Source organism: Tropicibacter alexandrii (genome assembly GCF_003667315.2).
GTDB classification, from domain to species: domain Bacteria; phylum Pseudomonadota; class Alphaproteobacteria; order Rhodobacterales; family Rhodobacteraceae; genus Tropicibacter; species Tropicibacter alexandrii.
On sequence record NZ_RCTZ02000001.1, the window covers coordinates 390702 to 502382 of the forward strand.

Here is a 111681-nt window from a genome sequence, read left to right on the forward strand (position 1 = left end):
GTGATCCTGCCCGAGGCGCTGCACCCTTACTTGGGCGGCAAGACCACCCTGACGGCCGAGGGACAGCTCGCGTGACGAAACTCTGGGCGCTTCTCTGCTTTGTCGCGGCGGTGCTGTTTGCCGCCTCCCCCGTGGTCTTCCCCGGGTTCGCAGGCTTTGCGCCCGAGCAATTCCCCGTGGTGATCGAGGAGCCCCCGGTGCAACCGGCGGGCTACGCCTTTGCCATCTGGGGGCTGATCTATGCCTGGCTGATCGTCGGCACCGGCTTTGGCCTGCTGCGCCGCGCCGATGATCCGGACTGGCAACCGATGCGCAAGCCGCTGCTGGCCAGCCTTGCCATCGGCATCACGTGGATTCCGGCGGCGCAACTCTCGCCCCTGCTGGCGGTGGTGCTGATCTGGGGCATGCTGGCCACGGCGCTGGCGGCCCTGTTCCGCGTCGGCGACACCGACCGCTGGCTGCAACAGGCCCCGGTGGCGATCTATGCAGGCTGGCTGAGCGCCGCCGCCTGTGTCGGCACCGGCGTGGTGATCGGCGGCTATGGCTGGCTCGCCCCCACCCCGGCCGCACTGCTGTGCCTTCTGGTCGCGGTCGGCATCGCCGTCACCGCGCAATACCGCCTGCACCGCGCGCCCGAATACGGCATCACCGTGATCTGGGCCCTGATCGCCGTGATCGTCGCCAATGCCGCCCCCCTCAACGCCGCGGTCAGCGGGCTGGCGGTGCTGGGCATCCTGATCATCCTCGGCCTGCGCGGCACCGATACCGAGTAACCCTTGCGCGGTCCCGCCCACCCGCTAATCTGACGCGGAAAGGATCACGCCATGCTCACCCGCCGCCGCCTTGCCGCCGCCCTGATCGTCTTCGCCACCCCGGCGCTGGCGCAGAACCTCGAACAAGGCTCCGCCCCCTCGACCAACCTCACCGGCAGCTACACCGTCGAGGGCCGCAACGCGGATGGCAGCGCCTATTCCGGCACGCTGCAGCTGACGCAAAACGGCATGGACGTGGTGGGCGAATGGCGCATCGGAGCCGACAGCTATCGCGGCGCAGGCCCGCTCGAAGGTCGCATCCTGACGCTGCACTGGCAACCGGGCGCCGCGCCGGTGATCTATGTCGTCATGCCAAACGGCGCCCTCTATGGCACCTGGGCAGAGGGCAAGGCGCTGGAACGCGCCCTGCCCCGCTCGGTCTCAGTTCAGGATACCGGCCTCGACGGCGGCATTGAACTCGTCCATCGACACGGATTCGTCGCCATCGGTGTCGATCATCACGAACTGCTCTTCGCTCAGCTCGGGATAGGCGGCCAGCATTTCCTCATAGGAATAGACGCCGTTCTCATCGGCATCGACCAGTTCCTGCGCAGACACACCAAAGGCCACGGACGCCATCACGGCAGCCAGATAAACACGCTTCATTCTCGGGATCACTCCAACGCGAGGGCCCATGCCGCTCGCGAAACCAACGACTCACTGTCGTCGGCGATATCAATATCCCATGCAAAAACCGCCGCAAGCCCCTGAAACAAGGGCGTGATCGCCCCACCTGCACCCGGTCTTCTTCTGGCCCAAAATACCTTGGGGGGAATGCGCCTCAGCGCAGGGGGTTACACCCCCAAAAACCGGGGGTCTGGGGGTGTGACCCCCAGAGGACAGAGCGCGGGCAGTGCCCGCACCGACCGGTTACCGCTCGCCGCCCTGCTTGGACTGCAAGCTGCCCTTGTGCTTCTTCAGCGCGCCCGCATTCTTCTTGCGCCGCCCCTTGAAGGGGTTCTGGTCGCTCTGCCCGCGCATATACAGCCGGATCGGCGTGCCGGGCATGTCGAAATCCTCGCGCAAGCCGTTGACCAGATACCGCGAATAGCTCTCGGGCAGCTTGTCCGGATGGCTACACATCACCACGAAGCCCGGCGGGCGCGTCTTGGCCTGCGTCATGTAGCGCAGCTTGATGCGCTTGCCCTGCGGCGCGGGCGGCGGGTGGCGGGCGATCATCGCCTCCAGCCAGCGGTTCAGCTGCCCGGTCGGGATGCGCCGGTTCCATGTGGTATAGGCCTGCATGATGGCCTTTTGCAGCCGGTCCATGCCCCGCCCGGTCCGGGCCGAGATCGTCACCAACGGCGCGCCGCGCAGCTGCGGCAGCACATGCTCGAACTCATCCTTGAGCCATTTGAGCTTGTCCTGTTTCTCGTCCTCGATATCCCATTTGTTGACCGCGACCACCACCGCGCGCCCCTCGCGCTCGGCCAGATCCGCGATCTTCAGATCCTGCGTCTCGAACGGAATCGCGGCATCCAGCAAGACCACCACGACCTCGGCGAACTTGATCGCCCGGATACCATCCGCGACGGACAGTTTCTCCAGCTTTTCCTGCACCTTGGCCCGCTTGCGCATGCCCGCGGTGTCAAAGATGCGCATATGCACGCCGTCCCATTCCTTCTGGACGGAGATCGCGTCGCGGGTGATCCCGGCCTCGGGGCCGGTCAGCATCCGGTCCTCGCCGAGGATCTGGTTGACCAAGGTCGACTTGCCCGCGTTGGGCCGCCCGATGATGGCGATCTGAAGCGGCTTGGCCGCGGTCGGCATCGGCACATCCGCCGCCAGAACCTCGTCCTCCTCACCGACCGAGACCTCGATCTCGGGCGCATCCTCGCTGGCGCGCTCCTCGAATTCATCGGCCAGCGGCAGCAGCGCCGTGTAAAGCTCGTTCATGCCCTCGCCATGCTCGGCGGACAGGCGCATCGGCTCGCCCAGACCCAACTCGAACGCCTCGTAGACCCCCGCATCGGCGGCGCGGCCCTCGGCCTTGTTGGCGGCGACGAACACATGCTTGGCGCGCTTGCGCAGGATCTCGGCAAAGACCCGGTCATCGGGCAGGATGCCCGCGCGGGCATCGACGAGAAACAGGCAGATATCGGCCATGTCCACTGCGCGCTCGGTCAGGCGGCGCATGCGGGCGGGCAGCGAATCGTCGGTCTCGTTCTCGAGACCGGCGGTGTCGATCACGGTGAACCGCAGGTCGCCCAGCCGCGCCTCGCCCTCGCGCAGGTCGCGCGTCACGCCGGGCTGGTCGTCGACCAGCGCAAGGCGCTTGCCCACGAGGCGGTTAAACAGGGTCGACTTGCCCACATTGGGACGGCCGACGATGGCGAGGGTGAAGGACATATCACGGGCTCCAGCGGTCAAGCTGGCCATGTAGCGCAGTTTTCCGGACAGTTAAAGCCCCACCGTCACGGGCGGCAACGGCCTTCGAAGGCCGTTGGACAAGGTCTTTCGAAAGACCTTGTTCGCCCTCCGCGAGGGTTCACCCCACCGCGAGACGGGGCACAAAGGCCTTCGAAGGCCTTTGCAAATTTCTTCGAAGAAATTTGACCGCCTAGCGGAACGCGTGCAGCACGCCCTTGCCGGACACGACATACATTACGCCGCCCGCCACGACCGGCCGCGTGGTGGCCCCGCCGGGGATCTCGACCGCCGAGACCAGCGACCCATCCTCGGGCGCAAAGCTGCGGATCAGCCCATCCGAGGAGGCCACAACCAAACGTCCCCCCGCCAGAACCGGCCCGTGATTGGCAAACGCGGCATCGCGGCGCTTGTGCGGGCGGCGCGTCGGCTCGTATCCCGGCAGTTCCACCGCCCAGACCTGTGCGCCGGTTTCGGCGTCCAGCCGCACCAATTCGTTCAGGTCGTTGACGAAGAACACCGCATCGCCCGCCGCCCAAACCGGCCCATTCGCGCCCTGCCGCGCCGTCCATTTGCGCTCGCCGTCGAACAGCGAGAACGCCACCATCCGTCCCGAATGGTTGCCCGCATAGACCGTGTCGCCGACCACGACCGGGTCGCCGGTCACATCGGTCACGCCGGTCAGGGCGACGCCGTTGCGGCGACCGAGGATGTCGGCGTTCCAGATCCGCAACCCGCCCTGCCGGAAGACGGTCTGCACCGTGCCGGACCCGAAGGCGAAGGTCACGTATTTGTCCGTCACCGCAGGGGCCGGTGCCCCGGCCACGTTGTTCACATCGGAGGGCAGGTCGATCTGCCAGCGCACCCGGCCATCGCCCGTCTCGATGGCCCAAGCGGTCGTGTCGCCCGATACGATATAGACCAGCCCGTCGCGCACCGTCGGTGCGCCGGTCGCCGTATTGCCCAGCCGTTGCGTCCAGATCTCCTGACCCGAGGCCGGGTCTACAGCCGTCAGCGTGCCAAAACCCGAGGACACGAACAGCTTGCCCTCGCCAAAGGCGAGCCCGCCGCCCTGCGCCTGATAATTGGCGTCGCGCAGGGGCGTCAGGTCGTAGCTCCACAGCACCTCGCCCGCAGCCGAGGTCGCCTGCACACGGTTGTCGCTGTCGATGGTAAAGACGCGCCCGCCCGCCGCCACCGGATCGGCGATGATGCGCGCGCGGCGCGTATCGCCTGCGCCGATCTTCACCGACCACAAAGGCGCCAGCTGTGCAGCCAAAGCCGCGTGCGGCACCCGCGCAAAAGGAGAGACATGCGCCTGCGGCCAGTCCGCATTGGCGCTGATCCCCGGCAGAGCCACCGGCTGCGATCCGTTGGCAAGGTCGCCCTCGTCCACAGCACCGCGTGTCTGCAACACTTCGCGCACGCCCAGCCGATCGCCCGTCAGGACCGGGTCCTTCTCGGAGCACCCCGCAAGCGCGAGTACCGCCACCGTTGTCAGGAATGTCGCCGTGCGCAGCATGCTCTTGCCCTCTTGTTCCGTCTGTTCGTCCCGCGCGGCCCGCGCGCGGCTGCCCGAGGGCTCAGCCCTGCTCGAGCTCGCCCCCCAGCGCCACAATCAACTGAGATGCGCGGCGGCGCAAGCCCGTGGTGACCTCGGCATCGGCAATGATCCCCTGCAGGCGCGTCAGCGCCGCATCGCGCGCGCCCTGCTCGACCTCGATCAGCGCCAACTGCTCTTCGGCGAGCAGCCGCAACGGCTGCCCCGGCACCGCCAGCGCCTCGAACCCGGCGCGGCGTTCGTCCAGCGGCAGGAACGACGCGCCCCGCGTCAGCGCCTTGAAGCTGGCGATCTGGCGGTAGATCTGCGGCTGGGTGCCGTCATTGGCCAGCGCCTGCAGGCGCGCGACTGCCGCCGCGTCATCGCCCTCGGCCCCCTCTTCGGACGCCAGAAGCAGCGTCAGCACCGATTGCGCGCCGCCCTCGGGGGCGTCGACCCCGGCCAGCGCATCGATCCGCGCCGCGCGATCCTCGGTCTCCAGCGCGCTCAGGATGCTGTCCCCCAGCGCCTGCGCCTGTGCGGCCTCCTGAGCCTTGGAATACTCCCGGTAGGCCGTGCCGCCGACGATGGCCAACACGATCACCACGCCGATCCAGCCATAGCGCTTGAATTTCGCGAACAGCCGGTCGCGGCGGACTTCCTCGGTCACCTCGTCGATGAAACTGTCGGTATCGCTCACCTGCGCCCCCTACCCTCGTTTTGCCCCTCATAACCGCACAAACCCCCGGTGCCAAGAGCATGCGCACCCCCTCGCAGGCGCGCGCAGACGCGCGAAACCGCCTTATTGTTTCGCATAAGGGGCGCAAAAATGCCGCAGCAAGGCGGGAAAACCCACCGCGACCTTGCGGCGGTTGCCGTTGCGTCCTAAAACTGAACCAATCGGTTCAGGGTCGCACGGCCCCGGCAGGCATGCGGATGAACGGCGCCGGGCGCGCCCAGCACAAAGGCACAGAGTAATGCGGATTGTATCGATCATCACGGCACTGGTCGTCGCGGGGGTCCTTTTTGCGCTGGTGCTGGAACGCGACCGGCTGATGGAATTCGCAGGCGTCACGCCGCAGCCCGCAGAGGCCGCCCCTGCCCCTGACGCGCCCATCGAAATCGCAGAGGCCCCGACAGACGAGGCCGCCGGGACGGGCGTGGTCCGCGTCATGGCGCAGCGATCGACCGCCCGGGTGATCGACAGCGCGGTGATCCTGCGCGGCGAAACGCAGGCCATCCGCCAGATCGAGGTCAAGGCCGAGACCAGCGGCAAGATCGTGTCGCCGCCGCTGCGCGCCGGGGCGCTGGTCGACGAGGGCCAGACCCTGTGCCAGATCGATTCCGGCACCCGCGCCGTCAACTTGGCCGAGGCCCGCGCCTCGCTGGCCCGTGCCCGCGCCGGTGTGCCCGAGGCCAGCGCCCGGCTGGCCGAGGCAAAGGCGCAGCTTCCGGCGGTCGAGGCAGCCATTCTGGAGGCCCGCGCCGCCATTCCCGCCTCCGAAGCCCAACTGGCCGAGGCCCGCGCCGCCCTGCCCGCCGCCCAGTCCCGGCTGGTCGAGGCCCGCGCCCGTGTCCCCGAGGTCGAGGCCCGTCTTGACGAGGCGCGCTCGCGCGTGCCCGAAGCCGAGGCCCGTCTGGAAGAAGCCCGCGCCGCCATTCCCGCAGCCCAAGCCCGCCTGCGCGAGGCCGAGGCCAACATTCCCGCCGCCCAAGCCCGCGTCGAAGAGGCCGAGGCCGCCGTGCCCGCCGCCGATGCCCGCCTGCGCGAGGCCGAGGCCCGCGTGCGCGAGGCCGAGATCAACCTCAAAGCGTCTCAGGAACTGGCCCGCGACGGCTTTGCCGCGCAAACCCGGCTGGCCGGGGCCGAGGCCGCCTTCGAATCCGCCAAGGCCGCCGTGGAAACCGCGCTGTCGGGCCAGAAATCCGCCTCCACCGCCATCGAGACCGCGAAATCCCAGCTCGAAGGCGCGAAGGCCGCGCTGGAAACCGCCCGGTCTCAGGTCTCGTCCGCGCAGGCCGGGCTGCGCAGCGCCGAAAGCGGCGTGATCAATGCCCGCGCCGGGGTCAACGCCGCCGAAACCCAGATCGCCAATGCCCGCGCCGGGGTGCAATCCGCTGAAAGCGCCATCGAGGGCGCGCGCGCCGCCATCGAATCCGCCCAAAGCGGCATCGAGGGTGCCAAGGCGCGCCTGTCCTCTGCCGAGGCGCAACGCGAAAGCGCGCAGGCCGCGATCCAGTCCGCCGCCACCGGCGAGGAAAACGCCAGCGCAGGGGTGCAATCCGCGCTCGCCGCCGTGGCCGCCGCCGAGAAGGACATCGAGAACCTCACCATCACCGCGCCCTTCGCGGGCCTCCTGGAAACCGACACCGCCGAACTGGGCGCCCTGATGCAGCCCGGTGCCGCCTGTGCCACCGTGATCCAGCTCGACCCGATCAAGCTGGTCGCCTACGCACCCGAATCCGAAATCGCCCGCGTCGAGACCGGCGCGCAGGCCGGGGCGCGCATGGTCGACGGGCGCGAACTGCTGGGCAAGGTCACCTTCGTCTCGCGCTCGGCCGATCCGGTCACCCGCACCTTCCGCGTGGAAATCACCCTGCCCAATCCCGACATGGCGATCCGCGACGGCCAGACCGTCGAGATCGGCATCGAGGCCGAGGGCGCGCCCGCCCACCTGATCGCCCAATCCACCCTGACGCTGAACGACGAGGGCGCGCTGGGTGTGCGCACCATCGACGAGAACACGCAGGCGCAATTCATGCCCGTCACCTTCCTGCGCGACACGCGCAACGGCGTCTGGGTCACCGGCCTGCCCGACACGGTCGACCTGATCACCGTCGGTCAGGAATACGTCACCGATGGCGTGCCCGTCGCGCCCAGCTTCGAGGAGGTCATCCAGTGACCGGCATCATCGACTGGGCCGCCGCGCGCGCCCGCATGGTCCTTGCCTTCATCGCGCTGTCCCTGCTGGTCGGGGGCTTTGCCTATGCGACCCTGCCGAAAGAGGGCGAACCGGATATCGAGATCCCGGCGCTGTTCGTCTCCGTCAACTTCCCCGGCATTTCCGCCGCCGACAGCGAGACCCTGCTGATCAAGCCGATGGAAACCGAGATGGCCGATCTCGACGGGCTGAAATCCATGACCGGCACCGCCGCCGAAGGCTATGCGGGCCTCGCGCTGGAATTCGAATTCGGCTGGGACAAGACCCAGATCATGGCCGATGTCCGCGACGGGATGAACAATGCGCAGGCCAAGTTCCCCGAGGGCGCCGACCAGTATTCCATCAACGAGATCAACTTTTCCGAATTCCCGATCCTGATCGTCAATCTGTCCGGCCCCGTGCCGGAACGCACGCTCAATCAGGTCGCCAAGGACCTGCAGGACCGCATCGAGGGGCTCGATTCCGTCCTTGAGGCGGGCATCGCGGGCAATCGCGATGAGATGCTGGAGGTGGTGATCGACCCCCTGCGGCTCGAATCCTACAACGTCACCGCGCTCGACCTGATCAACACCGTCCAGAACAACAATCAGCTGATCGCCGCAGGCGAGGTGGAAACCGACCAAGGCACCTTCGCCGTGAAAATCCCGTCGAGCTTCGACGAGGAGCAGGACGTCTACAACTTGCCGGTCAAGGTCAACGGCGACCGCGTGGTGACGCTGGGCGATCTGGCCACGATCAACCTGACCTTCGAGGACCGCGAGGGCACCGCGCGCTTCAACGGCGACCAGACCGTTGCGCTGCAGGTGGTCAAGCGCAAGGGCTTCAACATCATCGACACGGTGGCGCAAGTGCAGGTGGTGCTGGCCGAGGCGCAACAGACATGGCCGCAGGGCCTGAAGGCGGTGCTGGATGTGGGCACCTCCAACGACCAGTCCCGTCAGGTCGAATCCATGGTCTCGCAGCTCGAAGGCTCGGTGCTGACCGCAATCGCGCTGGTGATGATCGTGGTGCTGGCCTCGCTTGGCCTGCGGCCCGCTTTGCTGGTGGGCTTTGCCATCCCGACCTCGTTCCTGTTGTGCTTCGTGCTGCTGGCGCTGATGGGGGTGACGATTTCCAACATCGTCATGTTCGGCCTGATCCTCGCCGTGGGGATGCTGGTGGACGGCGCCATCGTCGTCGTCGAATATGCCGACAAACGCATCTCCGAGGGCACGGGCCCGATGCATGCCTATGTCGAGGCGGCGCACCGCATGTTCTGGCCGGTCGTGTCCTCCACCGCGACGACGCTCTGCGCCTTCCTGCCGATGCTGTTCTGGCCCGGCGTGGCGGGGCAGTTCATGGGCATGCTGCCCGTGACGCTGATCTTCGTCCTGTCGGCCAGCCTTGTCGTGGCGCTGGTCTATCTGCCTGTCATGGGCGGCGTCTCGGGGCGGTTCTCGCGCAGCGTAGGCCGCGCGGGCGACGCCCTGCGCCGCACCCTGCCGTGGTATGTCCGCCTGCTGCTTGTCCCCCTCGCCCTGTTCGGCCTGTTCATCGGCGCGATGATGGTGCTGAACCCGGCCTATCTGGGCGCGGCCGCAGGCCCCGGCTTCGTCGCCTACCTCCCCGGCATCGTCCTGTTCCTGCTGTTTTCGGTCATCACCTCGGTCGTCATGGCCTCGGTCGAGATCCGGCGCAAACCCAAGAAGATCGACGCCACCTACCGCCGCACCGTCTTTGGCGGGTTCATCCATCTGGTGGCGGGCAACCCGGTCATGCCGCTGGTCACCGTGGGCGCGATCATCTTTCTGGTGATGAGCGTGTTCAGCTATTACGGCGAGAACAACAACGGCGTCGAATTCTTCGTCGATTCAGAGCCGGAACAGGCCATCGTCTATGTCCGCGCGCGCGGCAATCTCAGCCTCGCCGAAAAGGACGCGCTGGTCCGGCGGGCCGAGCAGATCGTGCTTGCCGATCCCGGCATCCAGAACGCCTTTGCCTTTGCTGGCGAGGGCGGGTTGAACAACAATACCGGCGGCGCGCAGGCCCCCAAGGACACGATCGGGCAAGTCCAGCTGGAGACCATCCCGTGGGAGGACCGCCCCGCCTATGCCGCCAGCCACGAGGATGAGATCACGCTGGAGCAACTGGATGGCGATGTCATCATCGACCGCCTGACCGCTAAGCTGGAACAGATTCCCGGCATCGAGGTGGAAATCCTCGCGCAGGCCCGTGGCCCGGCCTCGGGCAAGCCCGTCCACCTGCGGCTGAAGGCCGACAGCTGGGACGAGCTGGCCACCGCGACCGCGCTGGCGCGCGAGAAATATGAAAGCACCCCCGGTCTGACCCTGATCGAGGACACCCGCCCCCTGCCCGGCATCGACTGGCAGATCGACGTCGATGTGGAAAAAGCCGGGCGTTTTGGGGCCGATGTGGCCTCGGTCGGTGGCATGGTGCAGCTTGTCACGCGCGGCATCCTGCTGGACACGATGCGGGTCGACACCTCGGACGAGGAAATCGAGATCCGCGTCCGCCTGCCCGAGGAATACCGGGTGCTGTCGACGCTCGACACGCTCAAGGTGCGCACGCAGGACGGGCTGATCCCGCTGTCGAACTTCATCACCCGGACGCCTGTACCCAAGCTGGCGCAGATCGACCGCATCGACCAGAAACGCTATTTCGACGTGAAGGCCGATGTGGCCGACGGGCTGGTCAAGACCGTCGCCCCCGGCACGCCCGAGGCGCTCGCCGCCGCCCCCGCCCTCTCCGTCCTGCGCGAGATCGAGGACCCCGCCATCGAGGCCGACGTGATCGGCAAGAACGGCAAGCGCTTCGCGGTTGTCACCTTGGCCGAGGGCACCAGCGCCGACGCCCTGTCGCGCGCGTTGGAATCCGGCGATAAGGTCTCTGTCCCGATCACCGCCAACGAACGCATCGCGGTGCTGACCGCTTGGCTGGAAACCCAGCCCTTCGAAGGCAGCATCGACTGGGAATGGACCGGCGACCAAGAGGATCAGGCCGAATCCCAGGCCTTCCTGCAATCCGCCTTCGCTGGGGCGTTGGGGCTGATGTTCATCATCCTGCTGGCGCAGTTCAACAGCTTCTACAACTCCGTCCTCGTCCTGCTGGCGGTGATCCTGTCCACCACCGGCGTGTTGATCGGCATGCTGGTCATGGACCAGTATTTCTCGGTCATCATGACCGGCGTGGGCATCGTGGCGCTCGCCGGCATCGTCGTGAACAACAACATCGTGCTGATCGACACCTATCAGGAATATTCCCGCTACATGCCAAGGATCGAGGCGATCACCCGCACCGCCGAGGACCGCATCCGCCCGGTGCTGCTGACCACGATCACCACCATGGCGGGCCTCGCGCCGATGATGTTCGGCCTCTCGCTCGACTTCTTCGCGGGCGGCTATTCCATCGACAGCCCCACCGCGCTGTGGTGGAAGAACCTCGCCACGGCGGTGGTGTTCGGCCTTGGCATCGCGACGGTGCTGACGCTGGTCTTCACGCCTTCGATGCTGGCGATCCGGGTCTGGGCCACCACCTATGTGCTGTGGTTCGCCCGCCTGCTGGCGCGGCTGGGCTCCAGCCGGTCGAGCCGCGTCGCCCGCGACTGGGCGCTGATGCGCGCCGCCAAGGCGGTCAAGCACCCGGAGATCATCTGGACCGAAGACATCGAGGACGCACGCCCCACCCTGCGCGCCGCCGAATAGGCGTGATCCCGGCGGCAGCCCTAGCGCGCCGCCGGGGCCTTCCTCCGCTGCCCCCGGCACCGGTCCGAGCAATACTTGACCTCGTCCCAGACCCGCGCCCATTTCTTGCGCCACGCAAAAGGCCGCCCGCAGGTGGCGCAGGTCTTGACCGGCAGGTCCGATTTGCGGCGCTGTTTCATCGCGGCTCCACATGACAAAAGGGCGCGCCTTTCGGCACGCCCTCACCTAACGCGTTTTGCGCAAAATCAATCCACGATCGTCGCGCCGCTGCCCTCGACCGGGCCCTCGTCGGTTTCGACAACCGGCGCGCCCGGCACGACATTCGCCTCTTCGGGCTCGTCTGCGGCCGAAACCACCCAGAACAACCAGCCGAGAAACAAGATCCCCGCCAGCGCGAGACCGCCGAATATCCCGGCCAAGGGTCCGATATGGCGGCGTTTCTGTTTGTCGATATTGGTGTCGGGGGCTGACATGGCCTCTCCTTTCACTGAAATTTCACCTGCGGCCCGGCCATCCTTGCGGCGGACCCGTTGCAGGCATAACACTTGGGAAACGCACATGTTCCCGACAGGAGTCATTGATGAAAGACGCCACCCCCGAAACGGTCTACCTCAAGGATTACGCACCCTTCGGCTGGCAGGTGGACTCCGTGCATCTGACGTTCCGCCTTGCGCCCGAGGCGACGCGCGTCGTCTCGCGCATCCATTTCTCGCCCAATCCCGGCGCGCCCGCTCAGGATTTCTTTCTGCATGGCGAGGAATTGACCCTGATCGCGGCCAAGATCGACGGCGCGCCCGTCACGCCCGAGGTGACGGACAAGGGGCTGACCTGCGCCGTGCCCTCCGGTCCCTTCCTGTGGGAATCCGAGGTCGAGATCGCCCCGGCGCAGAACACCGCGCTTGAGGGGCTCTATATGTCGAACGGCATGTATTGCACCCAATGCGAGGCCGAGGGCTTTCGCAAGATCACCTATTACCCCGACCGCCCCGACGTGATGTCGGTCTTTACCGTGCGCATCGAAGGCACCGAGCCGGTCAAGCTGTCCAACGGCAATCCCGGCGAGACGGGCGATGGCTTCGCCGAATGGCACGACCCGTGGCGCAAGCCCGCCTACCTGTTCGCGCTGGTCGCGGGCGATCTGGTCAATCACCCCGACAGCTTCACCACCGCTTCGGGGAAAAAGGTCGCGCTGAACATCTGGGTGCGCCCGGGCGACGAGGGCAAATGCGCCTTCGGGATGGAGGCGCTGAAAGCCTCGATGAAGTGGGATGAGGACGTTTACGGACGTGAATATGATCTTGACGTCTTCAACATCGTCGCGGTCGACGATTTCAACATGGGGGCGATGGAAAACAAGGGGCTGAACATCTTCAATTCGTCCTGTGTGCTGGCCTCGCCCGAAACCTCGACGGATGCGAATTTCGAACGGATCGAGGCGATCATCGCCCATGAATATTTCCACAACTGGACGGGCAACCGCATCACCTGCCGCGACTGGTTCCAGCTGTGTTTGAAAGAGGGGCTGACGGTGTTCCGCGACGCGCAATTCACCTCCGACCTGCGCTCTGCCCCGGTGAAGCGCATCTCCGACGTGATCGACCTGCGCGCGCGCCAGTTCCCGGAGGATCAGGGGCCTCTGTCGCACCCGGTCCGGCCTGAAAGCTTTCAGGAAATCAACAACTTCTACACTGCGACCGTGTATGAGAAGGGCGCCGAGGTGATCGGCATGCTCAAACGTCTGGTCGGCGACGCGGCCTATGCAAAGGCCTTGGACCTGTATTTCGACCGCCACGATGGCGACGCCGCAACGATCGAGGACTGGCTGAAGGTGTTCGAGGATGCCACAGGCCGCGACCTGGCCCAGTTCAAGCGCTGGTACTCGCAATCCGGCACCCCGCGCGTGTCCGTGTCAGAGGTCTGGACCCCCGCCCCGGGCGAAGACCCGGGGCCTCTCGGCGGGGTCGACGTGGAGGTCCCGGGTCAAGCCCGGGACGGGGGTATCTACAGTCTCACCTTCCGCCAGCACACGCCGCCCACCCCGGGTCAGGCCGACAAACAGCCCCAAGTGATCCCCATGGCGGTGGGCCTGCTGAACCCGAACGGCGACGAGGTGCTGAAAACCACCGTCCTTGAGCTTAACGAAGCTGAACAAACCTTTAATTTCAAGGGTTTCGCCGCGAAACCTACGCCTTCGATCCTGCGCGAATTTTCCGCCCCCGTGGTGCTGGACCGCGAGACATCGGCGGCGGAAAAGGCCTTCCTTCTGGCCCATGACACCGACCCGTTCAACCGCTGGGAGGCCAATCGCGACCTCGCCCGCGACTGCCTGCTGGCGATGATCCTCGACGGCGCTACGCCCGACACAGCCTGGCTCGACGGCTTGGAAAAGGTGCTGCGCGATGACCAATTGGACCCGGCCTACCGCGCCCTGATGCTGGGCACGCCGGGCGAATCCGAACTGGCGCAGGTGATCCATGAGCGCGGGCATGTGCCCGATCCCGACGCCATCCACGACGCCAAGGAAACGCTGGCCACCTTCCGGGCCGAGCGTTGGGTCGATCTGCTGCCGCGTCTGGCCGAGGAAACCCGCGTCACCGCCCCCTACCGCCCCGATGCCGAACAGTCGGGCAAGCGCGATCTGGGCAGCGCGGTGCTGTCCCTGACCACCCGTCTCGACGGTGGCAAGGCCGCCCGCGCGCAGTTCGAGACCGCCGACAACATGACCCTGCAACTGGGCGCGCTGGCGAACCTGATCCGCGCCGGGCAAGGCGCCGACGCGCTGGCGCAATTCTACGACCAATGGCAGCACGACCGGCTGGTGATCGACAAGTGGTTCGGCCTTCAGATCGCCGCCCTGCCCCCGGCCGAAGCCGTCGAGCGCGCGGAAAACCTAACACAACATCAAGACTTTACCATGAAGAACCCCAACCGCTTCCGGGCCACCTTGGGGGCGCTTGGCGGCCATCACGCGGCCTTCCACCGCAAGGACGGGGCGGGCTACCGGCTGCTGACCGACTGGCTGATCCGGCTCGACGATCTCAACCCCCAGACCACCGCCCGGATGTGCGCGCTGTATCAGACATGGCGGCGCTACGATGCCGACCGCCAAGCCCTGCTGCGCGCCCAGATGGAGCGGATCATGGCCAAGCCCAAGCTCAGCCGCGACACCGGCGAAATGGTGGGGCGCATCCTTGCCGACTGACACAAAACCGGACACTGTTTAACGAGTAAACAAGGAGGCGTTCATGCCGTTCATCATTGCCGCCATCGGGGCAATCGCCGCCATCTATTTCTTTGTGATCCGCGCGCGCAACGCCCAGCACATGGCCACCGAGGTGCTGGACGCCGCAAATGACGTGCGGCTGGCGGCGCGGCGCTTTGGCTTCAAACGGCGGACCAATGTGCATCCGGTCGACAGCATCGACGACCCCAATATCGCCATCGCGGCGCTGGGATCGGCCTTTGTCGAGCTCGACGATCTGCCCACCGCCGACCAGCGTCAGGCCCTGTCCCGCGCCCTCGCCCGCAGCGCCAATGTCCCCCATGCGGAGGCCGAGGAGATGCTGGTTCTGGGGCGCTGGATCATGAATGAATGCGGCAGTCCGGCGCAGGCCGTGCCGCGCATCGGGCGCAAGCTATACAAGATGTCGGGGGCTGACGCCTTTCAACCCCTGCTTGAGGTGGTGCAAGCCACCGCTCAGGCGGGCCGTTCAGGGCTGAGCCAGAAACAGAAAGAGGCGCTGGCAGATGTGCAAAACGCGTTCCGTATCTCATGAATGACCTGCTGATCGTCACCGGGGCCAGTTCCGGCATTGGCGCGGCAACCGCGCGCATGGCCGTCTTCAACGGCTGGCAGCGCATCGCCGTGCATTACGGGCAGGACAAGGCCGGGGCCGAGGAAACCTGCGCCATGGTCGAAAGCATGGGGGGGCAGGCTTACCTGTTTCAGGCGGACATGGCCAAGCCCAAGCAGATCGAGAAGATGTTCCAGAAACTGGCCGAGTTGAAGCCGGGGCGCATCGGGCTGGTCAACAATGCCGGCATGGTGCAGCCCACCGCCAGCATCGCCGATCTGACCCCCGACCGCGTCGCGCAGGTCTTTGCCGTCAACACGCTGGGCGCGATCGAGGTGGCGCGGCAGGCGGTGCTGATGATGCGCGGCTGGGGCAAGGGCGGGTCGATCGTCAATGTCTCGTCCGCTGCCGCGCGGCTGGGCAGCGCCAATATGTATGTCGATTATGCCGCGACCAAGGGCGCGGTCGAGACGTTCACGCTTGGGCTGGCGGATGAGTTGGCCCCCGAGGGCATCCGCGTCAACGCCATCCGCCCCGGCCTGATCGAGACCCCGATCCATGGCAAGGGCGGCGCGCCGGACCGCGCGCAGAAGCTCGCCCCGAACGTGCCGATGCAGCGCACCGGCCTGCCCGAGGAATGCGCCGAGGCGATCCTGTGGCTGCTGTCGGAGCGTGCATCTTATGTGACGCGGGCCATCCTCGACGTGGCCGGGGGCCGGTGAGTTTCCGGTTTGAGCCGGACCGGCGGCGGCGCACCGCGCTGGTCGTGCTGCTGGCTTGGGTCGTGATCCTTGGCCTGTCGGCGGGGGTGGGCATGGCGTGGTGGATCGCCCTGCCCCTTTGGGTCGTGACCCTGCCCGCCGCGTGGGAGGCGCTGCACCCGCCGGACTGTTGGCTGGAGATCGACGCGGCGGGCTTGCGTGCGACACTGGGCGGTACCCGGATCGAGGTTCCGCGGGACCAGATCGCGCGGGCCCGAATCGACACGCGGCTCGACCTGTCCTTGCGGCTGCGGCTGTATCCCGACAAGGGGCCGCCGGTGCGCATCCCCACCCCCTGCCTGCCCGACGGCGCGACCTTGGAAGAGGCCCTGACGGCGCAGGGGATCAAGGTGGAGCGGCACCATTTTTCCGCATTTTGACCGCGCGCGCGTGGGGTTTCGCCTTCGCTGACGCTCAGGCGACCGGTCGGGGGAGGCGCTGCCTCCCCCGAACCCCCTCCGAGGTATTTTTGGACCAAAGAAGCAAGGGACGGTCGACAAACGGTTCCGTACGCCTTGGCAAGCCCGCGCCGGAGCTGGTTCGGCAATTTATTGACCATGGGTTAACCGCATCTGGGCGGGCCGGAAAAACCTGCTATATTTACAATGTGGCGGAAGCCTGTCACGACAACGATACGAAAAAGTGATCTGGGCCAGGCATGGATATCAAAGACCGCATCGACCCTCTGATCGAAGAGCGCGCACCTTGGCTTTTTGCGCCGCAGCTGCATGCCCGCTTGTCGCGCAAACTGCTGGACCGGGTGTTGGGGTATGAGCGCACGATGGCCATCGGCAACATGGTCAAGGACCTGTCCGCCGACGAGATCATGCGCACCGTGGGCGAGATGCTGGCCCATGATGTGCAGATTTCTGGCCTGTCGAACATCCCCAGCCACGGGGCGGCGCTGATTGTGGCGAACCATCCGACGGGGATCGCCGACGGGGTGATGCTGCACCACATGCTGCGCCCGGTGCGCAATGACACGTATTATTTTGCAAATCACGACATCATGCGCGTGCTGCCGCAATATGCGCAGATGATCGCGCCGGTGGAATGGCGGCAGGAGAAGCGGTCGCACGCGAAGATGCGCGAGACCATGGGCTACACGCGCAAGGCGGTGGAAGAGGGCCGGTTGGGGGTGATCTTCCCCTCTGGGCGGTTGGCGAAACGGCGCGGGCTGAGCCTGCATGAGCGCCCGTGGATGGCCTCGGCGGCGATGATCGCGCGCAAGTTCGACCTGCCGGTGATCCCGGTGAACATCCGCGCGCGCAATTCGGTGCTGTTCTACCTGTTCGACCTGATTCACCCGACCTTGCGGGACATCACCCTGTTCCACGAGACGTTGAACAAGGATCGGCAGCCCTATCGGATCACGGTTGGAGAGCCGATTTCTCCGTCGGCTTTGCCGGCGAAATCCGAGGACGGCATCGAGATGCTGCGCAAGGCAACGCTGGCGCTTGGCGGGCCGAAGGCACCTGCGGTGTCGTTGCTGGATGCCACGCGGCGGCCTTCTTGGATGAAGGCCTGATTGACGGGATTGGCGTGTGGCGGATTATTCCGCCGGGTGCTGATTGCGTTTGGCGAGCATCGCGTCGATGCGGCGGGTGTCGCGTTTCAGCCAGAGGATTCCGACGCCCACGACGGACAAGGCCACCAGCGGTATGGCGATTTCAAAGCCGGTCATGCGCGTCCTCCCGAGTGTCTTCCTTGCGGAGCATGCCTAGAATATAGTGCGAAACGAGGTGCAATGCCAGCCCCGCGCTGCCCCAGCCTAGGGTCAGGGCATTAACAGAGAGTGTGCCTTCGGTCATCGGGCGCAGGATGGCGAAGCCGATCAGGCCCAGGGACACCGCGTTCGCGAACCCCGCCAGCAGCTTGACCCGCTCATTGTGGATGAGCAGCGTGTCGCGCAGGCGGGGGCCGCTCATGGGTTACAGGCCCAGCTTGGCCGCCACGATGTCGTTCACGGCCTTGGGGTTGGCCTTGCCGCCCGTGGCCTTCATCACTTGACCGACAAACCAGCCCGCCAGCTTGGGGTTCTGCTTGGCCTTTTCGACCTGCGCGGGGTTGGCGGCGATGATCTCGTCCACCGCTGTCTCGATCGCGCCGGTATCGGTGACCTGCTTCATGCCGCGCGCCTCGGCGATCTCTTCGGGGTTGCCGCCCTCCGTATAGACGATCTCGAAGAGGTCCTTGGCCATCTTGCCGGAAATGGTGTCGGCCTTGATCAGCTTGATGATCCCCGCCAGTTGCGCAGGGCTGACGGGGCTGTCGGTGATGTCGCAATCGTCCTTTTTCAGACGACCGAAGAGTTCGTTGATGACCCAGTTGGCGGACAGCTTGCCGTCGTCGGCTTGCGTCACGACCTGCTCGAAATAGGCGGCGTTCACCACCTCGGCGGTCAGGACGTTGGCATCGTATTCCGACAGGCCGAAATCCTTGACGAAGCGCGCCTTCTTCTCATCCGGCAGTTCCGGCAGGGAGGCCGCGATATCATCGACCCAAGCCTGTTCGATTTCCAGCGGCAGCAGGTCGGGGCACGGGAAGTAGCGGTAATCATGCGCCTCTTCCTTGGAGCGCATCGAGCGGGTTTCGTTCTTGTCCGGGTCGTAGAGGCGGGTTTCCTGATCGACTTTGCCACCGCCCTCGACGATCTGGATCTGGCGGCGCGCTTCGTATTCAATCGCCATCTGGATGAAGCGCATGGAGTTCATGTTCTTGATCTCGCAGCGCGTGCCGAGATGGCTGAAATCCTGCGTCTCCATGTATTTTTCATACTGGCCGGGGCGGCAGATCGAGACGTTCACGTCCGCGCGCAGGTTGCCGTTCTGCATGTTGCCGTCGCAGGTGCCGAGGTAGCGCAGGATCTGGCGGAGTTTGGCGATATAGGCGGCGGCCTCTTCGGGGCCACGGATGTCGGGGCGGCTGACGATCTCCATCAGGGCGACGCCGGTGCGGTTGAGATCGACGAAGGACATATGCGGGTCCATGTCGTGGATCGACTTGCCGGCGTCCTGTTCGACATGGATGCGCTCGATGCGGACCTTGCGGGCGATGCCCGGTTCCATGTCGACGATGATCTCGCCCTCGCCCACCAGAGGGTGGTAGAGCTGGCTGATCTGGTAGCCCTGCGGCAGGTCGGGGTAGAAATAGTTCTTGCGGTCGAAGGCAGAGGTCAGGTTGATCTCGGCCTTGAGGCCGAGCCCGGTGCGGACCGCCTGTTCGATGCAGTATTCGTTGATGACGGGCAGCATGCCGGGCATGGCGGCGTCGACGAAGGAGACGTTGGAATTGGGCTCGGCGCCGAATTTGGTGGAGGCCCCGGAGAAGAGTTTGGCCTGCGAGGCCACCTGTGCGTGCACCTCCATCCCGATGACGAGTTCCCAGTCGTGCTTGGCCCCCGCGATGACCTTGGGCTTGGGGGTGTCGTATGTCAGATCCAGCATGGCCGCTCCTGTTTCAGGCTTGGCGCTGGTCTAATGCCAGTGGTCATGAGGGGCAAGACCCGCGATGACCGGAAGTAGGATGGGTGATCACCCATCCTACCCAGACCTCGCCGCGCATGTAGGATGGGTGATCACCCATCCTACCTGAGGTCTCACTCCGCCTTGCGGATGCGCAGCCCGTCCTCGGTGAAGACCAGCCGACGCCCGGCTTCCAGCGGGGCGGCGTAATACTGCGCCAGCGTGGTGATCGCCCGCGCCTTGCCGCGCTTGATCTGGTCGGCCTCGTTCAGTTCAGCGGGGGTGGCGGTGCCGGGGATGGGCGCCTCGGCCCAGACCATCGGGTGCAGTTCCCGCAGGTGGTCCTGCACGATCCAGCCAAAGCAGTCCGACAGCCGGTCGAAATCCCCGCGCGCCATGTCGGCCCGGACGATGGTCAGCCCGGCAAAGGCCGCCAGCCGGTTGGCCATATGCTGGTCGGGATGGCGGGCCAGCAATTCGTGCAGGCCTTCGACGAACAGCTCGATATCCATGCGCATCAGCGCGCGGATGTCACGTTCGAGCGCGCCGATATAGACCAGCGCGTAGCCCGCCACGCCCCAGACGTCCCGGCACAGGCCCGACACGCGCCGGGCGTGGCTGTCCAGCACCTCCCATGTGCCAAAGCGCGACGGCAGCAGGTCACGGCCCAGCCCCATCAGCGCATCGGGATTGCCGGGCGAGAGCTCGATGTAATCCTCGTAATCGTCGGCCACGCGCTGCGAGGGGCGCGGATCGGTTTCCAGCACGTCGCAGCGCACCCCCGCCCAAAGCGGCGAATCGTGCTCGAACGGGTCGAAGCGGTCGACCAGCGCCGTGGCGGCGCACATGTGCCAGTCATGCGCATCGCGCCGTTGCGGTGCCAACTGGCCGGGCAGCGAGGCACCGCGCCACGCCTGCGCGGTGTCCACATGGGCGCGCGCCACCACATAGGCTAAAGCCGGGCAGTCCGGGGTCTCTTCGAGCACCACCTCCAGTGCGGCCAGCACCGCGCGGGCCGTCGCGGGTTCGCCCCGCGCCACCGCGTTCGAGGCGGCCCCCACCACGTCGGCGCGCGCACCTTCCGCCAGCAAGCTGGCTGCGGGCGTCAGTCCGGGGGTCATGACGCGCCCGGTATCGGCGGCGCGAATCTCGCGCGCGAGCTCGTCCCAGGCGTCTTGGCGCGCAAGGAAGCGGCCGCGGGCGCGGAACGTGTCGCGCGCCTCCTGCTCGGGGGCGGGATCGCATAGCGGGATCTCGACCCGCGGGCGCAGGGGCGGCACGGCGGTCCGGTCCTCGGCCCGCGACAGGCGGCCCGCCGGCACGCCGGACGGCTGGACGGGGCGCAAGGCCCCTCTGGAAAAGGAAAATCGGGACATTCCGGGAAGACGCTCAGACATCGACATGCCGCCAATTTGCCGGGGCTTTACGGCCAAATCGCGGCAGGATACGGATAAGGCCCGGGCGTCTCGCGGACCATTGCGCGACGCTCGGCGGCAAACTGCAAACGCTGCGTTGACCTGCGCGCGACAATCCGCCGAGCCAGACAGATTCGGGGCGTTGAATTCTTGCGCGATCCGGGTCATGTTACGCGCCATGTTGCGTGTAGCTGCCATATTCACGCTTCTTGCCACGACGGCCTGGGCCAACCCGGTGCCCACCCCCAAGGAGGCCGCTGCGGCCCCCGAGGCCCCAATCGTGAGCGAGCAAGCCGTGACCGTCTCGCTTCGCCCCTCGGCGCGGCAGATGACGATTCCCGAAGCGCGCTGGGGAGAGGACAAGGCCAGATGGAGCCTTGCGATCCTGTCCAGCCTGCGATCCCATGCCCATGGCCTGCCGGATATCGTGCCGCGCGATATCGCGGAATACTGCCCGGCCTACCCCACCGCCTCGCGCGAGGATCGCGAGGCGTTCTGGGTGGGGCTCGTGTCCTCGCTCGCGTGGCACGAAAGCACCCACCGTCCGACGGCGGTGGGCGGCGGTGGGCGCTGGTACGGCCTGACCCAAATCTATCCGCCGACGGCGAAGCTGTACCGCTGCAAGGCGCGCACCGGGGCCGCGTTGAAGGACCCGGAAGACAACCTGTCCTGCGCGATGCGGATCATGGCGGTGACGGTGCCGCGCGACGGCGTGATCAGCCGCTCGATGCGGGGGGTCGCCGCCGATTGGGGCCCGTTCCATTCGTCGCGCAAGCGCAACGACATCAAGGCTTGGGTCAAGGAGCAGGACTATTGCAAGGGGCTGTCGCGCTCGTTGCGTCCAGTGGCGCGGCCCGTGGACCTGCTGCCCGAAACCGATCCGCCGACGGTGATGGCGGCGGGCCACCGCGCGCCGATCGACCCGATCATCGCCTCGCGGTCCGAGAACTGATCCAAGACGGGGGCGCGGGGGTCAGACCCGCGCCACGGACCGTCTGCGCACGCCGTGGCCGGTCCCGATCAGTTCGGCAACCCGGTCCGCGCCCATTGCTCGATCAGCGAGACCAAGCCGCCGACGATCTCGGCGGCGGCGCCATCTTGCCCCCCGACCTGCTCGCCATACCGTGCAAGCACGGATTTGAAGGTGTCCTCGTCGGTTTCATAAAGATATGTCAGTTCGTTGAGCGCGAACACCGTGGTGCGCAGGATATCGACCTGTAGCGCCTGCCCGTCGGTCTGGGCGCGCAGTTGCGCCGGATACGGCACCAGCGGCACCCCGTCCTCGTCATTGGGCAAGTGCCGGTCCAACCGGCGCTGGAACCCGTTCGCACAATAGACGACGTGGAACAGGCGCTCGGCCACGGGCACCCGAAGGATGAACTCACCGCTGGCGCTGTCGGATTGCACCGTGTCCAGCGGCAAGGTCCCGAATTCGGGGCAATCCGCGCCGGACGATGTCTGGTTCGCCGGTCGCCACGCCGTCACCTCGGCATAGACGGGCGCGCGGCTCGTCCGCTCGACGACACGTCCCGGATGGGTGTTGTCGGCCCACGCCGCGCCCGGCCCACCACCTGCCGCACAGGCCAGCGCCAGCGCCGCCATGCCCGTAAGCCGCAACGCCCGCGTCAGCCGCGCGTCAACCGAAAAACCCCGATAAGCCATGTCAAAACCCCCATGATGAAAATCAGCACGTAGCGATTGCGCAGCCCGGTTTCGGTGTACGGCCCGCTGACCGACCCGGTGCTTGTCAGCCCGAGGGTCGAGATCGGGTCCGCGCCGTCACAGGTGATCGTGAACGATTGCGGCGCGACGAAACCGTGGATCAACACGGTCCGGTCCGGCTGCTCCCAATCGGTGTCCGTGGTCTGCACGCCTTCGCCGTCATAGTCGCAGGTGACCGGGTTGGCAGGCAAGGGCAGCGAGATTTGGTCGGCCTCGACCCATGCGGCTCGCAGCACCAGTATCTGTGCCCCCGCCTCGCCGCCCTGGCTTTCCACGAGCACGAGGCGCGCGGTCAGGATCGCCGCCAGCCCGGCCGACACGACAGCGGCCAGAAGGAGCACAAGCAGACCCCGGCTGCGCTTGCCCCTGCCTTCCGGCGGGGAGCCTTTGGACAGCACGAACCCGACGGGTCGCGCCTTGCCCGCAGGCTTCAGCCACTGCGCCAGCAACAGTTGCAGCACTATGGCGAGGATCAACATGGCGACCAGCCGCGGCGTGAGCCCCATCGTGACGAAGTTCTGCCACGTGACAGCCACAGAGGCCAAGACCGCCCCCGGAACACCAACATATTTCAACAGGGTATCGGTCATAGGTACCGTGTCTCGGGTCAAATCACTCAATCGCAATGCCTGTATGAGACCGTCCAAACAACCCTGAGTCAAGCCTGCGCCCACCCGGCAAAGGAAAAGGGGCGCCGTCGCCGACGCCCCTTGCGGATCGAAATCAGATTGGTGCGGCCCGGCTTATTCCCAGCAGCTGACCAGCACGGTCATGTCCGAGGCCAACGCCGTCAGGTCCTCAGGTGCCATGATGCCCCCGGCCCCGCGTGCCACCGGCTGGATGCCGTTGTCGCGCAGCCAGTCCAGAACCATTTTCCCGGACACCGAGAAACTGACCTGCTCCGGCAGCCTGCGCCCGGCCGGGTCCTGCCGCGGGAGCAGCATCCCCATGACCGTGCCGCCCTCGTCGAAGACCGGACCGCCGGTATCGCCGGGCAGCGAGGCCAGCGCGAGGCGGTTCAGTTCCGGCTCGCCGCCTAGCCCCTTGAGGTCCTCCAGCGTGCCGAAGGTCAGCGTCGGCGCGGTCAGAACGCCGCCAAAGGAATAGCCCGCAACCGCCACCTCGGATTGCAGACGCGGCGCATCGGCGCGGAACTGCGCCACGCGGCGCGGCGCAACGCCGTCCTGCGGCACGAGGATCGCCAGACCAAGGTTCGGTTCGGTCGCCAGCACGCGCGCATCATAGGCCCCGTTCAGCGTGACCCGGTCACATTGCGCCACCGTCTCGGCCGAGGTCAGCACCGTGCCGCGCCCCTCGACGAAAAAGCCCGACGCGTTGATCTTGGGCGTGCGGATTTCCAGCCCCGAGACAAGATCGACCGCCTGCCCCTCATCCGTGACCATCGCCGGGTCGAGCACGCCCTCGATCCGGGTAAAGCTCTCCTGCATGCGGTCAAGGATACGCGTCCGGCGGTCCTCGTCCCCTGCGGGCCAGACAAGGGTGAAGCCCTTGATCTCGCCGCCGCGCAGCGAGACCTGCGTGTGGCTGACGATGCGGTCATTGCTGCCGGTCAGGGTAAAGCCGTTGGCATCGCGGTCGCGCTCGCCCTCGACCGGCACGATCTTGAGCGTCTGCATGATCTCGTAGAGGCCGTTCATCGTGCGGCGGTCGCCGGGCTGCGAGATCAGCAGCAGCTGCGCGCCCTCGACCACGCCGGTGCCGTCGAACAGCGCAAAGGGTGCCTCGTAGCGGTCGAAGGCCACCGCGCCGGTCGGTATCTCCATCTCGATGCCGGTGCGGGCATCGGTGACCACGCGCATCTCCATCCCGTCGAAGACGGCGTTGTATTGGCGCAGCAATTCGGCGCGCTGGCGGGTGGTCAACACGCCCGTCACCTCAAAGCCGTTCTCTTCCTGCCAACCGGCCATCGAACGCCGGGTGCCGGGACCGAAGGCGCCATCGATGCGGCCCTGATAGAACCCCGCCCATTGCAGGGCGATCTGCAATTCATCACGCTCGGCGCGGTTCAGCTGGCGCTCGGAGGCGCGCGCCTCGCGCTCGGTCTCTTCGGGTTCGGGTTCGGGTTCCGGCGCGGGGGCCACGGTCTGGGCCTGAGCCAGTTGTTCGGCAACCGCCTCGGGGGCGACCTCGGCCACGACCGGCGCGTCGGGCAGCGGAGCGGGCTCCGGCTCGGCCTGCGCGATGGCGGCGTCGGGGGCCTCCGGGTCGGCGGCGGCACCGCGCGCCGCCTGCGCGCCGACCGGCCAGAACTGCTGTCCATAGGCCTGACCGCTTTCGATATAGCTGTCCGCCGGGATCAGGCGCTGGTTCAGCAGCGAGCCGAGCATCTCCTGCGCCTCGTCGCGGCTGTAGGGCCCAAGCGCCACGCCGTACCAGCCACCGCCCAGCGAGAACCCGTTCACGTCGGCGAGGGTCTCGGACAAGGTGCGCACGCTGTCCTGCGCACCGGCCAGACTGGTGCGGGCTTCGACCTGAATGTAGACGTCTTCGGTCTGGGCAAAGGCACTGTTGGCAATCACAAACGCGGCGGTGAGGGCAATGAACGTGTTCTTCATGTGTGAAATGCGACCTTTTCGAGGGTACTGCTGGACGTATCCGGCCCATTCTTAACAGAAAGTTAGACCGTGGCGAGGCCCTTTTACCCTGCCTTGACATGACAATCCGTTGACCTTGCACCCCCGCCGTGACGGTCGCCGCAAAGGGGCGCTGGCCGGTTGCCGCAGAGGGACACAGGCAGGTTGACCCTGCCGCCGCCTGCGCCTAATTCAGGCGCGAGACGTGACACCGGAGGTCCATCATGGCCGAGACGCTGCCGAAACCGCGCAGTTTCCAGGAAATCATCCTGCGCCTTCAGGGCTACTGGGCGGCCAAGGGCTGTGCGGTGCTGCAACCCTACGACATGGAGGTCGGCGCGGGCACGTTCCATCCGGCTACCACCCTGCGCGCGCTGGGGTCGAAATCTTGGGCGGCGGCTTATGTTCAGCCCTCGCGCCGCCCCACCGACGGGCGCTATGGCGAGAACCCCAACCGCCTGCAGCATTACTACCAGTACCAAGTGCTGATCAAACCCTCGCCCCCCGATCTGCAAGAGCTGTATCTGGGCAGCCTCGAGGCCATCGGCATCGACATGGCCCTGCATGACGTGCGCTTTGTCGAGGATGACTGGGAAAGCCCGACGCTGGGCGCTTGGGGTCTGGGCTGGGAGGTCTGGTGCGACGGCATGGAAGTCTCGCAATTCACCTATTTCCAGCAGGTTGGCGGGCATGACTGCACGCCCGTGTCCGGCGAGCTGACCTATGGTCTGGAACGTCTGGCCATGTATGTGCTGGGGGTCGATCACGTGATGGACATGCCCTATAACGACCCGCAAGCGCCGATTGCGCTGAAATATGGCGATGTCTTCCGCCAGACCGAGCAGGAATATTCCCGCTGGAATTTCGACGTGGCCGACACCGAGGTGCTCTTGCGCCATTTCGAGGAGGCCGAAGCGGAATGCGCCCGCATCCTCGCCGAGCCGCATGAGGACCCCAAAACCGGCAAGCGCATCGTCATGGCGCATCCAGCCTATGACCAGACGATCAAGGCGAGCCATATCTTCAACCTGCTCGACGCGCGGGGCGTGATTTCCGTCACCGAACGGCAGGCCTATATCGGGCGCGTGCGGGCCTTGGCCAAGATGTGCGCCGATGCCTTCGTGCAGACCGATGCCGGGGGGTATGTCGCGTGAACATGACCCGGATCGCCATCGTGCTGATCGTCGGCACCGCGCTCGCCATGGGCGTGGGCATGTATTACGCGCAGGTCTATGCTTATTACTACGATGTCGAGCCGCAGGGCGATGACGTGGTTCTGACGCCCGCGGGGGGCGGCGATCCGGTCACCATCGCATATGACAATTTCCGGGGCATCGACCGCGACAGCTCGCCCAAGGCGTTCCGGGCGTGTTTCGACACGTCGCTGTCGCTGGACGAAGCCCGCGCCGAATATGAGCCCTATGAGGGCGCCGCGCCGCTCGTCGCGCCGGGGTGGTTCGAGTGCTACGATGCCAAGGCGCTTGGCGCGCAGATCGAGGCTGGTCAGGCGCAGGTGTTCACAGGCGTCACCAACATCGAATACGGGATCGATCGGGTTGTGGCGATCACGGCGGATGGCAAGGGCTACGCTTGGCAGGAAATCAACGAATGCGGCGACAAGGCCTATGACGGCTCGCCTCTGGGCGAGGATTGTCCCGAACGGGAGTGACGGCAAGGCGGGTCTTGCGGACCTTTGTGTTTCGCCTTCGCTGACGCTCAGGCGACCGCTCGGGGGAGGCGCTGCCTCCCCCGAACCCCCTCCGAGGTATTTTCGGACCAAAGAAGCAGGGGGTTTTATTGGGCGGGCATTCGCCCCCGACAGAACGGCCGCTTTGCTGCTGGGGATGGGGCCAAACTGGTGGAAAGGAGCCAGCATGCTCAGACGGTTGATCTGGCTGGTGCCTGTCTTTCTGCTCGGCGGGCTGTTCGTCTTTGCCACGGGCATTGCGTCGTCGCGCACGTCTGCAGGGGTGGTCCTGCGCGACGGCTATATGACCAAGGACATCTATCAAACCCTGATCCCGGCCTTCGAACGGAAGGCCGCAGAGCTGGGGGCGGACTGTGTGTCGCGCTGGGAAAACACGGCGTTCACCTGTCGCACCACACGCGGCAATCCCACATACGACTTTACTATCAGACGCCGCCGGGACGGTGAGGATGTCATCGTGATCGAGGCCACCCGCGGGCATTTCCCCCCGCCCTCGGCACAGGACGTCAAGGCCGGGCGCTATGTGACCGATACCCAAAGGGCGCTGGAGGCATGGATGACCGATCTGGTCCCGAAGGACCAGATCGCCCGCCGCTGGACATCTTATGGCGAGACTGCGCGCGACTGACCGGGAACCAAACCCCGTCCCCAAACGCTGTCCCCCTAACCAAGGGAGAGCATCATGTCCAACAAAGCCCCAGCCTGGGTCGAACCCGTCATGCGCGCCGGATATGGCGCCCGTGGCCTTGTCTATACGATCGTCGGAGGCCTCGCGCTGACTGCCGCCATCTATGGCGGGCAGGCACAAGGCACCACCAACGCGCTCGCCGATCTGCGCAGTCAAAGCTGGGGCGTGGCCGCGCTTTGGGTGATTGCCGTGGGGCTTTGGGCCTACATGCTGTGGCGCTTCATCGACGCGGCCATGGACCTCGAGAATTACGGCGACGGCGCGAAGGGCAGCTTTGCCCGTGGTGGTCTGATCGTCACCGGCGCGATCCATGCGGCGCTGGGGATTTCGGTCGCAACCACCGCCATGGGCGGTGGCAGTTCGGGCGAAGGCACGCAAAGCCTTGTCGCGCGGCTGATGGCTGTGCCTTACGGCCAATGGCTGGTTGGCCTTGTCGGGCTGGGGGCCATCGGCGCCGGGATCTACTATGCCCACAAGGGCTGGACCGAGAAGTACAAGGAAGACATCCGCGTCACCCCCACCACCCGCAAGCTCGACCCGGCGATGAAAATCGGCTGCATCGCACAAGGCATCGTCGTCGGCATCATCGGCGTGATGATCGTCTATGCCGCGCTCACCACCAATCCGGAACAGGCGGGCGGCACCGGCGAGGCGCTGCAACAGATCCGCGAGGCGCCCTTTGGCCGGTTCCTGCTGGCGGGCATCGCCTTGGGGCTGATCGGCTTTGCCATCGAGAACTTCGTCGAGGCCGCCTATCGCATCATTCCCGCGCGTGCCGGTGACGACGTCATGAGCCTTGCCCGCCGGGCCAAGCTCAAGGCCGAGGGCAAGCTGAACGAAGCGACCAGCTGAGCCGGGTTGCACCCGGACGCCCTGCGCTTTAATCACCGCAAGCAATGAAACCGCCCGGGCGCGCGCCGCTCGGGCGCAAGCCCGTGGTGAGACGATGCCGGACCTTCTGATCGAACTGTTCTCCGAGGAGATCCCCGCGCGCATGCAGACGCGCGCCGCAGAGGACCTCAAGAAGCTTGTGACCGACGGTCTGGTCGAGGCGGGTCTGACCTATGCGGGCGCTGCGGCCTTTTCGACGCCCCGCCGCCTGACGCTGGCGCTGGAGGGGCTGACCGCCGAGAGCCCGACCCTGAAAGAGGAACGCCGCGGGCCGAAAGTGGGCGCGCCCGACAAGGCCATCGAGGGCTTCCTGCGCGGCGCAGGTGTCGCCCGCGCGGACTTGGTCGAGCGCGAGGAAAAGAAGGGTGCCTTCTACTTTGCCACCGTGGTCACGCCGGGTCGCAAGGCTGACGCGATCGTGGCCGAGGTGCTGGAAAAGACCATCCGCACGTTCCCGTGGCCGAAATCCATGCGCTGGGGGGCGGGCAGCCTGCGCTGGGTGCGCCCCTTGCATTCGATCATCTGCCTTTTGACCGATGAGGGCGGCGCGCAGGTTGTCGATCTGGATATCGACGGGATCAAGGCGGGCCGTGCGACGCGCGGGCATCGCTTCATGGCCCCTGCCCCGTTCGACGTGACCAGCTTTGCCGATTACGAGGCCAAGCTGAAGCGCGCCTTCGTCATCCTGAACGCCGGGGAGCGCGCCGACGCGATCTGGCACGACGCCACCAACGCGGCCTTCGCCCAAGGGCTTGAGGTGGTCGAGGATCAAGGGCTTCTGCGCGAGGTCGCGGGGCTGGTGGAATGGCCGGTCGTGCTGATGGGGTCGATCGACGATCAATTCCTTGGCCTGCCCCCCGAGGTGCTGCAAACCTCGATGAAGGAGCATCAGAAGTTCTTTTCGGTGAAGAACCCGCGCACGGGCCGGATCGAGAAATTCGTCACCGTCGCCAATCGCGAGACGGCGGATAATGGCGCGACGATTCTGGCGGGCAATCAAAAGGTGCTGGCGGCGCGTCTGTCGGATGCCAAGTTCTTCTGGGAAAACGATTTGCGCGTGGCGCAGACCGGGCTTGAGGCTTGGACCGACCGGCTGTCCAACGTGACTTTCCACAACAAGCTCGGCTCCCAAAAGGATCGCATCGACCGTATCGCCGCTTTGGCGCGCGAGATTGCGCCCTTGGTCGGTGCCGATGCCGATCTGGCGGAACAGGCGGCACGGGTGGCCAAGGCAGACCTATCGTCCGAGATGGTCTATGAATTCCCGGAATTGCAAGGGCTTATGGGGCGGTATTACGCCGAGGCCGCGGGCCTGCCGACGGAGGTCGCCGCCGCCTGTCAGGAGCATTACTCACCCCTTGGCCCGTCCGACGACGTTCCCACCGCGCCGGTTCCGGTCGCCGTGGCGCTGGCCGACAAGATCGACACGCTGACTGGCTTCTGGGCCATCGACGAGAAACCCACGGGGTCGAAGGACCCCTACGCTCTGCGCCGCGCGGCCTTGGGCGTGATCCGGTTGGTGCTGGTGAATGGGTTGCGGACGGAATTGCTTTCCGTTTTTAAATTCGGCATTGACGCTCAGCCCATGAAAATGGCTTTGAAAGGCGCTTGGCGGAACTGTGAGATGGAAGCCAAGCGAATAGAGGAACAGTTGGCAGATCCTAGTTTTGTAGGCTCGCTTATATCGGGTACGCGCGAGGAATTGGAGCAACTTCTTCCAACAATAGAACAAGCGCTGGAGGATTCGCGTCGGGAATACGACGCTCATGTTGAGCACCTAAATGAAGGTCCTAAAGACCTCCTCGCCTTCTTCCACGACCGCCTGAAAGTCTATCTCCGCGATCAGGGCATCCGCCATGACGTGATCGATGCCTGTCTCGCCATGGACGGCTCCGACGATCTCGCGCGGCTGGTCAAGCGTGCCGAGGCGTTGCAGGGCTTCATGTCGTCGGAGGACGGGCCGAACCTGCTACAGGGCTTCAAGCGGGCCAACAACATCCTCGCGCAGGCCGAGGCGGCGGATGGGGTCGAATACTCGTTTGGCGCCGATCCGAAATTCGCCGAGACGGAAGAGGAAAAGGCGTTGTTTACCGCGCTCGACGCCGCCGAGGCACGGATCAAACCGGCGATGGAGGCGGAGGATTACGACACCGCCATGGCCGCCATGGCGCAGCTTCGCGCGCCCATCGATGCGTTCTTCGAAGCGGTGCAGGTGAACAGCGACAATCAGGTGGTGCGCCGCAACCGGCTCAACCTGCTGAGCCGCATCCGCCAGACGTGCTTGCAGGTGGCCGATCTGACCAAGGTCGAGGGCTAGGCGACACACGCCCCGGGCGAAGACCCGGGGCCTCCACCTTGGTTCACCCAGAGGTCCCGGGTCTTCGCGCGGGACGGGTGTCTGTCTTACCCTACGTCACTCCTTCTTGCCTTGTCACCAATCCGTCGTATTCTGCGCACGCAATGAAAGGCGCCGCAGTGCAGAAACACGACCCCATCGCCCGCCCGGACAATCCGGATGTCACCCTCATCAGCCCGACCTCGCCGATGAAGGTGCCGACCCATGGTGGCCGGGCGAAATGCCTGCAACGCCTTGTCCGGCTCGACCTGCCGGTGCCGCGCACCGTGGCGCTGTCCTTCGACACGGTGCATGACATCGCCGCCGGGCGCATGCCTGATATCGCGGCGCTGATCGCCAGCTTTCCCGAGGGCGCGCTGCTCTGCGTGCGCCCCTCGTCGGAAGACCCCGACTGGGGCGGCCCCGGCGCGATCCTGAACATCGGCATGAACGACGAACGCTATGTGGACCTGTCCGAGAAGGAAGGCCCCGAGAGCGCCGCCGGGCTCTACCTGCGCTTCGTGCAATCCTACGCGATCCACGTGGCGCGGCTGGACCCCGACACGTTCGACGACATCGAGGATCAGGGGCGCGCGGGTCTGTCCGCCGCCCTGCGCGCCTATGAGGAAGAGGCCGAGGAGCCGTTTCCACAGGACCCGGTGGTGCAACTGACCGAGGTGCTGCGCTCCATGGCGCGCGCGTGGGAGGGCACGACGGCCCGTCTGTTGCGACAGGCGCGCGGCGCGCCCGCCGATGCTGGACTGGGCCTTGTGGTGCAGGAAATGGCGCTGGGTCTGGGGCGCGGCGAATGCGGCTCGGGCGTGTTGCAGCTGGTCGATTCGGTGACGGGCCTGCCGCAGATCACCGGGCGCTACCTGTCGCAATCGCAAGGCCGCGAGGCGCTGGAGCAGGATGCCAAGGCGATCTACCTGACGCGCGACCCGCGCGGCCCGTCCTTGGAAGACCGCGCGCCGGAGGCCTTTGCCGAGCTGGTCGCCCATGCAAAGCTGATGCGCCAGCGCCTGCGCGCCGAGATGCAGATCGAGTTCACGCTGGAGGATGGCCGCGTCCATATCCTTGACGGGGTGCGGGTGCGCCGGTCGTCGCGCGCCGCCGTGCGCATTGCCGTGCGGCTGGTCGAGGACGGGATCATCGACCAGAACGAGGCGCTCTTGCGGGTGGAACCGCGCGGCCTGTCGGAGCTTTTGCACCGGCAGGTGGCCGAGGATGCGGCGCGCGACGTGGCGGGTCATGGCATCGCCGCCTCGCCGGGCGCGGCCACGGGCCGGATCGTGTTTTCGGCGGCCGAGGCGCAAGCGAGCCTTGCGCGCAACGAGCCGTGCATTCTGGTGCGCCGCGAAACCTCGCCCGAGGATATTCGCGGCATGCATGCGGCTGTCGGCGTGTTGACGGAGCGTGGCGGCATGACCTCGCACGCCGCCGTCATTGGCCGAGGCCTTGGCCTGCCTTGCGTGGTGGGCGCGGCGCGGATGAAATTCGACCTCAAGCGCAAGCGCATCACCACCGAGGACCGCCGCACCCTGAAAGAGGGCGACGTCATCACCATCGACGGCACCAAGGGGCAGGTCCTGATGGGCGCGCCCGCGATGATCGAGCCGGTGCTGGATGACAGCTTCCAGACCTTGATGAGCTGGGCCGAGGAAGCCTGCGATATCGGCATCCGCGCCAATGCCGACACCCCCGCCGATGCCGCCACCGCGCGGACCTTCAAGGCGGACGGGATCGGTCTGTGCCGCACGGAACACATGTTCTTCGAGGCGGATCGCCTGACGCCCATGCGCGAGATGATCTTTGCCGACACGCCCGAAGACCGTCAGGCGGCGCTGGCGATGTTGCTACCGATGCAGCGGCAGGACTTCACCGAGCTGTTCCGCATCATGGAAGGGCTGCCGGTCTGCATCCGCCTGTTTGACCCGCCTTTGCACGAATTCCTGCCCACCGACCGCGCCGGCCTGCGCGATCTGGCCGAGGCGCTGGACCTGCCGGTGTCGGATGTGACGATGCGGGTGCAGTCTTTGCAGGAATACAACCCCATGCTGGGCCTGCGCGGGGTGCGTCTGGGCGTCACGGTGCCGGAAATATACGACATGCAGGCGCGCGCCATCTTCGAGGCGACTTTGGATGCCAGCCAAGACGGCAAGCCGGTGGTGCCGGAAATCATGCTGCCACTGGTCAGTGCCAAGCGTGAGGTCGAACTGATCCGCACAAGGATCGAGGCCGTCGCAGCGGCAGTGCGCACCGAGCGCGGCGCGGATTTCACCTATCGTCTGGGTGTGATGGCCGAGACCCCCCGCGCCTGCCTGCGCGCCGATGACATCGCGCCGCATGTGCACTTTCTGTCCTTCGGCACCAACGACCTGACGCAGATGACCTACGGGCTGTCGCGCGACGATGCCGGGCGCTTCATGTCGGCCTATGTGCAGCAGGGTGTCTTTGCCGAGGACCCGTTCCACGTGCTCGACATCGAAGGTGTGGGCGAATTGGTGGCCACGGGGGTCGAGCGCGCCCGGCAAAATCATCCCGACATCACCCTGTCGATCTGCGGCGAACATGGCGGCAATCCCGATTCGATTGCCTTTTGTCGGGCGGTGGGCATGGACTATGTCAGCTGCTCGCCCTTCCGCGTCCCGGTGGCCCGTTTGGCGGCAGCACATTTGGCGGTGCGCAACCAGTCCTTGTAGCAGAGGCCCGAATCGACCGCAAGACCCTGCGGCTTTACGCTAGAGTAATTTTTAGCTATTAACCCCGGGTCCAGCCGCCTTCCGGGGGGGGCGGATGGATGTGGGACACCGAAGGGATTTTTCCGATGCGTCGTATGATTGGCGCAGCATTTTTGCTGCTGGCAACCGCTTTGCCCGGATTCGCGGAAGGCACTGCCGAAAGGCTATTCGAGCTCGAACAGCGGGCGCTGGCCCGCACCGATGGCCGCCATCTGGAGGCGCTTCTGACCCCCGCCACCTACGCGACGCCCGGCATGTATTCCAAGGCATGGCTGTCGGGCCAACCCAAGGCCAAGGGCAATGACGAATGGAAATGCCTCGCCGAGGCGCTGTATTTCGAGGCGCGCGGCGAGACGGTCAAGGGCCAGTTCGCCGTGGCCGAGGTGATCCTGAACCGGGTGAAATCGAAACGCTTCCCGAATTCGGTCTGCGGCGTGGTCAAACAGGGCACGGGCCGCAAATACGCCTGCCAGTTCACCTATACCTGCGACGGTCGCCCCGAGGCGATCCACGAACCCTCCAGCTGGGAGCGCGTGGGCAAGATCGCCCGCGCCGCGCTGACCGGCAAGGCACCGCTCGACCTGACCGATGGCGCGACGCATTACCACACCACCGCCGTCAGCCCGAAATGGGCGCGCAAATATACCCGTATCACCCAGATCGGCGTGCACGTCTTCTATCGCCATACGTGGAAATCCGCGTCGCGCTGACGGGTCGCCTTTGGCCACCAGACTGCCGGTCCGGGTCTGGGCACGGGCCGGGAATGGCTGTAAGCCCGGGACGAACACCAGACGTCCCCGAGGAGGCCCGCCATGGCCGATGAAATCCGCCTCGCCTTTGCCCATCCCGCAGAGCGCGCCATTGCCACCGCCCCCGATGCCCCGCATGACCGCATTTCCCTGCGCGACCACACGGTCGAGGTCGAGATCGGCGCCTTTCAGGCCGAGCGCGGCACCAAGCAGCGCATCTGCTTCAACGTGGTGGTCGAGGTCGCACCGCAGACCGGCGTGATCGACGACGATGTCGACCGCATCCTGTCCTATGACCGCGTGACCGAGGCGATTGCCCATGAACTGGCCGCCGAGCGGCTGAACCTGCTGGAAACGCTGGCCGAGCGCATCGCCGAACGCATCCTGCTGGAGCCGCAGGCGCTGCGGACCTTCGTCCGGATCGAGAAACTGGATCGCGGGCCCGGCGCGTTGGGCGTCGAGATCGTCCGCTCGAAACGCGATTTCGGCGAGGAACTGGACCGGCTGGCCCATGAAATCGCGCAGGAACGTCCGCATCCCCGCGTCGTCTACCTGTCGAATGCCGCCATCGCGGATCCGCGCCTGACGTCTTGGGTCGATGAACTGGCCAGCCGCCGCGATCCGGTAATCCTGTGCGTCGGCCGCCCCGACCTGCCCGCGCCGCAGACCGGCCACGCCATGACCCAGCGCCGCGTCGACCTGCTGGCGATCGAGCAGAACGGCTGGTGCCTTGCGGCCGCCGACCTGCGCTGCAAGGTGGTGGCCACGCGCACCGAACTGGATTGGGCGATGAAGAACGGCCAGATCTGCGTCTGGGCGCCGTCCAAGATCGTGCTGGATGCGACCCAAGGCCCCCGGACCCATCCGCGCGACTCGGTCGCGCTGGCGGCGTGGTTCGCGGGCGAGATGGATGCCTGTGAACTTGTCGTGATCGGCGAAACCCTGCCGGAAAGCGCGCCTGTGCCGCAACGCGGCATCGATCCGGGGGACAAGCTGTTTTGACGGCTTGAAAAGCTGGCGGGCATCGGTCACTGAACTGGCATGACCTCATATTTTCGCCCGCTCGTTTGTCACCATCGTCCGCGCCCGCCCGAGGCGCTCGACCTCGCCGGGGGGCCGGGCTGGTTCGCCCAAGCCGTCCGGCACGACCGCGACGGCGGCACCGCGCTGGTCGGCATGGCCGATATTCCCGACCAGTGGCAGGCCCGCCTTTCGGCACCGCGCGCGCCGATCTGCGGCCTGACCTTCGACGCGCCGCGGGTCATGGGCATCCTCAACGTCACGCCTGACAGCTTCTCGGATGGCGGCGCGCATTCCGGCGCCGCCCGCGCGCTGGCCCATGCCCGCCAGATGCAGCGCGAGGGCGCGCATATCATCGATGTGGGCGGCGAAAGCACCCGCCCCGGTGCCGAAACCGTGCCCGTCGCCGCCGAGATCGCCCGGATCGAGCCGGTGATCCGCGCCCTGCGCCACGAGGTCGACCTGCCGGTGTCGATCGACACCCGCAAGTCCTCGGTCGCCGAGGTGGCGGTGCGTGAGGGCGCGGGGCTGATCAACGACGTGTCCGGCTTTACCTACGACCCGATGCTGGCGCGCTATGCTCAGGCCAACGACCTGCCGGTCTGCATCATGCATGCGCAGGGCGACCCCGAGACCATGCATCTCGATCCGCGCTACGAGGACGTGCTGTTGGACGTCTACGACTTTCTCGAAGCGCAGATCGTCATGCTCGAAGAGACGGGCCTGCCGCGCCATCGCATGATCGTCGATCCGGGCATCGGCTTCGGCAAGAACATCCACCACAACTTGACCCTGCTGAACGGCCTGTCGCTGTTCCATGGTCTGGGCTGTGTCGTGCTGCTGGGCGCCTCGCGCAAGGGCTTCATCGGCAAGATTTCCGGTGCCAACCCGGCTGCGGCGCGGATGCCCGGTTCCGTCGCGGTGGCGCTGGCCGCCGTCCAACAGGGCGCGCAGATCGTGCGGGTGCACGACGTTGCAGAGACGGTGCAGGCGCTGGCGCTTTGGCAAGCCATTTCCAAGGGAGATTTTCATGACGCGTAAGATGTTCGGCACCGACGGGGTGCGCGGCACGGCCAACACGTATCCCATGACCGCCGAGGTCGCTTTGGCGCTTGGCGCGGCGGTGGGGCGGTATTTCCGCAACGAGCACCACGGCGTCCACCGCGTGGTGATCGGCAAGGACACCCGCCTGTCGGGCTACATGTTCGAGAATGCTCTGACCGCCGGGCTGACCAGCACGGGCATGAACGTGCTGCTGCTGGGGCCGGTGCCGACGCCTGCGGTGGGCCTGCTGACCACCTCGATGCGGGCCGATTTGGGGATCATGATCTCGGCCAGCCACAACCCGGCCTCGGATAACGGGATCAAGTTCTTCGGCCCTGACGGCTTCAAGCTGTCCGATGATGTCGAGGCCGAAATCGAGGCGATGGTGACGGCGGGCGTCGCCCCGGCCCAGCCGCAGAATATCGGCCGCGCCAAGCGCATCGACGATGGCCGCGCGCGCTATCAGGAGCGGGTCAAGACCTCGCTGCCCTCCGGGCTGCGGCTGGACGGGCTGAAGGTGGTGATCGATTGCGCCAATGGCGCAGCCTATCGCACCGCGCCGGAAATCCTGTGGGAACTGGGCGCCGAGGTGGTGACCGTCGGCACCGAGCCCAACGGTCTGAACATCAACGACAATTGCGGCTCGACCAAGCCGCAGAAGGCCGCCGACATGGTGCGTCGGCACGGCGCGGATGTGGGCATCTGCCTCGATGGCGATGCCGACCGGATCATTCTGATCGACGAGACCGGCGAGATCGCCGATGGCGATCAGCTGATGGGGTTGATGGCGACGCGGTGGGCCTCCGAGGGTCGGCTCAAGGGCGGCGCGCTGGTGGCGACGGTGATGTCCAATCTCGGGCTGGAACGGCACATGCAGGCCCAAGGCCTGCGGCTGGAGCGCACGAAGGTGGGCGACCGCTACGTGGTGGAACGCATGCGCGCAGGCGGTTTCAATCTGGGCGGCGAGCAGTCGGGCCATATCGTGATGACGGATTACGCGACGACCGGCGACGGGCTGATGGCGGGGCTGCAATTCCTTGCGGAAATGGTGGCCACCGGCCATCAAGCCAGCGACCTGACCCGCTGCTTCGAGCCGGTGCCGCAGATGCTGAAGAACGTGCGCTACGGCGCGGGCGAAGCCCCGTTGGATGTGGCCAGCGTCCAGACCGCGATCGCCGAGGCCGAGGCGGCGCTGGCGGGCCATGGCCGCCTGCTGATCCGCAAATCGGGCACCGAGCCGCTGATCCGGGTGATGGCGGAATGCGAGGATGAGGCGCTTTTGGCGCAAGTCGTGGACGGCATCGTGGCCGAGGTCACGGCCGTGTCTGTCCCGGCCTGACCACCTGCGCTGGCAAGGCGCTTCGAAGCGCCTTGATCCAAGCGCCTTCGAAGGCGCTTGGACGCAAATTCGAATTTGCGTGGTCCAAGGCTGTTCGAACAGCCTTGCCCCCGGCCTCAGCCGGCGCGCCGGACCGGCCTGCGCAGCAAGGACCAGCCCCCTGCGCAGAACGCAAACACCGCCCCCAGGCCCAGCCACCCGATGAGGAACCCGGCCCCGGCAAACATCGCGCCCTCGAAGGTCAGCGGCGCAGCAGGCCGATAGGCCTGCCACGCCCGCGCGGCGATCTGCCGATCGCCCATCCAGCCCGCCAGCCGGGCCCGTGTGAACGGGCCCGCGCCTTGCAGCTGCGCCAGAGCCTCGCTCAGGCGCGCATGGCGCGCCACATCCTCGGCGATATTCTCTGATTGCGTCCGCGCCAGCGGCCCTTCGGCCGCCAGCGCCTGCAGATAGGCGCCCAGCGCCATATCCTGCGCCGAGGCATCCGCCTCGTAGCGCGCCACTTGGCGCGCGAGTTCATCGACAGCGCCGCCAAGGCGCTGCGCATATTGTTGTGAAAACTCGGGAAATTGCGAAAGACCGGCGGCGCCGGTCAATCCAGCCGCAAGGGTCAACGCCCTCAGGATCATGGCGGCCCTCCTGCCCGTGCCTCCCCGCCAGCATAGATCCCGCACCGCCGCCAGATCAAGACAAGCCCTCTGTCGGCGTAGGCCGGGGCCCTGCCCCGGCCTCCTTTCAGGCTTGCACCTTGCCGTAGATCCGGCCCACCTTCTCCAGTGCGGCCTCCGGCGACAGCTCTTCGCTGTTCCCGGTCCGGCGGCAGGTCAGCTCGACCACGCCGTTCTTCAGCCCGCGCGGCCCCACCGTGATGCGCCACGGCAGACCGATCAGGTCCATCGTCGCGAACTTGCCCCCGGCCCGTTCGTTGGTGTCGTCATAGAGCGGCTCAAGGCCCATCGCGGCCAACGACGCATACAGCGCCTCGCAGGCCGCATCCGCCGCCTCGTCGCCCTGTTTCAGGTTGACGATCCCGCAATGGAAGGGCGTCACGCCTTCGGGCCAGATGATGCCCTTGTCATCATGCGACGCCTCGATGATCGCGCCCAGCAGGCGCGACACGCCGATCCCGTGCGAGCCCATATGCACCGGGACCGGCTTGCCATCGGGACCTTGCACATTGGCGCCCATCGCCTCGGAATACTTCGTCCCGAAGTAGAAGATCTGCCCCACCTCGATGCCGCGCGCGGTGCGGCGGCGGTCATCGGGCACCTGCGCGAACACCGCCTCGTCATGGGTCTCGTCCGTGCGGGCGTAGCGCGAGGTGAACTCCTCCAGCACCGCCTGACACTGTTCGACGCTGTCGTAATCGATTTCGCGCGAGCCGAATTTCAGATCGGTGATCTCGCTGTCATAGAACACCTCGGACTCGCCGGTTTCCGCCAGCACGAGGAATTCATGCGTGTAATCGCCACCGATCGGCCCGCCATCGGCCCGCATCGGGATCGCCTGAAGCCCCATCCGCTCATAGGTGCGCAGATAGCTCACCAGATGGCGGTTATAAGCGTGCAGCGCGTCTTCCTTGGTCAGGTCGAAGTTGTAGCCATCCTTCATGTAGAACTCACGCCCACGCATCACCCCGAACCGAGGCCGGATCTCGTCGCGGAACTTCCACTGGACGTGATACAGGGTCAGCGGCAGGTCCTTGTAGGACTTGACGTAGGAGCGGAAGATATCGGTGATCAGCTCCTCATTCGTCGGTCCGTACAGCATGTCCCGGTCATGCCGGTCGGTGATGCGCAGCATCTCCTGCCCGTAATCGTCATAGCGTCCGCTTTCGCGCCACAGATCGGCGCTTTGCAGGGTCGGCATCAGCATCGGGATATGGCCCGCGCGCTGCTGTTCCTCGTGGACGATATTCTCGATGTTCTTGAGCACCTTGAAGCCCAAGGGCAGCCAGGAATAGATGCCCGCGCTGGCCTGCTTGATCATGCCGGCGCGCAGCATATAGCGGTGGCTGACGATCTGCGCCTCGGCGGGCGTTTCCTTGAGGACGGGCAGGAAGTAACGGGACAGACGCATTTAGGGCCTCGTATATCAGGTTTCCTCCCCTCTACCGGGAAGCCCGGACCCGGACAAGGGCGCTTTGTCAGGGCTGCGGTGCGGGCGCGACGGGCTCGGCGCGGAAAGAGCCATCCGGCCCGGCGATCACCCGTGTCAGCGGCAGGTCACTGCCGGGGAAACAGCCCGGATAGTCCCAGGCCTGCAAGGCATACCGGATGCGCAGGTCATCCAGCGGCAGGGCAAAGACCTCTCCGCTTTCGGTGCGGTAGCCGTCAAAGAACTGCCCCTCGCCTTTCAGGATGTCGCGCCGCGCGCCAAATGCACCCATTTCGTGATCTTCGCGCGCGGCGGTGACGTAAAACAGGCAGGCCATCACGGGTGTCGCATATTCGAGCGCCTCGACATGTACGACCCAGTATTCATAAAGCACACCGTCGATCTCTTCGGCATGGATCGCCTCGACATCGTAGAAATAGCCGCCCGCCTTCAACTGGAACAGCGCGATCTTGTCCTGTGCGTCGAGATACGGCTCGGACCACAGATCGGCGCCGGTCTGTTCCCGAAGCTTGGCTTCGGTAAAGAAAAAACCCTTGCGCGCCATCACGAACCGCCCCCAATGGATGACCCATTCGGTCGCGCGGTTGAGCTGGCCAAGCGCGTGCCGTTCGGCGGGGGTAAAGTCAGGCGTGGTCATCTCTGTCTATCCCTAGTCCCCGAAGATCCGGACATCGCTGATCGCGTTGCCCACGGCGTTCATTTTGTCCCCCACCCATTTGACGCCCCGCGCCCCGCCCGAGTAGACATCTATCACTCCCTTGGTGGCCCCGAACTTGGCCTCTTCGAGGCTGCCAACGCCGACATGTTTCGCCTTCCACGCCTTGCCGTCATCCGTCACCCACCAAGGATCGATATCGGCCAGCGTATGGCCAACCTTCTCGTCTTTCCCGAAGTAGTTGAATGTGCCTTTATACATCGACGTCGTGTCCAACTCCCCCGTGGCGCGATCAAACACCGCCTCCATATGAGCGCCATCCTTGCTGACATATTTGAACTTGTTCTTCGGATCGTGAAACGAGCTTTCGGTCTCGGACAGCAGCGTCCATTTTTCCGGGTCGATTTCGCTGACGTTCTTCGGAACACGACTGTTGAGCACATCGCGCAATTCGTTGTTCAGCGTCGGGTCCTTCATGGTCATGGTCCGCGCCGCGTAGGGGTCGGTGAACAGGGTCTTGAGCGTCTTTTCCGACAGGTTGCGCCCGGTCTTGTCGAAATAGCCCTGCTGGACCTCGGCCGCGGTCATGCCGCCGGTCGCCTTGGCCAGCTTGGCGGCAAATTCCGGATCGGCCGGCGCCGCGACCGGGGCCAGCATATCCGCCTCGCTTTGCGCGGCGAGGTCCTCCTGCTCGGCCTTGGCGATCTTGGCCTTCAGCGGGCAGCCCTTGACCGCGCCGCCCGTGTCCTCCTTCGCGCAGTCCTGATCCGCCGCCTTGCCCTTGGCCACCGCGTCCGAGACCTTGGGGTCGGTCGGCGCCGCAGGCCCGTCCGGCACCGTCATCGAAGCACCCGCATGGATCAGATTCGGATCTGCGATCTGTGGGTTCGCCTGCATCAGCGCCTTGACCGAGGTGCCATTGCGCCGCGCCAGCCCCGACAGCGTGTCCCCCGGCTTGATCACATACCCCGCCATCAGCCCTGCTCCAGCGTGTCATAGATGAAGTCCAGCTTTGCCGTGCCGCTCAGATCCTTGCGCAGCAGCACGACCGAGATCCAAGGCCGGTCGGGGCTGTCGGCCCAGCCGTCCCAGAACCCCATCATCAGATAACTGTAGCGCGTCATGTCCGATTGCGTGCGCATGCCGTAATCGCGCGCCTGCCGCCACAGCGCATCGGCGCGCTGCGCGGTCATCTCGGGCGGCTGGAAATGCGGCGCGGCGGCAAAATCCGCACACAGCCTGTCGCGCAGGTTCAACCGAAACGGATCGGGGGCGCCCATCTGGGCAATCCTGTCAATCTGGTCTAGGTCGACACGCAACATCAAAGGGTCCGGCATAATCGCAAGCAACCCCGAAACGCTACGGCGCGGGCCGCGCCCTGTCAAACCGCATCGCCCGCCGTCTTGACCCTGCCCCGCATTCCCCCCACCCTGACGCGACAGCGCATCACCCGAGGGGATCATGGCCAAGGACAAACCGACCGATCTGCTGGACTGGCTGGGCCTGAGCAACGCCCCGAACTGGCGCGTCTCCCGGCCTTTGGGGGGCGTCGTGGGCTTTCTGGTGGTGCTGCTTGTGCTGCTGGCGCTTATCGCGACCTTCTCGCTGCTGGGCCGAACGATCCTGCATGGCTTCAGCGAGGCCCCCGTCGCCAATCTCGGCACTGGCGCGATGATCGTCGCCATCCTCAGCGCGCCCATCGTGATCTGGGGCACGATCATCAAGCAAAAGACCGTGGATTTCCAGAAAGAGGGCCACATCACCGACCGCATCTCCAAAGCGGTGGAGCAGTTGGGCGCGGAAAAGACAGTTGATAGGATAGGGAGGCCCGTCACGATATGGACAGGGGTTCCCGAAAGAGTGTCTTACTCCTCAAAAACCGTGGAGAGTTTAGAAGGAAAAGCTCGCACTAGGGTATATCCCAAGGAATGGAGACAATGGTGGAACGAAGAAACTGACGATGTAGAGGAAGGGTATCGAAGCACAGTTGAAACTTGGCCAAGAGAGAGAACCGTTATTCAATGGCAGGGCGGTAAAATTGACCTACGGAAAACGGAAGTTGTTGGTCTAGAGGGTCCTTGGCAGGCGTTTTCGGAAACCCTTCCCAATATCGAAGTCCGCATTGGCGGGCTGTTGTCGCTGGAGCGCATCGCGCAGGACAGCACCCGCTACGACAAGGGCCGGGATCACGTCCGCGTCATGGAAATCCTCTGCGCCTATATCCGCGAAAACGCCCCGGATTCGACGGCTGTGGACAGCGACCGAAAGAAGTGGGAAGATTCTCAAAACACTCTTCCCTTTCCAACGTGGGACCAGTTCAAAGAACTACACGGACGACATAAGGATGAAGATCTAGACGCTTACCTTGATATCGACGCACTAACGCCTTGGGCAGAAAACCTGCCCCCGCCCCGTGCTGACCTCCAACTGGCGATGGCCATCATTGGCCGCCGTTCCCCTGAACAACGTCGGATCGAGGCCCACTGGGGGCCAGAGACGCATGCGCAGGCCGAGTGGGTCTTTGACACCCCCTGCCCCGAATTGCCCGAGCGCACCGATGGCAAGCCCTTGGGCCAAACCGTCTTGGACGACTTCAAGACGCGATTGACTGCTTGGAAAGACAGTCTGACCGATTATCCCGGCTACCGCCCCGATCTGCGCGGCTGCAACCTGCAACGCCACGACCTATCCAAACTGGTGCTCAGCGGCGCCAGACTGGACGGCACGCGGTTGGAGGGGGCGGACCTCCGCACGGCGCGATTGGAGTGGACGGACCTCGTCGAGGCGCGGTTGGAGGGGGCGGACCTCCGCGAAGCGCGATTGGAGGGGGCGGATCTCGGCGGGGCGCGGTTGGAGGGAGCAGACCTCAGCTGGGCGCGGTTGGAAGGGGCGGACCTCAGCGGGGCGCAGTTGGAGGGGGCGTTACTATTCGAGGGGCGGTTGGAAGGGGCGAATCTTATTATGGCGCGGTTGGAAAGGGCGGTCCTCCACCGGGCGCAGTTGGAGAGAGCTAACCTCGGCTGGGCGCAGTTGGAGGGGGCCGGCCTCCACCGGGCGCGGTTGGAGGGGGCGGTCCTTACCGAGGCGCGGTTGGAGGGGGCGGTCCTTACCGAGGCGCGGTTGGAGGGGGCGAACCTCCGCGAGGCGCGGTTGGAGGGCGTCAGGACCCTAAGAGGCGCTGCTTTTCAAGGTGCGGCGCTTAGGGGCCTATCGCTGGCAAGTATCCCGATCTCGCCGGAACAGGTCAAATCAACCTTCGGCGATGCCAGCGTGACCGACCTGCCCGATGGCATGGACCGCCCGGCACATTGGCCGGATTGGGAATTGGGTGACCGCTTCGACAAAGAATGGCGCAAGTGGCAGGCCGATCCGGACACCTACACACCTCCACCCAAGCCCGAGCCATGAGGCCCCGGGTCTGCGCCCGGGGCGTGGGGGGACAAGGGCAAGCCGGGAGGCCCCGGGTCTTTGCCCGGGGCGTGGGGGGCCGGGAGGCCCCGGGTCTGTGCCCGGGGCGCGGGGTTTGCTCTTGATTTCCGTTCGCGCAGACGTGATCTAGGACGAAAGGAGACGCCATGGCCCTGCCCGTTCGGACACAGCTGAAATACTGGGGCCTCGCCCTGATCGTCTTTGCCGTGGTACTGTGGTATCTCGGCGATGTGCTCTTGCCCTTCATCCTCGGGGCGGCGATCGCCTATTTCCTCGACCCGCTTGCGGACCGGCTTGAAAACATGGGGTTTTCCCGCGCGGCGGCGACGGGGATCATCACCGTGATCGCGCTGGTGGCCTTTGTCATCCTTGCCATCGCAGTCATTCCGTCGCTGGTGCAGCAATCCGTGAGCCTGTTCAACACCGCGCCGCAACTGTTTGAAAACCTTCAAGCTTTCATCGCTGCGCGGGCGCCGGACGTGCTGATGCAGGACGGGGTGGTCAAGGATACGCTGATCTCCATCGGGCAGACGATCCGTGACAAGGGCGGCGAGCTGGCGCAGACCGCGCTGACCTCGGCGGCGGGGCTTTTGAACATCGCGCTGTTGTTCGTCATCGTCCCGGTCGTCGCCGTCTATATGCTGCTCGACTGGGACAACATGGTGGCGCGGATCGACGCGCTGGTGCCTTTGGATCACCGCGACACGGTGCGCGGGCTGGCCCGCGACGTCGACAAGGTGCTGGCCGGTTTCGTGCGGGGCATGGGCACGGTCTGCCTGATCCTCGGGACGTATTACGCCGTGGCCCTCTGGCTTGTGGGTCTGCAATTCGGCCTTGTGGTGGGCGTGGTCGCGGGGCTCTTGACCTTCATTCCTTACGTGGGCGCCATCGTCGGCGGCGCGCTGGCGATCGGGCTGGCCTTCTTCCAGTTCTGGGGCGAGTGGCCGTGGATCATCGCGGTCTGGGCGATCTTCCAATCGGGACAGTTCATCGAGGGCAACCTGCTGACGCCAAAGCTGGTGGGCCAGTCGGTCGGCCTGCACCCGGTCTGGCTGCTGCTGGCGCTGTCGGTCTTCGGGTCGCTGTTCGGCTTTGTCGGCATGCTGGTGGCGGTGCCGCTGGCCGCAGCCTTGGGCGTGTTCGCCCGGTTCGCAACGCAACAATACAAGGGCAGCCGCCTGTATCGCGGGCTGTCTTCACAGGACGATACATGACCCATCCAAAGCAACTCGCCCTCCCCCTGCCGTCGCGCGCGGCTCAGGGGCGAGAGGATTTTTACGTGACCACGGCGAACGCGCTGGCCGTCGCACAGATCGAGGGCTGGCAGATCTGGCCGTCGAAGAAGCTGGTCCTGTCGGGGCCCGGCGGTGCGGGAAAGACCCATCTGGCGCATGTCTGGGCCGGGCTCACGGGCGCGCGCATCGTTGCGGCGAACTCGTTGGCGCAGGCGGATATTCCCGATCTGGCCCAAGGGCCGGTCTGCGTCGAGGATGTCGAGGCCATCGCCGGTGACCGCGCCTGCGAAGAGGCGCTGTTTCACCTGCACAACCTGTTGATGGAACAGGGCTACTACCTCCTCTTGACGGCCCGGCGCCCGCCTGCACACTGGGGCCTGTCCCTGCCCGACCTGCAATCGCGGATGATGGCGGCTCAGGCCGTGCAGCTGCACCAGCCCGATGACGACCTGCTGTCGGCGCTGATCGCCAAGCTCTTTGCCGACCGGCAGATCGTGCCCGCGCATGACGTGATCCCGTTCCTGACGCGGCAGATGCCGCGCAGCTACCGCGCCGCGCAAGAGATCGTCGACCGGCTCGATGCCGAGGCGCTGGGACGCCCCAAGGGCGTCAGCCGCCCGCTCGCCGTGCAGGTGGTGGAGACCCTTGCACAAGAGACCTCCGACGCGCAGAACTGACTGTCATAAATCCTTTGCAGACTGCACCGCATAAGCCCGCCATGACCCAAGCGAACTTTCTCAAATCCGCCCGCCCCGCGCCCATGGACCTGCCCGACCTCGACCTGTCGGGGCCGGGGCGCTTCGTCAACCGCGAGCTGAGCTGGCTCGGCTTCAACTGGCGAGTGCTCGAAGAGGCGCGCAACCCGCGCGTGCCGCTTCTGGAGCGGCTACGCTTCCTGTCGATCTCGGCGGGGAACCTCGACGAATTCTACACCGTGCGCGTCGCCGGTCTGCGCGAGCTGTCCCATGCGGGCAATACCACGCCCGCCGCCGACGGTCTGACCCCCGCCGAACAGCTGGTGCTGATCGACGAGGACGCGCGGCGCCTGATGGCCGAGCAGCAGCGCACGCTGGGCGAACTGCGCGACATGATGGAGGCCGAAGGCATCAGCGTCGTATCGCGCGCCAACCTGACCGACGCGGATGTGGCCTACCTCGAAACGACATTCCTCGAACAGGTGTTCCCGGTCCTGTCGCCTCTGGCCATCGACCCGGCGCATCCCTTCCCGTTCATCGCGAATATGGGATACTGTCTGGCGCTGCAGCTGGAACGCATGAAGGACCGCAAGGCGCGGCAGGCGCTGTTGCCGATCCCGGCGCAGATCGACCGTTTCATGGCGCTGCCCGCACCCGACGGCCAGCACCGCTTCATCCTGCTCGAAGACCTCGTGCTGCTGCATATGGACAGCCTGTTTCCCGGCTACCGGGTCAAGGATCATCTCGGGTTCCGCGTGTTGCGCGACAGCGATCTCGAAGTCGAGGAAGAGGCCGAGGACTTGGTCCGCGAATTCGAGGTGGCGCTGAAGCGCCGCCGCCGCGGCGAGGTGGTGCGCCTGACGATCAGCGCCAAGGCCCCCAAGGCGCTGAGCGACATCGTGATGCGCGAATTGCATGTGCGCCCCGAAGAGGTGATCGAACTCGACGGCATGATCGGCGTCGCCGACATGAAGGAACTGGTGCTCGATGCCCGCCCCGACCTGCTCTGGCCGGTCTTCACCCCGCGCGTGCCGGAACGTGTGCAGGACCATGACGGCAACATGTTCGACTCGATCAAGCAGAAGGACATGCTGCTGCACCACCCCTACGAGACCTTCGACATGGTGGTGCGCTTTCTCAATCAGGCGGCGCAGGATCCGGATGTGGTCGCGATCAAGCAGACGCTGTACCGGACCTCGAAACGCTCGCCCATCGTCGAGGCGCTGTGCGAGGCGGCCGAGGACGGCAAGTCGGTGACCGCGCTGGTCGAACTGAAGGCGCGGTTCGACGAAGCCGCCAATATCCGCCAGTCGCGCAGGCTGGAACGGTCGGGCGCGCATGTGGTCTATGGCTTCCTCGACTGGAAGACCCACGCCAAGATCAGTCAGGTCGTCCGGCGCGAGGGCGACAAGCTGGTGACCTACACCCATTGGGGGACGGGCAACTATCACCCGATCACCGCCAAGATCTATACCGATCTCAGCTTCTTCACCTGCGATGCGGCGCTGGGGCGCGATGCGGCGCGGATCTTCAACTATCTCAGCGGCTACGCGATCCCCGAGGGGCTGGAGAACCTCAAGATTTCCCCGCATTCGCTGAAACCGGCGATGCTGGAGCTGATCGAGGCCGAGATCGGCCACGCCCGGGCCGGGCGTCCGGCGCAGATCTGGCTGAAGATGAACTCGTTGATCGAGCCGGACATGATCGACGCGCTCTACCGGGCCAGCCAAGCCGGGGTCATGGTCGATTGCGTCATTCGCGGCATTTGCGGGCTGCGTCCCGGGGTCAAAGGCCTGTCCGAGAACATCAGGGTCAAGTCCATCGTGGGCCGCTTTCTGGAACATTCGCGCATCGCCTGCTTCGGCAATGGCTACGGGCTGCCGCATTCGAAGGCGCGTGTGTTCATCAGCTCCGCCGACTGGATGGGGCGCAACCTGAACCGGCGGGTCGAGACCGGGGTCGAGATCCTCAACCCGACGGTCAAGGCGCAGATCGTCAGCCAGATCATGGCCGCGAATTTGGCAGACACGACGCAAAGCTGGGTGATGGAGCCCTCGGGCAGGTTCCTGCGTCACGACATCCCCGAGGACGGCACGGCCTTCAACTGCCACCGCTTCTTCATGGAGAACCCGTCGCTTTCGGGCCGTGGCTCGGCAGGGGCTGCGGATGTACCGAAACTGACGCACGGCGATTGAGACCGGGGGGCAAGGCGCTTCGAAGCGCCTTGAGACAAGCGCCTTCGAAGGCGCTTGGTCCGCAAATTCGAATTTGCGGGGATCAAGGCTTTTCGAAAAGCCTTGCCCGGCACTGTCCCGCCGCGAAATCGCCACGGAATGACCCCTGCACTGCCGCAAAGCCTTAAAAACCCCTTAAGCAGCGCTGCGTCACTTTGTAGGGGCACCGAACTCCGGTGGCACGTGCCGTGAACGCGGTGGCGTATCGTCAGAATGACCTTGGTCCGGTCGGGTCTCCCGGCTTTTTTCTGGCGTAAAATGCGCCTTCATGCGTAGGGGCGAGTGCAATGTCGAGCATCCTGACGAATAACGGGGCAACGGTGGCCCTGCAGACGCTTCGAGCGATCAACACCGAACTTTCAACGGTCCAGACCGAAATCGCCACCGGGCGGCGCGTTGCGCGCCCCGATGACAATTCCGCCATCTGGGCCATTTCCAAGACGATGGAGGCCGACGTGCGCGGCTTCAAGGGCGTCTCGGAAAGCCTGTCTCTGGGGCAATCCACGATGAGCGTGGCGCGCCAAGGGGCCGAGACGATCACCGAACTGATGACCGAGATCAAGGGCAAGGTCGTCGCGGCACAGGAAGAGAACGTAGACCGATCCAAGATTCAGGCGGATATCGACGCCTTGGTCGATCAGGTCGACAGCATCGTGTCCTCGGCCTCGTTCAACGGGCTGAACATGCTGCAGAATACCGACGCGACGGCGGGTTCGGGCTCGACCAACGTGCTGGCCTCCATCGACCGCAACGGCAACGATGTCACCAATTCCGACATCGCCATCCGCAAGCGTGACCTGAGCACCAGCGCCAGCAGCGTGGCCGCCACCGGCGGGACCTACAATGCCGATGCCGTCACCGGAACGCTGGACGCAACCCAAGAAGTCGATCTGGACTTGTCAGGTCTGACCGTCGAGGCGGGCGCGGCCTTTTCCCTGTCGATCTTCGGGACCGACGGCAACGATTCCTCCTTCGTCGAGGCGGATTACCAAAGCACCGCCGCCGCAACCGAGACCCAAGCCGAGATGGCCGCAGGCGACATGACCTACGTGGCCCGCGACGGAGACACCGCCGGGGACGTGGCCGCCGCATTGGTGCGCAAGTTCAACACCTATGCCGCCGAAAACGGTCTGGACGGCAACGTGCTGAGCATGAGCGCCGCAGGTGACACGATCACCATCACCTCCGGCGTGACGGACGGCACGGACACGATCGATGTCAAGGTGAACGAACTGGGCGCGGATGCGGGAAACACCATCGGCGGCGGTCTCGAAGACCTGCGCAGCATCAACGTCAACAGCGACAGCGGCGCGGATGCGGCACTGGGCGCGATCGAGGGGCTGATCGATGTCGGCATCGACGCGGCGGCCTCCTTCGGGTCGGATGCCCGGCGTCTGGACACGCAGCAGGACTTCGTGACCGGCCTGTCCGACGCGTTGAAATCCGGCATCGGGGCGCTTGTAGACACCGATATGGAGGAAGCCTCGGCCCGCCTGCAGGCATTGCAGGTGCAACAGCAATTGGCGATGCAATCGCTGTCGATTGCAAATTCCTCGCCACAATCGCTGCTGGGCCTGTTCCGGTAATGCCGGGCCGCCCGACCAAAGGATGAGCGGGTCCGGGGGCGGCCCGCTTTTCTTTGCGGCATTCATCGCCCGTCGTCATTGACCCGGGCGCCGCGCACGGTCCATAACGCCGTCAAACGGCAGGGGGCCCAATGACGGCGCAGGATGACACCCACGGGCATTGGGACCCGTTCGGCAAACCGCTTTTCAACGACCCCAAGGCGCGCGCGCTGAGCAATGTCGGTGTTGTCGATATCGGCTCGAACTCCGTCCGGATGGTGGTCTTTGACGGGGCTGCGCGCAGCCCGGCTTATTTCTTCAACGAAAAAATCCTGTGCGGGCTGGGGTCTGGCATGGCCGAGACTGGCCGCCTGAACCCCGAAGGCCGCGAGCGCGCCATGCGTGCCATGCGCCGCTTTGCCCTGCTGGCGCGCAACATGAAGCTGCCGCATCTGACCGTCGTCGCCACCGCCGCAATGCGCGACGCCGAGGACGGGCCGGAATTCCGCAAGCTGATGGAACGCGAGACCGGGTTGAAAATCCACGTCATCGACGGCTCGGAAGAGGCACGCCTATCGGCGCAGGGCGTGCTGTTGGGCTGGCCCGCCTCTTACGGGTTGGTCTGCGACATCGGCGGCTCGTCCATGGAACTGGCCGAGATCCAGCGCGGCGAGGTCGGGCGCTGCATCACCTCTCCGCTTGGCCCGCTGAAGCTGCAGGGGCTGGATGGCGGCAAGAAGGCCCGCGACAAGGAAATCCGCAAACAGATGAAGATCCTTGCGGATCACATGGGCACCCAGCGCGACCGACTGTTTCTGGTTGGCGGCAGTTGGCGGGCGATTGCCAAGATCGACATGGAACGCCGTGGCTATCCGCTGCACGTGCTGCACGAATACCGGATGGATGCGAAATCCGTGGCCGAGACCATCGCCTTTGTCGAGGCCAACGACCCCGAAAAACTGCGCAAGACCTGCGGTGTGTCGGGCACGCGCATGGCGCTGGTGCCGATCGCCGCCGAGGTTCTGCAACAGCTTCTGGCGACCTTCGAGCCGAAGGACATCGCGATTTCCAGCTATGGCATCCGCGAGGGGCTGCTATACGAACAGATGCCGCAGGAGTTGCGCAATCGCGACCCGCTGATCGAGGCCTGCCGCTTTGCCGAGGCCAAGGATGCGCGCATGCCGGGCCATGGCCGCGCGCTGTATCACTTTGTCATGCCGGTCTTTCCCGATGCGCTGCCGATCATGCGCCGCCTGATCAAGGCCGCCTGCCTGTTGCACGATGTCAGCTGGCGCGCCCATCCCGATTACCGCGCCGAAACCTGTTTCGACGCCGCCACCCGCGCCAATCTGGGCGGGCTCAAGCATTGGGAGCGGGTGTTTCTGGGCCTCGCCCTGCTGCACCGCTACCGCAACAAGCGCGAGGGCACGCGGTTCGAGCACCTCTATGGCCTGCTCGATCAAGTGCATCAGACAGAGGCGGAAATCCTCGGCAAGGCGATGCGGCTGGGGGCGATGCTGTGGTCGATGGATGCCGATGGTTCCAGCGCGCATCTGCAATGGGACCCGGCAGAAAAGCAGCTGCAATTGCAGCTGCATGCGGATGCGGTGGCCCTGTATGGCGAGGTGGCCGAGGCGCGTTTTGCCTCGCTGGCGCAGGCCATGGGCGCCGAGCGGTTCGACATGGTCCAAATCTGATTACAGGTCCACCGGCTCCTGATCGGCGGTGTCGTCGGCCAGTTCATCCTCTGTCTTGCGGCGGATGATGATATCGCCGTTGGGCAGGATCTCCGGCGGGTGGTAGACCGACCAGTCTTCGACCTTGCCCATCAGGTCCTTCAGCGCCGGGCCCATCTCGGTGACGAAGTCGTTCAGGAACGGCCCCATCTCGCGCGCCAGCCCCTCGAGTTCCTTCAGGGCCGGGTCCATCTCGTCCATCAGGCCGCGAAAGAACTGCTTGGCCCCCTCCTCCATCAGGCTGGTGCCGCTGTTGTTTTCCTGCGCGCTGACAGGGCTGGCCAGAAGGGCAAGGACGAGGAGTGAGGCGCTGAGATGTTTCATGGCCTCAATATAGGGTGGGTCACGGCGAATCCAAAGCCCCGGTTTCACCCTATCTTTCGGGTCACGCGCCCGGTCGGGCGCTAAATTGGCGCTGGTTCGCGGTGCGCGCCTCATGCCATGCCAGCAGATCGTCGGCGCAAAGCGGCTTGGCATAGAGGAAGCCTTGCAGATGGTCGCAGCCCATGTCGCGCAGGATCGCGGCCTGCGCCTCGGACTCGACCCCCTCGACGATGGTTTCGATCGACAGGGCGCGGGCGATATGGACGATGGCCTGCACCAATTCGCGGGCAGCGCCGCCATCCTCGATCCCGTTGATCAACTGGCGATCGATCTTGAGCGCATTGGGCCGCACCCGTTGCAGACCGAGGATCGAGGCATGGCCGGTGCCGAAGTCATCGACCTCGATCAGGATGCCCGCATCGCGGACAAGGTCCAGCGTGTAGGATGACAGTTCGTCTTGGCTTTCCAGAAGGATCGATTCCAGCAACTCGAACGCCACTTGGATGCCTTGCGCCTGCAAGGCCGACGCCGACAGGGCGATGCCGGGATCGCGCAACCGGCCGGTGCTGACGTTGAAACTGATCTTGGGCGGGGTGAACCCCGCCTCGCGCCAGTTGGCAACGATGGTCTTGGTCTTTCTCAGGATCATCTCGTCGATGGCGGCGGTCGCGCGGATCTGTTCGGCGATCTCGATGAAGCGCATCGGCTGGATCAGCCCGTTCTTGGACGATCGCCAACGTGCGAGCGCCTCGATCCCGACCAGCGCCCCGGTCTGCGCGCAGACCTGTGGCTGGAAGAACGGCTCGAATTCCTCCTGTTCAAGCCCGAACTCGATCTCGCCGGCAAGGTGGCGGGCTTCCAGGATTTCGTTGTGCAACTCGGTGGTGAAGACCTCGACCCGGTTGCGGCCGAGGCTCTTGGCCTCGTAGAGCGCGGCATCGGCAAAAGACAGCAGATCGCCGGCCAGCGTCTCGGCATCGCTCGCGGCGGCCACGCCGAAGCTGGCGCCAAAGCGACAGGTCTTGCCCTCGAAGAGAAACGGTTCGGACAGCCGTTCGCGGATGTCCTCGACGGTCTTCTGGGCATCCTCGATGCTGCGCCGTTCGCCGATCAGGATGGCGAATTCGTCACCACCCAGCCGCGCCGGAAAGTCGGACGGGTCGATACATTGCTCGATCACCTTGGCGACATGGCGCAAGACCGCATCGCCCGCCGCATGGCCCAGCGTGTCGTTCACATATTTGAACCGGTCGAGATCGTTGCGGATCAGGATCGCCGGGCTGTCGGTCGATCCGCGCATCATCTTCTTGCGGCGCGCGTCCAGCCAAGCGTCGAAATGGCGGCGATTGGGCAGCCCGGTCAGCCCATCGGTCAGCGCGAGGCGCGACATCTCGGCCTGCAATTGCAAGGCCTTGTCGCGGGCCCGCGACAGTTCGTGTTCCCGCGCCACCTCGGCGGTGACGTCGTACAGGCTGCCATGCCACGTGGTCGAGCCATCCTCCAACCGCATCGGCTTGGAAATGGCCTGCACCCAAAGCCAGCCGCCCTCGTGATCGGTGACACGATAGCGTTGCTTGAAATGGGTCAGGTTGCGGCGTGAATATTCGATATTGTCGAGGATCACGGGCACGTCGTCGGGATGGATCGCGGCAAAGATCGCCTCGGGCTCGTGGACCGCCTGCTCTTCCGTCACGCCGGCCAGCCGCATGAAACTGCGCGACATGTAGGGCACGGACACCTTGCCCTGCGCCGAAATGCGGAATTCGTAAAGCGAGACCGGGGTGTTCTCGGCCAGCCTGTCCAAGAGGTGGTGGCTGTCATACGCCTGCTGGGCCAGCTCCTCAAGCCGGGCTTCGGTCTGCTTGCGCCGGGTGATGTCCATCTGCATCCCGGACACGATGAAGGGCAGCCCTTCGGCGCTGCGATCGACCTTGTTTCCGACGGCCCCGATCCAGCACCAGTCGCCCGCCGAAGAGCGCAAACGGAAATCCGCCGTGTACTTGTCGACGCGCCCGGCCAGCAGGTCCTCGAAAGCGGCGATGGTGCCCGCCCGGTCATCGGGATGCATCAACTCAAGGAACACGTCGAAAGACGGCTCGAACGCGCCAACCTCGTAGCCGAGGGCGACGTACCACATGTCGCTGAACCACGTTTCGCCGGTCTCGGGGCACACGCTCCACAGCGCGGTATCGGCGGCTTCGGTGGCGGCGATCAGCTTGTCCGACCTCAGCATCGCACGCGACAGCGCGAGGTCCGGAGGCCCCGCCTCGACCAGTCTGACGCCCTTGTGCTGCCGATAGGATTGGTCGGTCACGTACCCACCCGTGGTTGCCCGTTCAAAAACTTGGGATGTAAGCTAAGGGATGGCTCGTTAACCGGATGATAACGAATTCAGAAAAATCCGAGACAACCGCTGTGCAAAGGCTTGCCCGATGGCCGTCAGCCCGGTTTTTGCAAGCGCAGTCAGGCTGTTAAGTGTCTTCCGAAAATTTTAATGACCCTGGTTGGCGTCATTAAAATGAGGCATATTTACAATATGATAGCCAAAAATCACGTGGATCGGCGTCAAAAGTGACGCTCCTTAGAGTCGGACCAGCGAGCCTCGCACAACCACACGTTGCAGGCATGGCCGGTGTATTCGCCTGTCTGGTTTCGCATTGCACCCGCCCGAAACCGCCCCTCATAAGGGGCGGATGACCGAGGATCTTGCCATACGCCAGACAGTGCGCGCTGTGATCCGCAGGGGTCCCCTTGTGCTGGTTCAGGTCAAGCGCAGGGCCAATGGCCAACGCGACCTGCCCCTGCCGGGCGGGCGGCTCGAAACCGGCGAGACCATGCAGGCGTGCCTCGCCCGCGAATGCCTCGCAGAGATCGACATCGTTCCGCAGGTCGGGGATATCTGCCATGTCGCAGACGTGATCCGAACCCGGCGGGCCTGTGCGCGCCGATCTATCTTGGCCGGATCGAGAGCATCTTGCCCTGACTTGTCCCCAAGCAGCGAGACTGCCCTAGCCCCCACGCGCAGACGTCACACGAACCCGCGCCGCGCGCAGCAGCGAAGGTCGTTTTGAGCAATCTCGACAGTGGAAAGAGGGTCCGAACGGCTGCCACCCACAGGCTCGTACTGCCTTGCGAGGACAGATGGCGGAGGCTCAGGGATTCGAACCCTGGGGACGCTCTCACGCCCAACGGTTTTCAAGACCGCCGCATTCGACCACTCTGCCAAACCTCCGGTGCGCAAGACACATAAGGCGCTCCGTTCGATTCTGAAAGTCACCACTTCAGGGAAAATCCGCCCATCTCTCGATTGCAGGCTTTTCATAAGCGCTTCGAACGGATACCTTGCCCTGAGCAAGGGCCGCAAGAGCCCGTCCGAGGCAGATCAAGCGACCGGGAAAACCCGGCGCGGCGCAAAACAGCGCCACAACAAACGGCAAGAGGCACGAGATGAGCGGTGATTTCTCCTATCGCGGTCGCAAGGTGCGCATCCTTTTGATGTGTACGGCAATCATGGCCCTGGCAGCGTGTGAAAGCGGCCAGATGCCCGGCTTTCTGACACCCAAAGACGGGGGCGATGTCGTGTCCCGTGGCGCGGTGGGTGACAATGTCGTGACCTCCGAGCGGGATGTCGAGGCGCCCGAGATCTTCCAGACGACCGAGGCCGGTCTCTGGGATGGCCGCCCGTCGCTCGGGGGGGTCTGGGTCGCGCATCCCGACGTGTCCGAGCCGGAGCGGGCCATCATCCGCAACGAGGCCAATGGCCAATACGTCATCGGCGCGCTGTTCCGCAAGACGCGCGAGACGCCCGGCCCGCGCCTTCAGGTGTCCTCCGACGCTGCGGCGGCACTTGGGCTGCTGGCCGGTCAGCCGGGCAACCTGAATGTCGTGGCCCTGCGCCGCGAGGAGGTCTCGGTCGACGATGCCGCGCCCCAACTGGCCGAGGCTGCGCCCGCCGCCGTACCGGCCGCGGCCGACGTCAGCGAAGGCGCGCTGGACCCGGTCCTGAGCGACGCAGCTAAGGCGCTCGATGCAGCCCCTGTGGCAGCCCCGGCTGCCGTTCAGACCGCCGCGCTCGATGCGACCCCAGCGCCGGTCGCCAAGCCGCAGCCCAAGCCCAAGCCTGCGGCGTCGAAACTGGCCAAGCCCTTCATCCAGATCGGTATCTTCTCGGTCGAGCAGAACGCCAAGAACACCGCCACGGCCATGCGGCAGGTCGGCATGGTGCCCACGGTCAAGACCCATCAATCGCAGGGCAAGACCTTCTGGCGCGTGGTGGTGGGCCCGGCCCAGACCGGCGACGAGGTCGCGACGCTGCTGAAGAAGATCAAAGGTGAAGGATTTTCCGACGCCTACGCGGTCACCAACTAGGCCTGCCCAAAAATCGCCCTTTTGCCGTGCCAGCCTGACCGCATGGCAATTGGGGACGCCTCATGAAATACATCGCAATCGCAGTTTGTCTGGCCTTGGGTCTGGTCCTTGCAGGGGGCACGACCCCGGTGGGCGCGGCAGAGTTCCGCATCCTCGACGATCACCCGGAGGGCTGCAATATCGCCCTGACGGGCCAGATCGCCGCCGGGGACACCGACCGCTTGCGCCGCCTGACCGCAAGCCCCGACGACCCGAGCCAGACGCGCTTTCTGTATGGCGGGATCACGCTCTGCCTCGACAGCCCGGGCGGCAGCTATCTCGAAGGTCTGGCGCTGGCGCAACATCTTGCCTATGCCGGGATCGCCAGCCATGTGCCGGCCCGCGCCACCTGCCTGAGCGCCTGCGCATTGGCGTTTCTGGGGGGCAGCCGACTTGGTCTGGAGGACGGCATCATACGCAGCGTCGACCGCAGCCTGCATGGCACCGCGCGGCTCGGCTTCCATGCGCCGCAACTCGACCTGCCACCCGGACAGTTCAACGAAACCGAGGTCAAGAAAGCCTTCGGCGTCGCGATCCGGTCCAGCGCGCTGTTGTTCAGCCGCCTCGACGCGCTCAAGATCGATCAGGCCTTTGCGCTGGCCTTCTTCGATGTGCCCGATGGCACCTTCCTCGAAATCGACACGCCCGCGCGCGTCCTTGCGCTGGGGGCCGACGTCACCGGGATCACCGACCTGCCCACGCGCATCGCGCCACAGCGCGCAGCACAGATCTGCGCCCAAGTCTTCGAGACCTTCGACCCGCAGACCTACACCGATCCCGACCAATATACCTCGGTCGTGCGCACTGCGCATCAGGACCTGCCGCCACAGCGCGCGGGCCAGCAGCGCCACGCCTACCTGTTTGCCACCACCGCCGAAGGCACGATGATGTGGGACGCCTGCGAGCTGACATGGACCCCGCCGGGCGCGGCGTCTGGCGCGCAATTGCGGGCAACCCACCACGCGCTGCACGATTTCAACACCTATGACTATGGCAACGACACGCCCCCGACGCAGGCAGAGCTGCTGGCCCGTATCACCCGTGCCCCGCTGCGCTCCGCCCTCCTCGACCCGGCGCTGAGCGCGCCTGCCGGCACGCGGCTGGCCAGCCTTGCCACCGCGCCACCGCATCTTCGGGCGGACAAACCCGCAGCCAGTTGCGCCCCGGTGCATCACAGCTACAGGGTGGTGGGCGTGCAGAACTTCTCGAACCTCCGCGCCGCGCCGGGCTTCGATGCGCAAGTGCTGGCCGAGGTGCCAAAGGACGCCCGCGTGACGCCCCTCAGCCATGATTTCAAAGCCACCGCCATACAGACCGGCCCCTGTCGCACTGCCTGCCAACCCTCGCAGGCCGGGCGCCTGCACCCCGGCGACAACTGGTCGATCGCCGCCTGCCGCGGTTCGAACGATGTCTGGTGGCAGGTCCGCACCGCCACCGGCACAACCGGCTGGATGTCGTCGAAATATCTCAGGCGCTGAACCGGGGCGTGGCTTGGAGGGCGGGCCGCTGAGCCGCCGAAGGGCGGCGAAGTCGGGGCGTCCGGAAGGCCCGCCCGAGCGGACAGGACTTTTTCCGCCCACCGCGACCTCTCCCCGTGGTCATGCGCGCAAAACCCCGTTATGTCGCCCGGGCGGCGCTGGACAAATCAGCCGACCCCGCCCCATGATGGCTCCAAACCGAGCAGCCCCGACCTGACAGGAGACGCGCCATGAGCTTCCTCCCCCGCCTTTTCACAGCCGCCGCCGCGATCGCCATCGCAGCGTCTCAGGCAGCGGCCTTCGACACGCGTGCCAAGGCCGCCTTCGTCCTCGACCAGACCACCGGCACCGTGCTGCTGGCCAAACGCGCCGACGAGGCGCTGCCGCCCGCCTCCATGTCCAAGCTGATGACGCTCTACATCACCTTCGAGGCGATCCGCGACGGGCGGCTGTCGATGGATGAACGCCTGCCGGTCTCGCAGCACGCCCAAAGCTATGGCGGCTCGACCATGTTCCTCGACACCACCGACCGGGTGAAGGTCTCCGATCTGTTGCGCGGCATCATCGTGCTGTCGGGCAACGATGCCTGCGCCGTTCTCGCCGAGGCCCTGTCCCCCGATGGCACCGAGGCCGGCTTCGCCCGGCTCATGACCCAGCGCGCGCAGCAGATGGGCATGACCTCCTCGACCTTCAAGAACGCCTCCGGCTGGCCCGCACCGGGCCATGTCATGTCGATGCGCGACCTCGTGCTGCTGGGCAGCCACATCATCCGCGACTTCCCAGAATTCTACGAGATGTTCGCCGAACGCCGCTTCGAATTCGACGGGCGCGCGCCGTCCAACGTCAACAACCGCAACCCACTGCTGGGCTTGGGGATCGGCGCGGACGGGCTCAAGACCGGCCATACCGAAGAGGCGGGATACGGCCTTGTCGGCTCGGCTGCGAATGGCAAGCGCCGCGTCGTCTTTGCCATCACCGGGCTCGACACAGCCGCTGCGCGGGCCGAGGAATCAGAGGCCATCGTCAATTGGGCCTTCCGCCAGTTCGCCGAGCAGACCATCGTCAAGAAGGACAGCGCCATCGCGCAGGCCGATATCTGGATGGGGGCCGAAGACGCGGTGGGCCTCGTCGCCGAGGACGACCTGACCCTGCTGCTGCCCACCATGACCCCGAACGGGGTCGAGGCCGAGGTCGTCTATACCGGCCCGATCGAAGCCCCGGTGCGGCGCGGCGACAAGCTGGCCGAACTGATCATCCGCCCCGAGGGCCTGCCCGAAACCCGCGTGCCGCTGGTGGCCGAGGCCGATGTCGAGGCGGCGGGCTTCATGCACCGGATGCTGACCGTGTCCTCGGTGCTGGTCAAGCGCCTGCGCGAGGACGGCGCAGGGGACCGGATGTGAGCAAAGGCCTTTTCCTGTCCTTCGAGGGCATCGACGGCTCCGGCAAGTCCACGCAGGCGCGGCTTTTGGCCGAAACCCTGCGCGCGGCGGGCTGCGACGTGGTCCTGACCCGCGAGCCGGGCGGCAGCCCCGGGGCCGAGGAAATCCGCGCGCTGGTGCTGCAAGGCGACCCGGACCGCTGGTCGCCCGAGACCGAATTGCTGCTCTTCACCGCCGCGCGCCGCGACCATCTGGAGCGCACGATCCGTCCGGCGCTGGCAGCGGGCAAGGTGGTGATCTGCGACCGCTTTGCCGACAGCACCCGCATGTATCAGGGCCGCTCCGGCCTGCGCGCGCAGGTCGACGCCTTGCACGACACCATGATCGCCACCGAGCCCGACCTGACGATCCTGATCGACATGGACCCCGTCGCCGCGCTTGGCCGGGCCAAGGCCCGCGCCACCGCCGAGGAACGCTTCGAGGATTTCGGCCTGTCCTTGCAGGAACAGATGCGCGCGGGGTTCCTTGCGCTGGCGCAGGAATATGCGCACCGCTTCCGGGTCATCGACGGCAACCGCCCAGCCGAGGCCGTGGCCGCCGATGTCCTGCACACCGTCACGGACGCCCTATGACCGACGACCGTCTGCCCGAACCCGACCGCGCCCCCGGCGCGCCGCACCCGCGCGAGACCGAGGCGCTGTTCGGTCAGGCGCAGGCCGAGCAGGCCTTTCTGACCGCCTACAGCTCGGGCCGTCTGCATCATGGTTGGCTGATCACCGGGCCACAGGGCGTCGGCAAGGCGACGCTGGCCTGGCGCATCGCGCGCTTTCTGTTGGCCACGCCGCCTGAGACCGGCGACGGCCTGTTCGGCGCGCCGCCCCCGCCCGAGACACTCGACATCTCGCCCGACCACCCGGTCGCCCACAGGCTGCGCGCCCTGTCCGATCCGGGCCTGTTCCTGCTGCGCCGGGGCGGCATGGGCAGCAGCGACCGCGATCGCGAAAAGGCCGCCGCCGAGGGCCGGTTCTCTGCCAATATCCGCGTCGATGAAATCCGCGAGCTGTCGGGCTTTTTGCACCTATCCTCTGCCGATGGCGGGCGGCGCGTGGTGATCGTCGACGCGGCGGACGAGTTGAACGTGCAGGCCGCGAATGCCATCCTCAAGATGCTCGAGGAACCGCCCGCGCGCACGACGCTGCTGCTGATCTGCCACCAGCCCGCGCGGCTCTTGCCGACGATCCGCTCGCGCTGCCGCGAGCTGCGCTGCGCCCCGCTTGATCCCGATCACATGGCGCAGGCGCTGGCGCAGGCCGAGGCGCATGTCAGACCCGACGAGGCCGAGGCGCTGACCGCGCTGGCCGCCGGATCGGTGGGCGCCGCCTTGCGGTTGCTGAACCTCGATGGGCTGGCGCTGTATCGCGACCTGCTGGCGATCCTCGCCAGCCTGCCCGCGCTGGACCGGACGCGCGTGCTGCAACTGGCCGACAGTTGCGCCGGGCGTGGCAAGGAAGACCGGCTCGACCTCGCCCTGACCCTGACCGACCAGCTGACCGCGCGGCTCGCCCGCACCGGCGCCTTGGGGCAGCCGCCCGACCGGCAGGCCGCCGAGGGCGAGGCGCAGATCCTGTCGCGCCTGTGCCCCGATGCCGCCAGCGCCCGCCGCTGGGCGGACATCGCGCAGACCGCCACGGATCGCGCCCGCAAGGCGCGTGCCGTGAATGTCGACCCCGCGATGCTGGTCACCGACATGATGTTGCAGCTTCAACGCGCGATCTGAGTCGCGCGACGCGACTCGCCGCCCCGCAGACCCAAGCGCTGGATTTGCCAGCACGGGCCGACTCTGCCGTGGCCGCAGAGCAAAAAGTTTAAATGCGGTAAATATTCTAGCAGAACGCGTGTTTACCTAGCGTCGAGGCAACTTTCAGCCTGTTTTTTGCCCGCTATTCAGGCTGTTAACCAATGGTTCCCGCCCCGCTCATGCAATTGCTGCATAGCAGCATTGCCGATCCATCCATTGTGCAGGTGCAGCATTTCATCCATGTTTAGCGCAACCAGACGAAACGCAGCCAACCGAGGCAAGACGAACATGGCATACGCAACCAACATTCAGACCACCGCCCAGTCCGGGCTGGTCGCCCGCCTGAACGCCGCAATCGTTGCATTGCGGGCACACTCCGCGCGCCGCCGCGTCTACAAGGAAACGTTCCGTGAATTGTCGGCGTTGAGCAATCGCGAACTCTGCGACCTGGGTCTTTCCCGGTCCGAGATCCGCCGCGTGGCCTATCAGGCCGCTTACGAAGTTTAAGGTTTCGGACCGGGGCGCTCCTCCTCCCTGCCCCACCGGATCCCGGCGCCTCTCTCTTCTCCTCCCTGAGAGACGCCAACTTACACGGGACACCAGTCCCACACCGATACAGGTCCTCTCCTCCTCCCTTTGAGGACCTGCATCAAAGCGGCGGCCCCTCCTCCTCCCTCGGGGTCGCCGCGCACAGGACAACGGACGCGCAAGCGTTCAGACATGTCGGTCCCTCTCCTCCTCCCTGGGGCTAACATGACAGCGGCGGCCCCTCTCCTCCTCCCTGGGGTCGCCGCACCAGTTTCCGGGGCAACTGCCCCAGCTATGTCGGGCCTCTCTCCTCCTCCCTGAGGTCCACATGATCGCGGCGGGTCCTCTCCTCCTCCCTGGACCCGCCGCACAAGAACAACGGGCCTAGCGCCCAAAAGCATGTCGGGTCTCTCTCCTCCTCCCTGAGACCCACATGATCGCGACGGTGCCACTCCTCCTCCCGGCACCGTCGCACCAGTTACCGGGGCCTCGCGCCCCACGATATGTCGGTCCCTCTCCTCCTCCCTGGGACTTGCATGACAGCGGCGGCCCCTCTCCTCCTCCCTGGGGTCGCCGCACCAGTTTCCGGGGCAACTGCCCCAGCTATGTCGGGCCTCTCTCCTCCTCCCTGAGGTCCACATGATCGCGGCGGGTCCTCTCCTCCTCCCTGGACCCGTCGCACAAGATACCGAGCCCCACTCCTCCTCCCGGGGTATCGGAGAACTTGGGCCCCGGTGCGTGATGCGCCGGGGTTTTTTCTTGGGTTGCATTCGGCAGGTCGGGCCCTTGACAATGCACCCATGATTTTCATCGAGCGCACCTACACCGTCGACGACACGGCGATGCCCTGCCGGTTCTTCAAACCCGAACCGGACCGCGGCGATTTCCTGTGTCGATATGAGGTTGACTGGCCCGACACCCCTTGGACCGGCGTAGGCAATGGGGTCGATACGGTTCAGGCGCTGCTGCTGGCGATGCAGGCCGCACATATCCAGATGATCGTCCGCCGCGACGAGACCGGTGCGCGCCTACTGCTTGACGGGGAGGAGAATCTGGCCATGCCTTTGGCAGAGACCGTTCGCGACCTCGCGCCCATCAGCCGCGTTTGACGAGACGTGCGGGCGTTGGGGACCTTTGCGGGTTTCGCCTTTGCTGAGGCTCAGGCGACCGGCTGGGGGGCGTTGCCCGTAGACGTGCCCCCTAATAGCTGAAGGGCGGACCATCGGCCCGCCCCCCTCGTCACTGCAATCGGCGACCCGCGCGACCACCCCGCCGTACCGGGCTGACGACCCTGTCCAACGCGACCTCGGTCAGCATCACCAGAAAGGCCTTGGCCGCGCGGCTGTGGCGACACCCGCCCGGCACCTCGTCCAGCGCATCGCGCGCCGCGCGCGCCGGGCTGGCGCCGGTCGGCAGGGTGAACACCCATTCCAGAAACCCCTCACGCGCCGCGACCTCGGCGCGCATGTCACTGACCTCTTGCAATCCGTCTACGATCTTCATGGCGGGCATCTTGCCGCGCTCCTTTCCCTCTGCGCCCCGCAGAGTTACGGGCGACGGCACAGGGCAAGGCAAAGCGACACGCAAAGCCCCCTCCCGCCCGCCGCAGGTGGACATTCGTGCCAAGGCTGGTTTCCGGACTTGGCGGGCGGGCCGGTGGCCCATTATGTCACGCACCTTCCCAAGACCCTTGGTCTCAGTGGCATCCGCGTGACGCCCATCCTTACCGTTGCGGGGGCAGTGCCGGACTTTCACCGGCTTCCCAATTCTCCACCCTTTCGGGTGGCACCCTGACGAGTCGGACGCTACCGCAGCGCGAAACGCCCCGCCAGACCGAAAACGACACCTTGCCGCCACCCGCGCCCCTTCCCCTTTGGCCCCCCATTCGCTAGACGACAGGCAAGAGAACAAGAGGATCGCCCGATGCCCCTGGAAAAGACATTCAACGCCGCCGAGGCAGAGCCGCGCATTTCCGCCAAGTGGCTCGACGCGCAGGCCTTTGCCGCCGGTGCCAACAAATCCCGCGACGAGTCCTTCTGCATCATGCTGCCGCCGCCGAACGTGACGGGTGCGCTGCATGTGGGCCACGCCTTCAACCACACCTTGATGGACATTCTGGTGCGCTGGCACCGGATGCGCGGCTTTGACACGCTCTGGCAGCCCGGTCAGGACCATGCGGGCATCGCGACCCAGCTTCAGGTCGAAAAGAAACTGATGGCCGAGGACGGCATCCGCCGCCGCGACATGCCGCGCGAGGACTTCCTGTCCAAGGTCTGGGAATGGAAGACGGAAAAAGGCGACACGATCATCCGCCAGATGCATCGGCTTGGGTCGTCGTGTGACTGGGATCGCAACGCCTTCACCATGTCCGGCGCGCCCGGTGCGCCCGAGGCCGACAGTCAGGGCAATTTCCACGATGCGGTCATCAAGGTCTTCGTCGACATGTACGAAAAGGGCCTGATCTATCGCGGCAAGCGCCTCGTGAACTGGGACCCGCATTTCGAGACGGCGATTTCCGATCTGGAGGTCGAGAATATCGAGGTCGCGGGCCATATGTGGCACTTCAAATACCCGCTCGCGGGCGGCGCGAGCTATACCTATGTGGAAAAGGACGAGGACGGGAACGTTCTGTTCGAGGAGGAGCGCGACTATATCTCGATCGCCACCACCCGGCCTGAAACCATGCTGGGCGATGGCGCGGTCGCGGTGCACCCGTCGGATGAACGTTACGCGCCCATCGTCGGGCAGCTGTGCGAAATCCCCGTCGGGCCGAAGGAACACCGCCGCCTGATCCCGATCATCACCGATGAATACCCCGATCCGACGTTTGGGTCGGGCGCGGTGAAGATCACCGGCGCGCATGACTTCAACGATTATCAGGTGGCCAAGCGCGGCGGCATCCCGATGTACCGCCTGATGGACACCCGCGGGGCGATGCGCGCCGATGGGGCGCCTTATGCCGAGGCCGCAGCGATTGCGCTGGCCGTGTCGCGGGGCGAACAGACGCTGACCGAGGCCGAGGCCGACGCGCTGAACCTCGTCCCCGACCACCTGCGCGGGCTGGACCGGTTCGAGGCGCGCGAAGCCGTGATTGCCGAGATCACCGCCGAAGGCCTCGCCGTGATGACCGAGGCCACCGACCCGCGCCTTGGCACCCCGGTCAAGAAACCCGTCGCCCCCGAAGAAGGCGGCGAGATGCGCACCGACGAGACCGAGCTGGTCCCGCTGGTCGAGGCCAAGCCGATCATGCAGCCCTTTGGCGACCGGTCGAAGGTCGTGATCGAGCCGATGCTGACCGACCAGTGGTTCGTCGACGCCGAAAAGGTCGTCGGGCCTGCGCTGGACGTCGTGCGCTCGGGCAAGATCAAGATCATGCCGGAATCCGGTGAAAAGACCTATTACCATTGGCTTGAGAATATCGAGCCGTGGTGCATCTCGCGCCAGCTGTGGTGGGGGCATCAGATCCCCGTTTGGTACGTGCCGGGCGAGGAAGACTGGTACGCGATCTGCGCTCCGACCGAGGCTGAGGCCATCGAAGCCGCCAAACTGCGCTTTGCCGAAGGGACCGAGTTCCGCATCGTCGCCGACGCGCAAGAAGCCGCGCAGGTCCTGCAAGAGCTGCGCGAGACGATGGATGTGCAGGATGAGGGCACGATCCGCACCTTTGACGGACCGATGCAGCTTCCGATGTATCGCGACCCGGACGTGCTGGACACGTGGTTCTCCTCCGGTCTGTGGCCCATCGGCACGCTGGGCTGGCCCGCCGATACGGATGAAATGCAGCGCTATTTCCCGACCGATGTGCTGATCACCGGCTCGGACATCCTGTTTTTCTGGGTGGCGCGGATGATCATGATGCAACTGGCGGTCGTGGATGAAATCCCCTTCCACACGGTCTACCTGCACCAGCTCGTCCGCGACGAGAAGGGCAAGAAGATGTCCAAGACCACCGGCAACGTCATCGACCCGCTGGAGATCATCGACGAATACGGCGCCGATGCGCTGCGCTTTACCAATGCGTCCATGGCGTCGATCGGCGGTGTGCTGAAGCTGTCGGTGGACCGGATCGCCGGCTATCGCAACTTTGGCACGAAGCTGTGGAACGCCGCGCGTTTCGCCGAGATGAACGAGGCCGTGGGTCTGGGCGGCGAGATGCCCGCGCCCAAGGCCACGCTCAACCGCTGGATCATGGGCGAGACGGCCAAGGTGCGCGAGACCGTCGATCTGGCGCTGACCGAGTACCGCTTCAATGATGCGGCCAGCGCGCTTTATGGCTTCGTCTGGGGCAAGGTCTGCGACTGGTACGTGGAATTCTCCAAGCCGCTGTTCGGCTCGGACGATGCGGCGCTGGCGCAGGAAACCCGCGAAACCATGTCCTGGGTGATCGACCAGTGCCTGATCCTGCTGCACCCGATCATGCCCTTCGTGACCGAGGAACTCTGGGGCACGCTGGGCGAGCGGTCCAAGCTGCTGGTCCATGCCGACTGGCCGACCTACACGGCGGCTGACCTCGTTGACACGGCCGCCGAGGCCGAGATCAGCTGGGTGATCGGCGTGATCGAGGGCGTCCGCTCGGCCCGCGCGCAGATGCACGTGCCGGCTGGGCTCTACGTGCCGCTGCTGGCGACCGGAATGGGCGCGGATGAACAGGCCGCGTGGGTTCGCAACGAGACGCTGGTGAAACGCCTCGCCCGGATCGAAAGCCTCGAGTCGGTCGACACCTTTCCCAAGGGCTGCGTCACGGTTCCGGTGGGCGGCGCGACGCTGGGCATGCCGCTGGCGGACCTGATCGACGTCGACGCCGAAAAGGCGCGGTTGGAAAAGACGCTGGGCAAGCTGGCCAAGGAATTGGGCGGGCTGCGCGGGCGTCTGAATAATCCCAAGTTCGCGGAAAGCGCGCCCGAGGAAGTCGTCGAAGAGGCCCGCGCCAATCTCGCGGCCCGCGAAGAGGACGAGGCCAAGATCAAGGACGCCCTTGCGCGTCTGGCCGAGTTGGGATGAACCTGAAGTAGGATGGGTGATCACCCATCCTACCTTTGTGCAGCGCGGAAGGACACGGCATGCTCAAGACCCGCATCATCCCCTGCCTCGACGTGGCCGATGGCCGTGTCGTCAAAGGTGTGAACTTCGTCGATCTGGTCGATGCCGGTGACCCGGTCGACGCTGCCCGCGCCTATGATGCGGCCGGTGCGGACGAGATCTGTTTCCTCGACATCCACGCCACCCACGAAAACCGCGGCACCATGTTCGAAGTGGTCACCCGCACCGCCGAACAGTGCTTCATCCCGCTGACCGTGGGCGGCGGCGTGCGCACCGTCGCCGATGTGCGCGCCCTGCTGCTGGCGGGCGCCGACAAGGTCAGCTTTAACTCCGCCGCCGTGGCCAACCCCGACGTGCTGCGCGAGGCCTCGGACCAGTTCGGCAGCCAGTGCATCGTCTGCGCCATCGACGCCAAGACAGTGTCCCCCGGCAAATGGGAAATCTTCACCCATGGCGGGCGCAAGCCCACCGGCATCGACGCGGTCGAATTTGCCGTGAAGGTTGCCGAAAAAGGCGCCGGGGAAATCTTGCTGACCTCGATGGATCGCGACGGGACCAAGGCGGGCTTCAACTTGCCCCTGACCCGCGCCATTGCCGATGCGGTCGATATCCCGGTGATCGCTTCGGGCGGGGTCGGCAATCTCGACCACCTCGTCGAGGGCGTGACAGAGGGCCACGCCTCTGCCGTGCTGGCCGCGTCGATCTTTCACTTTGGCACCTACACCATCGCCGAGGCCAAGGCTCACATGGCCGCAGCCGGCGTGCACGTCCGCCCATGCTGAGCGACGGGTCGGACGTCACCGTCGAGGAAGGCGAGGTCGAGGAAACGGCCTGCAAATGCTGCGGTGCGCCGACAACGGTGGTCAACGGCTTCCTGCGCGCCGGGGCGTATCACGCGGGCTGGTACACGGTCGGCGTGACGCTGAACGCGCCCGGCCACCTGCCTCTGCTCAGGCTCTATATCGGCGATTGGGGGGCCGAGGCCGGCCCGCGGGAACGCTGGGGCTTTCGCATCGGGATCGACAGCGACGGTCCTCAACTGGTCGACTGGCCCGACGCCGACAAGGCGGAAGCCGCGCCGGTCTTCACGCCGCTGGACCGCGCGCAGGTGCTGGGCACCCCGATGGAGCCGCAGATATTCACCTTGGTCGATGCCATACTGACACAGGACAGCCGCCTATGACTTTGGAAGAGCTCGAAAAGATCGTCGCCGCACGTTCCGAGGCCTCGCCCGAGGATAGCTGGACCGCGAAACTTTTGGCCAAGGGACCGGAAAAATGCGCCGAGAAATTCGGCGAGGAAGCGGTCGAGGCGATCATCGAAGCGGTGAAGAACGACCCCGATAAGCTCGCCTCCGAGGCGGCGGACGTGCTGTTTCATCTGCTCGTGATGTTGCGGTCGCGCGGCGTGACGGTGGCGCAGGTGATGGCCGTTCTGGCGGCGCGGCAATCGCAATCGGGCCTCGCGGAAAAGGCGGCGCGCGCCCAAAAGTAGGATGGGTGATCACCCATCCTACCTAGACCTGCCCGAAGATCGCGCCATAGTCCTCTGAAAGCAGGAGGGCGGCACATGACGCGCAAGGGCAATCGGGTATTCGGCATCGTCGGACTGGGCAATTTCGGGCGCACCGTGGCGACCGAATTGCAGCGGTTCGGCAACCATGTCATCGGCATCGACATCTCGGAAAAGCGCGTGTCGGCGCTGGCCGAGACCATCAGCCAGGCGATGATCGTCGATGCTTCGGATGATGCCGCGCTGCGCGAGGCCGGGCTCGATCAATGCGACATGGCGCTGGTCGCCATGGGGGCCAACCTCGAAAGCTCGATCCTCGCCTCGATCAACCTCAAACTCATCGGCGTGCCCGAGGTCTGGGCCAAGGCCACGACCCGCACGCATCACCGCATCCTGTCGCGGCTGGGCGTCGACCGGGTCATCCACCCCGAGGTCGAGATGGGCCAGCACATCGCGCAGGTTCTGCACAATCCGCTGGTGCGCGACTATGTCAGCCTCGGCAACGGCTATCACGTGGTCAATTTCCGCATCCCCGAAAGCCTCGAAGGGCAGCGCCTGTCCGACCTGCCCCATGGCGAAAAGTTCAACCTGCGCTGCATCGGCGTCATGCGCGGCACCGATTTCATCGCACAGGACGGCAGCGACTGTGCCCTGCAATGCGACGACCTCGTGCTGCTTCTGGGCAAGCGCGACGACCTGCGCAGCTTCGCGGCGAGCCTGTGATGCGCCGCTTCGTCCTGCGTCTGCTGGACCCGATGCGCAGCCCGAGGATACCGCCGCCCGCCGTGCTGGCGCTTTTCTACCTTGGGCTGATCATCATCGGAGCCGTGCTGTTGGCGCTGCCAGCCAGCCATCATGGCGCGGTCGGCTTGCGCGAGGCGATCTTTACCTCGACCTCGGCGGTCACGGTCACGGGCCTGTCGCTGGTCGATACCGGCAGCGCCTTCACCCCGTTCGGGCAGGCGGTGATCATGCTATTGATCCAGTTGGGCGGGCTGGGCTTGATGACCTTCGCGGTGCTGGTCTTTCTGGCGCTGGGAATTCCGGTCGGAATGCCCCACCGCCTGATACTGCGCGAGGACCTGAACCAGACCTCGCTGTCGAAGGTGACCAGCCTTGCGCGCCACGTTTTGAAGGTCTCGCTGCTGTGCGAGGCGGTGGGCGCCGCACTGCTCTGCCTCGTCTTCGTGCCCGAATTCGGACTGGCCGGGCTGTGGCAGGCGGTCTTCCACGCGGTTTCGGCCTTCAACAATGCGGGCTTTGCGCTGTTTCCCGACAGCCTCAGCCGATATGTCGGCAACCCGATCATCAACCTGACCATCCCGGCGCTGTTCATGATCGGCGGGCTGGGCTTTATCGTACTGACCGATCTGCACGATAAGCGCCGCTGGCAAGGGCTGACCCTGCATTCCAAGCTGATGCTACTGGGCACGCTGATCCTGACGATCTGGGGCGCGCTGATGGTCGGCCTGCTGGAATGGTCCAACCCAGCGACGCTGGGCGCCCTGCCCCTGCCCGACCGATTTTGGGCGGCGTGGTTTCAGGGCGTGACGCCGCGCACCGCCGGGTTCAACACCATCGACACGGGCGGGATGCACGATGCCACCTCGCTTGTGACCATGCTCTTGATGCTTGTCGGGGCCGGGCCGACATCGACCGCGGGCGGGATCAAGGTCACGACGCTGTTCGTTCTGATCCTCGCCACGGTCGCCTTCTTTCGCAGACAACAGACGCTGCATGCCTTTGGCCGGTCGCTGGGGCTGGAGGAAGTGCTCAAGGTCATGGCCCTGACGACCCTGTCCTTGCTGCTGGTGCTGTCGGGGATCTTCGTGATCTCGATCTCGCATGACGGCGATTTTCTGGATCTGACCTTCGAGGTCACCTCGGCCTTTGGCACGGTCGGCCTGTCGCGCGGGGCGACGGCGCAGTTGGACGGGGTCGGGCTGGCGGTGATCATGGCGATCATGTTCGTGGGCCGGGTCGGGCCGCTGACCATCGGGTTCTTTCTGGCCACCCGCAGCACGCCGCGCGTGCGCTACCCGTCGGGTCAAATCTATCTCGGCTGAGCCCCTAGAGTTTCGAGGAAATCACCCCGGTATTGAACCCGCCCATGCGCAATTCGCCGAACAGGCGCTGGTATTCGATCTTGGGGCAGCGGTTCTGGATCACGTCCAGTCCTCGCGCCTCGGCCATCTCGGTCGCCTCGGGCGAGGTCACGCCGATCTGCATCCAGACGGTGCGCAGGTTGGGCAATCGGGAAACCGCCTCTTCGACGATCGGCGGCACATGCTCGGACCGGCGAAAGATGTCGACCATGTCGACGGTCTCGGGGCAATCGGCCAGCGACGCCCGGACTTCCTGCCCGAACAGCCGTTCGCCGGCATGACCCGGGTTGACCGGGATCACCTTGTACCCCTTGAGCGACAGGTAACGGGCCACGTAATAGCTGGGCCGGACGGGGTTCATCGAGACACCCACCACGGCCACGACCTTGGTCCGCTTGAGGATGTCCCTAAGATGCGAGTCGCTGTAAGTCATGGTCATGGCGCGACCTTATCCGCCTCGGACGTGCAAGGAAACGCCTGCCTGCGGCGTGTTGCGGTCCGTTCTCGGCAAAGAAAAAGCGCCCGGGCAAAAAGACCCGGGCGCAGTTACGGAACGAGGGACAGTGAAGGTTTCGCGGGGGTTCCGTCCCCGCGACCTGCAACAGAGATAGGCGTAAATGCCACAGTTTAAAGTCCTGTAAAGAAGTCGTGAACAAAAAACCTTGACCCTGGGATTTTCGGGATTTTCAGGCGGGTTCGCGTTCCGCTTCGGCGATGGTTTCATGCATCCGCTCGGACGGGTCAGCGCCGATCACACGCGGCGCGCGCAAGACGAACAGCTTGCTGACCCCCTGCCACAGCCCGATGGACGGGGCGTTCACATCCTGGGGAAAGCGGTCGCGCCAGCCCTCGGGCAAGGCAATCCCGCGCTCTTCCAGCCGGTCCAGCATCCAGACCAGCGGGATATTGGCCAAGGGGCGCGCGTCCTCCTGCCCCCCAAGCTGACCGCCGACATCGCCATGCGTTCCCTTGAACCAGACCTGCTCCACATGCCCCGCGAAACCCGGCGGGCAGGACCACAGCACCGGGGCATAGGCCTGCCGTGTCTCGTCGCGGGCCAGCGCCTGAAACCCCGCCTTGACGCGCGGGCCCAACTCATGGCTGTGAAAAGCGTGCTCGGCGTCAGAAAAGCGCCAGAGCAGCGGCAGCCGCATGCCAAGCGCCTTGACCGTGTCCCAGACGCCCAGCATCTCGATCGCGACCCCGGCATGGCAATGCGCGGCCTGAAAGGCGCCCACAGTCTGGCTGACGCCCCGAAAGCGGTAAAGGCGATAGGCCTGCCGGATGTTGCGTTCGGTCGCGCTGTCGGCGCGCAGCAGGCCGACACGGTCGATGATCCCGGCCAGCGACCGCACCGCGTAGCCGCCGCGTGAATAGCCCAGCAAGAAGATCCGGTCACCGGGCCGATACCGCGAGGCCAGCCAACCATAGGCGCGCTGGATCTGCCGGTTGATGCCGCGCCCCATGGCCACGTCCGGCGCCGCGCCCCAACCGGTCCATTGCACGCCCGCCTCGTAATAGACATTGGCCGAACCCGCCTCCTTGAGCAGCAGGTAGGATCGGCCGACATTGCTTTCCTCACCCGGGGCGAGCGAGGACATGGTGCCGTCGAGCATGATGACATGGTCCACCGGGCCGCGTCGCGCACGCCATGCGGAATGGCTGGAGGCAAAGCGCCGCCTCAGCCAGCCCGGTAACCACTCATTCAGCCGCGATTGCCTGTTCATCCCTCAGCATCGCCCAAACCCGCATCGGGGTGAAGGGCATATCCACCTGTTTGATCCCGCGCGCCCAAAGCGCGTCCTGCACCGCGTTGCTGACGGCGGCCAGCGCGCCGACGGTGCCCGCCTCGCCGCAGCCCTTCATCCCCATCGGGTTGGCCGTCGAGGGGACCGGTTCGTAATCCAGCCCGATCATCGGCATGTCCTTGGCCCGCGGCATGGCGTAATCCATGAAGGTCGCGGTCAGCAATTGCCCGTCCTCGTCATAGACGACCCGTTCGGTCAGCGCCTGCCCGATGCCCTGCGCCACCCCGCCATGGACCTGACCGGTGGCCAGCATCGGGTTGATCAGGTTGCCGAAATCGTCGACCACGTTGTAGCGGTCCACCACCGTGACGCCGGTATCCGGGTCGATCTCGACCTCGGCGATGTGGCAACCGTTGGGATAGGACCGGCCCGGCAGCGTCGCCCGCGTCTGCCATGTCAGCAGGTCGGCCCGCCCGGCATCCCGCGCCATTTGCGCGACCTCCAGCATGGTGGGCGTCAGGTTCGACCCCTCCGCGCGGAATCGTTCGTCGTCGAAGGTCACATTCTCGGGCGAAACGCCCATTTCACCTGCCAGAAACTCCGAAAAGCCGGTGACGATCTCGGACACGGCCTGCAAGGTCACGTTGGTCTGCGTCGTGACCGAGCGCGACCCGCCGGTGCCGCCGCCCACGGCGATCAGGTCGCTGTCGCCTTGGATCACCTCGATCCGGTCGGCCGGGATGCCCGACTGATCGGACAGGAACTGGCGATAGACCGTCTCATGCCCCTGCCCGTTGGACTGGGTGCCGACATAGATCCGTGCGCCGCCGTCTTCGGTAAACTCCACCTTCACATCCTCATGCGGTTGGCCGAGGATAGACTCGATGTAATAACAAATACCCAATCCGCGCAGCTTGCCTGCCGCCTCGGAGGCGGAGCGGCGCGCCGCAAAGCCCGCCATGTCCGCCTTTGTCGCGCCGTGATCCATCACCCGGGGGAAATCGCCCACATCGTAGGTTTCGCCCGTGACGGTCTTGTACGGGAAGCTCTTGATGAAGTTGATCCGGCGCAGCTCCATCGGATCGACGCCCAGCTCGCGCGCCGCGCGGTCCATGACGCGTTCCAGCACGTAGATCGCCTCGGGGCGCCCGGCGCCGCGATAGGCGTCGACCTGCGTGGTGTTGGTGTAGAACCCTTCGGCACGCATATACGCCGTCTGGATGTCATACGTCCCGGTCAGGACGCGCGCGAACAGGAAGGACTGGATCATTTGCCCGAAATGCGAGTTATACGCGCCAAGATTGCTGCGCGTATGCACCCGGTAGGCGGTGATCCGGTTGTCCTCGTCAAAGGCCAGTTCCGCCAGCGTCACCAGATCGCGCCCGGCATTGTCGGTCAGCATCGCCTCGGTCCGGTCGGCCATCCATGCGACGGGCTTGCCCAGCGTCTTGGCGGCAAAGGCCACGGCGAAGTAATCCGGATAGGGGAAGCTTTTCATGCCGAAACCGCCGCCCACATCGGGATGGGTGACGCGGATATTCTCAGGCTCCAGGCCAAAGACCCGGGCCAGTTCGCCCTTCATCCCCCAGACGCCCTGCCCGCCAAAGGACAGGTGCAGGCGCGTGCCGTCCCATTCGGCGAAACAGCCGCGCGGCTCCATCGAGTTGGCGATGATGCGGTTGTCCCCGACCTCCAGCGACACGGTGCGCGCGGCGGCGTCGAAAGCGGCGTTGGTCGCCTCCTCGTCGCCGATGCCGTAATCATAGGCGCGGTTGTCGGGGGCCTCGGGGTGAATCGTCTCGCCGCCCGCGCCGGTGTCGAGCTTGGCGGGCAGGTCGTCATAGTCGAACTCGATCAGTTCGGCGGCGTCCTTGGCCTGCTGCAGGCTGTCGGCCACGATGATGGCGACCGGCTCCCCGACGAAGCGCACCCGTCCCTCGGCCAGCATCGGGCGCTTGGGCGCGGCGCCCTTGGTGCCGTCACGGTTGGGCGCGCAGGTGAAGGTCATCGACGTGTCGAGCCCATCCGCCAGCATGTCCTCGGAACTGTAGACGCCATGCACGCCATCGGCGGCGCGCGCGGCGCTCAGGTCCAGCCCGGTGATCGTGGCATGCGCCACCGGCGAGCGGAACATGTAGGCCACCAGCGCGCCCTCGGGAAAGGCATCCTGCATATAGCGCCCGTGCCCCGTCAGGAACCGCTGATCCTCGATCCTCGTAACCGGTTGGCTCTTGCCGAACTTTTCCATGGTGCTGCCCTCGCGCTGTACGTCTCGGGGCGGACTGTAGCGGTCAAGTCCGGGTTGTCCAGACGCTCAGCGCGTCAAAACCACCACGCTCTGAACACCATAGCCGTTGAAGCGCGTGGCAAGGGTGGAGGAATAGGCCCCGCAGGCGCCAAAGATCAGGTAATCGCCCTCGGACAGGTCGCCCGGCAGCGGCACGCGCTCGGACAGCCGGTCGAGACTGTCGCAGGTCGGGCCAAAGACGGTCATGTCGCGCGGGCGGCCGTGACGCGGCGCGCCTTCGGGCGAAATGGCCCGGATGCGGCCCGCAGGGCCAAGGTCGCGCCATTCGCTCAGGCCGCCATAGATGCCGTCATTCAGAAAGACCGCCGCCTCGTCGAGGCCCTTGACCCGCAGCGCCAGATCGTGGCTTTCGGCCACCATGGCGCGGCCCGGCTCGCAGACCAGCGGCGGGACCGTGTCAAAGGCGGCCTGTGCGGCGGTGCGGATGGCGTCGAAGATGGCGTGCAGGTCCGGCGCGTCGCCGTCCCGGTGCGCGGGAAAGCCGCCGCCCACGTTCAGCCGGTGCAGGCGGATGCCCGTCTCGCGCGCGATCTGTCCCGCCGCCTCGATATAGCGCACCCAAGCGCGCGGATCGGGGCATTGCGTGCCGGGATGAAAGGTGATCGACGGCTTGCCGCCGCGCTCGACGACCTGTCGCAGCAGCTGCGCCACCGCCTCGGGACCGGCACCGAATTTCGAGCCGAAATCATAGACGGCCCCGGCGACGGGCAGCTTGAGCCTGACGGCAATCTCCAGGCCCTCGATCTGGCCGAGCTTGTCCAGCTCGCTTGCGCGGTCGACCGACCAGCTGACACAGCCAAAGCGCCGGGCCTGCGCGATCTCGCGCCGCGAGCGGACGGGGTTGTGGTAATGCAGGCGCGCCTGAGGCGCGACCGCGCGCACCAGCGCCATTTCCTCGGGCGAGGCCACGTCGAACGCCGTCATGCCGCCCCGCGCCAGTTCCGCCAGAACGGCGCGGTCCGGGTTGGCCTTTACCGCATAGGTCACCTCGCCCGGGAAGGCGCGGAATTGCGCCTGCGCCCGGCGCAAGCGGGCCGGGTCGAAGAACAGGATCGGCTCGTCCGGGCGTTCCTGCGCCAGCCAGTGGGCCGGGTCCGACTGTAATGCCTGTTGCAATCCCATCATGCGCTCCTGTTCTGCTCTGCATAAAGGGTGCGGCAGGAAAAGCTCGAAATCACGTGGCAAATCTGCCAATCTGACTCATGATTTTCGACACATCGCAGGGATGATCATGCAAACCGACGAAACCGACCGCGCGCTGATCGCGGCCCTGTCCGAGAATGCCCGCCTGCCGGTGGCCGATCTGGCCCGGCGGCTGGGGATCGCGCGCACCACGGTGCAGGCCCGGATCGACCGGCTGGTCGAGCGCGGGCTGATCGCGGGCTTCACCCTGCGGCGCGGGCCGGGCCTGCGCCCGCCCTTGCGCGCCACGGTTCTGATCAGCGTCGAGCCGCGTGCCACACCCGCCGTGCTGGACCGGCTGCGGTCGATGCCGCAGGTCGATTGCGTGCACACCACCTCGGGGCGGTTCGATCTGATCGCGCAACTGGCGGCGGAGGATACCGAGGTGCTGGATCAGTGCCTCGACCGGATCGGCGAGGCCAAGGGCGTGCGCAGCAGCGAAAGCCTGATCCACCTGAGTACGAAAATCGACCGAAGCGCCTGAAAGTAGGATGGGTGATCACCCATCCTACTCCGGGTCACTCCTCGTCCTCTTCCAGCGCATAGCGCTTGAAGAGCCCGCCCTGGAACAGGAAGAAGCCGAAGATCGCAATCGTCAGACCGAAGGTCTTGAACGTCACCCACATGTCGGTGCTCTGCGTCCGCCAAACCAACTCGTTCAGCACCGCGAGACCGAAGAAGAACAACGTGATCCGCTTGGTCAGGATCATCCAGCCTTCGTGCTGCAGGGGCATCATCCCCTCCATCACCTTTTCTAGCCAGCTTTCGCCCCGCATCAAGCCCACGGTCAGCGCGCCACCGAACAGCAGGTAGATCAGCGTCGGCTTCATCTTGAAGAACCGCTCGTCGTTCAGCCAGACCGACAGCCCGCCAAACACCACGATCAGCACGGCCGTGACCACCTGCATGAGGCTGAGATGGCCGGTCAGCTTCCACAGCAGGCCCATGCAGAGCAGAAAGACCGGGATGAACCCGGCCGTCACGACGATGAACCCCTTGTAGTCGGTGCCCCCGATGGTGAAGACATCGTCCTTCAGCCACAGGTAGGCCACGAAAAAGGCCAGCACCGGGCCCAGTTCCAACGCCGATTTCAGCTTGGGGTCGATCTTGTTCGGGGTGTTCTCGGTCATGCGGCCTCCCTTGGCTGGCGCTGAGATAGGCGCTGATGCGCCCGGGCGCAATGCGCTACTCGCCCAACACGGTCAGCGCACCGACAAGGATGGTCGCCAGAACGAACCCGGCGATGCGCTGGAAGTGAAAGAAACTGCGCGTCAACGGGCGCACATGGGTGATCTCGCCATGGCGCGGATGCGGGTCCATCAGCGGAATGGCGTTTTCCAGCGAATACCAGAAACAGTCCGTCAGGCTTTCCTCGCGCAGCATGATGCTGCGCCGCGCGATCACCGCCCCCGCCAGCACCAGCGCGCCAAACCACCACAGCAACCGGAACGGGTAGACGCCAAAACCCACCACCGCCATCCATAGCCATTCGCCAAGGCTGACAAAGGGTTGGCCCTGCCGTGTTTCCATCCGGTGAAGGTGGCGGGCATAGGCGACCCGAGCCGCCGCCATCTCGGCCCCCAGATCCTCCAGCACGGTTTCCAGCTGCCGGAAGGGTTGCGGCACGTAGCCCAACCCTTTGGGCCGCGCGCCCTCGATCCAGTCGATCAAGACCGGCGCGTGAATCTGACCGGGGTGAAAACCGCCATCGCGCCATGCCCCGCCCAGCCGCGCATAGGCAAAGCCTGACAGGTCCACCGGCAGGCGCGTGCCATCGGCGCGCACCCAGCTTTCGGGCATGCGCGACAGCAGGCTGGTGGCGGTCGCGTTGCGCAGGATCAGCCGCGCCTCCCCGGCCCAGATCGGGTCCGCCTCGCCCACCCGCAGCACCAGCGCGTTCATCGCCGCATCGGTCAGGTCGGCGCGCTCGGCAATCTGCGCCGCCCCCAACAGCACGTCGCCTTCGATCTGCGCCGCTGGCATGTCCAGCTGTGCAACTTCGCTGCCCTCCCCCAGCACAAAATCGCCCCCGACCTGCGCCCGCGCTGCGTCGAACTGACCCGGCACCCGCACGCCACGCGCCCGGACCGAGCCGCCGATCACCGCACCAGTCAGGTCTGCGCCTGAATGCAGAACCGTATCGCGCAGGAACAGACTGTCGCCCAGCTCCATCAGGTCGGCGTTCAACAGCCCGTGGAAGGTGCTGCCGCTGGCGCTGAGCTGCCCGCCGATCATGGCCCCCAGCAGGTCGACGCGCTGGAACTCTGCCCCTTCGCGGAGAAAGGCGCTTTCGCCCACCTCCAGCCGGTCGGCGTTGAACAAGCCCTCGAAGCGCGACCCGCTGACCGACAGCCGCCGCGCAACCTTGACCCCCAGCAGATCGACGCGCTGGTAGACGCCGCCATGGCGCATCAACAGATCGATTCCGATCTCGGTGCCATCCGCGTCGAACTGGCCGGAAAACCGCGCGCCGCTGGCGTCAAGCGTGCCGCCGATGCGCGCACGCAACAGGCTGAGCGTGCCGATCTGGGCACCGGCATCCAACAGCAGGTCGCTGCCGATGGCGATCCGATCGGCGGCGATAACACCGGCCACGCGGGCGCTGGTGGCCACCAGACTGCCGCCGATCTGCGCATGGTTCAGGTCGATCCCGTCGGCCACGGTCCCCACAAGCGACAGGTCGCCGCCCAGCCGCAAGCCCGGCGCGGCCAGCCGCGCGGCGCCCAGATCGCTGCCATCCAGCGCCAGCCCGCGCGACAGGTCAGCGCGCGTCAGGTCCAGACCCTCGGGCATCCGGCTGCGACGCAGACCCAGTGCCACGCCCAGCGTTGTCTCGGACAGGTCCAGCCGACCCTCGATGCGGGCGCAGCGCAGCGCGACCACCGGGCGCGGCAGGGCTTGGACATACTCCGCCGAGGTGACCATCTCGCGCAGGAGCCGCGCGCGGATCACCCGCGCCTGCGGCCAGCCCTCCTGCGCGCGCATCGCGGCACAGCCTGCGCCGTCATCGGCACCCGCCGTCTGGCGCAAGTCCGCCACCTGCCCGGCACAGACCTGCCCCCAGACAAAGCGTTCGGCGCGGTTGACCCAATCCGGCGGGGCGACGGCACAGCCTTGGGCCTGCACCGCAAGCGGCGCGCAAAACATGAGGACAATCAGGCAAAATCGGATCATGGCGGGTAACGGGAATTCGGTTCAATCCCCTGTCTTTTACCCGCCCATCTCCACGATGACAGCCCCCGCCGCGATCAAGGTCATCAGGGCGATGCGCCGGGGACCCACCGTTTCTTTCAGCACCAGCCAGCCGATCAGCGCCGCAAACACGGTCGAGGTCTCGCGCAGGACAGCCGCTTCGCCGACCTTGTCCAGCCGCGTGGCCAGCATGATGCCGCCAAAGCTGAAATAAGCGATGATCGCCCCGACAAAGCCACGCCCCAGAAGCGGGCCCAAGGTTGGCGGGTTGGGCAGGTTGCGCCACCGCAACGCGGCGGCGATGGGCATCACCCAGCCATCGAACAGGAAGAACCACGCGAGAAAGGTGAACGGGTCCGCCGTCGCCCGGATGCCGTAAGCGTCGTAAGTCGTGTAGAGCGCCACGAACAGCCCCGTCGCCACCGCAAAGATCAGCGCGCGCGACAGCGTCTCGCGCGCCTCGACAAGGTAGCGCCAGTTATACAGCGCCAGCCCGTAAATTCCCGCCAGAAGCACACCCACACCGGCCCATTGCACCAGCGTGAAACGCTCGCCAAACACCAAAGACGCGCCGATCACCGCGAACAAGGGTCCGGTGCCGCGCACCACCGGGTAGACCACCGTATAGGCCCCCTGCGTGTAGGCCAGCGCCTGCAAGACCTTGTAGACCGTGTGGATCACCAGCGCGCCGACGAGGATGATCCACATATGCGGCTCGGGCCACGGCACGACGAAGAGGGCAAATGGCGCGGCCATCACCCCGTACATGCCGTCGATCGCGCCGCGCGAGAGCCACGGGTCGTGTCGCCCCTTTTGCAGCGCGCCAAAGGCCGCGTGCAGGAACGCCGCCATCAGCGCCAGCGCCAATGCCAGTTGATGACCGGCCTCGGTGCCTTCGAGGGAGATCAGCCAATCGCTCATCTTGGCCCCGCGTCGGGAACCGGCATCGGCAGCGGGCGGTTCCTGTCACTGACACAACGATCAGCAGGAGAGGACGCATGTGGGAACAGCTTGGGCAGGAATTCGGCGGCAGCTTCTCGGTCGTTCCGGCCTCGATCGCCTTTGTGCGTCTGTCGGTGGCCGTCGTCCTCGCCGCCATCGTCGGGCTGGAACGCGAGTTGCAGGGCAAGCCTGCGGGGCTGCGCACGCATATCCTTGTCTCCGTCGCGGCCTGCCTGTTCGTGCTTGTGGGGCGTGAATTGTCGGCGCTGGATTTCGGCTCCAGCGGTGAACAGCGCCATGACCCGCTGCGCATGATCGAAGCAGTCACCGCCGGGGTCGCTTTTCTGGCCGCCGGGGTGATCTTTACCAGTCGTGGCAGGGTTCAGAACGTGACCACCGGCGCCTCGCTGTGGCTCTGCGGTGCCATCGGCCTTGGCTGCGGGGCAGGCAGCATGGTGCTGGCGGCGCTTGCCACGGTGGTGGTCGTCGTCGTGCTGTTCGTGTTGCGGCAGGTCGAAAAACTGCTGGGCACCCACGATCGTTAAAGCCCGGTCAGCGCGGCGGCGAATTCCTCGGGGTCGAAGGGGGACAGGTCGTCGATCTGCTCGCCCACGCCGATGGCGTGGATCGGCAGGCCGAACTTGTCCGCCAAGGCCACCAGCACACCGCCCTTGGCCGTGCCGTCGAGCTTGGTCATCACCAGCCCCGACACATCTGCCAGCTTCTGAAACGTCTCGACCTGATTGATCGCGTTTTGACCCGTCGTCGCATCCAGCACCAACAGGGTGTTGTGCGGCGCTTCCGGGTCCTTCTTGCGGATCACGCGGACGATCTTGGCCAATTCCTCCATCAGGTCGGCGCGGTTCTGCAAGCGCCCGGCGGTGTCGATCATCAGCAGATCCGCCCCATCGGCTTGCGCCCTGGTCATGGCGTCAAACGCCAACGAGGCCGGGTCGGACCCCTCGGGCGCGGTCAGGACGGGCACACCGGCGCGGTCGCCCCAGACCTGAAGCTGTTCGACCGCCGCCGCGCGGAACGTATCCCCCGCCGCGATCACCACCGACTTTCCGGCGGCGCGGAACTGGCTGGCGAGCTTGCCGATGGTCGTGGTCTTGCCCGCGCCATTGACGCCGACCACCAGCACGACCTGCGGTTTCTTGCCATATAGCGGCAGGGGCCGTGCCACCGGCTCCATCACGCGGGCGATTTCCTGCGCCAGCAACCCCTTGATTTCCTGGGTCGAGACCTTGCGGCCATAGCGGCCCTCGGCGATGTTCGCCGTCACCCGCAAAGAGGTATCCACGCCCATATCCGAGGCGATCAACAGCTCTTCGAGTTGTTCGAGCATCTCGTCATCGAGCGTGCGCTTGACCACCGGGCCTGCCCCGCCGCGCCCCAGCAGTCGGCCCAGAAAGCCGGTCCGGGGCTGATCGGAGGCGGGCTCTTCAAGCTGCGGCATGTCCAAGGGCGTGACATCGGGGCGCGGATCGGCGGGCGTGGCCGGAACCGGTTGCGGCGTCTCCTCTGTCTGCGCGGGTGGCGGGGGCGCTTTGGGTTCGGAGGGGGGCGGTGGCGCAGGCTGCGGCGGCTCGGGCGCCTCTTCGGTGCCGCCATCCTGCACGATGGCATCCAGCCCCTCGTCCAGCTTGGACGAGGATTTGAAGAGCTTGTTCTTGAGCTTGCCGAAAAGGGACATGGGGAAACGCCTGTCGTCTGTGGTCCCTCTCACCTAATACGCCTTGGCGCCTGATGAAAGTGTGAGTTGACCGCCGCCCCGCGTCCACACCCTAATGGCTTATGTCCCGCCTGCTGCTGATCTGCCTTTTGCTGTTGCCTGCGGCGCTGCGTGCGCAACCCGTTGACGAGCCCGGTACGTTGTGTTCGCCGGGGGCGTTTGGGCAGGTTCAGTGCATCCGCCCGTCGCATTTCGTGCATGACACCTGTCAGGCGATCGAAAGCTTTGCGCGGCTGAACGGGCTGGATCCCGGCTTCTTTGCGCGGCTCTTGTGGCAGGAAAGCCGGTTCGACCCGCACGCGCTGAGCCATGCCAATGCGCAAGGCATCGCGCAGTTCATCCCGTCGACGGCCGCATTGCGCGGGTTGCGGGACCCTTACAATCCGGCAGAGGCGATGGAGTATTCCGCCGAGTACCTTGGCGAACTCAGCCGCCACTATGGCAATCAAGGGCTGGCGGCGGTGGCCTATAACGGTGGCGAGCGGCGCGCAGACGGGTTGGTGACGCGCTCCGGCGGGCTGGCGCGCGAGACCATCGACTATGTCCAGATCATCACCGGGCTCAGCGCCGAGACATGGCGTGACAATCCACCGGATCGGCATGACTTTTCCCTGCAACCGGACAAGCCCTTTGCCACCGCCTGCCACGAGTTGGCGCTCAACCGTCGCCTGACGCCCTATCCGGAGCCGGAACCCGAGATGCTGCAATGGGGCGTCCAGCTGGCCTTTGGCACGACGCAGGACCGAGCCTTGGCGCAATACCGCCAGAGGGTGCGCAGCTGCGCCGCGTTGGTAAAGGGCGAAAAGCCCGATCTCGTCTGGCAGAAAAGCCGGGCAAGCCCCAAGGGCGGGTATTTCATGGCGCGCATCGGGCGCAAGGACCGCGACTCGGCTTGGTCCTATTGCAGCAAGCTGAAGGCGCGCGGCTGTGTCTGTGCCGTCTACAAGAACTACTGAATTTCACAAAGCCGATAAACTACGCCGAATATGTCTCAAATTTCCGAACAGATGATCATAATCTCAACCCAGACGCAGCCGCCAAAGAATTCCCGATTTCCGCCGCGCGCGTGACGGAATCCTGTGGCATGACTGGTGCATCGACAGGAGGCCATCGTCTTGACCCGATTCACCCTGGTCACACTCGGGATCTGCGCCCTGCTCGCCGCAGCGATGCTGTGGGGCGGTGTCTGGCCTGCGCTGGCGCTGGCCTACATGACCGTCTTCGCCTTTTTCATGGACAAGATCTCGGCCCTCGCACAGGTCGATCATCCGGGGCAGGAATTCCCCTCGGGCAATGCACTGTCGGTCACGCTGGGCCTGCTGCATTTTCCGCTGCTCTATGGCGGGATCGCGGCGCTCACCTCAAGCGACACATTAACAGCGACCAATAAGATACTGCTATTCATAACACTTTCCCTTTTCTTGGGACAGGTCAGCAACTCCAACGCGCATGAGTTGATCCACCGGTCGCCGCGCGCTCTGCGGCGGCTCGGGATGGCCGTCTACAGCGCGGTTCTGTTCGGTCACCATGCCTCGGCCCATGTGCGGGTGCATCATGTGCACGCCGCGACCGACCGCGATCCCAACAGCGCACGCATGGGTGAAAGTTATTACGCCTACGCCCCGCGCGCCTGGATCGGGGCGCTGCGCGAGGGCTTTCGGGCCGAAAACCGGTTGCGCAAGGGGCACGGGCTGCACCCCTATCTGTGGTACGGACTTGGGGCGCTGACCTCCTTGGCCATTGCCTATGCCATCGGTCAGACCGAGGGCGCGCTGTGGCTGCTGGGCCTGTCCGCCTATGCACAGGCGCAATTGTTGCTGTCGGACTATGTTCAGCATTATGGGTTGCGCCGGAGCGAGACGGACGGGCGGACTGAACCGGTCGGCCCGCAGCACAGCTGGAACGCGCCGCAGGGCTTTACCTCGGCACTGATGCTGAACGCGCCGCGCCATTCCGATCACCACGCTCACCCCGCGCGGCCCTATCCCGGCCTTGATCTGGACAGGCAAGCCATGCCGATCCTGCCGCATTCCCTGCCGATGATGGCGGTGATCGCGCTGGTGCCGCCACTCTGGCGGCGCATCATGGACAAACGCGCCCGGAAATGGGCGACCTCACGCGCAGTTTAACCATTCGTTAAATCCTGACCTTGCGCGGGTCTTGGTTTATGCCACCTTAAGCGCATGAAACAGATTCTCGCCCTCGCGCTTTGCGCGCTCGCCCTGCCCGCCGCCGCCGCCGAACCGATGTCCGCCGCGGAATTCGAGGCCTATGTCACCGGCAAGACCCTGTATTTCGGCATGCAGGGCCAAGCCTACGGGGTCGAGGAATACCTGCGCGACCGCGAGGTGCGCTGGTCCTTCCTAGACGGCAAGTGCAAGGACGGCTTCTGGTACGAAGAGGCCGGGCAGATTTGTTTTGTCTACGACGACACGCCGGAACCGCAATGCTGGTCCTTCTTCAAGGAAGGCAGCGGGTTGCGCGCCGTGTTCGAGAACGATCCGGCCTCGACCGTGCTGTACGAAGCCAACCAGAACGACGAGCCGATGGTCTGCATGGGCCCCGATGTGGGCGTCTAGACCGCCGCGATTCCCTGCCGGATGTAATCGCAGAGCGCGTCGATGATCGCCCCCTTGGCCTTGCCCGCGTAGAGGTTGATCTGCTGGGTGCCGAGATCGGGCAGGATGCCGTGATCGACATGGCTCAGATATGGCGCGATATGCCCTTCGAGACTGGCGGTGACCGCAAGATCGGCGCTGACGGAGGCCTCGATGGTGCGGTCGCTTTCGGAGTCGACCGCCAGTTCCCAAGCCCAGCCCGCCGCGTCCAGACGCCGCAGCGCATCCTCGCGAAAGCCGCAATAGCGGCAAAACGCAACGCGCAAGGGCCGCCCCTTGCAGGCCTGCCCGTCCGGCGCGCCGACCCAGCGCAGCGGGACCTCCAGCAGGGTTTCACCCTCGGGGCCAATGCCCGGCTCTGTCGTCAGGATCACGTCGATGGCGCCGCGCGCAAAATCCGCCTTCAGCTCCTTGGTGAAGGAGCTGACAAGCTGCACCTTCACCCGTGGATGCGTGCGCCCCATCTGCTGCAGGACGCGCGGAATGACCGGGTAGACGATGTCGACCGGCACGCCCAGCACGATCTCACCCTCCCATTTCTTTTCGGTCAGCTTGCCATAGGCCTCGTCGTTCAGCTCGACCATGCGCTGCGCATAGGTCAGCAACTGCGCACCTTCGGGCGTCAGCGATACGCCGCGCCCGGACCGGTCCAGCAGCTTCAGCCCCAGCATGTCTTCGAGCCGTTTCAACTGCATCGACACGGCGGATTGCGTCAGGTTCAGGAACCCGGCGGCGCGCGTCACGCCCCCGGATTGGGCAACCGCCACGAAGGAGCGAAGGGCTGTTACATCTAGATTTCGCATGAATCACGTTCCGTGATGGATGGGATAAAGAACATTCGTTTCACAAATCAATCATGAAGGCGCAGATACATCAACATCAAACATGCTTACAGCAGCATTCATCACAAACCGTGAAGGAATACATCATGATCCGTGTTGCCCATCTGGTCGCCGCCCCCCTCGCCCCCGTCCTGCGCCTGCGCGCCCGCCTTGCATCGTGGCAAAGCCGCCAGCGGCTGGCCGATCTCGATCCTGCGGCGCTGCGCGACATCGGCTTGACCCACACACAGGCCGCGCGCGAAGCCGCCCGTCCGCTTTGGGACGCCCCCGATCACTGGGCGCGCTGAGGATTTGCGGTATCTCCTTACCATTGCTGCATATTCAGGCGGTTTTGACGCCTCCGCGCGTCGATAAGTCCTTGAAACGGGCCCTGCATCTTCCAATATGTTGTCCTGTAACCCGCGCGCGCGTCGCGCGGGCGCAACAGGGTTTATACGGAGGCTGCAATGGCAGAATTTGACACAATCCGGACCGGTGGCGTCGCAGGCGCCCGCGCGGCCCAGATTGACGCGGGGCTGCGCGCCCACATGAACAAGGTCTACGGCACCATGTCCGTCGGCATGTTCATCACCTTTCTGGCCGCATGGGCCATCGCGGGGCTGGCCGTCACCAGCGATCCCAGCGGGGCAACTGCACAGATCGGTGCGAACAAGTACCTGACGGGCCTTGGTGAAGCGCTGTACCTCTCGCCGCTGAAATGGGTTGTGATGCTGGCGCCGCTGGCCTTCGTCTTCTTCGGCTTCGGCGCTGCGATGAACCGCCTGCCCGCCGCTGGCGTGCAGACCGTGTTCTACATCTTTGCCGCGCTGATGGGCGTGTCGATCTCGTCGATCTTCCTCGTCTTCACCGGCGAGTCGATCATTCAGGTCTTCCTGATCACCGCCATCTCCTTTGCCGGTCTTTCGCTGTGGGGCTACACCACGAAGAAGGACATTTCCGGTTGGGGATCGTTCCTGATCATGGGCGTGATCGGTCTGGTCGTCGCGTCGATCGTCAACATTTTCATCGCGTCGAGCGCGATGAGCTTTGCGATCTCGGTGATCGGTGTGCTCGTGTTTGCGGGCCTGACCGCCTATGACACGCAGAACATCAAGAACACCTACATCCAGCATGCCCAGCACGGGGATCAGGACTTCCTCGGCAAGGCGGCCATCATGGGCGCACTGAGCCTGTATCTGGACTTCATCAACATGTTCATGATGCTGCTGCAACTGTTCGGCAATCGCGAGTGATCGCAGCCGCATGGCACGTGGAAGGCCGGTCCAAGTGACCGGCCTTTTTTCATGCCGACCGCCTTTTCAGGCACAGACGGAAACCTGCCGTGCCGCTGCCCCTCTGCGCCGTGCACTGGGGCACCCCGGGCTCGGTAGCCGGTGACAACCCGCCCCGCATCGGTGCAGGACGGCCAGCCGGCAGAGGTCTTCGCACCCAGCCGGATCAATGCCGCCCGGCCCTCTCCTTCGAGCGCAGAAAATTTCCCCGAACGCATGGTATCTTGCTACCCTTGCGCGAGCGGGAGGGACAACCATGCCGAAGATCACACAGGACGACGTGCGCCGGGACAGCGGTGGCGACGCTCTCGGCGCTTTCGAGGCGCTGCTGTTCAGCGATAGCGGGGGGCTGACGCAGTTCGGCGCCTTCGTCGAGATCCTCTCGCCCGGGGCGGCCAGCAGCCATGCCCATTGGCACGAGGAAGAGGACGAGATGGTCTACCTGCTGGAAGGCGAAGTCACCCTGATCGAAGGCGACAGCGAACACGTCCTGTCGCCGGGCGATGCCGCCACCTTTGCCGCGGGTGCGCCGGTGGCCCACCGGCTCGAAAACCGCTCGGATGCACCGGCGCGCTACATGGTCATCGGAACGCGCGCCCCGCGCGACCGCGTCCACTACCCCGGACAGGACAAGGTGCTGCATGTCGAACGCAAGACCCAGGAACGCCGCTGGGCGACGGAAACAGGCGCACCCACCGACCCCCTGCCCACCTGAGCCACGCCATTCCAAGGCTTGCCCGGGCGGGCATTTGCGGGAAAACTGATACCCATATTAGCGGTCATATTCGTAACAAGGACATTGGACATGAATCCGGAACACAAGGCAGAAGACCCAAACACCATCAAGGGCCAGCATGCCGCCTGCTGGGGCGCGAGCGAACTGGCCGGGCAGGTGCCGATCGTCGGCAAGCTCGGCAGTGCGGCGGTCAACCTCGTCTGCGGCCAGAGCGAGCGCAAGAAGGAATACCAAGAGGTTCTGCCGCTCTTGCGCCACCAGATCGCGCAGGAGAACCCGCATATGCCGACCGTGCTGCGCTTTGCGGCAAAGCTGACCTCGACCGCATCCTTCGGCGCTTGCCGACACAATTTCCGCCGCCACTACATCGACGGCAAGACCAGCGGCGATATCACTTCAGTGGATGCGGACCGCGTTGCCAAGCTGCCCCCAAACCCCGACGACATCATGTACGGCTTCTGGTAGGCGCGCACCGGCGCAACGCAAAAGGCCGCCCTGCGGATGCGCAGTGCGGCCTTGGGTCGTCCAGTAAGGGCAAGATTACTTGATCTTGCCTTCCTTGTATTCGACATGCTTGCGCGCGACCGGGTCGAACTTGCGAACGGTCATCTTCTCGGTCATGGTGCGTGCGTTTTTCTTCGTCACGTAGAAGTGGCCCGTACCCGCGGTCGAGTTCAGGCGGATCTTGATGGTGGTCGGCTTCGCCATGGTCTGTCTCCCAAACGAGGGCGCGGCGCGCCTCACGTGAAATCTGTATGAAGCCCGGCTTTTACCCGGACCTGTGCCCGAGTCAACACCCAAGGCGGATTCTTTTGCGTGGAAGGCCTGTAAGCCGGATTCTGTCCCCCCGCAAGCGGGATCGACGACCATTCATCTAGGCCATGTGTTGCCACATGGCTCCTGCTGCCAACCCGGACCTCTCGGGCCAAAGCCGCCCTGTGCCGATATCCCGCAGGCGGGATCGAGACGCACGCGAGGTCCCTATTTGGCATTGCTCCCGGTGGGGCTTGCCATGCGGGCCATGTTGCCATGCCCCCGGTGGGCTCTTACCCCACCGTTTCACCCTTGCCTGTCGGCGAACCGAAAGGCGGTCTGTTTTCTGTGGCGCTATCCGTCAGGTTGCCCTGCCCGGGCGTTACCCGGCACCGCTGCTTTGTCGAGTCCGGACTTTCCTCTCCCCTGTCGGGCAGCGGTCGTCCAGCCTTCCACGCGAGCGCCTGTAAAGCCCGCAACGGGCGCGAGGTCAAGCCGGGAACCGTGCGACCACCACGGGCGCCCACCCGAGGAGGAGGGCGCAGCCCGACCGACGAGACATCGAGCGTGCGCAGCACTCCGCGTGGCAACGGCCTAGCGCAGCAGCAGCGGCCGTTTCATCCATGACCGCAAGGCTGCGCAGACCTGCTCCGGCGCCTCCAGCGTGGGGAAATGCGCGACGCCCTCCAGCACCGTCAGTTCCGCCCCTGGAATCAGTTCCGCCATGAAGCTCTGGCGTTTCACCGGCGCCCGGACATCCTCGGCGCCGCTCAGGATCAGGACCGGCGCATTGATCCGCCGCAGGTTGGCCTGCTGGTCGCGCCGTCGCTGCAGCGCACGGCTTTGCCGGACGAAGCAGTCCGGCCCCTGCCCCAAGGCCATGTCCTCGACAAGGGCGAGGATCTCGGCCCGCCATGGGCCGGGCATTAGCAGGTCGGAATGGTATTCCTCCCGGATCACCTGCGCATATTTGCCGGCCCGGACACGGATGATCCTCGGATCCCGCTCGGCGGCCTGCTGGGGCGTTTCCGGCAAGGGCGTCGTCGACATGAGGCACAACCGCGTGACGCGGTCGGGCGCCCGCCGGATCACCTCCATCGCGACGATCCCGCCCAGCCCCCAGCCCGCCAGCGCGCAGCGTTTCGGAAGCACGTCGAGCACATTCGACGCGATCTCCTCGATCCGCTCCCCTTCCGAGACAGGTGCCACCATGACCGCGTGATCGCGCGACAGGTCGGCGATTTGCGGCCCGTAGAGGCGCGCGTCACAGACAAGTCCCGGCAACAAGACCAGCGGTTCACGCATGCGTGCCCTCGATACCTGTCACCGCTCGCCCCCGCTGCCGCATCGCACCCTGTTTCACAGGTTTCACATGCATCGATAGGTGACAGAGTTTTCCACCAAGGTGAAGGGGCACACCAAAAAACCGGCGCGACCCTGCCGCGCCGGTTTCACGAGGGCGGAATGCCACCGTCAGTTCGTCCGGATCTGGTCCCAGAAGACACCCAAGTGCTTTGACACGATCTCGCTGTAGCGGTCGCTTTCCTTCAGCGCCGCGAGGCCTGCATTGAAACGGTACAAGAAGGTCGTGCCGCGCCAGTGCTTTTTCGAGATGATGACATGCAGCCCCTCGACCGAGAGCGGCTTTTCCAGCGGCACGATCTGCCCGCGCAGCCCCATGGTGTTGATCGTCTCGGCACCGAGAAAGACGTTCAGCGTCACCGCATCCACATTGCCCGCCTGCAATTCGCGGAAACAGGCCTCGGGGTCGTCCGCCTGCACCAGCGTGATCTTGCCCTGCGACAGCCATTGCCGGTCGGGGCGGTCCAGATCGTGGGTGAAATAGCCCTTGGGGCGGCACAGCCGTTTGCCCAGAATGTCCGCGTCGCTTTCGTAGGTGAAGCCCGATCCTTCCCGCACGAAGAGCAGGATCAGGATCTCGACCAGCGGGTCCGAGAAGTGGAAATTCGCGCAGCGCTCGTCATCCGGGGTCTGGTCGCAATCGGGCTTGAGCCACGGGAACCCCATGTCGAATTCCTTGGCGTCGAGCTTGGGGAACAGGTGCTTGGACCAGTCGTCCTCCCAGTCGATCGAATAGGTCACCGGCGCGGGCGTGGCCTCCATCGCGGCGTTGACCAGTTCGGTCACCATGCCCTGCCCCGGCCACTCGCGGTCGGTGAAGGGCGCATAGTTCGAGCCGGTCAGCAGCTTGAGTTCCGCATTGTCGACGCGCAGCGGCGTGGCGTCAGCCTGCTGGCTGCCCGGCTCGCAGGGGATCTTCAGCACGTCGCCGGGGGCGACCTGAAACACCGAAGCCTGCAGCTTCGCCTCGTTCGCGTAATAGATCAGCGTCCACTTTTCCGGGTCGCCATACGCCCCTTCCGCGATGGAAAAGACCGTATCCCCGGCCTTGACCAGATAAGCGTCATTGGCGCATTGCGCGCTGGCCTGCGCGCCCAGCGATGCGAACAGCGCGGCGACCAGTCCGGCCGCCGCCTTCCTCCAGATGGGGCGCATCGGTCAGAGCCCCGCCCAGATCGAGGACATGTGCTTGTCGATGACCTGCAGGTATTCGCCGCTGTCGCGCATCTTGCCCAGCCCAGTGTCGAAGGCTTCGATCAGCGCCTCGGCGCGCGGGTTGCTGCGATGGGCGACGGCGTGCAGACCCTCGATGGCCAGCGGGCGCGACAGCTGCAGTTCGACCGCGTCGGCAATCCCCATGTCCCGCGCCACGATGCGGCCGGTGAATTCGTTGATCGCCACCGCGTCGGCGCTTCCCGCCATCAGACGGACGAAGCAGTCCTCGGCCTTGGCGGGCTGTTGCAGCCGCGCGCCGACCTTGGCGAGATATCCCGCCGACTGTCCCTTTGCATCGTGGCCCTGCGGCGCGCAGACGCGCAGGCCCGCCAGATCATCCTCGCCGGTATAGCTGACGCCCGCGCCCTTTGCGGTGAACAGCACGACCAGCATCTCGAACATCGGTTCGGAATAGAGGTAATCGGTGCAGATCGGCGCGTCACCCAGCGCGCTGCAATCGGGCTTCTTCCATGGGAAGGCGAGATCGACCATGCCTTCGCTCAGCATCGGGTCGAGATGCACGTTGCGGTCGTTGACCCAGTAGAACTTGTGCTGCCCGGTGCTGTCATCGGCGACGAAGGCGCGGTTCACGAGATCGGAAATCATCCCGGAATTCATCAGCAGACGGTTGGTGAAGGGCTGGAAATCGTCGCCCGCCAGCAATTTGACATCGACGCCTTTCTTGCGTTCCGTCGCGGCGCGCTGGCGCTGCGCGAGGTCGGCGGCGGCATCGAGCTTGGGCTCGGCGGCGACCTTGGTGATCTCGGCAATGGGGGTGCCGCCCTCAAGGCCCGTGGGCAATCCGCCGATGCAGGGCATCCGATAGGTCTGGCCGACGCGGATCGCATCCGGGCTGGAAATCTTGTCCATGTTGGTGCGGTAGATCGCCGTCCACTGCCCCACATCCTTGTAGAGCTTGTCGGCAATCAGCGACAGCGAATCCCCCCGCTGCACCTTGTACATCCCGCCGCAGGTCTCCTGCGCCGCAACCGATGCAGCGCTGCCCACCAGCAGCCCTGTCATCAGCACCAAGCTTCGTGCCGTCATATGTCCGTCCCCCAAAGTGATTTCGGTAAAAAATCGCCTATGTTGTGGGATCGGTCAACCTTGCCGCCACAAGATGTGCTTTGCCCCATATCTATCAAGGGTTTCGAACCCGGCCCCAAGGTCTGGCGCAGAGGGCATTTCGACTTATCCACAGAATCGGAGCGCGGAATCCCGCCGATCGCGCCAGATATCGGGGGGGATCCCCCGCGCGACACCACGGCTTGGGTCCTGCTGCCGAGCCGCTCCGAGCGGCCTCACGCGGGCGGGCGGAGACCCCGAAACGGTGGAAAATCGGCATACGCCGCCGCGCGCCCGTCCGGCGCGGCGCGACCGTCCTTCAGCAGCGTGCCCTTCGGCGCGATGTAACTGTCGATCCGCCGCAGCGGATCGGGCCGCCACGCGATGTTGAAGGCGCAGAGTTTCGGAAAGAACCAGATTTCAGAATAGTCGAGGTGGTCATGCAGCCACCACGCAAGGTCGCGCCAGTCCCGCCCCCGCGCGTAGCGGTCGGCGAACCACGGGATCACGATCGACGCCCCCGCGACAGGCCGGTCGGGCAGGTCCCAGATATGGCATTCCAGCGGATAGTCGTTGCGCGCACAGTTCAGCTTGTGCGCATTGCCAAAGGCATTCAGCCGGGCAGACCGATATCCGGAGCGCACGAAGATGCGCCCAAACGTCTCCTCCAAAGGGTCCAGCAAGGTCGTGGCGAACGCACGTCCACGTTCAAGCGCCAGATCAGGATCGTCCGGTATGTTGCTGATCTCGTGAAAGTTTCCGATCTCGGAATACAGGAATTCCCGCATCCAGAAATGCCGCGACAGGCGTTCCCGCCCCAGCGTTTCCAGCGACCACATCGAAGCCGGGCGTCTCATGACGCCGTCACGCCCCGTACCCCTCCCAGCGAAACTCGCCATTCGGCCCGAGCCGCGAGAACGGGTTATGCGCGATCTCCCAGACATGGCCCTCGGGATCTGCGAAATAGCCGATATGCCCGCCCCAGAACACGTCATGCGCCTCGCGCAGAACCGTTCCGCCAGCGGCGCGGGCGCGGTCCAGCAGGGCCGCAACATCGGCCTTGTCGCGCACATTATGGGCGTAGGTCGCCGCCCCCGTCCCGAGACGGTCCACCGGCACCCCCATGTCACGCGCCAGATCGTCCAGCGGGTAAAGCCCCAGCGCCTGCCCGACCAGATCGAAGACGACGATCCCCTCGGGTGTCTCGACGCGGGTCCAGCCCAGCGCACCGTAAAACGCGCTCGCCGCCGCGACATCGCGGCAGCCCAGCGTGATCAGGCTGACCCTCTGCTCCATCGTGCTCATAGCTGCTTCGCCCAGTCGAGGACCCTTGCCGCCATGGGGTCGGTCATGCCCGGCGAGACGATCCGCCCGGCGATCACGTGATGGCTGGGATCATCGTCCGGGCCGGTCTGGACCTCGTGAATCTCCGAGGCCGCGCCCCATTGCTCTGCCACGACGCGGGTGCGTCGGTGATCCACGGTCGCATCCTCCGGGTCGAAGACGAACAGCGCGGGCGTCTTCATCGCGCCGTAATCCAGCTTCAGCGCCGCCTCGACCACCGCGCCCATGGGCAGGACCGCCTCGATTGGATAGCGCGAGGTCCAGTAGCGCGCGTGATCCTCCGACACCGGCTGCCACGACCGTTCCGGCCCAGCCACGTAGCGCAACCATTGGCGTGCAAAGGGCAAGGTCATCACCTTGGTGTTCATCGCCCGCACCTTGAAGTTCGGCGAGACAAACACCGCCCCGTCCACCCGCTGCCCCATCTCTTCGCTCAGCGCCAGCGCCGTCAGCGTGCCGCCCGTGGAACAGCTCATGACTAGCACCCGCTCACCGATGCGATGGCCCACCGCCAGCGCCTCGGCCATGTCGGTCATCCACGCCTCTGCCGTGGCCTCCGCCATGGCGGGGCCGTCGCGGCCATGGCCCGTCAGACGGGTAAAGACGATATTCGCGCCCAGACCTTCGGCGACGATGTCGGGCAAGGGGCGCAATTCCTCGGAACTGGCGGAAAAGCCGTGGATATAGACCACCGCCCAAGGCGCGCGCGTCTCGGGCGCACCGGCCCAGATCACGCGCTTTTCCTCGTTCGGACCGACATTGTCGAACCGCGCTTCCTGTCTGGCGAACCAGGCAGCGACACCATCGTCCAACTGGTTGGCATCAAAGCGGATATCGGTCACCACAGGCTCTCGCGGGCCAAAGGCATAGGCCGCGCCGCCCGCCACCACGAGCCCGGCCAGAGCCCAAAGCCATCCCGTCATGCCAGCACCTCCGAGATGGCGGTTTCGATCAGTTTCAGACAGGCCGGATCGGAAAATCGATGGTCGCCCCCCTTGACCAGCGTCAACCGCACATCCGCGCCGTCGATGTGATCCAGCAAGGCCAGCGCGGTCTCGCGCGACACGGCCTCGTCCTCGGTGCCCTGCAACAGCCGCACCGGCCAGCCCATCGGCAGGGGCGCGCGCAGAACAAGGTTCTCGCGCCCGTCCTCGATCAGCTTGCGCGTCACGATATACGGGTCCTCATAGGCCGAGGGCAGCGCAACGCCCCCCTCCTCCATGACCCGGCGCCGCTGGTCCTCGGTGAAGCCGGCCCAGAACCCGTCCTCGGTGAAATCAGGCGCGGCAGCGATGCCGACAAAGCCCGCCACGTCCAGCCGCTGCGAAAGGATGCTGGCAATCCAGCCGCCCATGCTGGACCCCACCAGAACGACCGGGCCCTGCCAGACATGACGGATCACCAATTCGGCATCAGCCGCCCAATCGCCGATGCAGCCCTCCTCGAACACGCCGCCCGACTGGCCGTGACCGGAATAGTCCAACCGCAAGAAGGCCCGTCCCCGCGCCTCGGCCCAAGGCTCCAGATGGACCGCCTTGGTGCCCTCCATATCCGAGCGATAGCCCGACAGGAACACGATGCACGGCCCGTCGCCGGGGGTGAACGCATATGCCAGCCGCCCGCGCGGCCCGTCGAGAAAAGCAACCTTTGCCAAGACATCCTCCCAGTTCCGTGCCCCGACCATACCGATCCACACGCCCCCGCCAAGGGCTTCTTTGGTCCCCAAATACCTCGGGGGAGCGCCGAAGGCGCGGGGGCGGAGCCCCCTTCGATGGCCATTACGTTACCCTATTGTCACGTGACTAAAAAATCACGTATAAGATTTTCCATGGACGTCATCTTCAAAGCCCTCAACGACCCTGCCCGCCGCGCGCTTCTGGATAGCTTGCGTGCCAAGGACGGGCAGACACTCACCGAACTGGAAGAGCAGCTGGATATGACCCGGTTCGGGGTGATGAAGCATCTCAAGGTCCTCGAGGACGCCCATCTGGTCACCACGAAGAAGGTGGGCCGGTTCAAGTATCACTACCTCAACCCCCTGCCCCTGCAGGAGGTGATGGACCGCTGGCTCCATCCCTTCCTAGGCCCTCAGGCGCAGGCCCTGTCCCGATTGAAACAGACCTTGGAGCAACAGCACATGAAACCCGATCTCGTTCTCTCGACCTATATCGACTGCAGCCATGACGCCCTGTGGGACGCCCTGACCAAGGGCGACCTGATGGCGCAGTATCACTTTGCCTGCGACCGCATCACCGGCGTACATGAAACGCCCGGCGACAGCATCGACATGATGTTCCCCGGCAGCGACGGCGTCATGTTGTCGAACACGCTGATCTCCATCGACCCCAAGTCCCGCATCGAAATGAGCTTTGCGCCCGGCTGGGAGGAGAACGCCCACATCTCGCGCTGCATCTACCTGCTGGAGCCGCAGCCCAAGGGCATGAAGCTGACCGTCGAGCATTACGAGCTTGGACCCAATGACGGCAATGTCAACGATGGCTGGACGCGGTTCCTCGCCTCGCTCAAGAGCTGGCTGGAAACGGGCAGGACCGCACGGTTTCCGATGACGGCGGCCTGACCGCGCCACATGCACCCGCGTCCACCTTGGCAGCTGCGCCACCAAACGCGGGTGCAATTTTCTTCGAAGAAAATTGTAAATTCCTTTCAAGGAATTTGGGCGCGCGGGTTCAGCCGTCGGCGCTTTGGGCAAGGACCCGCGAAACCACCGTCAAGCCCTGCCCGCTCTGTTCCATCCACGTGTTGAAGGCCTCTTGGACAGCGCCCCACGCCTTCTTCGAAGAAGGCGCCTTGTCCACGATGCCCTCGGCTGTCAGCCGGGCGACGACCGATCCGGACATCAGGTACGAATCCCGCCCCATCATCCGCAAGGCATAAGCGCCGGTATTGCCGCCCAGCCGGGACCCGTCCTTCTTGAGGACCTCCAGCAGCGTCGCGAATTCCCGTGACGGCCAGTCCCCGACCCAGCGGCCAAAGCTGCCATGCTCGGCCGACACCCGCTGGATCAGGGTCGCGTTTTCCTGAACGGCGCGCACCTTCGGCGCGCTTCGGATGATGCGCGGATCGGACATCAACGCCTCGAACCAGTCCTCGGCCATGAAGGCGCAACGCCCGATATCGAACCGGTGAAAGGCATCTTCGATGCCGGGCCACTTGGTCTCGACGACGGTCCACGAAATGCCCGCCTGAAAGATGCCCCGCGCCATCTGCGCCAACCAGCGGTCGTCGGGAATGGCGGCAAGTTCATCGGCGTCGAGCACCGTCGGCACGTCATCCAGCACCGCGATCCGCCCGCCCTTGCGTGCCGCCGCGATGTCGAGGATCTCGTCGTATGTGCGCATCATGCCTCTCCTTGTCCCGCGAGGCAGTCAAGGCCTAGCGCTCGACCTCGTCAAGCCCCAGTGCCAGACCCGCCCCAAGGATCGCCAGGACGGCAAAGCCGGTCAGCGCCGCAACGGGCCCGATGACGGCGAGCGCGCCGCCCACGGCGCCGGTCAAAAGAAGCAGCGTGCCGATCAGGGTGTTGGCCAGTGCCGCGTAGCTCGATCGCGCGTCTTCGGGGGCCATGTCGACGAGGTAAGTCGACCGGCCCTGTCGCACGCCATGATAAGCGATCATCAGGCCGAAGAGCAGCGCCGGGATCACCCAGGCCGCTTGCAGCCCCGTCACCGATGCGCCCACCGCCAGCCCCATGAACACCGCGGCGACCACGCCCGACAGAACCAGCACCCAGCGCGAGGACCGGTCCGCGAACCGCCCCCAGACATAGGAACTGACGAATGACGCCGCCGACGAGGCCAGCACCAGCGCGCCCAGCCCCTGAAGCGCGGACTCCCCCGGCGTCAGCAGAACGAAATACGGTGGGGCCAGCGCGGTGACCGTCAATGCGCCCCGCGTCGCGATGAAGCGGCGGAACTGCGGATCGCGTTTCAGCGGAGACAGGTCGAAGGCGGGTGCGTCCCGATCCGCGCTTTCGGGCTCGTCCAACGTCGAGAACACCGCCGCGGCCCCCAGCCAAAGCGCAGCTGCCAAGGCGATGGCAATCACCACTGGCCCCACGTCCTGCCCGATGCCAAAGATCAGCAACCCCGCAAAGACCAGCACCGCCAGCGACGAGGCAGACCCAGCAACCCCTGTCACCGCGCCACGGCGCGTCTTGGCCACGGTCTTGCCTTGGATGTCCTTATAGGACACCGAGCAGGCCGCGCGCCCGATGGAAAACACCACAAGCGCCGCCGCCATGGCGAGACCCGCGGCCATGCCGCTCAGCGTCAGGGCCGCAAGCACGATGAGCGCCGCCATTATCCCCTGCACGACGCTGCCAGCGACCCAGAACCACTTCCGCTGCGCCATCGCGCGCAGGCGCCCGGCCATCAGGATCTGCGGCAGCAACGCGCCCGCCTCCCGGATCGGCACGAAGGCCCCGGTGATCGCCGCCGGCACGCCCAGCGCGCCGCCCAGCCAGCTGAGAACCAGCTTCGGGTCGATCAGGCCATCGGCGATCTTGGTCATCGACAGGCTGACCATGTGGCGCAGCCCGTTATGGGCTTCGCGCCGGTCGACATCCTCGGCCCCGGCGAGTTGCGCGAAGATGCGGGTCGTGTCGTCTGTCATACGTCTCTCCTGTTCTGCGTTGATCGAACCTAGTGCGATTGGCGCAGGCTCCCAGTGGGGCGCGCGCAAGGCCGTTCGAACGGCCTTGAACCAATCGCCTTGCAAGGCGATTGCCACGCGTCTTCGAAGACGCGTTTCCAAGGCGCTTCGAAGCGCCTTGCCGCCCGCGCTTGACAGCGCCGCGCGGCGCTGCCTAGAAGACCGCCGTACCACATACCCGCAACCGGGCGCTTGGTAGGCGCCAAACCGACGAGGAGCACGGCCCATGGCCCAAGTTTCCCTGACATTTCCTGACGGCTCGAAACGCGACTTCGACAAGGGCGTGACCCCGGCCGCCGTGGCCGAAGGGATTTCGAAATCCCTTGGCAAGAAAGCCATTTCCGCGTTGGTCAACGGCGCGCATTACGATCTTCAATGGCCCATCGAGGCGGATGCCGAAATCGCCATCAACACCATGGCCGATGACGCGCCCGCGCTAGAGCTGATCCGCCATGACTGCGCCCATATCATGGCCCGCGCCGTGCAGGAGCTTTGGCCGGATGTGAAGGTCACCATCGGCCCCGTCATCGACAACGGCTGGTACTACGATTTCGACCGGGCAGAGCCGTTCACGCCCGAGGACCTTGGCGCCATCGAGAAGAAGATGCGCGAGATCATCAACAAGCGTGACCCCGTCCGGACCGAAGTCTGGTCGCGCGCCGATGCCATCGCGCATTACGAGGCCAATGGCGAGCACTACAAGGTCGAACTGGTCAACGCCATTCCCGACGATGGCCAGCCGATCCGCATGTATTGGCATGGCGACTGGCAGGACCTGTGCCGTGGCCCGCATCTGCAACATACCGGGCAGGTCCCCGGTGACGCGTTCAAGCTGATGAGCGTGGCCGGCGCCTATTGGCGCGGCAATTCCGACAACGCCATGTTGCAGCGCATCTACGGCGTCGCCTTCAAGAACAAGGAAGACCTGCGCAAATACCTCAACATGCTGGAAGAGGCCGCCAAGCGCGACCACCGCAAGCTGGGCCGGGAGATGGACCTCTTCCACATGCAGGAGGAAGCGCCGGGCCAGATCTTCTGGCACCCCAATGGCTGGAAAATCTACACCACGCTGCAGGACTACATGCGCCGCCAGCAGCAAAAGGGCGGCTATGTCGAGGTGAACACCCCGCAAGTCGTGGACCGCAAGCTGTGGGAAAAATCCGGCCACTGGGAGAAGTATCAGGAGAACATGTTCATCGTCGAAGTGGACGAGGAGCATGCCCGCGAAAAGGCCGTGAACGCGCTCAAGCCGATGAACTGCCCCTGCCACGTGGAAATCTTCAAGGTCGGGCTGAAATCCTACCGCGATCTTCCACTGCGCATGGCCGAGTTCGGGTCTTGCGCGCGGTATGAGCCCTCGGGCGCGCTGCATGGCATCATGCGGGTACGTGGCTTCACGCAAGACGACGCGCATATCTTTGCGACGGAGGAACAGATTGCATCCGAGTGTCAGAAGTTCATCGACTTCCTGTCCGAAATCTACCGCGATCTGGGCTTTGCCAAGTTCGACATCCTGTTCTCGGACCGCCCCGACATGCGGGCTGGCAGCGACGAGGTCTGGGACAAGGCCGAGGGGGCGCTTCTGGCCGCGACCCGCGCCGCCGGGATCGAGCCCAAGATGAACCCCGGCGAGGGCGCGTTTTACGGCCCCAAGCTGGAATTCTCGCTGACCGACGCGATTGGCCGGGTCTGGCAATGCGGCACCTTCCAGGTGGATTTCGTGCTGCCGGAACGGCTGGACGCCACCTATATCGGGCAGGACGGGGCCAAGCATCGCCCGGTGATGCTGCACCGCGCCTGCCTTGGGTCTTTTGAGCGCTTCATCGGCATCTTGATCGAGGAACACGCGGGCAAGCTGCCCTTCTGGCTGGCCCCGCGTCAGGTGGTCGTCGCGTCGATCACCTCGGACGCGGATGCATACGTGGCCGAGGTCGTCGATGCGCTGGTCAAGGCGGGTGTGCGCGCCGAGGCCGACGTGCGCAACGAAAAGATCAACTACAAGGTGCGCGAGCACAGCCTTGGCAAGGTGCCGGTCATCCTTGCCGTGGGTCACCGCGAGGTCGAGGAGCGGACCGTCTCGGTAAGGCGTCTGGGCGAAAAGCAGACCTCGATGGCAACGCTGGACGATATCGTGGCAGAGTTGAAGGGTGCCGCGACACCTCCGGACTTGAAATGAGACTCTGGTAGGATGGGTTTGAACCCATCCTACATGGGACGCGACAGGGCGGCCTCGGGGCCGCCCTTTTTCATGTCCGGGCTGTTACAGACCTGACAAGGCGCGTGAGCCCGGCGACTTTGGCCCGGTTTCAATGGTTCAAGCCTGAAACATTTTCGTAAATTCGCCCGCGATGCCGCACGGCAGAATGTTTCAGAGCGCCTCAAGATGCCGAAAATCACGGGATTTTCCGCTCACCAACCACTGGCGATCCCTGACAGCACCGTGATGCACGTCCCCGTGAGTGGCGGCTTTTCGCCGACGCCGACAAGTTTGGATCACCGCTGGTCGAGACATCCGGCGGCAAGCATTCAACCCTCGCAAGACGAAAGGACATCCCATGTCGAAATCCCTCAAGACAGCCGCCATCCTCGGTGCCTTTGCCGCCAGCTTTGCCGCCGGTGGCGCCCATGCCATGGATCAGGAAAAGTGCTTCGGCGTGTCGCTGGCCGGTGAAAACGGTTGTGCGGCGGGCCCCGGCACCACCTGCGCCGGCACCTCGACCGTCGACTACCAAGGCAACGCATGGACGCTGGTCGATGCCGGCACCTGCGCCGAGATCGAGCTGCCCGCGATGGCCGACGGCACCCCGCGCATGGGCTCGCTCGAAGAACTCGACCGCGACCTGCCGATGTCGTGACGACTGCAAAGTAGGATGGGTGATCACCCATCCTACCCCCTGCCGGAGGCCAACATGTTCGACCAATCCCATAGCCTGCCCGCCGCCCCGGGTGTCGGCTACAAGCCGCAGCACTACAGCCAGATCATGGCCGAGGCCGCCCCCGTCCAATGGCTGGAAATCCACGCCGAGAACTACATGGGCGACGGCGGACGCCCGCTGGCACAGCTGCGCAACCTCGCCACGCAGTTCCCAATCTCTGTGCATGGTGTCGGCCTATCGATCGGGGCCCCCGCCCGCTCGACCTCGATCACCTTGCGCGCCTCGCCCGTCTCATCGGCTGGTTGAACCCCGCCAGCTTTTCCGAGCACCTCGCCTGGTCCACCCATGACACGGGCTTTCTCAACGACCTGCTGCCCCTGCCCTACACCAAGACCACCCTGACCCGCATCTGCGATCACATCGATCAGGTCCAGTCGACGCTGAACCGCCGGATGCTGCTGGAAAACCCCTCCTCCTATCTCGCCTTCGCCGAAAGCACCTGGGCGGAGCCCGACTTCCTGCGCGAGATCGCCCGCCGCACCGGCTGCGGCCTGCTGCTCGACGTCAACAACATCTTCGTCTCCGCCACCAATCTGGGCTTTTCGCCCCAAGACTATATCGACCGCTTCCCCCTCGACGCCGTGGGCGAAATCCACCTTGGCGGGCATGACGATGACACCGACGATCACGGCGCGCCGCTTTTGATCGACAGCCACGGGCGCGAAGTCGCCGATCCGGTCTGGGCTTTGCTCGATCACACGCTGGCGCAATCGGGCCCGCGCCCGATCCTGATCGAATGGGACACCGATGTGCCCGACTGGCCAGTGCTGCGCGCCGAAGCCTTGCGCGCCGCTCAAGCCCTCTGCGTCGGAGCCTGACATGACCACCGCGACCGAAGACGCCTTCCGCATCGCCCTGCTGGACCCGTCCAGACCGACGCCAGAGGGCTTGACCGATGGCGCAGGCCGTCCCGCCGGCCGACGCTATGCGGTTTATCGCAACAATGTCGCCGTCTCGCTGCGCGAGGCGCTGGAGGCGGGTTTTCCCGCGATCCGCTCGCTGATCGGCGCGCAGAACTTCGCCACCACGGCCCAGATGTTCTCGCGCCAATGCCTGCCCGACACGCCGATGATGTTCCGCTATGGCGCAGGCTTCCCGGAGTTTCTGGAAACGGTGCCACAGCTGCACCATCTGGGCTACCTGCCTGACGTGGCGCGCTTGGAACTGGCTTTGCGCGAAAGCTATCATGCCGCCGACGCCGCTCCGTTCGATCCGGCCAGCCTTGCGGACCTGACCGAAGCGCGCCTCGCCACCCTGCATCTGCCCATCGCACCGGCCACCCGCGTGGTGTCCTCGCCTTGGCCGATCCACGCGATCCACCGCTTCGCGCTGGAGCCGGGCGCGCCCAAACCCCCGGCCCACGCGCAAGACGTGCTGATCGCACGACCCGATTTCGACCCGGTGCCGCACCTGCTGCCCGCCGGAGCGGCGAAGATGATCCGCGCGCTGCTCCGAGGCCAGCCGCTGGCAGCGGCCGTGGACGCCGCCCCGGACGAGCTTGACCTGCCCGCCACCCTGTCGCTGCTGGTGACCAGCGGCGCCTTGGGCCACCCGAAAGGACCCCACCAATGACCCTGCCCCAAAGCCTTGCCCCCTCATGGACCGCAGCCACCCGCCTGCTGGACCGCGCGGGCGACGAGATCCTGCCGCTGCTGGCGCGCTTTGCCTTTGCGGCGACGCTGCTGGGCTATTTCTGGGCCTCTGCCAAGACCAAGCTTGGCGACGGCCTCCTTGGCCTGTTCCAGCCTTCGCTCAACGCCTATGCGCAGATCTTTCCACGCCAGATGGAGGCGCTGAACTACGATGCCAGCCAGCTGGGCCTCTTTCACTGGGCGGTGGTGATGGCCGGGACATGGGCCGAGTTCATCCTGCCGCTGCTGATCGTGCTGGGCCTTGCCACGCGGGTGTCGGCCCTCGGCATGGTCGGTTTCGTCATCGTCCAAAGCCTGACCGACCTGTACGGCCATGGCGGCATCGCCCATGTCGAGACGCTTGGCGCATGGTTCGACCGCATCCCCGATGCGCCGATCCTCGATCAGCGGCTGTTCTGGATGCTGGTGTTCACGACCCTGATCCTCAAGGGGGCCGGGTCGCTGTCGCTCGACGCGCTGGTCAAACGGCGGTACCAGCCGCTGCCGCATACCGCTTGAACGGCGGGCGGGGCCGTGCCCCGCCGCCCTCAGGTCAGAGCTGCCTGAACATCCTTGCCCCAGCCCAGCCACATCTCGTCACCGCGCGCAATCAGGGGCCGCTTCATCAAGGTCGGATGCGCCGCCAGCAGGTCCAGCGGTGCGGACGCCCGCTCGGCCTCGCCCAGCGTCTGCCACGTGGTCGACCGCGTGTTCACCAGCGCCGCCCCGAAGCGGTCATACGCCTCGCGCAGGACCGTCTCAGGCACGCCATCGCTGCGCACGTCACGCAATTCCGCGTCCGGCAGGGCCTTCAACGCCTTGCGGCAGGTGTCACATGTCTTCAGACCATAAACGATCATCTGTTCCCCAATTCCCCTTCATGGCAGCGCCCAACGCCCGCTCTCCGGGCATGCGCCGTTAACCATTTTCACATAAATGAACCGGACCTGTAACACGATGCGGTTTTTCTTGATTTTCGCAAGACGCGCCAGAACGCTTTTGTCGTGACCCTCGATGATCGGTCGCAGCCGGGTGTGCCTTGCCCGGCGCGATCCCGAAAGGCGGCGGTGACGGGGTGGCCTCACCCGACATTGAGGCCAGAACAAAGGACTTGGAAAGGAGCACGGGGATTATGCCGAACGGCACCGTGAAATGGTTCAACACCACCAAAGGCTACGGGTTCATCGCCCCGGAAGAAGGCGGCAAGGATGTGTTCGTTCACATCTCGGCTGTCGAACGCTCGGGGTTGACGGGCCTCGCCGACAACCAGAAGGTCAGCTACGAATTGCGAGAGGGCCGCGACGGACGCCAGATGGCATCCGATCTCAAGACCCTCTGACCCGATTTTCGGCATTTCAGCCGGGCCGCCTGTGCGGCCCGTTTTTTACGCCTCGTTCAAAGGTCTGAAGCAACAGTTAAGATTGCAGGGACTTCCGGCTTCGCATTCGGGGTCAAACTGCCTAGATTGATCCGTGGGGGCGCTGCAACAGGGGCAACGCCATGAGTAGAGTCGCAAATTTCGAAGCCGCACCGGCGATCCCGTTCAAGGTCTATGCCGCGGTCGGGGCCATCGTGGCCACCGCGGTCATCGTCGGCGGGGCACAATTGTTGCCGCCCTTGACCGGCGAGCCGGTCGATTATCGCCACGTCTCCGACCGCGCCACCATCCACCGGGTCGATGAGCGCGCCTTTTGCCAAGAGACGATGCAGGGCGTGGATTGCGGATGTTTCTCCTACCAAGCCTCGGCGATCTTGCGGGCCGACGCGCCGCGCATTCGCGGGCTTGCCTATGCAGACAAGTGGGAACTCGCCGTCGCGCAAGCCGGAGCGGCCTGCCGTCGCTAGGCATTTGCCACGAATTGTAAGTACTTGTGAGGCGCTTTCGGGCGCCTTTTGTGTCACCATGGCCGGGCTTTTCGATGTTGGGGGACATCATGAAACCGGAACATATCGCCTCGGCCGGTGTGCTTGTCGCTTCGGCGCTTTTGCTGATGGCCGTGCAGACGGTGCCACCCTTGACGCAAGTCAGCGTGCCACCACCGCCACCGCTGGACGCGCGCGTGCTGACCGCGCGGATGGATGAGGCCGCCTATTGCCGCGACCACCTGTCCGGCGTCGATTGCACCTGTTTCGCCTATCGCGCCGGGCTGGTGCTGAACGCGCCGCGCGACCCGCTGCCATGGCTGACCTATGCGGATCGCTGGGAATTGGCGCTGGGGCAGGCCCGCCAAAGCTGCGCGGTCGGGCTCTGACCTCAGGCCTCTTGCAGGCGTTTCGCCTCTTGCCCCGCAAGCGCGATCAGCCGCTGCATGTAGGGCTTGTCCAGATCCTCGGTCCGCGTCGCCGCATAAAGGCGGCGCGTCAGCCCCTGCTCGGTCAAGGGCCGTGTCACGTAATCCGAGCTGTATTTGACCTCGCGCACCACCCAGTCCGGCAGCACCGACACACCGCGATTAGAGGCCACCAACAGCAGGATCACCGCCGTCAGCTCCACCTGCCGGATCGCCGCCGGTTCGACCTTGGCGGGCGTCAGCAACTGGCTGAAGATATCCAGCCGCGCCCGGTCCACGGGATAGGTGATCAAGGTCTCGCCCCGGAAATCCTGCGCCTCGATAAAGGCTTTCTGTGCAAGCGGATGCTGGGCTGAGGCCACGAATACCGGCGCATAATCAAACAGCGGGGTAAAGGTCACGCCGGCCAAGTCCTCGGGGTCCGAGGACACGACCACATCCACCTCTTCCTTCATCAAGGCGGGCAGCGCGTCGAAGGCCAGACCCGGGCGGATGTCCACATCCACATCCGGAAAGCTCTTGCGAAAGCCTTCGAGCACCGGGAACAGCCATTCGAAACAGGCATGGCATTCGATGGCGATATGCAGGCGGCCCGACGACCCGTCGCGCAGCCCCATGAATTCCGCCTGCACCGCCTCGACCTGCGGCAGGATCTGCTCGGCCAGCCGCAGCAGCCGCGTTCCGGCCGCCGACAGGCGCATCGGTTTCGACCGCCTTATGAAAAGTTCAACCCCGGCCTGATCCTCCAACCCCTTGATCTGATGGCTGAGCGCACTTTGCGTGATGTTCAGCACATCCGCCGCCTTGGCCACGCCGCCATGATCGTGGATCGCCTTGATGGTCCGCAGGTGGCGGAATTCGATATGCATACGCACCTCATGTTAGTGATGAGATTTATGAGTTTGTCTCACCATGCTGCATGTGCCACATAGGGTTCAAGACGGAAAACACACCGGATGTGTCGCAAAGCGACCCCGAGCACGAAAGAGATGATCATGAAACGCCCCGAGATTTCCTTTGAGTTCTTTCCGCCCAAGAATATCGAGGGCACGTTTCGCCTGTGGGACACCACGCAGGTTCTCGCCCCGCTCAAGCCGCGCTTTGTCTCCGTGACCTATGGCGCGGGTGGCACGACCCGGGACCTGACCCGCGACGTGGTCGGCACCCTGCACAAGCATTCCGGCCTGCGCACCGCCGCCCACCTGACCTGCGTCGACGCCACCCGCGACGAGACGCTGAAGATCGCGCAGGATTTCGCCGCCGTGGGCGTCACCGACATCGTCGCCCTGCGCGGCGACCCGCCCAAGGGCTCGAACGGCTTCCAGCCCCACCCCGACGGCTTTGCCAATTCCGTCGAACTGATCGAGGCGCTGGCCGAGACCGGGCAGTTCACCATCCGCGTCGGCGCCTATCCCGACAAGCACCCCGAAGCGGCCACCGCGCAAGCGGATATCGACTGGCTCAAGCGCAAGATCGACGCTGGCGCCACCGAGGCGCTGACCCAGTTCTTCTTCGAGGCCGAGACCTTCTTCCGGTTCCGCGACGCGGCGGCGAAGGCGGGCATCGACCAGTACATCACCCCCGGCATCCTGCCGATCGAGAACTGGAAGGGCGCGCGCCGCTTTGCCGAAGGCTGTGGCACCTTCATCCCCGAGTGGGTGGCCGAGGCGTTCGAAAAGGCCGAGCGTGACAACCGTTCCGACCTGCTGGCCACGGCGATCTGCACCGAGCTGTGCACCGACCTGATCGAGGGCGGCGTGGACAAGCTGCACTTCTACACGCTGAACCGCCCGGAACTGACCCGCGACGTGTGTTTCGCGCTGGGGGTCACCCCCGAGGTCAAGCTGGAAAACGTCGCCTGACGCGGCTCAGGTCATGCGCTCGGTATGCCCGTCGATGGCGAGCGCCTGACCTGAAATCCGCGCCCCCGCGTCGGAGGCGAGAAACGCCACCGTCGCGGCGACATCCTCTGCCGTGACCCAGGATCGCAGGGACACGCCGTCCACATAGGAGGCGCGCACCGCCTTTTCGGTCTGGCCGCTGGCCTGCGCCACGCTGGCGACGACCCGGTCCATGCGCGGCCCCTCGACCGCGCCGGGGCAGATCGCGTTGACGCGGATGCCATGCGGACCCAGTTCCATCGCCAATGTCTTGGTCAACCCGATGACGGCCCATTTCGCCGACGCATAGGGCGCGCGCAGCGGGTAGCCGAACAGTCCCGCATTGGACGAGGTCAGGACGATCACCCCCGATCCCTGCGGTTTCATCACCCGCGCCGCCCAGCGGCAGGTCAGAAAGGCCCCGTGCAGGTTGACCGCGATGCAGGCCTGCCACGCGTCGTAGTCGAGCGTTTCGACCGCGCCCGCCGGGCCGCCCGTGCCCGCATTGGCACAGACCACGTCAGCCCCGCCCCAAGCGGCCTCGACCTGCCCCAGAAAGCCCTCCATCGCCGATTCGGACGTGACATCCGCCACTTGGGCCAAGGTGCCGGGATGGGCGGCGGCGAAGTCCGCCACCGCCTGCGCATCGACATCGCAGATGGCAACGCGCGCGCCCTCGGACAGGAAGCGCTCTGCCATGGCGCGCCCGATGCCGCTGGCCCCGGCGGTGATGACGACGCGGCGGCTCATGCGCCGACGGGCGCGCGTTTGGTCAGGCCAAGCTTTTCGCGCACCTCCGCCGGGCCGATCACCTTGGCGCCCATGCCCTCGACAATGCCCACCGCGCGCTCGACCAACTGCGCATTGGTGGCCAGAACGCCCTTGTCGAGCCACAGGTTGTCCTCCAGCCCGACGCGGACATTGCCGCCCGCCAGCACGGCCGCAGCGACATAGGCCATCTGGTTGCGCCCCAGCGCAAAGGCGCTGAAGGTCCAGTCGTCCGGCACGTTGTTGACCATCGCCATGAAGGTGTTCAGATCGTCCGGCGCGCCCCAAGGCACCCCCATGCACAGTTGCACCAATGCGGGGCCGTCCAACACGCCCTCCTTCACCAGTTCCTTGGCGAACCACAGGTGGCCGGTGTCAAAGGCCTCGATCTCGGGCTTCACGCCCGCATCCGTCATCATCCGGCCCATCGCCCGCAACATGCCGGGCGTGTTGGTCATGACGTAATCCGCCTCGGCAAAGTTCATCGTGCCGCAATCCAGCGTGCAGATCTCGGGGCGGCAGTCGAGCACATGGGCGACGCGCTCCTCGGCGCCGATCATGTCGGTGCCAGCCTGCACCGGCAGCGGCTGCGAGGTCGGGCCAAAGACGATATCGCCCCCCATCCCCGCCGTCAGGTTCAGGACCACATCCACATCCGCATCGCGGATGCGGTCCGTCACCTCGCGATACAGGTCCAGCCTGCGCGAGGGCGCGCCGGTTTCGGGGTCGCGGACGTGACAATGCACGATGGCCGCGCCCGCCTTGGCCGCCGCGATCGCGCTGTCGGCGATCTGCTGCGGCGAGCGCGGCACATGCGGGCTGCGGTCTTGCGTGCCGCCCGATCCCGTCACCGCGCAGGTGATGAAGACCTCCCGGTTCATCGTCAAAGGCATGCTTGTTCTCCCTGTTGTCCCCGGATCAACGCATCCACCGCCACGGCCCTGTCTTCAAGGCACAGCAAGGGGTTGATCTCCACTTCTTCCACGGTCGCGGCATGGGCCACGACAAATTCCTGCACCGCCAGAACGGCGTCGATGATCGCCGCGCGGTCCGCGCCCGGCGCGCCGCGATACCCTGCCAGAACCGCGCCGATGCGCAACCCGTCGAGCATAGCGCCGACCTCCTGCGCCGAAACCGGCAGCAAGGCCGACACCGTGTCGGCCCAAAGTTCGGTCAGCACGCCGCCCGCGCCCAAGGTCAGCACGAAGCCATGCGCCGGGTCCCGCAGCACGCCGATCAGCAGTTCGGCCACGGTGCCGGTGATCTGTTCCTCGACCAGATAGCCCGGCGCGTTCATCGCCTGCGCCGCGTCCAGAACCTCATCCGGCGTCAGACCCAGCCGGATCGCGCCAGCCTCGGACTTGTGGGCAAAGCCCTCGCCCTTCAGCACCACGCGCCCCAGCCCCCTTGCCGCCCTTTCGGCCTCTTCCGGGGTGGCGCAGCGCATGCCGACAGGCACCGCAAGCCCGTGTTCGGCGAGGGCTGTCTTGGCCTCCGCCTCGGGCCACAAACCGTCGCCTCCGGTGCCAGGCAGCAGCACAGGCTCACCCGGCTCCACCGCCCCGAGCCACGAACAGACCTCGACCGCCTCCAAGGCGGCGGTGATCCCGCATAGCGGCACCAACCCCTCGGCCATGATCCGCGCCGCCCAAGTCTCCGGCATGGTGTCGACCAGCGAGGACAGCACCGCCATCGGCACGCCCGAGGCCCGCGCCGCAGCGCCCGTCGCCGTCACCACATGCGCCCAATCCGCGTCCGAGCACCGATCCGCGCGCGGGAAGTCCAGCACCACAAGGCCCAACCCATAGCCCGACCCGGTCATCATCGCGCTGAAGGTCTCTTTGACCGCCGCCTCATCCCCCCAGATATAGGTGTGATAATCCAAGGGGTTGCTCAGCGCCACCTTCGGCCCCAGCGCCGCGCGCAACGCGGCTTTCTGCACGTCGTTCAAGGGCGGGAAAACCACGCCGCGCCCCAAGGCGCTGTCCGCCATCAGGCTCGCCTCGCCGCCCGAACAGGACATCGACCCAAGGCGCGCATTGGCCAAGGGCCCCGTGCAATGCAGGATCTTGAGCGCCTCCAGCAGTGCCTCCAGCGATGATACCTGCGCCACGCCGCAGCGCCGCAAAAAGGCCCGCGCGCCCGCATCGCTGCCCGCCAGCGACGCCGTATGCGACACCGCCGCGACCTGCGCCTGTTCGCTGGCGCCCGCCTTTACCGCAACGATGCGCTTGCCAAGGGCAAAGGCACGCGCCGCCAGCGCCTCGAACCCGCGCAGGTCGGCGATGCCTTCGATATGCAGGCCCAAAGCCGTGACGCGCGGATCGTCCAGCAAGGCCATCCCGAACCGCGACAGGTCCACAACCGCCTGATTTCCCACGGTTCCCAGATAGGCAATCGGCAGGCCCCGGCGCTGCATCGTCAGGTTCAGCGCGATGTTCGAGCTTTGCGTCAGGATCGCCACGCCGCTGTCCACCGCCACGCAGCCATGCTGGTCGGGCCACAGCGCGACCCGGTCCAGCGCATTGACGAAGCCATAACAGTTCGGCCCCAGCACCGGCATCTCGCCCGCCGCCGCAATTAGGGCCGCCTGCAAATCGCCGCCATCGGCCAGTTCCGACGCCGCCTCGCGAAAGCCCGAGGCAAAGCAGACCGCGCCGCCCGCACCGCGCCGCGCCAGCGCGCCGATCACCTCGACCGTCGCCGCCCGGTTGACGCCCACGAAGGCCGCATCCGGCGCTTCCGGCAGATCATCGACCGAGGCAAAGGCCCCGGCGCGCGTGGGGTGCACGTGCCAGATCGGGCCATCGAAGCCGATCCTGTCCAGTTCCCGCAAGACATTCGCGCACCAGCCGCCGCCACCGATCACCGCCACGGAGCGCGGCGCCAACAGCCGCTTCATCGCGCTCACGCCCCCAACGGGCGAAAGATCTCGCGGCTGATGATGTGGCGCTGGATTTCGCTCGTGCCGTCCCAGATCCGTTCCACCCGCGCATCCCGCCAGAACCGTTCGATGGGGAAGTCGTCCATCAACCCCATGCCGCCGAAGATCTGCAAGCTCGTATCCGTCACACGCGCCAGCATCTCGGTCGCGTGGACCTTGGCCGAGGCAATCTCGCGGTTCGCGGGCAAGCCCTGATCCAACCGCCACGCCGCCGACAGCGTCAGCAAATCCGCCGCGTCGATTTCCGTGATCATGTCGGCGACCTGAAAGCTAACGCCCTGAAACTTCGCGATCTCCTGCCCGAACTGTTTGCGCTGCGCGGCATAGTCCACCGCCATGTCAAAACACCGCCGCGCCCGGCCCACGCTGAACGCCGCCACGGTCAAACGGGTCGCATAAAGCCAGTCATTCATCACGGCAAAGCCACCATCGACCTCGCCCAAGACCTGGGCGTCGGGCATGCGACAATCGGTAAATTCCAGAATGCAGTTCTTGTAGCCACGATGGCTGACCGACCGGTATCCGTCGCGCACGACAAAGCCCGGATGTCCGCGATCCACCAGAAAACAGGTGATCCGCTTCTTCGGCCCCTTGGGTGTCTCATCCACCCCCGTCGCCACGAAAACGATAAAGAAATCCGCGTGATCCGCGCCAGAGATGAAGTGCTTGGTCCCGTTGACCACCCAGTCCCCGCCGTCCCGCACGGCGCTGCACTTCATCCCTCGCACATCCGACCCTGCGTCAGGCTCGGTCATGGCCAGCGCATCCATCCGCTCGCCCCGCACGGCGGGCAGCAGGTAGCGGTCACGCTGCGCGCCCTCACACGCCATCAGGATGTTCTGCGGTCGGCCAAAGAAATGCGTCAAGGCCATCGACCCGCGCCCCAATTCCCGCTCGACCAGCGTGAAATCCAAATGGCTCAGCCCCGCGCCGCCCACCTCTTCGGGGAAGTTGCAGGCGTAAAACCCCATCTCGATGACCTTGCGCTTCAGCGCGTCGCCAAGCCCGTCGGGGACCTCGCCGGTGCGCTCCACCTCGGCCTCATGCGGATAAATCTCCGTCTCGACGAACCGCCGCACGGTCGAAACGATCATCTCCTGTTCGTCGCTCAGGCCAAAATGCATCAGGCACCTCCGGTTTTGGCCCAGCCTAGCCGCAACTGCGCCGCGCGAAACAGTCCAGAACCGGCAAAGGGTAAGTCCAATCGCGACACCCTGCGCCCACCTTAAGCCATCCTTTAGAATAACTTCATTGAAGCGCAGACCCGCCCGGGTGACAACCCGCCAAAAGGAGACCGCCCATGACGACAGCCCTTTCGAATACCAGCCTCGCGCGCCGCGCTTGGTCGATCCGCCGCCATGCGCTGCGCATGGGCGAGGTGCAGGGGCAAGGCTATATCGGTCAGGCTTTGGGCGTCGCCGACGTGCTGGCCACCAGCTATTTCCACGCCCTGACCTACCGCGCCGAAGACCCCGAATGGGAAGGCCGCGACCGGTTTTACCTCTCCATCGGCCACTATGCGATCGCGCTCTACGCGGCGCTGATCGAGGCCGGCATCCTCCCGGAGGATGAGATCAAGACCTACGGCATGGACGACTCGCGCATGCCGATGTCCGGCATGGCCGCCTACACGCCGGGGATGGAGATCACCGGCGGCAGCCTCGGCCACGGTTTGGGCATCGCCGTGGGGGCCGCGATGGGCCTTAAACGCAAGGGTTCGGACCGCTTCGTCTATAACCTGATGTCCGATGGCGAGCTGGGCGAAGGCTCGACATGGGAGGCGGTCATGTCCGCCGCCCAACACAAGCTGTCGAACCTGATCTGCATCGTCGATTTCAACGACCAGCAAGCCGACGGCCCCAGCACCCAAGCCCTCGCCACCACGCCCGAAGCGCCGAAATGGCAAGCCTTCGGCTGGCACGCCCAAGAGATCGACGGTAACGATCTGGATGCGCTGGTCGCGGCCTTCGACACGGCGCGCAACCTCGACACCGACCAACCCCGCGTCATCATCTGCAACACGCGGATGTGCAAAGGGGTCCCCTTCCTCGAAGAGCGCGACTCCAACCACTTCGTCCGCGTCGACCCCGACGAATGGGCCAATGCCATCGCTTTTCTCGACGCGCATATGCCCGCCTGACCACATCTTCTCTGGTCCCCAAATACCTCGGGGGAGCGCCAAAGGCGCGGGGGCAGCGCCCCCTCCCCGCCAGACAAAAGGCACAGACCATGACCGATCTCGCCCCCGGCCCCAACAGCCGCCGCAAATCCAAATACGCCCCTCGCACGGTCCCGGACCAGAAACTCGCCACCTCCGCCATGATCGCCTCGCTCGATGCCGAAGGGCGCAACACCGTCAGCGCCCCCTTCGGCAACGCCCTG

106 protein-coding genes, 1 tRNA gene, 1 other RNA gene, 1 pseudogene and 1 riboswitch (2 of these 110 running past the window's edge) are annotated in these 111681 nt (G+C 65.5%); of the genes and pseudogenes, 62 read left to right on the forward strand and 47 right to left on the reverse strand.

Annotated elements, in window-relative coordinates:
- The 3 genes in view from serS to D8Z78_RS24825 are tightly spaced (at most 51 nt apart) and all read left to right on the forward strand, a layout consistent with a single transcriptional unit that may run on beyond the window.
- Positions 1 to 75, forward strand: the 3' end of a protein-coding gene (serS, locus tag D8Z78_RS01945; protein WP_128910573.1) for a serine--tRNA ligase. 1215 nt of this gene lie to the left of the window's left edge; the window shows 75 of its 1290 coding nt (coding positions 1216–1290); the start codon falls outside the window, past its left edge; its stop codon occupies positions 73 to 75.
- Positions 72 to 773 (forward strand): hypothetical protein, encoded by a 702-nt coding sequence (locus D8Z78_RS01950; RefSeq protein ID WP_128910574.1) that lies wholly within the window; start codon positions 72 to 74, stop codon positions 771 to 773. Before serS ends, D8Z78_RS01950 begins: the two co-directional genes overlap by 4 nt.
- Before the next feature lie 51 nt (positions 774 to 824).
- Positions 825 to 1523 (forward strand): hypothetical protein, encoded by a 699-nt coding sequence (locus tag D8Z78_RS24825; protein ID WP_206169618.1) that lies wholly within the window; start codon positions 825 to 827, stop codon positions 1521 to 1523.
- 159 nt (positions 1524 to 1682) lie between these two features.
- Here D8Z78_RS24825 and der read toward each other — a convergent pair whose 3' ends face one another.
- The 3 genes from der to D8Z78_RS01970 form a co-directional block, all read right to left on the reverse strand.
- Positions 1683 to 3161, reverse strand: coding sequence for a ribosome biogenesis GTPase Der (der, locus tag D8Z78_RS01960; RefSeq protein ID WP_128910575.1), 1479 nt, complete (start codon positions 3159 to 3161; stop codon positions 1683 to 1685).
- A gap of 211 nt (positions 3162 to 3372) precedes the next feature.
- A complete protein-coding gene (locus D8Z78_RS01965; protein ID WP_128910576.1) occupies positions 3373 to 4701 on the reverse strand; it encodes a PQQ-like beta-propeller repeat protein in 1329 nt (442 codons plus the stop codon).
- A 61-nt stretch (positions 4702 to 4762) separates the two neighbouring features.
- On the reverse strand, positions 4763 to 5419 hold the full coding sequence (locus D8Z78_RS01970) for a tetratricopeptide repeat protein (protein ID WP_128910577.1): 657 nt from the start codon (positions 5417 to 5419) through the stop codon (positions 4763 to 4765).
- A 277-nt stretch (positions 5420 to 5696) separates the two neighbouring features.
- Between D8Z78_RS01970 and D8Z78_RS01975 the strand changes: the two genes are divergently transcribed.
- On the forward strand, positions 5697 to 7622 hold the full coding sequence (locus tag D8Z78_RS01975) for an efflux RND transporter periplasmic adaptor subunit (protein WP_240671965.1): 1926 nt from the start codon (positions 5697 to 5699) through the stop codon (positions 7620 to 7622).
- Positions 7619 to 11362: an efflux RND transporter permease subunit gene (locus tag D8Z78_RS01980; RefSeq protein ID WP_128910578.1), complete on the forward strand. Its 3744-nt coding sequence runs from the start codon at positions 7619 to 7621 to the stop codon at positions 11360 to 11362. Before D8Z78_RS01975 ends, D8Z78_RS01980 begins: the two co-directional genes overlap by 4 nt.
- A gap of 20 nt (positions 11363 to 11382) precedes the next feature.
- Here the strand turns inward: D8Z78_RS01980 and D8Z78_RS01985 are convergent, their stop codons facing one another.
- Together D8Z78_RS01985 and D8Z78_RS01990 are read right to left on the reverse strand one after the other, a co-directional pair.
- Complete coding sequence (locus D8Z78_RS01985) at positions 11383 to 11541, reverse strand: DUF2256 domain-containing protein (protein WP_128910579.1); 159 nt, start codon at positions 11539 to 11541, stop codon at positions 11383 to 11385.
- Between the two features lie 66 nt (positions 11542 to 11607).
- A complete protein-coding gene (locus tag D8Z78_RS01990) occupies positions 11608 to 11835 on the reverse strand; it encodes a hypothetical protein (protein ID WP_128910580.1) in 228 nt (75 codons plus the stop codon).
- A gap of 107 nt (positions 11836 to 11942) precedes the next feature.
- Between D8Z78_RS01990 and D8Z78_RS01995 the strand changes: the two genes are divergently transcribed.
- The 5 genes from D8Z78_RS01995 to D8Z78_RS02015 all read left to right on the forward strand — a co-directional run bounded on the left by D8Z78_RS01995 (position 11943) and on the right by D8Z78_RS02015 (position 17445).
- Complete coding sequence (locus D8Z78_RS01995; RefSeq protein WP_128910581.1) at positions 11943 to 14564, forward strand: M1 family metallopeptidase; 2622 nt, start codon at positions 11943 to 11945, stop codon at positions 14562 to 14564.
- 43 nt (positions 14565 to 14607) lie between these two features.
- A complete protein-coding gene (locus D8Z78_RS02000; RefSeq protein WP_128910582.1) occupies positions 14608 to 15138 on the forward strand; it encodes a hypothetical protein in 531 nt (176 codons plus the stop codon).
- On the forward strand, positions 15135 to 15878 hold the full coding sequence (locus tag D8Z78_RS02005) for an SDR family oxidoreductase (protein WP_128910583.1): 744 nt from the start codon (positions 15135 to 15137) through the stop codon (positions 15876 to 15878). The genes D8Z78_RS02000 and D8Z78_RS02005 overlap by 4 nt, the downstream gene beginning before the upstream one ends.
- On the forward strand, positions 15875 to 16297 hold the full coding sequence (locus D8Z78_RS02010) for a hypothetical protein (RefSeq protein WP_128910584.1): 423 nt from the start codon (positions 15875 to 15877) through the stop codon (positions 16295 to 16297). Before D8Z78_RS02005 ends, D8Z78_RS02010 begins: the two co-directional genes overlap by 4 nt.
- 278 nt (positions 16298 to 16575) lie before the next feature.
- Positions 16576 to 17445 (forward strand): 1-acyl-sn-glycerol-3-phosphate acyltransferase, encoded by an 870-nt coding sequence (locus tag D8Z78_RS02015; protein ID WP_121634732.1) that lies wholly within the window; start codon positions 16576 to 16578, stop codon positions 17443 to 17445.
- A 24-nt stretch (positions 17446 to 17469) separates the two neighbouring features.
- Here the strand turns inward: D8Z78_RS02015 and D8Z78_RS25180 are convergent, their stop codons facing one another.
- The 4 genes from D8Z78_RS25180 to D8Z78_RS02030 form a co-directional block, all read right to left on the reverse strand.
- Entirely contained in the window at positions 17470 to 17601 is a 132-nt protein-coding gene (locus tag D8Z78_RS25180; protein WP_255446330.1) for a hypothetical protein, read from the reverse strand.
- Positions 17588 to 17845, reverse strand: coding sequence for a hypothetical protein (locus tag D8Z78_RS02020; RefSeq protein WP_121634730.1), 258 nt, complete (start codon positions 17843 to 17845; stop codon positions 17588 to 17590). The genes D8Z78_RS25180 and D8Z78_RS02020 overlap by 14 nt, the downstream gene beginning before the upstream one ends.
- A 3-nt stretch (positions 17846 to 17848) precedes the next feature.
- A complete protein-coding gene (gene gatB, locus D8Z78_RS02025) occupies positions 17849 to 19363 on the reverse strand; it encodes an Asp-tRNA(Asn)/Glu-tRNA(Gln) amidotransferase subunit GatB (protein ID WP_121634728.1) in 1515 nt (504 codons plus the stop codon).
- Positions 19364 to 19515: 152 nt separating this feature from the next.
- Complete coding sequence (locus D8Z78_RS02030) at positions 19516 to 20757, reverse strand: hypothetical protein (protein WP_128910585.1); 1242 nt, start codon at positions 20755 to 20757, stop codon at positions 19516 to 19518.
- A gap of 217 nt (positions 20758 to 20974) precedes the next feature.
- Between D8Z78_RS02030 and D8Z78_RS02035 the strand changes: the two genes are divergently transcribed.
- Positions 20975 to 21748: a transglycosylase SLT domain-containing protein gene (locus tag D8Z78_RS02035; protein WP_240671966.1), complete on the forward strand. Its 774-nt coding sequence runs from the start codon at positions 20975 to 20977 to the stop codon at positions 21746 to 21748.
- 68 nt (positions 21749 to 21816) lie between these two features.
- Here the strand turns inward: D8Z78_RS02035 and D8Z78_RS02040 are convergent, their stop codons facing one another.
- The 3 genes from D8Z78_RS02040 to D8Z78_RS02050 form a co-directional block, all read right to left on the reverse strand.
- Complete coding sequence (locus tag D8Z78_RS02040) at positions 21817 to 22458, reverse strand: hypothetical protein (protein WP_128910586.1); 642 nt, start codon at positions 22456 to 22458, stop codon at positions 21817 to 21819.
- Positions 22422 to 23108: a hypothetical protein gene (locus tag D8Z78_RS02045; RefSeq protein ID WP_121632129.1), complete on the reverse strand. Its 687-nt coding sequence runs from the start codon at positions 23106 to 23108 to the stop codon at positions 22422 to 22424. The genes D8Z78_RS02040 and D8Z78_RS02045 overlap by 37 nt, the downstream gene beginning before the upstream one ends.
- A 153-nt stretch (positions 23109 to 23261) precedes the next feature.
- Positions 23262 to 25094: a serine protease gene (locus D8Z78_RS02050; RefSeq protein ID WP_121632131.1), complete on the reverse strand. Its 1833-nt coding sequence runs from the start codon at positions 25092 to 25094 to the stop codon at positions 23262 to 23264.
- A 242-nt stretch (positions 25095 to 25336) separates the two neighbouring features.
- On the opposite strand from D8Z78_RS02050, the gene D8Z78_RS02055 reads away from it, so the two are divergent.
- From D8Z78_RS02055 to glmM, 10 genes are all read left to right on the forward strand, one after another.
- Positions 25337 to 26266, forward strand: coding sequence for a glycine--tRNA ligase subunit alpha (locus tag D8Z78_RS02055; protein ID WP_121632132.1), 930 nt, complete (start codon positions 25337 to 25339; stop codon positions 26264 to 26266).
- 2 nt (positions 26267 to 26268) lie between these two features.
- A complete protein-coding gene (locus D8Z78_RS02060) occupies positions 26269 to 26781 on the forward strand; it encodes a DUF6446 family protein (protein ID WP_121632134.1) in 513 nt (170 codons plus the stop codon).
- 205 nt (positions 26782 to 26986) lie between these two features.
- Positions 26987 to 27448, forward strand: a complete 462-nt coding sequence (locus tag D8Z78_RS02065; protein WP_121632136.1) for a hypothetical protein — start codon at positions 26987 to 26989, stop codon at positions 27446 to 27448.
- 54 nt (positions 27449 to 27502) lie between these two features.
- Positions 27503 to 28360, forward strand: a complete 858-nt coding sequence (locus D8Z78_RS02070; protein ID WP_121632137.1) for a DUF1206 domain-containing protein — start codon at positions 27503 to 27505, stop codon at positions 28358 to 28360.
- A 94-nt stretch (positions 28361 to 28454) separates the two neighbouring features.
- Positions 28455 to 30716: a glycine--tRNA ligase subunit beta gene (glyS, locus tag D8Z78_RS02075; RefSeq protein ID WP_121632139.1), complete on the forward strand. Its 2262-nt coding sequence runs from the start codon at positions 28455 to 28457 to the stop codon at positions 30714 to 30716.
- A gap of 143 nt (positions 30717 to 30859) precedes the next feature.
- Positions 30860 to 33436 (forward strand): putative PEP-binding protein, encoded by a 2577-nt coding sequence (locus tag D8Z78_RS02080; RefSeq protein WP_121632141.1) that lies wholly within the window; start codon positions 30860 to 30862, stop codon positions 33434 to 33436.
- Positions 33437 to 33561: 125 nt separating this feature from the next.
- Entirely contained in the window at positions 33562 to 34185 is a 624-nt protein-coding gene (locus D8Z78_RS02085; protein ID WP_121632142.1) for a cell wall hydrolase, read from the forward strand.
- Between the two features lie 102 nt (positions 34186 to 34287).
- Positions 34288 to 35226, forward strand: a complete 939-nt coding sequence (locus tag D8Z78_RS02090) for a dihydroneopterin aldolase (protein WP_121632144.1) — start codon at positions 34288 to 34290, stop codon at positions 35224 to 35226.
- A gap of 39 nt (positions 35227 to 35265) precedes the next feature.
- Complete coding sequence (gene folP, locus D8Z78_RS02095; RefSeq protein WP_121632146.1) at positions 35266 to 36285, forward strand: dihydropteroate synthase; 1020 nt, start codon at positions 35266 to 35268, stop codon at positions 36283 to 36285.
- Positions 36275 to 37627 (forward strand): phosphoglucosamine mutase, encoded by a 1353-nt coding sequence (glmM, locus tag D8Z78_RS02100; protein WP_121632148.1) that lies wholly within the window; start codon positions 36275 to 36277, stop codon positions 37625 to 37627. The genes folP and glmM overlap by 11 nt, the downstream gene beginning before the upstream one ends.
- Before the next feature lie 116 nt (positions 37628 to 37743).
- Here the strand turns inward: glmM and D8Z78_RS02105 are convergent, their stop codons facing one another.
- From D8Z78_RS02105 to D8Z78_RS02125, 5 genes are all read right to left on the reverse strand, one after another.
- Positions 37744 to 38256 (reverse strand): DUF2937 family protein, encoded by a 513-nt coding sequence (locus D8Z78_RS02105; protein ID WP_121632149.1) that lies wholly within the window; start codon positions 38254 to 38256, stop codon positions 37744 to 37746.
- Positions 38257 to 38362: 106 nt separating this feature from the next.
- Positions 38363 to 39706 (reverse strand): proline--tRNA ligase, encoded by a 1344-nt coding sequence (gene proS / locus D8Z78_RS02110; protein ID WP_121632151.1) that lies wholly within the window; start codon positions 39704 to 39706, stop codon positions 38363 to 38365.
- A gap of 67 nt (positions 39707 to 39773) precedes the next feature.
- Entirely contained in the window at positions 39774 to 40382 is a 609-nt protein-coding gene (locus D8Z78_RS02115) for a hypothetical protein (protein ID WP_121632152.1), read from the reverse strand.
- A 12-nt stretch (positions 40383 to 40394) separates the two neighbouring features.
- On the reverse strand, positions 40395 to 41375 hold the full coding sequence (locus D8Z78_RS02120; RefSeq protein ID WP_121632154.1) for a LysM peptidoglycan-binding domain-containing protein: 981 nt from the start codon (positions 41373 to 41375) through the stop codon (positions 40395 to 40397).
- Positions 41375 to 41722 (reverse strand): hypothetical protein, encoded by a 348-nt coding sequence (locus D8Z78_RS02125; RefSeq protein ID WP_128910587.1) that lies wholly within the window; start codon positions 41720 to 41722, stop codon positions 41375 to 41377. The genes D8Z78_RS02120 and D8Z78_RS02125 overlap by 1 nt, the downstream gene beginning before the upstream one ends.
- Before the next feature lie 139 nt (positions 41723 to 41861).
- Here D8Z78_RS02125 and D8Z78_RS25300 point away from each other — a divergent pair, with 139 nt between their 5' ends.
- The 6 genes from D8Z78_RS25300 (at position 41862) to D8Z78_RS02155 (ending at position 51255) form a co-directional block, all read left to right on the forward strand.
- Positions 41862 to 43808, forward strand: coding sequence for a pentapeptide repeat-containing protein (locus D8Z78_RS25300; RefSeq protein ID WP_121632159.1), 1947 nt, complete (start codon positions 41862 to 41864; stop codon positions 43806 to 43808).
- Between the two features lie 167 nt (positions 43809 to 43975).
- Positions 43976 to 45043 (forward strand): AI-2E family transporter, encoded by a 1068-nt coding sequence (locus D8Z78_RS02135; RefSeq protein ID WP_121632161.1) that lies wholly within the window; start codon positions 43976 to 43978, stop codon positions 45041 to 45043.
- Positions 45040 to 45741, forward strand: a complete 702-nt coding sequence (locus D8Z78_RS02140) for a P-loop NTPase family protein (protein WP_121632162.1) — start codon at positions 45040 to 45042, stop codon at positions 45739 to 45741. Before D8Z78_RS02135 ends, D8Z78_RS02140 begins: the two co-directional genes overlap by 4 nt.
- Positions 45742 to 45782: 41 nt before the next feature.
- A complete protein-coding gene (locus D8Z78_RS02145) occupies positions 45783 to 47954 on the forward strand; it encodes an RNA degradosome polyphosphate kinase (protein ID WP_121632164.1) in 2172 nt (723 codons plus the stop codon).
- A gap of 326 nt (positions 47955 to 48280) precedes the next feature.
- Positions 48281 to 49579, forward strand: a complete 1299-nt coding sequence (locus tag D8Z78_RS02150) for a flagellin (RefSeq protein ID WP_121632166.1) — start codon at positions 48281 to 48283, stop codon at positions 49577 to 49579.
- Between the two features lie 131 nt (positions 49580 to 49710).
- Positions 49711 to 51255, forward strand: coding sequence for a Ppx/GppA family phosphatase (locus tag D8Z78_RS02155; protein ID WP_121632167.1), 1545 nt, complete (start codon positions 49711 to 49713; stop codon positions 51253 to 51255).
- On the opposite strand, the gene D8Z78_RS02160 is transcribed toward D8Z78_RS02155, so the two are convergent.
- Entirely contained in the window at positions 51256 to 51618 is a 363-nt protein-coding gene (locus D8Z78_RS02160) for a hypothetical protein (protein WP_121632240.1), read from the reverse strand.
- A gap of 61 nt (positions 51619 to 51679) precedes the next feature.
- On the reverse strand, positions 51680 to 53932 hold the full coding sequence (locus D8Z78_RS02165) for a putative bifunctional diguanylate cyclase/phosphodiesterase (RefSeq protein ID WP_121632169.1): 2253 nt from the start codon (positions 53930 to 53932) through the stop codon (positions 51680 to 51682).
- A gap of 379 nt (positions 53933 to 54311) precedes the next feature.
- Here D8Z78_RS02165 and D8Z78_RS02170 point away from each other — a divergent pair, with 379 nt between their 5' ends.
- Positions 54312 to 54689, forward strand: coding sequence for an NUDIX domain-containing protein (locus D8Z78_RS02170; protein ID WP_121632170.1), 378 nt, complete (start codon positions 54312 to 54314; stop codon positions 54687 to 54689).
- Between the two features lie 71 nt (positions 54690 to 54760).
- Here the strand turns inward: D8Z78_RS02170 and D8Z78_RS02175 are convergent.
- Positions 54761 to 54850: transfer RNA gene (locus tag D8Z78_RS02175), tRNA-Ser, on the reverse strand.
- A 215-nt stretch (positions 54851 to 55065) separates the two neighbouring features.
- Between D8Z78_RS02175 and D8Z78_RS02180 the strand changes: the two genes are divergently transcribed.
- The 7 genes from D8Z78_RS02180 to D8Z78_RS02210 all read left to right on the forward strand — a co-directional run bounded on the left by D8Z78_RS02180 (position 55066) and on the right by D8Z78_RS02210 (position 62317).
- On the forward strand, positions 55066 to 55986 hold the full coding sequence (locus D8Z78_RS02180) for an SPOR domain-containing protein (protein WP_420824295.1): 921 nt from the start codon (positions 55066 to 55068) through the stop codon (positions 55984 to 55986).
- Between the two features lie 62 nt (positions 55987 to 56048).
- On the forward strand, positions 56049 to 57503 hold the full coding sequence (locus D8Z78_RS02185; protein WP_121632172.1) for an SH3 domain-containing protein: 1455 nt from the start codon (positions 56049 to 56051) through the stop codon (positions 57501 to 57503).
- 230 nt (positions 57504 to 57733) lie between these two features.
- Positions 57734 to 58903, forward strand: a complete 1170-nt coding sequence (locus D8Z78_RS02190) for a D-alanyl-D-alanine carboxypeptidase family protein (RefSeq protein ID WP_121632174.1) — start codon at positions 57734 to 57736, stop codon at positions 58901 to 58903.
- Positions 58900 to 59514, forward strand: coding sequence for a dTMP kinase (gene tmk, locus D8Z78_RS02195; RefSeq protein ID WP_121632175.1), 615 nt, complete (start codon positions 58900 to 58902; stop codon positions 59512 to 59514). Before D8Z78_RS02190 ends, tmk begins: the two co-directional genes overlap by 4 nt.
- Positions 59511 to 60659 carry a DNA polymerase III subunit delta' gene (locus D8Z78_RS02200; protein ID WP_121632177.1) on the forward strand — a complete coding sequence of 383 codons (1149 nt, stop codon included), beginning with the start codon at positions 59511 to 59513 and terminating at the stop codon, positions 60657 to 60659. Before tmk ends, D8Z78_RS02200 begins: the two co-directional genes overlap by 4 nt.
- A gap of 309 nt (positions 60660 to 60968) precedes the next feature.
- Complete coding sequence (locus D8Z78_RS02205) at positions 60969 to 61187, forward strand: DUF1127 domain-containing protein (RefSeq protein ID WP_121632179.1); 219 nt, start codon at positions 60969 to 60971, stop codon at positions 61185 to 61187.
- 821 nt (positions 61188 to 62008) lie between these two features.
- Positions 62009 to 62317, forward strand: coding sequence for a DUF6968 family protein (locus tag D8Z78_RS02210; RefSeq protein ID WP_121632181.1), 309 nt, complete (start codon positions 62009 to 62011; stop codon positions 62315 to 62317).
- Positions 62318 to 62447: 130 nt separating this feature from the next.
- On the opposite strand, the gene D8Z78_RS02215 is transcribed toward D8Z78_RS02210, so the two are convergent.
- Positions 62448 to 62711: a hypothetical protein gene (locus D8Z78_RS02215; protein ID WP_128910588.1), complete on the reverse strand. Its 264-nt coding sequence runs from the start codon at positions 62709 to 62711 to the stop codon at positions 62448 to 62450.
- Positions 62712 to 62817: 106 nt separating this feature from the next.
- A riboswitch (cobalamin riboswitch) is annotated at positions 62818 to 63016 on the reverse strand.
- A 115-nt stretch (positions 63017 to 63131) separates the two neighbouring features.
- Between D8Z78_RS02215 and D8Z78_RS02220 the strand changes: the two genes are divergently transcribed.
- The 6 genes from D8Z78_RS02220 to D8Z78_RS02245 all read left to right on the forward strand — a co-directional run bounded on the left by D8Z78_RS02220 (position 63132) and on the right by D8Z78_RS02245 (position 69826).
- Positions 63132 to 66209: a valine--tRNA ligase gene (locus tag D8Z78_RS02220; RefSeq protein WP_121632185.1), complete on the forward strand. Its 3078-nt coding sequence runs from the start codon at positions 63132 to 63134 to the stop codon at positions 66207 to 66209.
- A 59-nt stretch (positions 66210 to 66268) separates the two neighbouring features.
- Positions 66269 to 67030: an imidazole glycerol phosphate synthase subunit HisF gene (gene hisF, locus D8Z78_RS02225; protein ID WP_121632187.1), complete on the forward strand. Its 762-nt coding sequence runs from the start codon at positions 66269 to 66271 to the stop codon at positions 67028 to 67030.
- The gene (locus D8Z78_RS02230; protein WP_121632189.1) at positions 67024 to 67431 is read left to right on the forward strand and encodes a hypothetical protein; all 408 of its coding nucleotides are present in this window, start codon (positions 67024 to 67026) and stop codon (positions 67429 to 67431) included. The genes hisF and D8Z78_RS02230 overlap by 7 nt, the downstream gene beginning before the upstream one ends.
- Positions 67428 to 67742 carry a phosphoribosyl-ATP diphosphatase gene (locus D8Z78_RS02235; protein ID WP_121632190.1) on the forward strand — a complete coding sequence of 105 codons (315 nt, stop codon included), beginning with the start codon at positions 67428 to 67430 and terminating at the stop codon, positions 67740 to 67742. The genes D8Z78_RS02230 and D8Z78_RS02235 overlap by 4 nt, the downstream gene beginning before the upstream one ends.
- A 75-nt stretch (positions 67743 to 67817) precedes the next feature.
- On the forward strand, positions 67818 to 68483 hold the full coding sequence (locus tag D8Z78_RS02240; protein WP_121632192.1) for a potassium channel family protein: 666 nt from the start codon (positions 67818 to 67820) through the stop codon (positions 68481 to 68483).
- Positions 68483 to 69826 (forward strand): TrkH family potassium uptake protein, encoded by a 1344-nt coding sequence (locus tag D8Z78_RS02245; RefSeq protein WP_121632194.1) that lies wholly within the window; start codon positions 68483 to 68485, stop codon positions 69824 to 69826. The genes D8Z78_RS02240 and D8Z78_RS02245 overlap by 1 nt, the downstream gene beginning before the upstream one ends.
- 4 nt (positions 69827 to 69830) lie before the next feature.
- Here D8Z78_RS02245 and D8Z78_RS02250 read toward each other — a convergent pair whose 3' ends face one another.
- The 4 genes from D8Z78_RS02250 to D8Z78_RS02265 all read right to left on the reverse strand — a co-directional run bounded on the left by D8Z78_RS02250 (position 69831) and on the right by D8Z78_RS02265 (position 75043).
- Positions 69831 to 70304: a CoA-binding protein gene (locus D8Z78_RS02250; protein ID WP_121632195.1), complete on the reverse strand. Its 474-nt coding sequence runs from the start codon at positions 70302 to 70304 to the stop codon at positions 69831 to 69833.
- Between the two features lie 247 nt (positions 70305 to 70551).
- Positions 70552 to 71592: a DUF2235 domain-containing protein gene (locus tag D8Z78_RS02255; protein ID WP_121632197.1), complete on the reverse strand. Its 1041-nt coding sequence runs from the start codon at positions 71590 to 71592 to the stop codon at positions 70552 to 70554.
- Positions 71567 to 73861, reverse strand: a complete 2295-nt coding sequence (locus tag D8Z78_RS02260; RefSeq protein ID WP_121632199.1) for a xanthine dehydrogenase family protein molybdopterin-binding subunit — start codon at positions 73859 to 73861, stop codon at positions 71567 to 71569. Before D8Z78_RS02260 ends, D8Z78_RS02255 begins: the two co-directional genes overlap by 26 nt.
- Before the next feature lie 66 nt (positions 73862 to 73927).
- Positions 73928 to 75043, reverse strand: coding sequence for a type III PLP-dependent enzyme (locus tag D8Z78_RS02265; RefSeq protein ID WP_121632200.1), 1116 nt, complete (start codon positions 75041 to 75043; stop codon positions 73928 to 73930).
- 109 nt (positions 75044 to 75152) lie between these two features.
- On the opposite strand from D8Z78_RS02265, the gene D8Z78_RS02270 reads away from it, so the two are divergent.
- A complete protein-coding gene (locus tag D8Z78_RS02270; RefSeq protein ID WP_121632243.1) occupies positions 75153 to 75587 on the forward strand; it encodes an Lrp/AsnC family transcriptional regulator in 435 nt (144 codons plus the stop codon).
- 34 nt (positions 75588 to 75621) lie between these two features.
- Here D8Z78_RS02270 and D8Z78_RS02275 read toward each other — a convergent pair whose 3' ends face one another.
- From D8Z78_RS02275 to D8Z78_RS02285, 3 genes are read right to left on the reverse strand one after another with little or no spacing between them, the layout of a single operon-like run.
- The gene (locus D8Z78_RS02275) at positions 75622 to 76233 is read right to left on the reverse strand and encodes an inner membrane-spanning protein YciB (RefSeq protein WP_121632202.1); all 612 of its coding nucleotides are present in this window, start codon (positions 76231 to 76233) and stop codon (positions 75622 to 75624) included.
- 55 nt (positions 76234 to 76288) lie between these two features.
- Positions 76289 to 78277, reverse strand: coding sequence for a hypothetical protein (locus D8Z78_RS02280; RefSeq protein WP_121632204.1), 1989 nt, complete (start codon positions 78275 to 78277; stop codon positions 76289 to 76291).
- A 36-nt stretch (positions 78278 to 78313) separates the two neighbouring features.
- On the reverse strand, positions 78314 to 79216 hold the full coding sequence (locus D8Z78_RS02285) for a DMT family transporter (protein ID WP_121632206.1): 903 nt from the start codon (positions 79214 to 79216) through the stop codon (positions 78314 to 78316).
- Positions 79217 to 79293: 77 nt separating this feature from the next.
- On the opposite strand from D8Z78_RS02285, the gene D8Z78_RS02290 reads away from it, so the two are divergent.
- A complete protein-coding gene (locus D8Z78_RS02290) occupies positions 79294 to 79782 on the forward strand; it encodes an MgtC/SapB family protein (protein ID WP_121632208.1) in 489 nt (162 codons plus the stop codon).
- On the opposite strand, the gene ftsY is transcribed toward D8Z78_RS02290, so the two are convergent.
- On the reverse strand, positions 79779 to 80933 hold the full coding sequence (gene ftsY / locus D8Z78_RS02295) for a signal recognition particle-docking protein FtsY (protein ID WP_121632209.1): 1155 nt from the start codon (positions 80931 to 80933) through the stop codon (positions 79779 to 79781). The two genes, D8Z78_RS02290 and ftsY, sit on opposite strands and share 4 nt — an antisense overlap.
- 101 nt (positions 80934 to 81034) lie before the next feature.
- Between ftsY and D8Z78_RS02300 the strand changes: the two genes are divergently transcribed.
- From D8Z78_RS02300 to D8Z78_RS02310, 3 genes are all read left to right on the forward strand, one after another.
- Entirely contained in the window at positions 81035 to 81928 is an 894-nt protein-coding gene (locus D8Z78_RS02300; RefSeq protein WP_121632211.1) for a lytic transglycosylase domain-containing protein, read from the forward strand.
- Positions 81929 to 82087: 159 nt separating this feature from the next.
- On the forward strand, positions 82088 to 83101 hold the full coding sequence (locus D8Z78_RS02305) for an alkane 1-monooxygenase (protein ID WP_240671967.1): 1014 nt from the start codon (positions 82088 to 82090) through the stop codon (positions 83099 to 83101).
- 54 nt (positions 83102 to 83155) lie between these two features.
- A complete protein-coding gene (locus D8Z78_RS02310) occupies positions 83156 to 83551 on the forward strand; it encodes a hypothetical protein (protein ID WP_121632213.1) in 396 nt (131 codons plus the stop codon).
- Here D8Z78_RS02310 and D8Z78_RS02315 read toward each other — a convergent pair.
- Positions 83548 to 84393: a LysR family transcriptional regulator gene (locus D8Z78_RS02315; RefSeq protein WP_121632215.1), complete on the reverse strand. Its 846-nt coding sequence runs from the start codon at positions 84391 to 84393 to the stop codon at positions 83548 to 83550. The two genes, D8Z78_RS02310 and D8Z78_RS02315, sit on opposite strands and share 4 nt — an antisense overlap.
- Positions 84394 to 84518: 125 nt before the next feature.
- On the opposite strand from D8Z78_RS02315, the gene D8Z78_RS02320 reads away from it, so the two are divergent.
- The 4 genes from D8Z78_RS02320 to D8Z78_RS02335 all read left to right on the forward strand — a co-directional run bounded on the left by D8Z78_RS02320 (position 84519) and on the right by D8Z78_RS02335 (position 86904).
- Complete coding sequence (locus D8Z78_RS02320; protein WP_121632216.1) at positions 84519 to 84719, forward strand: DUF1127 domain-containing protein; 201 nt, start codon at positions 84519 to 84521, stop codon at positions 84717 to 84719.
- 159 nt (positions 84720 to 84878) lie between these two features.
- Positions 84879 to 85664 (forward strand): Bax inhibitor-1/YccA family protein, encoded by a 786-nt coding sequence (locus tag D8Z78_RS02325; protein ID WP_121632218.1) that lies wholly within the window; start codon positions 84879 to 84881, stop codon positions 85662 to 85664.
- A gap of 295 nt (positions 85665 to 85959) precedes the next feature.
- Positions 85960 to 86418: a cupin domain-containing protein gene (locus tag D8Z78_RS02330; RefSeq protein ID WP_121632220.1), complete on the forward strand. Its 459-nt coding sequence runs from the start codon at positions 85960 to 85962 to the stop codon at positions 86416 to 86418.
- 90 nt (positions 86419 to 86508) lie between these two features.
- Positions 86509 to 86904: a hypothetical protein gene (locus D8Z78_RS02335; RefSeq protein ID WP_121632221.1), complete on the forward strand. Its 396-nt coding sequence runs from the start codon at positions 86509 to 86511 to the stop codon at positions 86902 to 86904.
- 75 nt (positions 86905 to 86979) lie between these two features.
- Here D8Z78_RS02335 and rpmG read toward each other — a convergent pair whose 3' ends face one another.
- The 9 genes from rpmG to D8Z78_RS02380 form a co-directional block, all read right to left on the reverse strand.
- Positions 86980 to 87147, reverse strand: a complete 168-nt coding sequence (gene rpmG / locus D8Z78_RS02340) for a 50S ribosomal protein L33 (protein WP_076622039.1) — start codon at positions 87145 to 87147, stop codon at positions 86980 to 86982.
- 104 nt (positions 87148 to 87251) lie between these two features.
- Positions 87252 to 87648: RNase P RNA component class A (rnpB, locus tag D8Z78_RS02345), an RNA gene on the reverse strand.
- A 138-nt stretch (positions 87649 to 87786) separates the two neighbouring features.
- The gene (locus tag D8Z78_RS02350) at positions 87787 to 88497 is read right to left on the reverse strand and encodes an alpha/beta fold hydrolase (protein ID WP_121632223.1); all 711 of its coding nucleotides are present in this window, start codon (positions 88495 to 88497) and stop codon (positions 87787 to 87789) included.
- 168 nt (positions 88498 to 88665) lie between these two features.
- Positions 88666 to 89709, reverse strand: coding sequence for a transporter substrate-binding domain-containing protein (locus D8Z78_RS02355; protein WP_121632224.1), 1044 nt, complete (start codon positions 89707 to 89709; stop codon positions 88666 to 88668).
- Positions 89710 to 89712: 3 nt separating this feature from the next.
- A complete protein-coding gene (locus D8Z78_RS02360; RefSeq protein WP_121632227.1) occupies positions 89713 to 90816 on the reverse strand; it encodes a LysM peptidoglycan-binding domain-containing protein in 1104 nt (367 codons plus the stop codon).
- 254 nt (positions 90817 to 91070) lie between these two features.
- Entirely contained in the window at positions 91071 to 91673 is a 603-nt protein-coding gene (locus tag D8Z78_RS02365) for a hypothetical protein (RefSeq protein WP_121632228.1), read from the reverse strand.
- A 25-nt stretch (positions 91674 to 91698) separates the two neighbouring features.
- The gene (locus D8Z78_RS02370) at positions 91699 to 92130 is read right to left on the reverse strand and encodes a VOC family protein (protein WP_121632246.1); all 432 of its coding nucleotides are present in this window, start codon (positions 92128 to 92130) and stop codon (positions 91699 to 91701) included.
- Positions 92131 to 92135: 5 nt separating this feature from the next.
- Entirely contained in the window at positions 92136 to 93101 is a 966-nt protein-coding gene (locus tag D8Z78_RS02375) for an alpha/beta hydrolase (RefSeq protein ID WP_121632230.1), read from the reverse strand.
- Complete coding sequence (locus D8Z78_RS02380) at positions 93098 to 93832, reverse strand: alpha/beta hydrolase (protein ID WP_121632248.1); 735 nt, start codon at positions 93830 to 93832, stop codon at positions 93098 to 93100. Before D8Z78_RS02380 ends, D8Z78_RS02375 begins: the two co-directional genes overlap by 4 nt.
- A gap of 174 nt (positions 93833 to 94006) precedes the next feature.
- On the opposite strand from D8Z78_RS02380, the gene D8Z78_RS02385 reads away from it, so the two are divergent.
- The gene (locus tag D8Z78_RS02385) at positions 94007 to 94756 is read left to right on the forward strand and encodes an ArsR/SmtB family transcription factor (RefSeq protein WP_121632232.1); all 750 of its coding nucleotides are present in this window, start codon (positions 94007 to 94009) and stop codon (positions 94754 to 94756) included.
- Between the two features lie 109 nt (positions 94757 to 94865).
- Here the strand turns inward: D8Z78_RS02385 and D8Z78_RS02390 are convergent, their stop codons facing one another.
- The gene (locus D8Z78_RS02390) at positions 94866 to 95537 is read right to left on the reverse strand and encodes a DNA-3-methyladenine glycosylase I (protein WP_121632233.1); all 672 of its coding nucleotides are present in this window, start codon (positions 95535 to 95537) and stop codon (positions 94866 to 94868) included.
- 34 nt (positions 95538 to 95571) lie between these two features.
- On the reverse strand, positions 95572 to 96810 hold the full coding sequence (locus D8Z78_RS02395; RefSeq protein ID WP_121632235.1) for an MFS transporter: 1239 nt from the start codon (positions 96808 to 96810) through the stop codon (positions 95572 to 95574).
- A 265-nt stretch (positions 96811 to 97075) separates the two neighbouring features.
- Here D8Z78_RS02395 and thrS point away from each other — a divergent pair, with 265 nt between their 5' ends.
- The 5 genes and pseudogenes from thrS to D8Z78_RS02420 all read left to right on the forward strand — a co-directional run bounded on the left by thrS (position 97076) and on the right by D8Z78_RS02420 (position 101935).
- Entirely contained in the window at positions 97076 to 99025 is a 1950-nt protein-coding gene (gene thrS / locus D8Z78_RS02400) for a threonine--tRNA ligase (protein ID WP_121632237.1), read from the forward strand.
- A gap of 379 nt (positions 99026 to 99404) precedes the next feature.
- Complete coding sequence (locus D8Z78_RS02405; protein ID WP_121632238.1) at positions 99405 to 99704, forward strand: BufA1 family periplasmic bufferin-type metallophore; 300 nt, start codon at positions 99405 to 99407, stop codon at positions 99702 to 99704.
- A gap of 54 nt (positions 99705 to 99758) precedes the next feature.
- A pseudogene (bufB, locus tag D8Z78_RS02410) lies at positions 99759 to 100603 on the forward strand (MNIO family bufferin maturase).
- 1 nt (position 100604) lies between these two features.
- On the forward strand, positions 100605 to 101357 hold the full coding sequence (locus D8Z78_RS02415; protein ID WP_121633648.1) for an HvfC/BufC family peptide modification chaperone: 753 nt from the start codon (positions 100605 to 100607) through the stop codon (positions 101355 to 101357).
- Positions 101354 to 101935, forward strand: coding sequence for a DoxX family protein (locus D8Z78_RS02420; protein ID WP_121633650.1), 582 nt, complete (start codon positions 101354 to 101356; stop codon positions 101933 to 101935). Before D8Z78_RS02415 ends, D8Z78_RS02420 begins: the two co-directional genes overlap by 4 nt.
- A 29-nt stretch (positions 101936 to 101964) precedes the next feature.
- Here the strand turns inward: D8Z78_RS02420 and D8Z78_RS02425 are convergent, their stop codons facing one another.
- Positions 101965 to 102276: an arsenate reductase family protein gene (locus D8Z78_RS02425; protein ID WP_121633653.1), complete on the reverse strand. Its 312-nt coding sequence runs from the start codon at positions 102274 to 102276 to the stop codon at positions 101965 to 101967.
- 272 nt (positions 102277 to 102548) lie between these two features.
- On the opposite strand from D8Z78_RS02425, the gene D8Z78_RS02430 reads away from it, so the two are divergent.
- From D8Z78_RS02430 to D8Z78_RS02440, 3 genes are all read left to right on the forward strand, one after another.
- Positions 102549 to 102755 carry a cold-shock protein gene (locus D8Z78_RS02430; RefSeq protein WP_121633655.1) on the forward strand — a complete coding sequence of 69 codons (207 nt, stop codon included), beginning with the start codon at positions 102549 to 102551 and terminating at the stop codon, positions 102753 to 102755.
- Positions 102756 to 102916: 161 nt separating this feature from the next.
- Complete coding sequence (locus D8Z78_RS02435; protein WP_121633658.1) at positions 102917 to 103261, forward strand: hypothetical protein; 345 nt, start codon at positions 102917 to 102919, stop codon at positions 103259 to 103261.
- An 89-nt stretch (positions 103262 to 103350) separates the two neighbouring features.
- On the forward strand, positions 103351 to 103668 hold the full coding sequence (locus tag D8Z78_RS02440; protein ID WP_128910589.1) for a hypothetical protein: 318 nt from the start codon (positions 103351 to 103353) through the stop codon (positions 103666 to 103668).
- 2 nt (positions 103669 to 103670) lie between these two features.
- Here D8Z78_RS02440 and D8Z78_RS02445 read toward each other — a convergent pair whose 3' ends face one another.
- Entirely contained in the window at positions 103671 to 104576 is a 906-nt protein-coding gene (locus D8Z78_RS02445; RefSeq protein WP_121633662.1) for a LysR family transcriptional regulator, read from the reverse strand.
- Between the two features lie 126 nt (positions 104577 to 104702).
- Here D8Z78_RS02445 and metF point away from each other — a divergent pair, with 126 nt between their 5' ends.
- Positions 104703 to 105569: a methylenetetrahydrofolate reductase [NAD(P)H] gene (metF, locus tag D8Z78_RS02450; RefSeq protein ID WP_121633718.1), complete on the forward strand. Its 867-nt coding sequence runs from the start codon at positions 104703 to 104705 to the stop codon at positions 105567 to 105569.
- 6 nt (positions 105570 to 105575) lie between these two features.
- On the opposite strand, the gene D8Z78_RS02455 is transcribed toward metF, so the two are convergent.
- From D8Z78_RS02455 to D8Z78_RS02470, 4 genes are read right to left on the reverse strand one after another with little or no spacing between them, the layout of a single operon-like run.
- Entirely contained in the window at positions 105576 to 106337 is a 762-nt protein-coding gene (locus D8Z78_RS02455; protein WP_121633664.1) for an SDR family oxidoreductase, read from the reverse strand.
- Entirely contained in the window at positions 106334 to 107248 is a 915-nt protein-coding gene (gene bcoG, locus D8Z78_RS02460; RefSeq protein WP_121633666.1) for a 3-dehydrocarnitine:acetyl-CoA trimethylamine transferase BcoG, read from the reverse strand. The genes D8Z78_RS02455 and bcoG overlap by 4 nt, the downstream gene beginning before the upstream one ends.
- A complete protein-coding gene (locus tag D8Z78_RS02465) occupies positions 107239 to 109257 on the reverse strand; it encodes an acetate--CoA ligase family protein (protein ID WP_121633668.1) in 2019 nt (672 codons plus the stop codon). The genes bcoG and D8Z78_RS02465 overlap by 10 nt, the downstream gene beginning before the upstream one ends.
- Positions 109258 to 109262: 5 nt before the next feature.
- Complete coding sequence (locus D8Z78_RS02470; protein ID WP_121633670.1) at positions 109263 to 110423, reverse strand: acyl-CoA dehydrogenase family protein; 1161 nt, start codon at positions 110421 to 110423, stop codon at positions 109263 to 109265.
- A gap of 176 nt (positions 110424 to 110599) precedes the next feature.
- Here D8Z78_RS02470 and D8Z78_RS02475 point away from each other — a divergent pair, with 176 nt between their 5' ends.
- Both D8Z78_RS02475 and D8Z78_RS02480 read left to right on the forward strand, forming a co-directional pair.
- Positions 110600 to 111439 carry a transketolase gene (locus D8Z78_RS02475; protein WP_121633672.1) on the forward strand — a complete coding sequence of 280 codons (840 nt, stop codon included), beginning with the start codon at positions 110600 to 110602 and terminating at the stop codon, positions 111437 to 111439.
- An 89-nt stretch (positions 111440 to 111528) separates the two neighbouring features.
- Positions 111529 to 111681, forward strand: the beginning of a protein-coding gene (locus D8Z78_RS02480) for a transketolase family protein (RefSeq protein WP_121633674.1). Its footprint extends 891 nt past the window's final position; 153 of the gene's 1044 nt are visible here — the first part of the coding sequence; it begins with the start codon at positions 111529 to 111531; the stop codon falls past the right edge of the window.

Bases quoted from the DNA above. Each gene is read 5' to 3' on its own strand.
- D8Z78_RS24825 (WP_206169618.1), top strand. From the start codon at position 825: ATGCTCACCCGCCGCCGCCTTGCCGCCGCCCTGATCGTCTTCGCCACC.
- der (WP_128910575.1), bottom strand. From the start codon at position 3,161: ATGTCCTTCACCCTCGCCATCGTCGGCCGTCCCAATGTGGGCAAGTCG.
- D8Z78_RS01965 (WP_128910576.1), bottom strand. From the start codon at position 4,701: ATGCTGCGCACGGCGACATTCCTGACAACGGTGGCGGTACTCGCGCTT.
- D8Z78_RS01975 (WP_240671965.1), top strand. From the start codon at position 5,697: ATGCGGATTGTATCGATCATCACGGCACTGGTCGTCGCGGGGGTCCTT.
- D8Z78_RS01985 (WP_128910579.1), bottom strand. From the start codon at position 11,541: ATGAAACAGCGCCGCAAATCGGACCTGCCGGTCAAGACCTGCGCCACC.
- D8Z78_RS01990 (WP_128910580.1), bottom strand. From the start codon at position 11,835: ATGTCAGCCCCCGACACCAATATCGACAAACAGAAACGCCGCCATATC.
- D8Z78_RS01995 (WP_128910581.1), top strand. From the start codon at position 11,943: ATGAAAGACGCCACCCCCGAAACGGTCTACCTCAAGGATTACGCACCC.
- D8Z78_RS02000 (WP_128910582.1), top strand. From the start codon at position 14,608: ATGCCGTTCATCATTGCCGCCATCGGGGCAATCGCCGCCATCTATTTC.
- D8Z78_RS02005 (WP_128910583.1), top strand. From the start codon at position 15,135: ATGAATGACCTGCTGATCGTCACCGGGGCCAGTTCCGGCATTGGCGCG.
- D8Z78_RS02015 (WP_121634732.1), top strand. From the start codon at position 16,576: ATGGATATCAAAGACCGCATCGACCCTCTGATCGAAGAGCGCGCACCT.
- D8Z78_RS25180 (WP_255446330.1), bottom strand. From the start codon at position 17,601: ATGACCGGCTTTGAAATCGCCATACCGCTGGTGGCCTTGTCCGTCGTG.
- D8Z78_RS02020 (WP_121634730.1), bottom strand. From the start codon at position 17,845: ATGAGCGGCCCCCGCCTGCGCGACACGCTGCTCATCCACAATGAGCGG.
- gatB (WP_121634728.1), bottom strand. From the start codon at position 19,363: ATGCTGGATCTGACATACGACACCCCCAAGCCCAAGGTCATCGCGGGG.
- D8Z78_RS02030 (WP_128910585.1), bottom strand. From the start codon at position 20,757: ATGTCCCGATTTTCCTTTTCCAGAGGGGCCTTGCGCCCCGTCCAGCCG.
- D8Z78_RS02035 (WP_240671966.1), top strand. From the start codon at position 20,975: ATGTTGCGTGTAGCTGCCATATTCACGCTTCTTGCCACGACGGCCTGG.
- D8Z78_RS02040 (WP_128910586.1), bottom strand. From the start codon at position 22,458: ATGGCTTATCGGGGTTTTTCGGTTGACGCGCGGCTGACGCGGGCGTTG.
- D8Z78_RS02045 (WP_121632129.1), bottom strand. From the start codon at position 23,108: ATGACCGATACCCTGTTGAAATATGTTGGTGTTCCGGGGGCGGTCTTG.
- D8Z78_RS02050 (WP_121632131.1), bottom strand. From the start codon at position 25,094: ATGAAGAACACGTTCATTGCCCTCACCGCCGCGTTTGTGATTGCCAAC.
- D8Z78_RS02055 (WP_121632132.1), top strand. From the start codon at position 25,337: ATGGCCGAGACGCTGCCGAAACCGCGCAGTTTCCAGGAAATCATCCTG.
- D8Z78_RS02060 (WP_121632134.1), top strand. From the start codon at position 26,269: ATGACCCGGATCGCCATCGTGCTGATCGTCGGCACCGCGCTCGCCATG.
- D8Z78_RS02065 (WP_121632136.1), top strand. From the start codon at position 26,987: ATGCTCAGACGGTTGATCTGGCTGGTGCCTGTCTTTCTGCTCGGCGGG.
- D8Z78_RS02070 (WP_121632137.1), top strand. From the start codon at position 27,503: ATGTCCAACAAAGCCCCAGCCTGGGTCGAACCCGTCATGCGCGCCGGA.
- glyS (WP_121632139.1), top strand. From the start codon at position 28,455: ATGCCGGACCTTCTGATCGAACTGTTCTCCGAGGAGATCCCCGCGCGC.
- D8Z78_RS02080 (WP_121632141.1), top strand. From the start codon at position 30,860: ATGAAAGGCGCCGCAGTGCAGAAACACGACCCCATCGCCCGCCCGGAC.
- D8Z78_RS02085 (WP_121632142.1), top strand. From the start codon at position 33,562: ATGCGTCGTATGATTGGCGCAGCATTTTTGCTGCTGGCAACCGCTTTG.
- D8Z78_RS02090 (WP_121632144.1), top strand. From the start codon at position 34,288: ATGGCCGATGAAATCCGCCTCGCCTTTGCCCATCCCGCAGAGCGCGCC.
- folP (WP_121632146.1), top strand. From the start codon at position 35,266: ATGACCTCATATTTTCGCCCGCTCGTTTGTCACCATCGTCCGCGCCCG.
- glmM (WP_121632148.1), top strand. From the start codon at position 36,275: ATGACGCGTAAGATGTTCGGCACCGACGGGGTGCGCGGCACGGCCAAC.
- D8Z78_RS02105 (WP_121632149.1), bottom strand. From the start codon at position 38,256: ATGATCCTGAGGGCGTTGACCCTTGCGGCTGGATTGACCGGCGCCGCC.
- proS (WP_121632151.1), bottom strand. From the start codon at position 39,706: ATGCGTCTGTCCCGTTACTTCCTGCCCGTCCTCAAGGAAACGCCCGCC.
- D8Z78_RS02115 (WP_121632152.1), bottom strand. From the start codon at position 40,382: ATGACCACGCCTGACTTTACCCCCGCCGAACGGCACGCGCTTGGCCAG.
- D8Z78_RS02120 (WP_121632154.1), bottom strand. From the start codon at position 41,375: ATGGCGGGGTATGTGATCAAGCCGGGGGACACGCTGTCGGGGCTGGCG.
- D8Z78_RS02125 (WP_128910587.1), bottom strand. From the start codon at position 41,722: ATGTTGCGTGTCGACCTAGACCAGATTGACAGGATTGCCCAGATGGGC.
- D8Z78_RS25300 (WP_121632159.1), top strand. From the start codon at position 41,862: ATGGCCAAGGACAAACCGACCGATCTGCTGGACTGGCTGGGCCTGAGC.
- D8Z78_RS02135 (WP_121632161.1), top strand. From the start codon at position 43,976: ATGGCCCTGCCCGTTCGGACACAGCTGAAATACTGGGGCCTCGCCCTG.
- D8Z78_RS02140 (WP_121632162.1), top strand. From the start codon at position 45,040: ATGACCCATCCAAAGCAACTCGCCCTCCCCCTGCCGTCGCGCGCGGCT.
- D8Z78_RS02145 (WP_121632164.1), top strand. From the start codon at position 45,783: ATGACCCAAGCGAACTTTCTCAAATCCGCCCGCCCCGCGCCCATGGAC.
- D8Z78_RS02150 (WP_121632166.1), top strand. From the start codon at position 48,281: ATGTCGAGCATCCTGACGAATAACGGGGCAACGGTGGCCCTGCAGACG.
- D8Z78_RS02155 (WP_121632167.1), top strand. From the start codon at position 49,711: ATGACGGCGCAGGATGACACCCACGGGCATTGGGACCCGTTCGGCAAA.
- D8Z78_RS02160 (WP_121632240.1), bottom strand. From the start codon at position 51,618: ATGAAACATCTCAGCGCCTCACTCCTCGTCCTTGCCCTTCTGGCCAGC.
- D8Z78_RS02170 (WP_121632170.1), top strand. From the start codon at position 54,312: ATGACCGAGGATCTTGCCATACGCCAGACAGTGCGCGCTGTGATCCGC.
- D8Z78_RS02180 (WP_420824295.1), top strand. From the start codon at position 55,066: ATGAGCGGTGATTTCTCCTATCGCGGTCGCAAGGTGCGCATCCTTTTG.
- D8Z78_RS02185 (WP_121632172.1), top strand. From the start codon at position 56,049: ATGAAATACATCGCAATCGCAGTTTGTCTGGCCTTGGGTCTGGTCCTT.
- D8Z78_RS02190 (WP_121632174.1), top strand. From the start codon at position 57,734: ATGAGCTTCCTCCCCCGCCTTTTCACAGCCGCCGCCGCGATCGCCATC.
- D8Z78_RS02200 (WP_121632177.1), top strand. From the start codon at position 59,511: ATGACCGACGACCGTCTGCCCGAACCCGACCGCGCCCCCGGCGCGCCG.
- D8Z78_RS02205 (WP_121632179.1), top strand. From the start codon at position 60,969: ATGGCATACGCAACCAACATTCAGACCACCGCCCAGTCCGGGCTGGTC.
- D8Z78_RS02210 (WP_121632181.1), top strand. From the start codon at position 62,009: ATGATTTTCATCGAGCGCACCTACACCGTCGACGACACGGCGATGCCC.
- D8Z78_RS02215 (WP_128910588.1), bottom strand. From the start codon at position 62,711: ATGAAGATCGTAGACGGATTGCAAGAGGTCAGTGACATGCGCGCCGAG.
- D8Z78_RS02220 (WP_121632185.1), top strand. From the start codon at position 63,132: ATGCCCCTGGAAAAGACATTCAACGCCGCCGAGGCAGAGCCGCGCATT.
- hisF (WP_121632187.1), top strand. From the start codon at position 66,269: ATGCTCAAGACCCGCATCATCCCCTGCCTCGACGTGGCCGATGGCCGT.
- D8Z78_RS02230 (WP_121632189.1), top strand. From the start codon at position 67,024: ATGCTGAGCGACGGGTCGGACGTCACCGTCGAGGAAGGCGAGGTCGAG.
- D8Z78_RS02235 (WP_121632190.1), top strand. From the start codon at position 67,428: ATGACTTTGGAAGAGCTCGAAAAGATCGTCGCCGCACGTTCCGAGGCC.
- D8Z78_RS02240 (WP_121632192.1), top strand. From the start codon at position 67,818: ATGACGCGCAAGGGCAATCGGGTATTCGGCATCGTCGGACTGGGCAAT.
- D8Z78_RS02245 (WP_121632194.1), top strand. From the start codon at position 68,483: ATGCGCCGCTTCGTCCTGCGTCTGCTGGACCCGATGCGCAGCCCGAGG.
- D8Z78_RS02250 (WP_121632195.1), bottom strand. From the start codon at position 70,304: ATGACCATGACTTACAGCGACTCGCATCTTAGGGACATCCTCAAGCGG.
- D8Z78_RS02255 (WP_121632197.1), bottom strand. From the start codon at position 71,592: ATGAACAGGCAATCGCGGCTGAATGAGTGGTTACCGGGCTGGCTGAGG.
- D8Z78_RS02260 (WP_121632199.1), bottom strand. From the start codon at position 73,861: ATGGAAAAGTTCGGCAAGAGCCAACCGGTTACGAGGATCGAGGATCAG.
- D8Z78_RS02265 (WP_121632200.1), bottom strand. From the start codon at position 75,043: ATGGGATTGCAACAGGCATTACAGTCGGACCCGGCCCACTGGCTGGCG.
- D8Z78_RS02270 (WP_121632243.1), top strand. From the start codon at position 75,153: ATGCAAACCGACGAAACCGACCGCGCGCTGATCGCGGCCCTGTCCGAG.
- D8Z78_RS02275 (WP_121632202.1), bottom strand. From the start codon at position 76,233: ATGACCGAGAACACCCCGAACAAGATCGACCCCAAGCTGAAATCGGCG.
- D8Z78_RS02280 (WP_121632204.1), bottom strand. From the start codon at position 78,277: ATGATCCGATTTTGCCTGATTGTCCTCATGTTTTGCGCGCCGCTTGCG.
- D8Z78_RS02285 (WP_121632206.1), bottom strand. From the start codon at position 79,216: ATGAGCGATTGGCTGATCTCCCTCGAAGGCACCGAGGCCGGTCATCAA.
- D8Z78_RS02290 (WP_121632208.1), top strand. From the start codon at position 79,294: ATGTGGGAACAGCTTGGGCAGGAATTCGGCGGCAGCTTCTCGGTCGTT.
- ftsY (WP_121632209.1), bottom strand. From the start codon at position 80,933: ATGTCCCTTTTCGGCAAGCTCAAGAACAAGCTCTTCAAATCCTCGTCC.
- D8Z78_RS02300 (WP_121632211.1), top strand. From the start codon at position 81,035: ATGTCCCGCCTGCTGCTGATCTGCCTTTTGCTGTTGCCTGCGGCGCTG.
- D8Z78_RS02310 (WP_121632213.1), top strand. From the start codon at position 83,156: ATGAAACAGATTCTCGCCCTCGCGCTTTGCGCGCTCGCCCTGCCCGCC.
- D8Z78_RS02315 (WP_121632215.1), bottom strand. From the start codon at position 84,393: ATGCGAAATCTAGATGTAACAGCCCTTCGCTCCTTCGTGGCGGTTGCC.
- D8Z78_RS02320 (WP_121632216.1), top strand. From the start codon at position 84,519: ATGATCCGTGTTGCCCATCTGGTCGCCGCCCCCCTCGCCCCCGTCCTG.
- D8Z78_RS02325 (WP_121632218.1), top strand. From the start codon at position 84,879: ATGGCAGAATTTGACACAATCCGGACCGGTGGCGTCGCAGGCGCCCGC.
- D8Z78_RS02330 (WP_121632220.1), top strand. From the start codon at position 85,960: ATGCCGAAGATCACACAGGACGACGTGCGCCGGGACAGCGGTGGCGAC.
- D8Z78_RS02335 (WP_121632221.1), top strand. From the start codon at position 86,509: ATGAATCCGGAACACAAGGCAGAAGACCCAAACACCATCAAGGGCCAG.
- rpmG (WP_076622039.1), bottom strand. From the start codon at position 87,147: ATGGCGAAGCCGACCACCATCAAGATCCGCCTGAACTCGACCGCGGGT.
- D8Z78_RS02350 (WP_121632223.1), bottom strand. From the start codon at position 88,497: ATGCGTGAACCGCTGGTCTTGTTGCCGGGACTTGTCTGTGACGCGCGC.
- D8Z78_RS02355 (WP_121632224.1), bottom strand. From the start codon at position 89,709: ATGCGCCCCATCTGGAGGAAGGCGGCGGCCGGACTGGTCGCCGCGCTG.
- D8Z78_RS02360 (WP_121632227.1), bottom strand. From the start codon at position 90,816: ATGACGGCACGAAGCTTGGTGCTGATGACAGGGCTGCTGGTGGGCAGC.
- D8Z78_RS02365 (WP_121632228.1), bottom strand. From the start codon at position 91,673: ATGTGGTCGCTGGAAACGCTGGGGCGGGAACGCCTGTCGCGGCATTTC.
- D8Z78_RS02370 (WP_121632246.1), bottom strand. From the start codon at position 92,130: ATGGAGCAGAGGGTCAGCCTGATCACGCTGGGCTGCCGCGATGTCGCG.
- D8Z78_RS02375 (WP_121632230.1), bottom strand. From the start codon at position 93,101: ATGACGGGATGGCTTTGGGCTCTGGCCGGGCTCGTGGTGGCGGGCGGC.
- D8Z78_RS02385 (WP_121632232.1), top strand. From the start codon at position 94,007: ATGGACGTCATCTTCAAAGCCCTCAACGACCCTGCCCGCCGCGCGCTT.
- D8Z78_RS02390 (WP_121632233.1), bottom strand. From the start codon at position 95,537: ATGCGCACATACGACGAGATCCTCGACATCGCGGCGGCACGCAAGGGC.
- D8Z78_RS02395 (WP_121632235.1), bottom strand. From the start codon at position 96,810: ATGACAGACGACACGACCCGCATCTTCGCGCAACTCGCCGGGGCCGAG.
- thrS (WP_121632237.1), top strand. From the start codon at position 97,076: ATGGCCCAAGTTTCCCTGACATTTCCTGACGGCTCGAAACGCGACTTC.
- D8Z78_RS02405 (WP_121632238.1), top strand. From the start codon at position 99,405: ATGTCGAAATCCCTCAAGACAGCCGCCATCCTCGGTGCCTTTGCCGCC.
- D8Z78_RS02415 (WP_121633648.1), top strand. From the start codon at position 100,605: ATGACCACCGCGACCGAAGACGCCTTCCGCATCGCCCTGCTGGACCCG.
- D8Z78_RS02420 (WP_121633650.1), top strand. From the start codon at position 101,354: ATGACCCTGCCCCAAAGCCTTGCCCCCTCATGGACCGCAGCCACCCGC.
- D8Z78_RS02425 (WP_121633653.1), bottom strand. From the start codon at position 102,276: ATGATCGTTTATGGTCTGAAGACATGTGACACCTGCCGCAAGGCGTTG.
- D8Z78_RS02430 (WP_121633655.1), top strand. From the start codon at position 102,549: ATGCCGAACGGCACCGTGAAATGGTTCAACACCACCAAAGGCTACGGG.
- D8Z78_RS02435 (WP_121633658.1), top strand. From the start codon at position 102,917: ATGAGTAGAGTCGCAAATTTCGAAGCCGCACCGGCGATCCCGTTCAAG.
- D8Z78_RS02440 (WP_128910589.1), top strand. From the start codon at position 103,351: ATGAAACCGGAACATATCGCCTCGGCCGGTGTGCTTGTCGCTTCGGCG.
- D8Z78_RS02445 (WP_121633662.1), bottom strand. From the start codon at position 104,576: ATGCATATCGAATTCCGCCACCTGCGGACCATCAAGGCGATCCACGAT.
- metF (WP_121633718.1), top strand. From the start codon at position 104,703: ATGAAACGCCCCGAGATTTCCTTTGAGTTCTTTCCGCCCAAGAATATC.
- D8Z78_RS02455 (WP_121633664.1), bottom strand. From the start codon at position 106,337: ATGAGCCGCCGCGTCGTCATCACCGCCGGGGCCAGCGGCATCGGGCGC.
- bcoG (WP_121633666.1), bottom strand. From the start codon at position 107,248: ATGCCTTTGACGATGAACCGGGAGGTCTTCATCACCTGCGCGGTGACG.
- D8Z78_RS02465 (WP_121633668.1), bottom strand. From the start codon at position 109,257: ATGAAGCGGCTGTTGGCGCCGCGCTCCGTGGCGGTGATCGGTGGCGGC.
- D8Z78_RS02470 (WP_121633670.1), bottom strand. From the start codon at position 110,423: ATGCATTTTGGCCTGAGCGACGAACAGGAGATGATCGTTTCGACCGTG.
- D8Z78_RS02475 (WP_121633672.1), top strand. From the start codon at position 110,600: ATGACGACAGCCCTTTCGAATACCAGCCTCGCGCGCCGCGCTTGGTCG.